This window comes from Serratia sp. Sp408, assembly GCF_057180665.1.
The window spans coordinates 113,054-228,396 of record NZ_JBXUFT010000004.1; the positions used below are offsets into that span (position 1 = coordinate 113,054).

The 115,343-nt window shown below is 57.1% G+C and carries 96 protein-coding genes (2 of these 96 running past the window's edge); 68 read left to right on the forward strand and 28 right to left on the reverse strand.

What is annotated here, in order from left to right; genetic code table 11:
• On the reverse strand, positions 1-1,475 hold the 5' portion of the coding sequence (pdxR, locus tag AC2AXP_RS14570) for a MocR-like pyridoxine biosynthesis transcription factor PdxR (RefSeq protein WP_004960364.1). It extends 19 nt beyond the left edge of the window; the window shows 1,475 of its 1,494 coding nt (coding positions 1-1,475); it begins with the start codon at positions 1,473-1,475; its stop codon lies beyond the left edge, outside the window.
• Between the two features lie 37 nt (positions 1,476-1,512).
• Between pdxR and AC2AXP_RS14575 the strand changes: the two genes are divergently transcribed.
• A complete protein-coding gene (locus tag AC2AXP_RS14575) occupies positions 1,513-1,968 on the forward strand; it encodes a rhodanese-like domain-containing protein (protein ID WP_484381776.1) in 456 nt (151 codons plus the stop codon).
• 2 nt (positions 1,969-1,970) lie between these two features.
• Here AC2AXP_RS14575 and flk read toward each other — a convergent pair whose 3' ends face one another.
• Positions 1,971-3,002, reverse strand: coding sequence for a flagella biosynthesis regulator Flk (gene flk / locus AC2AXP_RS14580; protein WP_198773481.1), 1,032 nt, complete (start codon positions 3,000-3,002; stop codon positions 1,971-1,973).
• Positions 3,003-3,194: 192 nt separating this feature from the next.
• Here flk and AC2AXP_RS14585 point away from each other — a divergent pair, with 192 nt between their 5' ends.
• The 4 genes from AC2AXP_RS14585 to AC2AXP_RS14600 are packed head-to-tail and all read left to right on the forward strand — an operon-like array spanning position 3,195 to position 6,852.
• Positions 3,195-3,560: a hypothetical protein gene (locus AC2AXP_RS14585; protein ID WP_004960372.1), complete on the forward strand. Its 366-nt coding sequence runs from the start codon at positions 3,195-3,197 to the stop codon at positions 3,558-3,560.
• 49 nt (positions 3,561-3,609) lie between these two features.
• Positions 3,610-5,646 carry a protein-disulfide reductase DsbD family protein gene (locus AC2AXP_RS14590; RefSeq protein WP_484381777.1) on the forward strand — a complete coding sequence of 679 codons (2,037 nt, stop codon included), beginning with the start codon at positions 3,610-3,612 and terminating at the stop codon, positions 5,644-5,646.
• Complete coding sequence (locus AC2AXP_RS14595) at positions 5,643-6,359, forward strand: DsbA family protein (RefSeq protein WP_004960379.1); 717 nt, start codon at positions 5,643-5,645, stop codon at positions 6,357-6,359. The genes AC2AXP_RS14590 and AC2AXP_RS14595 overlap by 4 nt, the downstream gene beginning before the upstream one ends.
• Positions 6,352-6,852 (forward strand): protein disulfide oxidoreductase, encoded by a 501-nt coding sequence (locus tag AC2AXP_RS14600; RefSeq protein WP_004960383.1) that lies wholly within the window; start codon positions 6,352-6,354, stop codon positions 6,850-6,852. Before AC2AXP_RS14595 ends, AC2AXP_RS14600 begins: the two co-directional genes overlap by 8 nt.
• A 480-nt stretch (positions 6,853-7,332) precedes the next feature.
• Here AC2AXP_RS14600 and AC2AXP_RS14605 read toward each other — a convergent pair whose 3' ends face one another.
• Genes AC2AXP_RS14605 through AC2AXP_RS14615 form a run of 3 tightly spaced genes read right to left on the reverse strand, consistent with a single transcriptional unit; the run spans position 7,333 to position 10,292 of the window.
• Positions 7,333-8,853 (reverse strand): tripartite tricarboxylate transporter permease, encoded by a 1,521-nt coding sequence (locus AC2AXP_RS14605; RefSeq protein WP_004960389.1) that lies wholly within the window; start codon positions 8,851-8,853, stop codon positions 7,333-7,335.
• Between the two features lie 11 nt (positions 8,854-8,864).
• Complete coding sequence (locus tag AC2AXP_RS14610; RefSeq protein ID WP_004960392.1) at positions 8,865-9,296, reverse strand: tripartite tricarboxylate transporter TctB family protein; 432 nt, start codon at positions 9,294-9,296, stop codon at positions 8,865-8,867.
• Between the two features lie 15 nt (positions 9,297-9,311).
• Positions 9,312-10,292, reverse strand: a complete 981-nt coding sequence (locus AC2AXP_RS14615; RefSeq protein WP_198773477.1) for a Bug family tripartite tricarboxylate transporter substrate binding protein — start codon at positions 10,290-10,292, stop codon at positions 9,312-9,314.
• A 300-nt stretch (positions 10,293-10,592) separates the two neighbouring features.
• Between AC2AXP_RS14615 and AC2AXP_RS14620 the strand changes: the two genes are divergently transcribed.
• The 3 genes from AC2AXP_RS14620 to AC2AXP_RS14630 all read left to right on the forward strand — a co-directional run bounded on the left by AC2AXP_RS14620 (position 10,593) and on the right by AC2AXP_RS14630 (position 13,163).
• Positions 10,593-10,922 carry a hypothetical protein gene (locus tag AC2AXP_RS14620; RefSeq protein ID WP_198773476.1) on the forward strand — a complete coding sequence of 110 codons (330 nt, stop codon included), beginning with the start codon at positions 10,593-10,595 and terminating at the stop codon, positions 10,920-10,922.
• Between the two features lie 158 nt (positions 10,923-11,080).
• A complete protein-coding gene (gene tctD / locus AC2AXP_RS14625; protein ID WP_004960403.1) occupies positions 11,081-11,755 on the forward strand; it encodes a transcriptional regulator TctD in 675 nt (224 codons plus the stop codon).
• On the forward strand, positions 11,742-13,163 hold the full coding sequence (locus tag AC2AXP_RS14630) for a sensor histidine kinase (RefSeq protein WP_004960405.1): 1,422 nt from the start codon (positions 11,742-11,744) through the stop codon (positions 13,161-13,163). The genes tctD and AC2AXP_RS14630 overlap by 14 nt, the downstream gene beginning before the upstream one ends.
• A gap of 12 nt (positions 13,164-13,175) precedes the next feature.
• Here AC2AXP_RS14630 and AC2AXP_RS14635 read toward each other — a convergent pair whose 3' ends face one another.
• Positions 13,176-14,087, reverse strand: a complete 912-nt coding sequence (locus tag AC2AXP_RS14635) for a DMT family transporter (RefSeq protein WP_004960407.1) — start codon at positions 14,085-14,087, stop codon at positions 13,176-13,178.
• Between the two features lie 109 nt (positions 14,088-14,196).
• Here AC2AXP_RS14635 and AC2AXP_RS14640 point away from each other — a divergent pair, with 109 nt between their 5' ends.
• The 15 genes from AC2AXP_RS14640 (at position 14,197) to hisP (ending at position 28,372) form a co-directional block, all read left to right on the forward strand.
• Positions 14,197-14,970 (forward strand): AraC family transcriptional regulator, encoded by a 774-nt coding sequence (locus AC2AXP_RS14640; protein WP_273869643.1) that lies wholly within the window; start codon positions 14,197-14,199, stop codon positions 14,968-14,970.
• A gap of 89 nt (positions 14,971-15,059) precedes the next feature.
• A complete protein-coding gene (gene pdxB, locus AC2AXP_RS14645; protein WP_273869640.1) occupies positions 15,060-16,181 on the forward strand; it encodes a 4-phosphoerythronate dehydrogenase PdxB in 1,122 nt (373 codons plus the stop codon).
• Between the two features lie 105 nt (positions 16,182-16,286).
• Complete coding sequence (locus AC2AXP_RS14650; RefSeq protein ID WP_004960415.1) at positions 16,287-17,297, forward strand: aspartate-semialdehyde dehydrogenase; 1,011 nt, start codon at positions 16,287-16,289, stop codon at positions 17,295-17,297.
• Entirely contained in the window at positions 17,297-18,109 is an 813-nt protein-coding gene (gene truA, locus AC2AXP_RS14655; protein ID WP_004960416.1) for a tRNA pseudouridine(38-40) synthase TruA, read from the forward strand. The genes AC2AXP_RS14650 and truA overlap by 1 nt, the downstream gene beginning before the upstream one ends.
• Positions 18,110-18,178: 69 nt before the next feature.
• Complete coding sequence (locus AC2AXP_RS14660; RefSeq protein ID WP_004960419.1) at positions 18,179-18,841, forward strand: DedA family protein; 663 nt, start codon at positions 18,179-18,181, stop codon at positions 18,839-18,841.
• Between the two features lie 233 nt (positions 18,842-19,074).
• Complete coding sequence (gene accD, locus AC2AXP_RS14665) at positions 19,075-19,983, forward strand: acetyl-CoA carboxylase, carboxyltransferase subunit beta (protein ID WP_004960422.1); 909 nt, start codon at positions 19,075-19,077, stop codon at positions 19,981-19,983.
• Between the two features lie 151 nt (positions 19,984-20,134).
• Positions 20,135-21,400: a bifunctional tetrahydrofolate synthase/dihydrofolate synthase gene (folC, locus tag AC2AXP_RS14670; RefSeq protein ID WP_004960425.1), complete on the forward strand. Its 1,266-nt coding sequence runs from the start codon at positions 20,135-20,137 to the stop codon at positions 21,398-21,400.
• The gene (gene dedD / locus AC2AXP_RS14675) at positions 21,401-22,111 is read left to right on the forward strand and encodes a cell division protein DedD (RefSeq protein WP_198773474.1); all 711 of its coding nucleotides are present in this window, start codon (positions 21,401-21,403) and stop codon (positions 22,109-22,111) included.
• 187 nt (positions 22,112-22,298) lie between these two features.
• The gene (gene cvpA, locus AC2AXP_RS14680) at positions 22,299-22,799 is read left to right on the forward strand and encodes a colicin V production protein (RefSeq protein ID WP_039991873.1); all 501 of its coding nucleotides are present in this window, start codon (positions 22,299-22,301) and stop codon (positions 22,797-22,799) included.
• Positions 22,800-22,820: 21 nt separating this feature from the next.
• Positions 22,821-24,338 carry an amidophosphoribosyltransferase gene (gene purF / locus AC2AXP_RS14685; RefSeq protein ID WP_198773473.1) on the forward strand — a complete coding sequence of 506 codons (1,518 nt, stop codon included), beginning with the start codon at positions 22,821-22,823 and terminating at the stop codon, positions 24,336-24,338.
• A gap of 124 nt (positions 24,339-24,462) precedes the next feature.
• Positions 24,463-25,035 (forward strand): UbiX family flavin prenyltransferase, encoded by a 573-nt coding sequence (locus tag AC2AXP_RS14690; RefSeq protein ID WP_004960436.1) that lies wholly within the window; start codon positions 24,463-24,465, stop codon positions 25,033-25,035.
• A 301-nt stretch (positions 25,036-25,336) separates the two neighbouring features.
• Positions 25,337-26,119 (forward strand): lysine/arginine/ornithine ABC transporter substrate-binding protein ArgT, encoded by a 783-nt coding sequence (gene argT, locus AC2AXP_RS14695; protein WP_004960440.1) that lies wholly within the window; start codon positions 25,337-25,339, stop codon positions 26,117-26,119.
• 71 nt (positions 26,120-26,190) lie between these two features.
• The gene (locus AC2AXP_RS14700) at positions 26,191-26,877 is read left to right on the forward strand and encodes a histidine ABC transporter permease HisQ (protein ID WP_004960450.1); all 687 of its coding nucleotides are present in this window, start codon (positions 26,191-26,193) and stop codon (positions 26,875-26,877) included.
• Entirely contained in the window at positions 26,874-27,581 is a 708-nt protein-coding gene (locus tag AC2AXP_RS14705) for an ABC transporter permease (RefSeq protein WP_004960455.1), read from the forward strand. Before AC2AXP_RS14700 ends, AC2AXP_RS14705 begins: the two co-directional genes overlap by 4 nt.
• A 17-nt stretch (positions 27,582-27,598) precedes the next feature.
• Positions 27,599-28,372 (forward strand): histidine ABC transporter ATP-binding protein HisP, encoded by a 774-nt coding sequence (gene hisP / locus AC2AXP_RS14710; protein WP_039992637.1) that lies wholly within the window; start codon positions 27,599-27,601, stop codon positions 28,370-28,372.
• Positions 28,373-28,410: 38 nt separating this feature from the next.
• On the opposite strand, the gene AC2AXP_RS14715 is transcribed toward hisP, so the two are convergent.
• The 3 genes from AC2AXP_RS14715 to yfcG form a co-directional block, all read right to left on the reverse strand.
• The gene (locus AC2AXP_RS14715; protein WP_273869620.1) at positions 28,411-29,319 is read right to left on the reverse strand and encodes a TIGR01777 family oxidoreductase; all 909 of its coding nucleotides are present in this window, start codon (positions 29,317-29,319) and stop codon (positions 28,411-28,413) included.
• A 23-nt stretch (positions 29,320-29,342) separates the two neighbouring features.
• The gene (folX, locus tag AC2AXP_RS14720; RefSeq protein WP_004960468.1) at positions 29,343-29,714 is read right to left on the reverse strand and encodes a dihydroneopterin triphosphate 2'-epimerase; all 372 of its coding nucleotides are present in this window, start codon (positions 29,712-29,714) and stop codon (positions 29,343-29,345) included.
• Between the two features lie 115 nt (positions 29,715-29,829).
• Positions 29,830-30,459, reverse strand: a complete 630-nt coding sequence (yfcG, locus tag AC2AXP_RS14725) for a GSH-dependent disulfide bond oxidoreductase (RefSeq protein ID WP_004960470.1) — start codon at positions 30,457-30,459, stop codon at positions 29,830-29,832.
• Positions 30,460-30,712: 253 nt separating this feature from the next.
• On the opposite strand from yfcG, the gene yfcE reads away from it, so the two are divergent.
• Positions 30,713-31,264 (forward strand): phosphodiesterase, encoded by a 552-nt coding sequence (gene yfcE / locus AC2AXP_RS14730; protein WP_004960472.1) that lies wholly within the window; start codon positions 30,713-30,715, stop codon positions 31,262-31,264.
• 88 nt (positions 31,265-31,352) lie between these two features.
• The gene (gene yfcD / locus AC2AXP_RS14735) at positions 31,353-31,928 is read left to right on the forward strand and encodes an NUDIX hydrolase YfcD (RefSeq protein ID WP_004960475.1); all 576 of its coding nucleotides are present in this window, start codon (positions 31,353-31,355) and stop codon (positions 31,926-31,928) included.
• Positions 31,929-32,102: 174 nt separating this feature from the next.
• Here the strand turns inward: yfcD and AC2AXP_RS14740 are convergent, their stop codons facing one another.
• The gene (locus tag AC2AXP_RS14740; protein WP_004960478.1) at positions 32,103-33,122 is read right to left on the reverse strand and encodes a LacI family DNA-binding transcriptional regulator; all 1,020 of its coding nucleotides are present in this window, start codon (positions 33,120-33,122) and stop codon (positions 32,103-32,105) included.
• Between the two features lie 318 nt (positions 33,123-33,440).
• On the opposite strand from AC2AXP_RS14740, the gene AC2AXP_RS14745 reads away from it, so the two are divergent.
• From AC2AXP_RS14745 to AC2AXP_RS14765, 5 genes are all read left to right on the forward strand, one after another.
• Positions 33,441-33,884, forward strand: a complete 444-nt coding sequence (locus tag AC2AXP_RS14745) for a PTS sugar transporter subunit IIA (RefSeq protein WP_484381778.1) — start codon at positions 33,441-33,443, stop codon at positions 33,882-33,884.
• A gap of 87 nt (positions 33,885-33,971) precedes the next feature.
• The gene (locus AC2AXP_RS14750) at positions 33,972-34,253 is read left to right on the forward strand and encodes a PTS sugar transporter subunit IIB (RefSeq protein WP_004960490.1); all 282 of its coding nucleotides are present in this window, start codon (positions 33,972-33,974) and stop codon (positions 34,251-34,253) included.
• A gap of 23 nt (positions 34,254-34,276) precedes the next feature.
• Positions 34,277-35,659, forward strand: a complete 1,383-nt coding sequence (locus AC2AXP_RS14755) for a PTS ascorbate transporter subunit IIC (RefSeq protein WP_198773469.1) — start codon at positions 34,277-34,279, stop codon at positions 35,657-35,659.
• Positions 35,660-35,673: 14 nt separating this feature from the next.
• On the forward strand, positions 35,674-36,513 hold the full coding sequence (locus tag AC2AXP_RS14760; RefSeq protein WP_273869602.1) for a transketolase: 840 nt from the start codon (positions 35,674-35,676) through the stop codon (positions 36,511-36,513).
• Complete coding sequence (locus tag AC2AXP_RS14765) at positions 36,506-37,462, forward strand: transketolase family protein (protein WP_004960497.1); 957 nt, start codon at positions 36,506-36,508, stop codon at positions 37,460-37,462. Before AC2AXP_RS14760 ends, AC2AXP_RS14765 begins: the two co-directional genes overlap by 8 nt.
• A 74-nt stretch (positions 37,463-37,536) precedes the next feature.
• On the opposite strand, the gene pta is transcribed toward AC2AXP_RS14765, so the two are convergent.
• Positions 37,537-39,693: a phosphate acetyltransferase gene (pta, locus tag AC2AXP_RS14770; RefSeq protein WP_039991874.1), complete on the reverse strand. Its 2,157-nt coding sequence runs from the start codon at positions 39,691-39,693 to the stop codon at positions 37,537-37,539.
• Between the two features lie 72 nt (positions 39,694-39,765).
• Positions 39,766-40,968, reverse strand: a complete 1,203-nt coding sequence (gene ackA / locus AC2AXP_RS14775) for an acetate kinase (protein ID WP_004960503.1) — start codon at positions 40,966-40,968, stop codon at positions 39,766-39,768.
• Positions 40,969-41,318: 350 nt separating this feature from the next.
• Between ackA and yfbV the strand changes: the two genes are divergently transcribed.
• From yfbV to AC2AXP_RS14795, 4 genes are all read left to right on the forward strand, one after another.
• Entirely contained in the window at positions 41,319-41,774 is a 456-nt protein-coding gene (gene yfbV / locus AC2AXP_RS14780; protein ID WP_004960505.1) for a terminus macrodomain insulation protein YfbV, read from the forward strand.
• Between the two features lie 143 nt (positions 41,775-41,917).
• Complete coding sequence (locus tag AC2AXP_RS14785; RefSeq protein ID WP_039991876.1) at positions 41,918-42,412, forward strand: YfbU family protein; 495 nt, start codon at positions 41,918-41,920, stop codon at positions 42,410-42,412.
• Positions 42,413-42,429: 17 nt separating this feature from the next.
• The gene (locus AC2AXP_RS14790) at positions 42,430-43,086 is read left to right on the forward strand and encodes a sugar phosphatase (RefSeq protein ID WP_198773467.1); all 657 of its coding nucleotides are present in this window, start codon (positions 42,430-42,432) and stop codon (positions 43,084-43,086) included.
• Positions 43,087-43,183: 97 nt separating this feature from the next.
• On the forward strand, positions 43,184-45,016 hold the full coding sequence (locus AC2AXP_RS14795; protein WP_273869594.1) for an SLC13 family permease: 1,833 nt from the start codon (positions 43,184-43,186) through the stop codon (positions 45,014-45,016).
• Positions 45,017-45,035: 19 nt separating this feature from the next.
• On the opposite strand, the gene yfbR is transcribed toward AC2AXP_RS14795, so the two are convergent.
• On the reverse strand, positions 45,036-45,635 hold the full coding sequence (gene yfbR / locus AC2AXP_RS14800; RefSeq protein ID WP_088499748.1) for a 5'-deoxynucleotidase: 600 nt from the start codon (positions 45,633-45,635) through the stop codon (positions 45,036-45,038).
• 116 nt (positions 45,636-45,751) lie between these two features.
• Positions 45,752-46,966: a pyridoxal phosphate-dependent aminotransferase gene (locus AC2AXP_RS14805; RefSeq protein WP_039991881.1), complete on the reverse strand. Its 1,215-nt coding sequence runs from the start codon at positions 46,964-46,966 to the stop codon at positions 45,752-45,754.
• 838 nt (positions 46,967-47,804) lie between these two features.
• Between AC2AXP_RS14805 and lrhA the strand changes: the two genes are divergently transcribed.
• The 14 genes from lrhA (at position 47,805) to nuoN (ending at position 64,935) form a co-directional block, all read left to right on the forward strand.
• Positions 47,805-48,740, forward strand: a complete 936-nt coding sequence (gene lrhA, locus AC2AXP_RS14810) for a transcriptional regulator LrhA (RefSeq protein ID WP_004960536.1) — start codon at positions 47,805-47,807, stop codon at positions 48,738-48,740.
• Between the two features lie 711 nt (positions 48,741-49,451).
• Positions 49,452-49,892: an NADH-quinone oxidoreductase subunit A gene (locus AC2AXP_RS14815; protein WP_004960537.1), complete on the forward strand. Its 441-nt coding sequence runs from the start codon at positions 49,452-49,454 to the stop codon at positions 49,890-49,892.
• Positions 49,893-49,922: 30 nt separating this feature from the next.
• Positions 49,923-50,597, forward strand: a complete 675-nt coding sequence (locus tag AC2AXP_RS14820; RefSeq protein ID WP_004960540.1) for a NuoB/complex I 20 kDa subunit family protein — start codon at positions 49,923-49,925, stop codon at positions 50,595-50,597.
• Positions 50,598-50,692: 95 nt separating this feature from the next.
• Complete coding sequence (gene nuoC / locus AC2AXP_RS14825) at positions 50,693-52,489, forward strand: NADH-quinone oxidoreductase subunit C/D (protein WP_004960542.1); 1,797 nt, start codon at positions 50,693-50,695, stop codon at positions 52,487-52,489.
• A gap of 2 nt (positions 52,490-52,491) precedes the next feature.
• Positions 52,492-53,043, forward strand: coding sequence for an NADH-quinone oxidoreductase subunit NuoE (gene nuoE / locus AC2AXP_RS14830; protein ID WP_004960544.1), 552 nt, complete (start codon positions 52,492-52,494; stop codon positions 53,041-53,043).
• Entirely contained in the window at positions 53,040-54,392 is a 1,353-nt protein-coding gene (gene nuoF / locus AC2AXP_RS14835) for an NADH-quinone oxidoreductase subunit NuoF (RefSeq protein WP_004960546.1), read from the forward strand. The genes nuoE and nuoF overlap by 4 nt, the downstream gene beginning before the upstream one ends.
• Positions 54,393-54,620: 228 nt before the next feature.
• Positions 54,621-57,356 carry an NADH-quinone oxidoreductase subunit NuoG gene (nuoG, locus tag AC2AXP_RS14840; RefSeq protein WP_484381779.1) on the forward strand — a complete coding sequence of 912 codons (2,736 nt, stop codon included), beginning with the start codon at positions 54,621-54,623 and terminating at the stop codon, positions 57,354-57,356.
• Positions 57,353-58,330, forward strand: coding sequence for an NADH-quinone oxidoreductase subunit NuoH (nuoH, locus tag AC2AXP_RS14845; protein ID WP_004960551.1), 978 nt, complete (start codon positions 57,353-57,355; stop codon positions 58,328-58,330). The genes nuoG and nuoH overlap by 4 nt, the downstream gene beginning before the upstream one ends.
• Positions 58,331-58,344: 14 nt before the next feature.
• Positions 58,345-58,887 (forward strand): NADH-quinone oxidoreductase subunit NuoI, encoded by a 543-nt coding sequence (nuoI, locus tag AC2AXP_RS14850; RefSeq protein ID WP_004960554.1) that lies wholly within the window; start codon positions 58,345-58,347, stop codon positions 58,885-58,887.
• A gap of 13 nt (positions 58,888-58,900) precedes the next feature.
• Positions 58,901-59,461: an NADH-quinone oxidoreductase subunit J gene (nuoJ, locus tag AC2AXP_RS14855; protein WP_004960557.1), complete on the forward strand. Its 561-nt coding sequence runs from the start codon at positions 58,901-58,903 to the stop codon at positions 59,459-59,461.
• Positions 59,458-59,760: an NADH-quinone oxidoreductase subunit NuoK gene (nuoK, locus tag AC2AXP_RS14860; protein ID WP_004960562.1), complete on the forward strand. Its 303-nt coding sequence runs from the start codon at positions 59,458-59,460 to the stop codon at positions 59,758-59,760. The genes nuoJ and nuoK overlap by 4 nt, the downstream gene beginning before the upstream one ends.
• Positions 59,757-61,604: an NADH-quinone oxidoreductase subunit L gene (nuoL, locus tag AC2AXP_RS14865; protein WP_004960564.1), complete on the forward strand. Its 1,848-nt coding sequence runs from the start codon at positions 59,757-59,759 to the stop codon at positions 61,602-61,604. The genes nuoK and nuoL overlap by 4 nt, the downstream gene beginning before the upstream one ends.
• A 337-nt stretch (positions 61,605-61,941) precedes the next feature.
• Positions 61,942-63,471, forward strand: a complete 1,530-nt coding sequence (gene nuoM, locus AC2AXP_RS14870) for an NADH-quinone oxidoreductase subunit M (protein WP_004960566.1) — start codon at positions 61,942-61,944, stop codon at positions 63,469-63,471.
• Positions 63,472-63,477: 6 nt separating this feature from the next.
• Positions 63,478-64,935, forward strand: a complete 1,458-nt coding sequence (gene nuoN / locus AC2AXP_RS14875; RefSeq protein WP_004960567.1) for an NADH-quinone oxidoreductase subunit NuoN — start codon at positions 63,478-63,480, stop codon at positions 64,933-64,935.
• A 179-nt stretch (positions 64,936-65,114) separates the two neighbouring features.
• Here nuoN and AC2AXP_RS14880 read toward each other — a convergent pair whose 3' ends face one another.
• Positions 65,115-65,990, reverse strand: a complete 876-nt coding sequence (locus tag AC2AXP_RS14880) for a LysR family transcriptional regulator (protein ID WP_198773464.1) — start codon at positions 65,988-65,990, stop codon at positions 65,115-65,117.
• Positions 65,991-66,288: 298 nt separating this feature from the next.
• Between AC2AXP_RS14880 and AC2AXP_RS14885 the strand changes: the two genes are divergently transcribed.
• The 6 genes from AC2AXP_RS14885 to elaB all read left to right on the forward strand — a co-directional run bounded on the left by AC2AXP_RS14885 (position 66,289) and on the right by elaB (position 72,240).
• Positions 66,289-68,118 carry a thiamine pyrophosphate-binding protein gene (locus AC2AXP_RS14885; RefSeq protein WP_004960570.1) on the forward strand — a complete coding sequence of 610 codons (1,830 nt, stop codon included), beginning with the start codon at positions 66,289-66,291 and terminating at the stop codon, positions 68,116-68,118.
• Between the two features lie 115 nt (positions 68,119-68,233).
• Complete coding sequence (locus tag AC2AXP_RS14890) at positions 68,234-68,659, forward strand: cupin domain-containing protein (RefSeq protein WP_484381780.1); 426 nt, start codon at positions 68,234-68,236, stop codon at positions 68,657-68,659.
• A gap of 52 nt (positions 68,660-68,711) precedes the next feature.
• A complete protein-coding gene (locus AC2AXP_RS14895) occupies positions 68,712-69,581 on the forward strand; it encodes a DMT family transporter (RefSeq protein ID WP_004960573.1) in 870 nt (289 codons plus the stop codon).
• 286 nt (positions 69,582-69,867) lie between these two features.
• Positions 69,868-71,112 (forward strand): MFS transporter, encoded by a 1,245-nt coding sequence (locus AC2AXP_RS14900; RefSeq protein ID WP_004960576.1) that lies wholly within the window; start codon positions 69,868-69,870, stop codon positions 71,110-71,112.
• Between the two features lie 212 nt (positions 71,113-71,324).
• Positions 71,325-71,828, forward strand: coding sequence for a DUF1097 domain-containing protein (locus AC2AXP_RS14905; protein ID WP_004960579.1), 504 nt, complete (start codon positions 71,325-71,327; stop codon positions 71,826-71,828).
• 100 nt (positions 71,829-71,928) lie between these two features.
• The gene (gene elaB / locus AC2AXP_RS14910; RefSeq protein WP_198773460.1) at positions 71,929-72,240 is read left to right on the forward strand and encodes a stress response protein ElaB; all 312 of its coding nucleotides are present in this window, start codon (positions 71,929-71,931) and stop codon (positions 72,238-72,240) included.
• A gap of 117 nt (positions 72,241-72,357) precedes the next feature.
• Here the strand turns inward: elaB and AC2AXP_RS14915 are convergent, their stop codons facing one another.
• Positions 72,358-80,967: a GH36-type glycosyl hydrolase domain-containing protein gene (locus AC2AXP_RS14915; RefSeq protein WP_371901895.1), complete on the reverse strand. Its 8,610-nt coding sequence runs from the start codon at positions 80,965-80,967 to the stop codon at positions 72,358-72,360.
• A gap of 348 nt (positions 80,968-81,315) precedes the next feature.
• Between AC2AXP_RS14915 and menF the strand changes: the two genes are divergently transcribed.
• From menF to menE, 6 genes are all read left to right on the forward strand, one after another.
• Positions 81,316-82,611, forward strand: a complete 1,296-nt coding sequence (menF, locus tag AC2AXP_RS14920) for an isochorismate synthase MenF (RefSeq protein WP_004960589.1) — start codon at positions 81,316-81,318, stop codon at positions 82,609-82,611.
• 283 nt (positions 82,612-82,894) lie between these two features.
• A complete protein-coding gene (gene menD / locus AC2AXP_RS14925) occupies positions 82,895-84,568 on the forward strand; it encodes a 2-succinyl-5-enolpyruvyl-6-hydroxy-3-cyclohexene-1-carboxylic-acid synthase (RefSeq protein ID WP_484381781.1) in 1,674 nt (557 codons plus the stop codon).
• Positions 84,568-85,335, forward strand: a complete 768-nt coding sequence (gene menH, locus AC2AXP_RS14930) for a 2-succinyl-6-hydroxy-2,4-cyclohexadiene-1-carboxylate synthase (RefSeq protein WP_004960597.1) — start codon at positions 84,568-84,570, stop codon at positions 85,333-85,335. The genes menD and menH overlap by 1 nt, the downstream gene beginning before the upstream one ends.
• A 10-nt stretch (positions 85,336-85,345) precedes the next feature.
• The gene (gene menB / locus AC2AXP_RS14935) at positions 85,346-86,203 is read left to right on the forward strand and encodes a 1,4-dihydroxy-2-naphthoyl-CoA synthase (RefSeq protein ID WP_039991883.1); all 858 of its coding nucleotides are present in this window, start codon (positions 85,346-85,348) and stop codon (positions 86,201-86,203) included.
• An 11-nt stretch (positions 86,204-86,214) separates the two neighbouring features.
• Entirely contained in the window at positions 86,215-87,186 is a 972-nt protein-coding gene (gene menC, locus AC2AXP_RS14940; RefSeq protein ID WP_088499927.1) for an o-succinylbenzoate synthase, read from the forward strand.
• A complete protein-coding gene (gene menE / locus AC2AXP_RS14945; protein ID WP_484381782.1) occupies positions 87,174-88,556 on the forward strand; it encodes an o-succinylbenzoate--CoA ligase in 1,383 nt (460 codons plus the stop codon). Before menC ends, menE begins: the two co-directional genes overlap by 13 nt.
• Positions 88,557-88,604: 48 nt before the next feature.
• Here menE and AC2AXP_RS14950 read toward each other — a convergent pair whose 3' ends face one another.
• Entirely contained in the window at positions 88,605-90,044 is a 1,440-nt protein-coding gene (locus AC2AXP_RS14950) for a catalase (RefSeq protein ID WP_088499746.1), read from the reverse strand.
• 327 nt (positions 90,045-90,371) lie between these two features.
• Here AC2AXP_RS14950 and AC2AXP_RS14955 point away from each other — a divergent pair, with 327 nt between their 5' ends.
• Positions 90,372-90,914, forward strand: a complete 543-nt coding sequence (locus tag AC2AXP_RS14955) for a YfaZ family outer membrane protein (protein WP_004960609.1) — start codon at positions 90,372-90,374, stop codon at positions 90,912-90,914.
• Between the two features lie 60 nt (positions 90,915-90,974).
• Here the strand turns inward: AC2AXP_RS14955 and tyrP are convergent, their stop codons facing one another.
• Positions 90,975-92,183, reverse strand: coding sequence for a tyrosine transporter TyrP (gene tyrP, locus AC2AXP_RS14960; RefSeq protein ID WP_198773454.1), 1,209 nt, complete (start codon positions 92,181-92,183; stop codon positions 90,975-90,977).
• 244 nt (positions 92,184-92,427) lie between these two features.
• Between tyrP and AC2AXP_RS14965 the strand changes: the two genes are divergently transcribed.
• Positions 92,428-93,624 carry a nicotinamide mononucleotide deamidase-related protein YfaY gene (locus tag AC2AXP_RS14965; protein WP_039991885.1) on the forward strand — a complete coding sequence of 399 codons (1,197 nt, stop codon included), beginning with the start codon at positions 92,428-92,430 and terminating at the stop codon, positions 93,622-93,624.
• Positions 93,625-93,865: 241 nt separating this feature from the next.
• On the opposite strand, the gene yfaE is transcribed toward AC2AXP_RS14965, so the two are convergent.
• From yfaE to ubiG, 4 genes are all read right to left on the reverse strand, one after another.
• Positions 93,866-94,126, reverse strand: a complete 261-nt coding sequence (gene yfaE, locus AC2AXP_RS14970; protein ID WP_039991886.1) for a class I ribonucleotide reductase maintenance protein YfaE — start codon at positions 94,124-94,126, stop codon at positions 93,866-93,868.
• A 1-nt stretch (position 94,127) separates the two neighbouring features.
• Positions 94,128-95,258, reverse strand: coding sequence for a class Ia ribonucleoside-diphosphate reductase subunit beta (gene nrdB / locus AC2AXP_RS14975; protein WP_004960620.1), 1,131 nt, complete (start codon positions 95,256-95,258; stop codon positions 94,128-94,130).
• 102 nt (positions 95,259-95,360) lie between these two features.
• On the reverse strand, positions 95,361-97,649 hold the full coding sequence (gene nrdA, locus AC2AXP_RS14980; RefSeq protein ID WP_004960623.1) for a class 1a ribonucleoside-diphosphate reductase subunit alpha: 2,289 nt from the start codon (positions 97,647-97,649) through the stop codon (positions 95,361-95,363).
• Positions 97,650-98,088: 439 nt separating this feature from the next.
• Positions 98,089-98,814, reverse strand: a complete 726-nt coding sequence (gene ubiG / locus AC2AXP_RS14985) for a bifunctional 2-polyprenyl-6-hydroxyphenol methylase/3-demethylubiquinol 3-O-methyltransferase UbiG (RefSeq protein ID WP_004960626.1) — start codon at positions 98,812-98,814, stop codon at positions 98,089-98,091.
• A gap of 213 nt (positions 98,815-99,027) precedes the next feature.
• Between ubiG and gyrA the strand changes: the two genes are divergently transcribed.
• Both gyrA and rcsC read left to right on the forward strand, forming a co-directional pair.
• A complete protein-coding gene (gyrA, locus tag AC2AXP_RS14990) occupies positions 99,028-101,670 on the forward strand; it encodes a DNA topoisomerase (ATP-hydrolyzing) subunit A (protein WP_039991887.1) in 2,643 nt (880 codons plus the stop codon).
• 295 nt (positions 101,671-101,965) lie between these two features.
• Positions 101,966-104,827, forward strand: coding sequence for a two-component system sensor histidine kinase RcsC (gene rcsC, locus AC2AXP_RS14995; RefSeq protein WP_039991888.1), 2,862 nt, complete (start codon positions 101,966-101,968; stop codon positions 104,825-104,827).
• A gap of 73 nt (positions 104,828-104,900) precedes the next feature.
• Here the strand turns inward: rcsC and rcsB are convergent, their stop codons facing one another.
• From rcsB to AC2AXP_RS15015, 4 genes are read right to left on the reverse strand one after another with little or no spacing between them, the layout of a single operon-like run.
• Complete coding sequence (gene rcsB / locus AC2AXP_RS15000) at positions 104,901-105,551, reverse strand: response regulator transcription factor RcsB (RefSeq protein ID WP_004960635.1); 651 nt, start codon at positions 105,549-105,551, stop codon at positions 104,901-104,903.
• Positions 105,544-108,249: a phosphotransferase RcsD gene (rcsD, locus tag AC2AXP_RS15005; RefSeq protein WP_004960640.1), complete on the reverse strand. Its 2,706-nt coding sequence runs from the start codon at positions 108,247-108,249 to the stop codon at positions 105,544-105,546. Before rcsD ends, rcsB begins: the two co-directional genes overlap by 8 nt.
• A gap of 20 nt (positions 108,250-108,269) precedes the next feature.
• Positions 108,270-109,424 carry an MFS transporter gene (locus AC2AXP_RS15010; RefSeq protein WP_004960642.1) on the reverse strand — a complete coding sequence of 385 codons (1,155 nt, stop codon included), beginning with the start codon at positions 109,422-109,424 and terminating at the stop codon, positions 108,270-108,272.
• 54 nt (positions 109,425-109,478) lie between these two features.
• Positions 109,479-109,883 (reverse strand): DUF4186 domain-containing protein, encoded by a 405-nt coding sequence (locus AC2AXP_RS15015; RefSeq protein ID WP_004960645.1) that lies wholly within the window; start codon positions 109,881-109,883, stop codon positions 109,479-109,481.
• Between the two features lie 704 nt (positions 109,884-110,587).
• Here AC2AXP_RS15015 and AC2AXP_RS15020 point away from each other — a divergent pair.
• Both AC2AXP_RS15020 and AC2AXP_RS15025 read left to right on the forward strand, forming a co-directional pair.
• Entirely contained in the window at positions 110,588-111,697 is a 1,110-nt protein-coding gene (locus AC2AXP_RS15020) for a porin OmpC (protein WP_004960647.1), read from the forward strand.
• 131 nt (positions 111,698-111,828) lie between these two features.
• A complete protein-coding gene (locus AC2AXP_RS15025; protein WP_198773452.1) occupies positions 111,829-112,245 on the forward strand; it encodes a VOC family protein in 417 nt (138 codons plus the stop codon).
• Here AC2AXP_RS15025 and AC2AXP_RS15030 read toward each other — a convergent pair.
• A complete protein-coding gene (locus tag AC2AXP_RS15030) occupies positions 112,239-112,814 on the reverse strand; it encodes a TetR/AcrR family transcriptional regulator (protein ID WP_004960651.1) in 576 nt (191 codons plus the stop codon). The genes AC2AXP_RS15025 and AC2AXP_RS15030 overlap by 7 nt on opposite strands.
• A 108-nt stretch (positions 112,815-112,922) precedes the next feature.
• Between AC2AXP_RS15030 and AC2AXP_RS15035 the strand changes: the two genes are divergently transcribed.
• Complete coding sequence (locus AC2AXP_RS15035; RefSeq protein WP_273869546.1) at positions 112,923-113,390, forward strand: nuclear transport factor 2 family protein; 468 nt, start codon at positions 112,923-112,925, stop codon at positions 113,388-113,390.
• Between the two features lie 97 nt (positions 113,391-113,487).
• On the opposite strand, the gene AC2AXP_RS15040 is transcribed toward AC2AXP_RS15035, so the two are convergent.
• Positions 113,488-114,018 (reverse strand): DUF2946 domain-containing protein, encoded by a 531-nt coding sequence (locus tag AC2AXP_RS15040; RefSeq protein ID WP_484381783.1) that lies wholly within the window; start codon positions 114,016-114,018, stop codon positions 113,488-113,490.
• 72 nt (positions 114,019-114,090) lie between these two features.
• Here AC2AXP_RS15040 and AC2AXP_RS15045 point away from each other — a divergent pair, with 72 nt between their 5' ends.
• Positions 114,091-115,343 carry the 5' portion of a PepSY-associated TM helix domain-containing protein gene (locus AC2AXP_RS15045; protein ID WP_484381784.1) on the forward strand. The gene runs 136 nt beyond the window's last position, so the window shows 1,253 of its 1,389 coding nt (coding positions 1-1,253); the start codon lies at positions 114,091-114,093; the stop codon falls past the right edge of the window.

A 115,343-nucleotide genomic window follows, 5' to 3' on the forward strand; every position in this document is an offset into this window, starting at 1 on the left:
CGTGCCAGCCGCTCAACCGCGTTACTGATTTCCCCCGGGGTCAGGGCAGCAAAGCCCAGCAGCCAGCCGTCTCGTCGGTTTGACGGACTGGCGTACAGCTCCGCCAGCCCAGGCGCGATCGCACCGGCTTGCTGCGCCTGGCGGCTCAGGTCGGCTTCTTGCCCGGTCGGTAGCCAGACGCACAGCTGCAACCCGCCAGGCGTGGGTTGCGGCACGGCAAAGTGCACCCAGTGCCGCTGAATCTGCTGTTGCAGACAATCGCGACGGCTACGGTACAGCTGACGCATATAGCGAATATGGGCAGCGAAGTGGCCTTGACGGATAAATTCGGCGGTCGTCGCCTGCGCCAACTGGGCGCAGTGGCCGTCATAAACCGTACGTGCGGTGACGAAGGCATCCACCAGCGCCGGCGGTAGCACCAGATACGCCAGCCGCAGCGAAGGGAACAGCGCTTTGGAAAAGGTTCCGAGATACAACACGTTGCCATGACGATCCAGACCTTGCATGGCGGGCATCGGCTGGCCGTCGTAATGAAACTCGCTGTCGTAGTCGTCCTCGACGATCCACGTCTGCTGCCGTTGCGCCAATGCCAGCAGGGCCAGCCTGCGTTCCAGACTGAGCGCCACGCCGGTCGGGTAGTGGTGCGACGGCGTCAGATAGATCAGGCGCGGCGTCGGTAACCCCGGCGACGGCGCGAGTCCGGCATCGTCAACCGCCACGGGTATCAATTGCGCCCCTGCGCTGACAAAGGCGTTACGCGCCCCGGCATAGCCGGGTTCTTCCATCCACACCCGATCGCCGGCGTCGAGCAGCAGAGTGGCGATCAGCTGCAACGCCTGCTGAGAACTGGTCAGTACCACCACCTGCCGTGCATCGCAGTTCACGCCGCGGGTTTGACTGACGTGACCGGCAATGGCTTCACGCAGCGGCAGATAGCCTTGCGGATCGCCATAGCGCAGCAGTTTTTCGCCATGCAATCGCAGCTGCTGAGCACTGAGCTGCTGCCACAGTTTCAGCGGAAAGGCGCGCAGGTCGGGCGAACCGGCGGCGAAAGGCAGCGGTTGTTGCGGATCGCGACAGCCACCGGTGTGGAGAATCTGCTCGCCGCGCTGCGATAGTCGAGGGCGACGGTGCGGCAGCCGGGAGGGGGGCGACCGGGTGACGGTAATCGCCACAAAGGTGCCCTGGCCGACGCGGCGTTGCAAATAACCTTCGGCTTCCAGTTGCCCATAGGCCGCTTCGGCGGTAACGCGTGAAATGCCTAAATCGGCGGCCAGCAGGCGCGAGGAGGGCAAGCGCTGGCCGCTGACCAGCGTACCGCCATGAATGGCGCGGCGTAGCGTGCTGCACACCCGATCGCGCAGGGTGGTGGCGGCCTGTTGCGGCTGTTGGAACAGCGTAAGCAGCGTTTGCGGCATAATCGGTCTTGTCCAGATGACGAAATGGGTATCAATTATAAGACCAAATTCGGGCATGATTGTCACCTGACGATACCGACAACAGGATAACGCAATGGTACAGGATTCACAGGTTTTAGCCTTTCCGGCGGCCGATCCGGCCGACAGTCTGGCCTATTTGACGGCCAAGCTCGGCTATTACGCCGATGCATGGGATGTAGCAGAAGATTTACGCCAGGCGATTGATAGTATCGTGGTGATTGATATCCGCTCGGCACAGCAATATGCCGCCGGGCATATCCCCGGTGCGATCAGTTTTCCGCATCGGTTGATGGATGAGGTCAGTACCCGGCAGTTGTCACGTGACAAGGTATATGTCACCTATTGCGACGGTATTGGCTGCAACGGCTCCACCAAGGGGGCTTATAAGCTGGCCAGGCACGGTTTCAGGGTTAAGGAGCTGATTGGCGGGCTGGACTTCTGGTTGCGCGACGGCCATCCGTTGGCCATCGGTGAGTCCAGCGGTTCGTTGCTGGATTGGGCGGCGCCGCAAGATTGCGGCTGCGGCTGAGGTTAAAACATCATCGCCAGCACCAGCAGCAGCACCACGATCAGTGCGGCAAATGCCAGCATGCGTTTACCGAGCGCCGCTTGCCACGGTTGCGGTAGCGCAGCGATCAACGGGTTGAGCAACGGCGTTGGTGAGTCGCTGTGAATGGCCGGTGCGGCACCGGCTTTTTCCAGCCGGCGGGCAAACAGCTGGTTAATCAGGTTGTTGATCTGCGTGTGGGTCAGCGGGGCGTTAGCAACGCAGTGAAAGCGCGACTGGCAATAGTCGAACAGCTGCTGCTGCTCTTGCGGGTCCGCCGGCTGTTTTAGCAGTGCCAGCAGGTTGTTCAGCGTTGGTGCGCTTTGCGAGCTGAGCGCCACCCTGGCCTGCAGGTATTGGCTGAGCAGTTGGAAATGCCGTGCCGGCAGTGGCTCACTGGTTTTAACGCCGGTCAAATCAAGCAGGCTCTGCCAGATTTTCGCCGGTGATTCGCCGGTGGCGGCGCTGAGCCGGGTAACCTGCTGTTGCAGGTTTTGGTGCTCGGCCGGCAACAGTGGACGATCGCTGGTGGCACTCTGCTGTGGATGCGGAATGGTCAGTTCGCCGGTTTGCAGCAGGTTAAACACCTGTTGCAGCTGTTCATGGCTAAGCTTGCTCAGCACGGTATGACCAAATTGCTGGCGAATGAAGTCGCTGACCGCCTGGCGATTATTGCCCTGCGGCAGCAGTTCGGTGAGCTGCTGCAACAGCTGGCGATTGGCATGACTGCGCTGCGCCTGATCCAGACGATTCTGCAACAGCCGTTCAGCCGGTTCAAAGTGGCGAGCCTGCAACTCCTGGTTGGCCGCAGGGCGGTTTGCCCCAAGATCGTGGCGCAGCGTGGCCCATATTTCGGCCGATTTTGCCGGACTGAGCGCCATGATTTTCACGATCAGTTTTTCCAGCCGGGTGCGTTGTGCCGGCGAGAGTGGCTGATCGTCAGCGGCAGTGGTTTTTCCCCCGGTCGGAGGACGATCGGAAACGTTGTGGGTACCGGGGCCACTCAAAGGTTGCATATCACCCGTCCTTCGCTGTGCAGAAATAAAGTCAAACCCGGCGAAAAGCACAGGTGCAAGAAAACGTACGCTGCCTATGATACCTGTTAATTGATGCCATCAATACCGTCTGTCAGACATTTCTTTACAGGCAAAACGTTGCGAATAATTCCGTTGCCACTAAGATAAGCGCATTACCGAACCGAGGATGCGATGTTCAAACGGCAACGAATTGCAAAATGGTTTTTATGCCTGGCTTGCCTGGTGGTGCTGACCTGCATCACTCAGCGCATGGCGGGCTTGCATGCGTTGCAAATCATGCTTGGCGTTCCCACGGTAAGCGCCGCAGCCAGCAGCGATGATCATGCCGAAGCGCCGGGGAGTTCGCCGTGCGAGCTGAGCGCCAAGTCGTTGTTGGCCGCGCCGCCGGTGATGTTTGAAACCGTGCTGCTAGGGCTGGGTCTGTTACTGGCATTGCTGGCTCCGACGCTCTCCGCCCGGCTGCGCATTCCGCCTCCGCGCGCCATTTCCCCGCCGACCCTCAGGGTACATCTCCGATTATGCGTGTTCCGTGAATGAGCCGATCGCCCGTTTTGGACGATTACTGACTCATTGATGGAGAAACAACATGTTGAATATCATCAGACTGGCCGTGGCCTGTCTGTTACTGCTGTGGCTGCCTGCCGCTCAGGCGGCGGACAGCGGCTGGCTGCAAAATCCGACCAACGATCATGCTAAAGTGCGGCTGCGGGCCGATACTTCGCAAGCTGGCGAAACTCGCCTGCTGCTGTCGGTCGAACTGCAAAACGGCTGGAAAACCTATTGGCGTTCGCCCGGCGAGGGCGGCATTGCGCCGGCAATCCGTTGGCAAGGCAATCCGCCGCCGGCCAAATGGTACTGGCCGACGCCGCAACGGTTTGACGTTGCCGGGATTTCCACCCAGGGCTATCACCAGCAGGTCAGCCTGCCGATCGTCATGCAGGGTGAGGTTTCCACCCGGCTGGCGGGGACGCTGACGCTTTCCACCTGCAGCAACGTCTGCATTCTGACCGACTATCCGTTTAGCCTCGATATGAGTGCGCCAAACGATGCGCAGTTCAACCATGACTTTGCCCAGGCGATGGGGCAGGTGCCGATTGAGCGCGGCCTGGCGGAAAACCTGCGCGCCGGTTACCAGAACGGTGAGCTGCAGATCGGCGCCGAACGTAGCACAGGCTGGCAACAGCCGGCGCTGTTCTTCGACAGCCTGGACGACGTCGATATCGGTAAACCGAGCATCAGCAGCGACGGTACGCAACTGCTGGCGCGAGTGCCGGTCAGCGACGGCTGGGGTGATAGCGCCCCCGATCTGCGAGGCAAAACCCTGACGCTGGTGATCGGCGACGGCGGCGTCGCGCAGCAGGCAACGCTGACCATCGGCGAACCGTTGGCCGCTGCCGATTCGGCCGCTTTCCCGTTGTGGCAGGCGGTGTTGATGGCATTGGTCGGCGGCTTGATCCTGAACCTGATGCCGTGCGTGCTGCCGGTACTGGGCATCAAGCTGAGCGCTATCTTGCAGGTGGAGCAACGTGACCGACGCAGCGTGCGGATGCAGTTTTTGCTTTCCAGCGCCGGCATTGTGGCGTCGTTTATGGCGTTGGCGCTATTGATGACCGTGCTGCGGCTGAGCAACCATGCGCTTGGCTGGGGCATCCAGTTTCAGAACCCGTGGTTTATCGGTTTTATGGTGCTGATTACGCTGTTGTTCAGTGCCAATCTGTTTGGCCTGTTTCATCTGCAGCTCTCCTCCGGCCTCAATACCCGCCTGGCGACGCAGGGCGGGCAGGGGATGAGCGGGCATTTCTGGCAGGGGGCCTTTGCCACGCTGCTGGCGACGCCGTGCTCTGCACCGTTCCTTGGCACGGCGGTCGCGTTTGCGCTGGCCGCGCCGCTGCCGGTGCTGTGGGGCATGTTTGTGGCGCTGGGCGTCGGGATGAGCCTGCCGTGGCTGATGATTGCCGCCTGGCCGGCATTGGCGCTGCGCCTGCCGCGTCCGGGCCGCTGGATGAATACGCTACGCCTGGGTCTCGGCCTGCTGATGTTGGCCTCTTCGCTGTGGCTGCTTAGTCTGATGACCAATCATATTGGCGCCGTGCCGACCTGGATTATTGCCGCTGTGCTGTTGTGCTGTTTGTTGCTGGCGGTCTGGTATCGACACGGTGCGCGGCTGGCGGCCATGGTCAGTGCCGGCGTGCTGGTGTTGGCCGGCGTGGCGCTGTTGGCCGGTTCGCTGAGCGCCTCGCTGTGGCGGCAGCCGCTGGTGGATCGCATCAACTGGCAACCCTTGTCGGAACAGGCGATCGAGCAGGCGTTGGCGCAGCATAAACGGGTGTTCGTGGACGTTACCGCAGACTGGTGTGTGACCTGTAAAGCCAATAAATTCAATGTGCTGCTGCGTGATGACGTGCAACAGGCGCTGAGCGCCGATGACGTGGTGGCGCTGCGCGGCGACTGGAGCCGTCCTTCTGCGGAGATTACCGCTTTCCTGCAACGTCGCGGCAGTGTCGCCGTGCCGTTTAACCAGATTTATGGCCCAGCTAAGCCAAACGGTACGGTGCTGTCAGCATTATTGACCCGCGATGCCGTGTTGCAAACCCTTAGTGCCGCTCAAGGAACTGAAAAATGAAAAAATTACTGATTGTATTGATGATGCTGGTTTCGCCGGTGTGGGCCGCTGCGCCGTTTACCCCTGAACAGGAGGCGCGCATCAAGGAGATTGTGCGTGAAACCATGGTATCCAACCCGGATATATTGGCACAGGCGGTGGATGCCTGGCAGCAGCAGACCGCCAGCCAGCAGGTCAGTCAGGTTATCGCGGCCAATGCCAAAACGCTGTATGACGATCCGGCCAGCCCGCGCATGGGGGCGAAAAACGCCAAACTGACGCTGGTGACCTTTACCGATTACAACTGCCCTTACTGCAAACGCTTTGATCCGATGCTGGAGAAAATCGTCAAGCAGTATCCGCAGGTGGCGCTGGTGGTGAAACTACTGCCGTTCAAGGGGGAAAGTTCGGTCAGTTCGGCGCGTATTGCGCTGACCGCTTGGCAACAGCACCCGGAACAGTTCTGGGCGCTGCACCAGCGGCTGATGGCGAAAAAGGGTTTCCACGACGATGCCAGCATCGCCGCCGCGCAGCAGAAGACCAACGTCAAGCCGGTTGCGCCAAGCGATCGCAGCATGGAAACGTTGCGTACCAACATGCAGTTGGCGGAACAGTTGGGAGTACAGGGAACGCCTGCCACGCTGATCGGCGATCGGATGCTGGCGGGAGCGGTCTCGTATCAAGAACTTGAAAGCATGGTGAAGCAACAGCTGGCGAAGGCGAACAATGGCTAGGTTAAAGCGCTGGGCGCGCGAAATACTGTTGTTACTGCTGATAACTGGCGGCATCGTGTGGCTGATGGATACGCTGCGCGCGCCGCAGGCACCGGACGCTTTCGCTGAGCAGCAGTTAGCCACGCTCGATGGTTCGGCGGTTTCGCTGGCACAACTCAGCCAGCAACGGCCATTGCTGGTCTATTTTTGGGCTTCGTGGTGTGGCGTCTGCCGTTACACCACCCCCAGCGTGGCCAAACTGGCAGCGCTGGGTGACAACGTGCTGAGCGTGGCGTTGCGTTCCGGTGACGATGTGCAGGTTGCCGAATGGCTGGCGGGCAAGCGATTATCGCTACCGGTAGTCAATGACCCGAACGGGGCGTTGGCGGCGCAGTGGCAGATTGGCGTCACGCCGACCTTGGTCATCATTGATAAGGGCAAGGTGGTGCAGAGCACCACCGGTTGGACCAGCTACTGGGGGATGAAACTGCGCCTGTGGTGGGCGGCCTGGTAGCTGGTCACATCAGGAGAGCGAAGGTCGTCGATATAAGAACACACGATAAAAATCTAATTTATTGCTTGTGTTGAAATTAAATGACCTTGGCTCTCCATTTTAAATATCTTCCGATACTGTTATGACAGTATCGGGCTTTTTATACGATTGCCGCTGTTCCCCTGAGAAATATGAATGCCCTTTTCCTTATTCATTTCATTGTCAGACGGGGATTTTCGGGGCGGTGGCGATTTGCTATTTCTTTATGATGATAAAGACAGGAAGGAAAGCATTGTTCCTACCAAGAACAAGTGATGCGTATGGTTTTTTATGACGTCACACGTGAAAAATAGAATTGGCAGTCGGGTTTGTTTTATTTATCAATTTTATTTTTCCTGATTTTGAACGCCTTATTTGCTGCATATATAAAATTATTTACCTAAAGCAAACGATAAAAAAGGGGTCGGATAATCCGGCCCCAGGTGTCAATACCGCTAATGCTTACTCGACCTTGGCTGCTTCTACCGTATGGCTGCGGCGCTTGCGCAGTTTACGCAGGATTGGTGGCAGCACCAGCACCGCCACCGCCAGCACCAGCAGGCATTGCGCGATAGAACTGCCCCACAGAATGCCGAACTCGCCGTTGCTGATCGACAGTGCGCGACGCAGGTTCTGCTCCAGCATTTCCCCCAGTACGAAGCCGAGGATCAGCGGTGACATCGGGAAGTGCATTTTCCGCAAGATGTAACCGAATATCCCCAGTCCGACCATTAACAGCAGATCAAAGGTGGTGCTGTGCACCGCGTAGACGCCAACCGCCGATACCGCCGCAATGGCCGGCACCAGGAACCATAACGGAATGGTCAGCATGCGGGTGAACAAACCAATCAATGGAATGTTCATGATTAACAGCATCACGTTGGCAATCAGCAGCGCGGCAATCAGCCCCCAGACGATGTCTGGTTGCTCGGTGAACATCGCCGGTCCCGGCGTGATGTTGTACAGCGTCAGTGCGCCCATCATCACCGCGGTGGTGCCGGAACCGGGTACGCCCAGCGTCAGCATTGGAATGAACGATCCGCAGGCCGAAGCGTTGTTGGCCGCCTCTGGTGCCGCAACGCCGCGAATATCGCCCTTGCCGAAGGTATCGCTGTTGCCGCTGATTTTTTTCTCGGTCATATAGGTCAGGGCGCTGGCGATGGTGGCGCCGGCACCGGGCAAAATGCCGACGAAGAAGCCGACCACCGATGAACGCAGGGTCGGACCGACGCACTGCGCAGCTTCCTGGCGATTAAACAGCAGACGGCCGGTCTTGCGTACCAGTTTCTGGCCGGTGCTGGTGCTTTCCAGCATCAACAGAATTTCACTGACCGAGAACAGGCCGATCACCACCACGATAAACTGAATGCCATCGGAGAGGTGCACGCTGTCAAAGGTAAAGCGGTAAACGCCGGTGTTGGCATCCACGCCAACCGTTGCCAGACCCAACCCGATCAGCGCCGCCAACAGCGACTTCAGCGGGTTCTGGCTCATCATGCTGCCCAGACAGGCAATGGCGAACACCATCAGCGCGAAGTATTCCGCTGGACCAAATGCCAGTGACCAGCGTGCCAGCAGCGGGGCAAACAGGATAATGCCGCCGATGGCGATCATTGAGCCGACGAACGAACTGACCGCCGAGATTGACAGCGCCACGCCGGCGCGCCCTTGCTGCGCCATCGGGTAGCCGTCCAGCGCGGTCATGATCGCCGCAGCATCACCCGGCACGTTAAGTAATATTGAAGAGATGCGTCCGCCGTATTCACAGCCGATATACACCGTCGCCAGCAAAATCAGTGCCGATTCAGCCGGCAACTTCAGCGCGAAGGCTAACGGCAGCAGGATCGCCACGCCGTTGATCGGCCCCAACCCCGGCAACAGGCCGACGATGGTGCCGACAAAACAGCCGATCAGGGCGATCACCAGGTTCTGCGGTATTAATGCTACCTCGAACCCTTGAGATAAATACATCCAGGTTTCCATTATCGCCCCCGTTAACTCAGCCAGACGCCGAGCGGCAGTGTGACATCAAGCAAGCGGTCAAAGGCGTAATACAGCGCTACGCCCATCACCACACCGGAAATACCCGCCGCCAGCACGCTTGCCTGGAACAGCAAGGCAATGCTGAAGGTCAGCAGGGCGGTGGCCAGCGGAAAGCCCAGCCATTCAAAACCCCAGGCATACAACACCAGCGCGATCGTCAGGACGATAAGCCGCTGCAGGATTTTGTGATGCGGCCATTCGACCACTTGCGGACGGCGCAGCAGTAACAGCGCGGCGCACAGCGCCATCAGGCTGAGAATGGCCAGTGGGAAGGGGCGAGGCCCCAGCGGTTCATAGCTGTATTCGCTCTGAATGCCCCAGCCGACGATCAGGCCGCCGATGCACAGCAGCAGCCACAGTCCGGCAAAGATACGATCGCTCATGGTATGCCCCCGGGATTACTTGGCCAGACCGAAGGCTTTCGCCTGTTCACGGTATTGATTGACCTGATTTTTCACGTAGCTATCCAGCTCTTTGCCGGTCAGGTTGAATTCAAACAGGCCGCGCATATCCCGCTGCTTTTTGAACTCCTCGGTTTGCATCATCTTGGCGAAGGTGTCTTGCCACCATTGGTACTCTGCGTCGCTGACCTTAGGCCCAACGTAGAACCCACGGATGATTGGCCATACCAGGTTGTAGCCCTGTTCTTTGGCGGTCGGCACGTCGGCCAACTGACCCGGCAGACGCTGGTCGGCGTATACCGCCAGTACGCGAATCTTGTCGCCTTGCAGGTAGGGCACCATTTCGCTCAAGTCGCCGGAAACCGCCTGAATGTGGTTACCCAGCAGCGCCGTCACCGGCTCGCCGCCGCCTTCAAACGCGACGTAGCGCATCTTGTGCGGATCGACCCCGACTTCGCGCGCCAACAGTGCCGTTTTCATCCAGTCCTGACTGCCAATCGAGGCACCGGCGCCGAATACCACGCTGTTCGGATCCTTCTTGAAGGCCTCCATCAGATCTTTCAATGACTTATACGGTGAGTCTGCGCGCACGGCGATCATGCCATAATCGGTGCCGACCGCCGCCAGCCATTTCACGTCGTCGACGCTGTAACGGCCGAATTTGCCCTGCGACAGGTTGAGCAGCGAACCGCCGGAAAACGCCACGACGGTACCGAACTCGGCCGGACGTTGCGCGACGATGGCGTTATAGGCTACCGCGCCGACGCCGCCGGGCATGTAGGTAACGCGCATCGGTTTGTCGATGGCCTTGGTTTCCTGCAGCGAAACCTGGATCAGTTTGCAGGTCAGATCGAAACCGCCGCCGGGTTTGGCCGGGGCGATACATTCGGTACGCTTGGGTGCATCGATGGCAAATGCCTGATTGGCTGCCAGCAGCAGCGCGGTTGCGGTCAGAGTACGGGTAATTATTTTTTTCATTGCCTTCCCCTAGGTATTTGTCTTCAGACGGTGAAACTCCTCGCGGGTGCGAGGTTGCTGAATTGTTAAAACAACAACCTTTCATTTACCTTTCAGCCGGTGGGAAAGTTTGCAGGGTGTGATACGCGTCTCCTGGATTGGACAAATCAGCGGTAAATCCAGCGCGGATTTATCGGCATTAGCACAGAATGTCCGGCGATAACCGCCGGCAAACTCTGCAAATAACATGCGTAATGTCACCTTTGCCACATTCGTCCTGCGATAAAATGGCAAAAACAAAATGATTTCGGGTGCACCACCATGTTTTCTCTGAGTAAGTTATTTGCCGGCAAAGACTGCGCCAGAACCAAGGCGATCAAGATGTTGCCACAGGCTTATGCCGAAATGGTCGGCGACGCCGGCCAGTGTCGCGTCAAACACTTGCGGCCAAGCATCGGCGTCTTTGAACTGCACTTTTCCTCTGCCAGCGGCGTTAGCCATGTCTGCCAGATGACCGCCTGTGTCACCGGGGTGGATCTGGTGTTTGCCACCAACAACCGCAACGTACTGGTTTCTCCGCCGTTCACCCCGGCTAAACTGCGCCCGGTGTTTGCCATTGCCCTGGCGGGCAGTGAGATCGCGTTAAGATAAAACGTTACGCTGCCGTGCGCCGTAATTGTGTGCCAGCTCTCAAAATGGCGGCGGCGCTGCTCTTCTCTCTGTTTCTCTTCCATGCCATTCTTCGTTATAAACTTGTTAACGGTGTCGCAATGACGCCGGGTTGATCGAATCATCAATGGAATGGGCAAATGCGTTTGTTACTGGTTGAAGACCATCCCGAACTGTCACATTGGCTGCAAAAGGCGCTGACCGGCGCTGGATTTGCCGTCGACGTTGCTGCGGATGGCGTGGCGGCCGATCATATGCTGCTGAATGAAAACTATGTGCTGGTGGTGCTGGACGTGGCACTGCCGCGTTTGAACGGGCTGGATCTGCTGGCCCGCCTGCGCAAGCGCGGGCAAAATATGCCGGTATTGTTGTTGACGGCCAGAACCGACGTCGCCGATCGCGTCAAGGGGCTGAATCTCGGCGCTGACGACTACCTCACCAAGCCGTTCGAACTGGATGAGCTGGAGGCACGCATCCGGGCGTTGCTGCGCCGCAGCGTGGGCGTGACTCAGCAGGCGTTGCAGTTCGGTGCATTGACCTACCATGACGAAGGCTATTTTCTGCTGGATGACAAACCGCTGGCATTGACACCGCGCGAACTGGCGGTGCTGACCACCCTGATCCACCGACGTGGGCGGCCGGTGGCTAAACAGCAGCTGTTTGAGCAGGTATTTACCCTGTCGGACGAGGCGAACCCGGAAAGCATCGAGCTGTATGTCCACCGGGTGCGTAAAAAACTGCATGGCAGTAATGTGGCGATTGTGACGCTGCGCGGCCTGGGCTACAGCCTGGAGCTGTGCAATGAAATGGTTTAACCCGCCGCGTTCACTGTTCAATCAACTGTTACTGTTCTTTGGTCTGCCGTTGATGGTGCTGGGTGGTATCTCGATTTACACCCACTATTTTAGTGCCATGAGCGCCGCAACGCTGGCCTATGACCGCACCCTGCTGGCGTCGGCGCGTACCGTGGCCGAGCGGCTGATCGTACGCGGCGGCCGGTTGGAAGTGGATGTGCCATATGTGGTGCTCGACAGTTTTGAGCGCAACATGAACGACCAACTGTATTACGAAGTGATTTCGCCCGAGGGCATCAGCATTTCCGGCTATGACGATCTGCCATTGCCGCCGAAGAATATCCCACGTTCCAACCTTTACCCGGCATTGGTGCATTTTTATGACGCCAGCTACTATGGCCGGCCAATCCGCGTTGCGGCGCTGTATCAGCCGATCAATGAATCCGGCGTAATGGGGATGGCGGTGATTCTGGTGGCGGAAACGCTGGAGTCACGCAAGTACCTGGCGCGACAGATGATGCTGGCGGCGTTGGCCAGTCAGGGGACGGTGGTGGTACTGACGCTGTTGCTGGCCTTCGTATTGCTGAAGAAACTGCTCAAACCGCTGCGCAAGCTGTCAAGCCTGATGATGCGGCGCGACCCGGGTGAGCTGACGCCGTTACCGATGGTGTTGCCCTGGTCGGAAATGCAGCCGCTGCTGCTGGCGTTTAACCGCTACATTGAACGGCTGCGGGTGATGGTAGCGCGGCAGGAGCGGTTCAGCGCCGATGCGTCGCACCAGTTGCGTACGCCGTTGGCAGTACTGAAAACCCAGGTTGGCGTTGCTCTGGCCAGTGACCGGCCGGAACAGTGGCGTGAAAGCCTGCTGGCGATGAGTACCACCCTGGACAATACCGTGGCACTCACCGATCGGTTGTTGCATCTGTCGCGCTTGAAAGCGCATGAGCATAGCGCCGAGCGCAGGTTGCAGCCGGTGGACCTGGCGCAACTGCTGCGCGATGCCTGTTTTTCGCGTTTACCCCAGGCGCGTAGCAAGCAGATCGATCTGGGCTATGAGGGACTGGCGGCCTGCTGGATTAACGGCGAAGCGCTGTTATTGACCGAAATGTGTGCCAATTTGCTGGATAACGCGCTGAAATACACGCCGCGTAACGGCGTGGTAACCGCGCGGGTGCTGTGCGATCAAGGGGCAGGCGACTGCCTGCTGGAAATAGAAGACAGCGGACCGGGCATTGCGCAGGAAGATGCCTTGCAGGCGCTGCTACCGTTCCACCGACTCGACAACGTTGGCAGCCAGCCGGGGGCCGGATTGGGACTGGCGTTGGTAAAGGATATTTTGGCCTATCACGGCACCCGCCCGCAGCTGTTGCCTTCGTCCGAGCTCGGCGGCCTGCTGGTGCGGGTGCGCTTTACGCCGTCGCCCGGATAGGGCAGGCGGTTATCACTTCTTGAGGTCGGCGTTCGGCACGGTTGCCGGTGCCTTGCGGCCTAGCGGCGTACGCAGGCGCTGCGAGAGTACCACCCCCAATAAGGTGATGCCGCCGCCAATCAGGTGGTAACTGTGCAACTGCTCATGCAGGAACAGCATGGCGATAATGGCGGTAAATACCGGAGCCAGATTCATAAAAATCGATGCGGTATTGGCGCCGAGGCGCATCACGCCCTGGATCCACAGATACGGTGCGATAATGGATGCCGGAATACCGGCAAACAGCACCAGTGGAATATTGTGGCCATTCAGCGCCACGTCCTGCGCCAGCAGGAAATTCGGCAGCAGCAACAGCACGCCGAACAGAATCTGCACGTACAGTGCCTGCCAGTTCGGTATGGCGATTGCCCAGCGCTTGGTCAGCACGCCATACAGCGCGTAGGACGCCGAGGCGGCGAACATCATCAATTCACCTTTGCCGATGCCGTGTTGCAGCAGTTGCCCCGGTTGGCCGCTGCTGACCAGCCATACCAACCCACCCAGCGACAGCAGGCTGCCGATGGCAATGCCGACCGTGGGCGCTACGCGCAGCAGCCAGACACCGAGCAACACCGTCAACAGCGGGATCAGCGAGTTGAGGATGCCCATAAAGAGCGCACTGACGCTGTGGGCGGCGTAATACGCCAGGCTCTGATACAGCACCATGCCCAACAGGCCGAGGATCAGCAACTTCCACCAATGGGTGCGCACCGTTTGCCAGTTGCGGATCACCCCCGGCAATACAAACGGCGTCAGCGTAACCAATGCCAGCAGCCAACGGTAAAAGGAGATCGCCGCCGGATCGATAGCGCTAGCCGAGGCTTTGCTGACTACGGCGTTGATTGACCAAATCAGCACCGCCAGCAGGGGAAACAATACGTTCATGATAATTATTCTCAATAACAAACCGATTGCTGGCTAGTCTACCTGTGTCTGGTTTATTATATATAGCGAAAATCAGACACCCTTTAGCGAAATCAAGACAACCTTAACGATGGCCGAAACGCGTAACTATCCGACCAGCGGCGTGGATGCGCCGCGCACGCTGTTCTTCCGCAGTGAAGAAACCAATGCAGATACCGAATATTTGCCGCACAGCCATGCATGGGGCCAGGTGATTTGCGTCAAGAGCGGGGTGGTGGCGCTGAGCATCGCCGGCCAGCGATTTCTGGCGCCGCCGGAGTTTGCCGTCTGGCTGCCGCCGGGCATCGAGCATGCCAGCTATAACCGTAAACCGGCGCTGTTTCGTACCATCAACATCGCCCGCCCTTTGTGTCAGAATCTGCCGCAGCAGGCGTGTCTGCTCAATGTGTCGCCGGTATTCAAAGCTATCGTTGACCAGTGTCTGGCGCGCAAAATGCTGGCCCCGCAGAATAAAACCGAGCTACGGCTGTGCCGGGTACTGATCGATCAACTGCATCAGGCGCCCATCCAGCAAACTTATCTGCCGACCTCGCAGGACAAATTTCTCGGGCCGGTGTTGCAGGCGCTGGAGCGCTGCCCGTCGGACAATACGTCGCTGGCGGTCTGGGCGAGCCGGGTCTACACCACTGAGCGAACGTTGTCACGACGTTGTCAGCAGCAACTGGGGATGTCGTTCAGCGAATGGCGGCAGCGACTGCGCTTTTTGCATGCCATTTCGTTGCTGGAAAAAGGGCACACGGTGCAAGAGGTGGCACTGGAAGTGGGCTACAGCTCGGCGTCGGCCTTTATTGTGATGTTCCAGCAGATCGCCGGCACCACCCCTGAGCGTTTTCGCCGCGCCTAGCGCAGCGGCGGGCTAACAACGTTGGGTTTCTGGTGGATTCGGTGGCAAACTGTGCGCAGTCAAATCGCCGTATGCTGTCGGAGAAAGCTGTGAAAATACTGGTTGATGAAAACATGCCCTATGCGCTTGACCTGTTCAGCCGTTTGGGCGAGGTACAGGCGGTGCCGGGACGCCCTATCCCGCAGGCCGCGCTGGCGGACGCCGATGCGCTGATGGTGCGTTCGGTGACCAAGGTGAATGAGGCGTTGCTGGCCGGCACCCGCGTCGGGTTTGTCGGCACCGCGACCGCCGGCACCGATCACGTCGACGAGCGCTGGTTGCAGCAGGCCGGTATCGGCTTTTCTGCCGCACCGGGCTGTAACGCTATTGCGGTAGTGGAATACGTGTTTGCTGCGTTGATGCTGTTGGCGGAGCGCGACGGCTTCCATCTGCGGGATAAAACCGTGGGAATTATTGGCGTTGGTAACGTTGGTTCGCGCCTGGATGCACGCTTGAAAGCGCTGGGAGTGCGTACCCTGCTGTGCGATCCGCCACGCGCCGATCGTGGCGATGTCGGTGAGTTCTGGCCGCTGGAAAAACTGGTGGCGGAAGCTGACGTACTGACCTTCCATACGCCGTTGAATAAAAGCGGTCCTTACGCCTCGCTGCATATGGCGGATGCGCAGCTGTTGGCGGCGTTGCCGGACAACCGCATCCTGATTAACGCCTGCCGCGGCGAGGTGGTGGACAACGCCGCGTTGTTGCAGGCGCTGCAACAGGGGAAAAAACTCAGCACCGTGCTGGACGTGTGGGAACCGGAACCGGATCTGTCACTGCCACTGCTGGCGCGGGTGGATATCGGTACCGCGCACATCGCCGGTTACACGCTGGAAGGCAAGGCGCGCGGCACCACCCAGGTGTTCGAGGCCTACAGTCGGCATTTGGGCAATCCGCAACACATCGAACTGTCCTCGCTGCTGCCGGTACCGGAATTCAGCGAAATCCGACTTAACGGCGTGCTGGACGAAGGCAAGTTAAAACGATTGATGCACTTGGTGTATGATGTGCGCCGCGATGATGCGCCCCTGCGCAAGGTGGCGGGGCAGGCGGGCGAATTCGATCGTCTGCGCAAGCATTATCAGGAACGTCGTGAGTGGTCGTCACTGTGCGTACTGTGCGACGACAGCGCCAGCACAGAGCTGTTGCACCGGTTGGGCTTCAGCGTGCGATAAGCCGCGAGCGTTATCGTTCCTCGGGTCGGTTTTTCCGGCCCGGAATTATCGGGCGGTGGTGACACTGCCCGTCTGCTTTTACATGAAATATTTTGGAGAAACCCAATGTCTGACGGCTGGAATATCGCTCTGCTCGGCGCCACTGGCGCGGTAGGTGAAGCGTTGCTGGAACTTTTGCAGGAACGCCAGTTCCCGGTGGGCGAACTCTATCCTTTGGCCAGCGAGCGCGGTGCCGGCGAGACGGTGCGATTCAATGGCAAATCGCTGATGGTGGAAAACGCGGAACAGTTCGACTGGTCGCAGGCGCAGCTGGCGTTCTTTGTCGCCGGTAGCGAAGCATCCGCTCGCTACGCCGTCGAGGCCGGTGACATGGGGTGTCTGGTGATCGACACTAGCGGCCTGTTTGCACTGGAACCGGACGTGCCACTGGTGGTGCCGGGCGTTAACCCGCAGGTACTGGCGGATTACCGCAACCGTAACATTGTCGCGGTGGCCGACAGTATGGTCAGCCAGTTGCTGACCGCGATCAGACCGTTGACCGAACAGGCCGGGCTGTCGCGTCTGCATGTCACCACGCTGATGTCGGTTTCTTCACAGGGCAAGGCGGCGGTAGACGATCTGGCCGGTCAAAGTGCGCGTTTGCTGAACGGCATTCCGGCCGAGGCTGGCGTCTTCGCCAAGCAGCTGGCCTTCAACCTGTTGCCGTTGGTGGCAGATGAACAGGGCAGCGTGCGCGAAGAGCGTCTGATTGTCGATCAGGTACGTAAAGTGCTGCAGGACGAAGGCCTGCCGATCTCCGTCAGCTGCGTGCAGTCGCCGGTGTTTTACGGCCATGCGCAGGTGGTGCATCTGGAAGCGCTGCGTCCGATGGCCGCCGAAGAAGCGCGTGCCGAACTGGAACATATCGACGACATCCAGCTTAGCGAAGAAGACGACTACCCGACCCAGGTTACCGACGCTTCCGGCAGCGATGTGCTGAGCATGGGTTGCCTGCGCAACGACTACGGTATTCCGGAAGTGTTGCAGTTCTGGTCGGTAGCGGACAACGTGCGTTTCGGCGGCGCGCTGATGGCGATTGAAACCGCAGAGCGCCTGGTGCAGGAGCAATTTCACTGATGTCCGAGGTTGCAGTACCGGTATTGAAGATCGCACTGGGGATTGAGTATGACGGCAGCCGTTATTACGGCTGGCAGCGTCAGCAGGAAGTGGCCAGCGTGCAGGGCTGTCTGGAACAGGCATTGAGCAAGGTGGCCGACGCGCCAGTCGTTGTGTTTTGCGCCGGCCGAACCGACGCCGGGGTACATGCTACTGGCCAGGTGGTGCACTTTGAAACCACCGCCCGGCGCAAGGACGCCGCCTGGACCATGGGGGTCAATACCCATTTGCCACCGGACATTGCGGTACGCTGGGTGAGCGAAGTGCGCGAGGATTTCCACGCGCGTTTCAGCGCCACGGCTCGCCGCTATCGCTACCTGATTTTCAACCATCGCTACCGTCCGGCGGTGTTGCAGCAGGGGATGACGCATTTCTACCATCCGCTGGATGCCGATCGCATGCAGCGCGCGGCGCAGGCCCTGCTGGGTGAAAACGATTTCACGTCGTTCCGCGCGGTACAGTGTCAGTCGCGCACGCCGTGGCGGAATGTAAAACACGTTAAGGTCACGCGCCACGGGCAATATATCGTGGTAGATATTAAGGCGAATGCCTTTGTGCATCATATGGTTCGCAACATTGTCGGCAGCCTGATGGAAATCGGCTGCGGCAATCAGGATGAAAACTGGATGGCCGAACTGCTGGCGCTGAAGGATCGTAACCTGGCGGCGGCAACGGCAAAGGCGGACGGCCTGTATCTGGTTGCCGTGGATTATCCCGAGCATTTCGGTTTACCACACGCACCGATGGGCCCGCTGTTTTTGGCCGATGACTGAGCGTTATTTTACCGTACTCCCTGATTAATCTGCCGGGTGGGTGAGACACCTGGCACCAAGAGAGAACTTATGGACATCATCAAGTTTATTATTGATTTCATTCTGCATATCGATGTGCACCTGGCGGAGCTGGTGGCGCAATACGGTATGTGGATTTACGCTATTCTGTTCCTGATTCTGTTTTGTGAAACCGGTTTGGTCGTTACCCCGTTCCTGCCTGGCGATTCTCTGCTGTTCGTCGCCGGTGCGCTGGCGGCGCTGCCGACCAACGATCTGAACGTGCATACCATGGTCGCGTTGATGGTGGTGGCGGCAATTATTGGGGATGCGGTCAACTACACCATCGGCCGGCTGTTCGGCGAGCGGTTGTTCAGCAATCCGAATTCGAAGATTTTCCGCCGCAGCTACCTGGACAAAACCCATCAGTTCTATGAAAAGCACGGTGGGAAAACCATTATTCTGGCGCGTTTTGTGCCGATCGTTCGCACCTTTGCGCCGTTCGTGGCCGGTATGGGGCATATGTCCTATCGCCATTTTGCCGCTTATAACGTGATCGGCGCGCTGCTCTGGGTGCTGCTGTTCACCTATGCGGGTTATCTGTTTGGTAACGTGCCGGTGGTACAGGAAAACCTGAAATTGCTGATTGTTGCTATTATCATTGTGTCAATTTTGCCGGGCATCATTGAAATCTGGCGGCATAAGCGTGCGGCTGCCCGCCAGCAAAAACAGTAAAAACATCGCTTAACCTATCGGTTCGACCAGTTTTTTATCCACAGCGCCGAGCCGATATGGTTTAATGAGCGACATTTATGGTCTGTTCCTGCGAACAACCCTGAAGCCAGTGCCTCGGTCGCGCGCATGCCGCGCTTGGCTCGGGCACTTTTTCATTGGGTGTTGCTGCGGGAGGATTGTTAAAGCATGAACTGCGGACTGGCGTCTGCCAGGTTCAAACAGAAAGGTCATCGATGAGCTGGATTGAACGAATTCTTAACAAGAGCAATATCACCCAAACCCGTAAGGCGAGCATTCCCGAAGGCGTTTGGACCAAATGTGACAGCTGCGGTCAGGTTCTCTACCGCGCCGAGCTGGAACGTAATCTGGAAGTCTGCCCAAAGTGCGACCACCACATGCGCATGTCTGCGCGTATGCGTCTGCATACTCTGCTGGACGAAGGCAGTGAAGTGGAACTGGGCAGCGAACTGGAACCAAAAGACGTTCTGAAGTTCAAGGATTCCAAGAAGTATAAGGATCGTCTGGTGGCAGCTCAGAAAGCCACTGGCGAAAAAGACGCGCTGGTGGTGATGAAAGGCACGCTGTATGGCATGCCGGTGGTCGCCGCTGCTTTCGAATTCGCCTTTATCGGCGGTTCGATGTCTTCGGTGGTCGGTGCGCGTTTTGTCCGTGCGGTCGAGCAGGCGCTGGAAGACAACTGCCCGCTGGTCTGTTTCTCCGCCAGCGGTGGCGCGCGTATGCAAGAAGCGCTGATGTCGCTGATGCAAATGGCGAAAACCAGCGCGGCGCTGGCCAAGATGCAAGAGCGCGGTCTGCCGTATATTTCGGTGCTGACTGACCCGACCATGGGGGGCGTTTCCGCCAGTCTGGCGATGCTGGGCGACATCAACGTTGCCGAGCCAAAGGCGCTGATCGGCTTTGCCGGCCCCCGCGTTATCGAACAGACCGTACGCGAAAAACTGCCGCCGGGCTTCCAGCGCAGTGAGTTCCTGATCGAAAAAGGCGCGATTGACATGATCGTTCGCCGCCCGGAAATGCGCCAGCGACTGGCCAGTATTCTGTCCAAGCTGACCAATCAGCCGCAGCCGGCCATTGATGACGACGCGCAGACCATCGCGCCGGAAAATCAGCCAGGCGCCTAAGCCGTTGGCCGCGCCGCTGCGGGTATCATCCGTAGCGGCGCTCAACCGTCGTTTTGTGGCTAAGCGATAGTTGGAACGTAGCGCATCGCCTTTACCGCGGTGAGGGTGGTGCCCTGATGGATTAATGAACCCAAGTTCAGTGACGGGACTCATGCAAAACCACCAAATTCCTCAAGCCACCTCGCCCCTGAGCTCGTGGCTTTACTATCTGGAACGTCTGCACAGTCAGGCGATTGAACTCGGTCTGGAACGCGTACAGCGCGTTGCCGCGCACCTTGAGTTACTGACTCCCGCCCCCACGGTATTCACCGTTGCCGGTACTAACGGCAAAGGCACCACCTGTCGCACGCTGGAAGCCATTTTACTGGCGGCCGGCTTGCGCGTCGGCGTCTACAGTTCGCCGCATCTGGTGCGTTACACCGAGCGGGTGCGCGTTCAGGGCGAAGAGCTGAGCGAAGCGGAACACAGCCGAGCCTTTGCCGCTATCGAAGCCGGCCGTGGCGAAACGTCGCTGACCTATTTTGAGTTCGGTACGCTGTCGGCGCTGCATCTGTTTCGCCAGGCCAAACTCGACGTGGTGATTCTGGAAGTCGGCCTCGGCGGGCGTCTGGATGCCACCAACATCGTCAATCCGGACGTGGCGGTGATCACCAGTATCGCACTGGATCATACCGACTGGCTGGGCAATGACCGCGAAAGCATTGGCCGTGAGAAGGCCGGCATTTTCCGCGCCGGCAAACCGGCGGTGGTTGGCGAGCCGGAGATGCCGGCGTCGATCCGCCAGGTGGCCGAAACGCTGGGCGCGCAGCTGTACCGCCGGGGTGATGACTGGAGCTTCAACGAACAGGGCGATCGCTGGCAGTGGCAAAGTGGCGGCACGCTGTTGACTGATTTACCAACGCCAAACGTGCCGCTACCGAATGCCGCAACGGCGCTGGCGGCGCTGCACTACTCGGCGCTGGAAATCGACGAGCGGGCGATATTTACCGGTTTGCAACAGGCGACGCTGCCGGGGCGTTTCCAGGTGGTGCAGCAGCAACCGCTGCTGATACTCGACGTGGCGCATAACCCGCATGCCGCCGGCTATCTCGCCGGCCGGCTGGCGGCCTTGCCCCGCAGCGGCGGCAAGGTACGGGCGGTGGTGGGCATGTTGTCGGACAAGGACATCGCCGGCACGCTGGCCTGTCTGCGCGACCAGGTTGATGAATGGTACTGCGCACCGCTGGATGGCCCGCGTGGCGCCAGCGTTGAACTGTTGGCGCAACATCTGGCGGAACCACGCTGCTTTGCCGATGTCGAAACTGCCTGGCGTCAGGCTATGCAGGATGCAGATATTCAGGATATTGTGATCGTCTGTGGATCGTTCCACACCGTTGCGCAGGTGATGGCGGCGTTAGACGAGATGCGGGGAGTGTGAGTGGCAAGTAAATTTCAGAACCGACTGGTTGGAACCGTGATTCTGGTGGCACTGGGGGTAATTATCCTGCCAGGTCTGCTGGATGGAAAAAAGAAGCATTACGAAGATGAATTCGCCGCGATCCCGCTGGTACCGAAACCGGGCGATGCGCAGGAAAACGACGTTCTGCCGCCGGTAAGTCAGCCGTTGCCGGCCCAGCCGCCGGAAGGGGCTGGCGCCCTGGTTGAACAACAGGCGGCCAACGAAGCGGCAACGCAGCAGGCGGCGCGTCAGTCTGCCCAGCAGCAACAGCAGAATACCGCGATCACGCCGCCGCCGATTGAAAACACCCCGGCGCCGCAGCCAAAACCGAAACCGGTGGAAACCCGGCCGGTGGAGGTGAAGCCTAAACCGCAGCCAAAACCTGAGGTGAAACCGCAGCCGACGCCGAAGCAGGAAACCAAACCGGCGGAAGAAAAAACGCCGGCCGGTCAAGCCTATGTGGTGCAGTTGGGGGCGCTGAAAAACGCCGCCAAGGTCAACGAGATTGTCGCGACGCTGCGCCTGTCGGGTTACCGGGCGTTCACCGTGCCGTCCACGCCGGTACAGGGGCAGATCACCCGTATTTATGTCGGACCGGATGCCTCGAAGCAAAAACTGCAATCATCGCTGTCATCACTCAACTCGCTCAGCGGTCTGAACGGGCAGGTGAAGCCGTACAGCGTGCGTTGATCCGATCCGTTCGTCCCGGCAGCGGGGCGAACGGTGGTTCAGCGGCTATGTAGGCGCGGCGATTAAGATTTTTTTATCGCCGCTTTTTATTTGTAACGTGGTAGGGAAATCCCCTACGCAAACGTTTTCTTTTTCTGTTAGAATTCGCCGCGAATTGGATGCGGGGCGGTTCGTTATTGGAATGGTCATGGTCTGGATTGATTACGTCATTATAGCGGTGATTGGATTTTCGGCTCTGGTGAGCCTGATCCGAGGGTTTGTTCGCGAAGCATTGTCACTTGTGACATGGGGATGCGCGTTCTTTGTCGCCAGCCATTTCTACTCTTACCTTGCAGTCTATTTCACACGTTTTGACGATGAACTGGTGCGAAACGGCATCGCGATTGCCATTTTGTTTATCGCGACGCTGATCGTTGGGGCTATTGTTAACTATGTGATCAGCTCGCTGGTCGAAAAAACCGGCCTGTCGGGTACCGACAGGGTGCTGGGTATCTGTTTCGGGGCATTGCGCGGTGTGTTGATTGTCGCAGCGATACTGTTTTTCCTCGACACCTTTACCGGCTTTTCGCAGAGTGAGGACTGGAAACAGTCACAGCTGATCCCCCAGTTCAGTTATATCATCAGGTGGTTCTTTGACTACCTGCAGAGCACGTCGAGTTTCTTACCGACCCATTTACCGGGGCGGTAGCGCTGATGAGGAAAAGACAACATGTGCGGTATTGTCGGTATCGCCGGTTTTATGCCGGTAAACCAGTCGATTTATGATGCGTTGACGGTGCTCCAGCACCGTGGACAGGATGCCGCCGGCATCGTCACCATTGATGCCCATAACGGGTTCCGTCTGCGTAAGGCAAACGGCCTGGTAAAAGATGTATTTGAAGCACGGCATATGCAGCGCTTGCAGGGCAACATGGGGATTGGCCACGTTCGCTACCCGACGGCTGGCAGCTCCAGTGCCTCAGAGGCTCAACCTTTTTATGTCAACTCGCCGTTCGGCATCACGCTGGCCCATAACGGCAACCTGACCAACGCCCATGAACTGCGCCAGTCGCTGTTCGAAAGCGGCCGTCGTCATATCAACACCACCTCCGATTCTGAGATCCTGCTCAACGTGCTGGCCGCCGAGCTGGACCGTTTTCCGCACTATCCGCTGGAATCCGACAACATCTTTACCGCCGTGGCGGCGATGCATCAGCAACTGCGCGGCGCCTATGCCTGCGTGGCGATGATTATCGGCCATGGTCTGGTGGCGTTCCGCGATCCTAACGGCATCCGTCCGCTGGTGATCGGCAAACGCACCCTGGAGGACGGCCGCAACGAATATATGGTGGCCTCCGAGAGCGTAGCGCTGGATACGCTGGGCTTTGAGTTCCTGCGCGACGTGGCGCCGGGCGAAGCGGTATACATCACTGAAAAGGGCCAGCTGTTCACACGCCAGTGTGCAGAAAACCCGAAAACCAATCCATGCCTGTTCGAATACGTCTATTTTGCCCGTCCTGATTCCTTTATGGACAAGATTTCGGTCTACAGCGCCCGCGTGCGCATGGGGCAGAAGCTGGGTGAAAAGATCGCTCGCGAATGGGAAGATCTGGACATCGACGTGGTGATCCCGATCCCGGAAACCTCCTGTGACATTGCGTTGGAAATCGCACGCATTCTGGACAAGCCATATCGCCAGGGCTTCGTCAAGAACCGCTACGTTGGCCGCACCTTTATCATGCCGGGCCAGCAGGCGCGTCGCCAGTCGGTACGCCGCAAGCTGAACGCCAACCGTGCGGAGTTCCGCGACAAGAACGTGTTGCTGGTGGATGATTCCATCGTGCGCGGCACCACCTCTGAGCAGATCGTCGAAATGGCGCGTGACGCCGGTGCCAAGCGTGTCTATCTGGCTTCCGCCGCGCCGGAAATCCGCTTCCCGAACGTGTATGGCATTGATATGCCAAGCGCCAATGAGCTGATTGCCCACGGTCGTGAAGTGGACGAAATCCGCCAGATCATCGGCGCTGACGGCCTGATCTTCCAGAATCTGGACGATCTGATCGAAGCGGTGCGTGAAGAGAATCCGGATATCGCCCAGTTTGAATGCTCGGTCTTCAATGGTGTCTACGTCACCAAAGACGTCGATCAGAGCTATCTGGAATATCTGGAGTCGCTGCGCAACGACGATGCCAAAGCGATGCGTGGCCAGACCGAAGCTGAAAATCTGGAAATGCACAACGAGGGCTAAGCCCGCGCTGTAACAGAGCACTGCGGCATCTGCTGCGGTGCTTTCCCGCCTGGTTAACTTGCTTATCCGCCCCCGTTGCGGCAAAGTCTGCCTGTTCCCCTAATTTTCTGGCAGAGACTCCCTTATGAAACGACTCATCATCGGCATTTCCGGTGCCAGCGGCGCTATCTACGGCGTGCGTTTGTTGCAGGTTTTGCGCGACGTCGCCGAGGTGGAAACCCATTTGGTGATGAGCAACGCGGCGCGGCAGACCCTGGCACTGGAAACCCGCTACAGCCTGCGTGAAGTCCAGGCGCTGGCCAACGTGGTGCATGATGCGCGCGACATTGCCGCCAGCATCTCCTCCGGCTCGTTCAAAACGCTGGGGATGGCCATTTTACCCTGTTCCATCAAAACGTTATCCGGCATCGTCAACAGTTACAGTGACGGTCTGCTGACCCGTGCCGCCGACGTGGTGTTAAAAGAGCGTCGCCGCCTGGTGCTGTGCGTGCGTGAAACGCCGTTGCACCTCGGCCATTTGCGCTTGATGACCCAGGCGGCGGAAATGGGGGCGCTGATCATGCCGCCGGTGCCGGCGTTTTACCATCAGCCGCAAACGGTGCAAGACATTGTTGACCAGACGGTGAATCGCGTTATCGATCAGTTTGATATACAACTGCCGCAAGATCTGTTTGTCCGCTGGCAAGGCGCTAATTAACAAGTTGACATCCAAAATTGCACATTTGTGCAACACCGCACTGTATTAGGGCGATAGCTGCACCATAATGATCCCTCAACACCACGCACACTGTTTCATGGCGCTGGCACAGCGTTGCCGCCCGTAGCGCGGCCCTGAATGGCCGATTTAATTTTGCGGTTATCGTCCCGGGAAACAGTTTTGCGCCGTGCGGAGTCGTTCCCTCCGCCTGTCGCAAGCAATGTGGCACGATTACTGCAAATTGATTTGGTGGGAATAATGCCCGCAGTGGCATCAAAAAAAATCAATTTGAGGGTAATGTATGAAAAAGCGGTTTTTGGTTGTTCCTTTAGTGATGGCCCTGGCTGCCGCCAGCAGCGCTTTTGCCGCCATTCCGACTACGCTCAAGATCGGCACCGATCCAACCTATGCGCCGTTTGAATCCAAGAACGCCAAGGGCGAACTGGTGGGCTTTGACATCGATCTGGCCACCGAGCTGTGCAAACGCATCAACACCCAATGCACCTTTGTCGAAAGCGATTTCGACGCCCTGATCCCTTCACTGAAAGCCAAGAAAATCGACGCCATCATCTCGTCGCTGTCGATCACTGAAAAACGCCAACAGGAAATTGCCTTCACCGACAAACTGTATGCCGCCAATGCGCGTCTAATCGCACCGAAAGGCGCGAAAATCCTGCCTAGCGTCGACTCGCTGAAGGGCAAGAGCGTGGGCGTATTGCAAGGCACCACCCAGGAAGCCTATGCCAATGCCAACTGGCAGCCGAAAGGGGTGACCGTGGTGCCTTACCAGAACCAGGATCTGGTGTATGCCGATCTGGCTTCCGGCCGTATCGACGCTGCGTTCCAGGATGAAGTGGCGGGCAGCGACGGCTTCCTGAAACAACCGCCGGGCAAGGATTACGCCTTTGCCGGTGAAGCGGTAAAAGACGACAAGTTCTTTGGCGTCGGCACCGGCATGGGTCTGCGCAAGACCGATACCGAGCTGAAGGCGGCGCTGGACAAGGCGTTCGCCGAGATGCGTAAAGACGGTACCTACGACAAGTTTGCGAAAAAATACTTCGATTTTGACGTCTACGGCGGCTAATCCCGCGCACCACCGCATCCATCCTGGGGGCTTGCCCCCAGGTAATGCTCAATGACGACAGGATGAAGTAGATGCTGCAAGGCTATTCCCAACTGATATTCGAGGGCGCTCTGGTTACGCTGGAGCTGGCGCTCAGTTCCGTACTGCTGGCGGTGGTGATTGGCCTGATCGGCGCCGGCGGCAAACTCTCCCATAACCGCGTTATTGCCAGCGTTTTTGGTGCCTACACCACGCTGATTCGTGGCGTGCCCGATCTGGTGTTGATGCTGCTGATTTTCTACGGTCTGCAAATTGCCCTCAACGGCGTGACCGAAGCGCTGGGCGTGGCGCAGTTCGATATTGACCCACTCAGCGCCGGTATAATCACCCTGGGGTTCATTTACGGCGCCTATTTCACCGAAACCTTCCGCGGCGCCTATATGGCGGTTCCGCGTGGGCAGATTGAAGCGGCGACCGCCTTCGGCTTCAGCGGTGGGCAGACTTTTCGTCGCATTCTGTTCCCGGCGATGATGCGTTTTGCCTTGCCGGGCATCGGCAACAACTGGCAGGTGATCCTGAAGGCGACGGCGCTGGTGTCGATTTTAGGCCTGAATGACGTGGTCAAGGCCACCCAGTTGGCCGGCAAGGGCACCTACCAACCGTTCTTTTATGCGATTGTCGCCGGCGCGGTGTACCTGATTTTCACCACCGTTTCCAACGGCGTGCTGCTGTGGCTTGAACGGCGTTATTCATTGGGCGTCAAGAGGGCCGAGCTATGATCGAAATTTTACAACAGTACTGGCAGTCGCTGTTGTGGAGCGACGGTTACCGCTTCACCGGCGTCGCGGTCACATTGTGGCTGCTGATTGCCTCGGTGGTAATGGGCGGCTTGCTGGCGATCCCCATGGCGGTGGCGCGGGTGTCTTCGTTGCGCTGGCTGCGTTTTCCGGTGTGGCTGTATACCTATGTGTTTCGCGGTACGCCTCTGTATGTGCAGCTGCTGGTGTTCTACTCCGGCATGTACAGTCTGGAAATGGTGCGCGGTACCGAGTTGCTTAACGCGTTTTTCCGCAGCGGGCTCAATTGCACCATTTTGGCGCTGACGCTCAATACCTGTGCCTACACCACCGAAATTTTCGCCGGTGCGATTCGTTCGGTGCCGCACGGTGAAATCGAAGCGGCCAACGCCTACGGTTTTTCACGCTTTAAAATGTATCGCTGCATCATTTTACCTTCGGCGTTGCGAAGCGCGCTGCCGGCCTACAGCAACGAAGTGATCCTGATGCTGCACTCCACCGCGCTGGCATTCACCGCCACCGTACCGGATTTGCTGAAGGTCGCTCGTGATATCAATGCGGCAACCTATCAGCCGTTTTATGCCTTCGGTATTGCCGCAGTGCTGTATCTGGCCATTTCGTATGCGCTGATCAGCCTGTTCCGGCTAGCGGAAAAGCGCTGGATGGGACACGTTACCCAACGATGAATGACGGGATTAAAACCATGTCTGAAAACAAATTAGCCGTCACTGAACTGCATAAACGTTATGGTGAACACGAAGTACTGAAAGGGGTCTCACTGGCGGCCAATGCCGGGGATGTGATCAGCATCATCGGATCCTCCGGTTCCGGCAAGAGTACCTTTCTGCGCTGTATCAACTTCTTGGAAAAGCCTAGCGAAGGCTCTATCAGCCTGAACAATGAAAATATCCGCATGGTGCGCGACAAGGACGGGCAGCTCAAGGTGGCCGACAAAAAGCAGCTGCAGCTGCTGCGTACCCGCCTGACCATGGTGTTTCAGCATTTCAACCTGTGGAGCCACATGACGGTGTTGGAAAACGTGATGGAAGCCCCGATCCAGGTCCTGGGGCTGAGCAAGGCCGACGCGCGTGACCGCGCAGTGCGCTATCTGGATAAAGTGGGCATCGATGAACGCGCGCGAGGCAAATACCCGGTGCACCTGTCCGGTGGACAACAGCAGCGCGTATCCATTGCCCGCGCGCTGGCGATGGAGCCGGAAGTGCTGTTGTTCGATGAGCCGACCTCGGCGCTCGATCCTGAGCTGGTGGGTGAAGTGCTGCGCATCATGCAAAAGCTGGCGGAAGAGGGCATCACCATGGTGGTGGTCACGCACGAAATGGAATTTGCCCGCCACGTTTCCAACCACGTGATTTTCCTGCACCAGGGGCTGATTGAAGAACAGGGACCTCCGGCGGAGGTCTTCGGCAGTCCGAAAAGCCCGCGTTTGCAGCAGTTCCTGTCCGGCGCGTTGAAATGAGGTAACACGACAGGCGGGCGCGTGACGGCGCCCGCGTTTTAGGTCTGGTGGTTAATCACCGCTTCTAGCGCCTGTTCCAGTTCAAAATACTGGAAGCTGAATCCTGCTTCTTCCAGCCGTTTTGGCACCGCTCGCTGCCCGCCGAGCACCAGAACGGCTGCTTCGCCCATCATCAGCGTGATCGCCAAAGCCGGCAGCCGTAGAAATGCCGGCCGATCCAGCACCCTGGCCAGCGTCGCGGCAAACTGTTCGTTATGCACCGGATAGGGCGCGACCATGTTGAAGGGGCCATGCAGCGTGGGGTGTTCGAGCAGGAAGATAATGCCGTTGACCATGTCATCCAGATGGATCCAGGGCAGATACTGCCGGCCATTGCCGATCGGGCCGCCAAGGCCGAATCTGAACGGCGGCAGCATTTTGGCCAACGCGCCACCGTTGGGTGCCAGCACTACGCCGGTTCGCAGCAGGCAGACGCGGGTGGCGTCGCTTTGTGCGCGCAGCGCCAGCGATTCCCAGCGCTGGCAGAGCTGGTGGGTGAACTCGTCCTGCGGCGCTTCGTCCTCGGTCACTACCGCCTGATCCTGATCGCCGTAATAGCCAACCGCGGAACCGGAAATCAGCACCGCCGGCGGGGTGGCGCTGGCGTTGATCAAGCTGGCCAATCTTTCGGTCAGTTCCCAACGGCTACGGCATAAACGCTCTTTTTGCGCTTTGCTCCAGCGCTTGTCGGCAATCGGCTCGCCCGCCAGGTTGATAACCGCGTCAATATCATCCAGATTCTGTTTATCCTGCAAGGTTGACCAGTAGCGAATGTCGTTATCGCCGAGTCGACCACGCGCGCGTTCGACGTTACGCGTCAGCACGGTAATCTGGTGAGAAAGGGCCGCTAGCCGCCGTGTCAGGCTGCTTCCTATCAATCCTGTTGCGCCGGTGATCAAGATACGCATGGTCTGGCTCCCTGAAGGCAGGCTCAGCTCTGGCGATAGCTCATGGTCATGGATACCGAGTCGGCATAACGCAGGGCGAGCAGTTTATCTATTTCTACTTCAGCATAGGTTACCCAAGGATGTTGTTTCACGATATCGAGCACATCCTGGGTTAATTTTTCCAATAGCGCGAAGCGGTTATCCTCAACGTGGCGAATAATCGCCTTGGTGATGGTTCGGTAGTTGAGCGCATCGTCGATGTCTTCGCTGTTGCGTGCCCGATCGGCCGGATAGTGAATGGCGACGTTGATCAAAATGTCCTGACGGTTGTTGATTTCTTCTTCCTTGATGCCGATGAAAGTGCGTAACCGCAGGTTTTTGATGCGAATAATGGCGTCGGGTTGATTGAATGACATCCGAGGTTCTCCAGGCTTTTGATTATTTTGCCCAGAATACACGGAAAGTAGGGAAATGATAACGCGCTAACAACAAACGCTGCCGGCAGGCCTTGGGCGCTGCCGGCAGGACGGGTTATGCCGGCTCAGCCAGTTTGTAGGCGCGCTCGGTAGCCGGACGGTTGCTGATACGCTCGAACCAGTTGCGTACCGCCGGATAATCAGCCAGATCGATGCGTTGGCGCGGGTGGGACACCACCCAGGGATAGGTGGCAATGTCGGCGATGCTGTAGTTGTCGCCGCCAAGGTAAGGGTGTTTTTGCAGTTCGGCGTCGAGCACGCCGTACAGCCGCCGGGTTTCCAGGTGGTAACGCTCGATGGCGTACGGAACCGGCTGCGGTGCATAGTGATTGAAGTGATGGTTTTGTCCGAGCATCGGCCCGAAACCGGCCACTTGCCAAAACAGCCACTGCAGCGTGGCGGCGCGCTCGCGTAGCCCCTTGCTCAGCAGCTTGCCGGTTTTTTCCGCCAGATACAGCAGGATTTCCCCGGATTCGAACAGCGCAATGGGCGCACCGCCATCAACCGGCTGTTGGTCGACGATGGCCGGAATTTTATTATTGGGTGAGATGGCGAGGAACTCCGGTTTGAACTGCTCGCCGGCACTGATGTTTACGCGATGGATACGGTAGGGTAAGCCGACCTCCTCCAGAAACAGAGTGATTTTGTGACCATTGGGAGTAGGCGCGTAATACAGGTCAATCATATTGCCTCCTGCGGTAAAGTGATCTGTAAATCATTACACGTTGTGGCGGTCTGCGCCGCACAAGGTTATTACGATCCAGCTAAAAGGACACCAACAATAGCAGCTAAGAATAGCAGGCAATGTGGGATTCGTCCGATGCTATCAAGGCAAAATATGACGCGCGTCAGTACCCTCGGCCAGGGGCGAGGCTGGCGGCTTGTGGCGTGGCGATTGTGCGATAAAATAACCGTAGTAATGTTAAGGGAGAAAAACCATGAAGCTGATGTTCGCTGCGGATTTGCACGGTTCACTGTCGGCCACCGAGCAGCTGGTGCAACGCTTTGCACAGTCAGGCGCCGATTGGCTGATTCTGTTGGGCGATTTGCTGAATCACGGGCCGCGCAACGCCTTGCCGGATAACTATCAACCGGCGCAGGTTGCCGAACAATTGAATCGCCTTGCCGACAGGATCATCGCCGTTCGAGGCAATTGCGACAGCGAAGTGGATCAGATGCTGCTGTCATTTCCGATCGATACACCATGGCAACAGGCGATCTGGCAAAAAAGACGATTGTTTTTGACCCACGGTCACCTTTATCATCCCTCCGCACCGCCGCCGTTATCTGCCGGGGACGTTTTGGCCTATGGCCACACGCATCTGCCGCAGGCGGAACGGCAGGGCGACATCTACTGCTTTAATCCGGGTTCGATCGGCATGCCCAAGGGCGGCTTTCCGGCAAGCTACGGGCTGCTGCAAGACGACATTTTGCGAGTAATCGCGTTGCAAAGCGGTAAGACTATTGCAGAGGTGGCATTAACACACTAATTTGTACCCACAATAAGAATCATTGAACAAGACTCATTGATCAACCAGCGCGCGACGACCCTCGCGCCAAAATAGAAGGTTTTAGAGGATGGCGGAACAGGATCAGGCTACAGTTACCGAGTGGGTTGATATCGTCAACGAGCAAAACGAAGTGATTGCTCAATCCAGTCGTCAACAGATGCGTGCAGAACGGCTGCGTCATCGTGCGACCTATATTGTGGTGCATGACGGGATGGGAAAAATTCTGGTTCAGCGTCGTACCGATACCAAGGATTTCTATCCGGGCTGGCTGGACGCTACCGCTGGCGGCGTGGTGCAGAGCGGTGAAAACGTGCTGGATTCGGCACGACGCGAAGCGGAAGAAGAGCTTGGCATCGCTGGCGTCCCCTTCGCTGAGCATGGCCTGTTTTACTTCGAAGAAGAACAGTGCCGCGTATGGGGCGCGTTGTTCAGCTGCGTATCGCACGGCCCGTTTGCCTTGCAGGAAGAAGAAGTGGTGGAAGTAAACTGGCTGACGCCAGAGGAAATCACCGCCCGCTGCGACGAGTTCACTCCTGATTCGCTGAAAGCGCTGTCGCTGTGGCTGACGCGCAATAATGAGCAGGACTATGGCAAGCCGCTGGCAAGAGAAGGCAAACCCGACGGCGATGCAGACCACGCCTGATGCGGCGCGCTGCGGTTGTCGCTAGCGCCGGCCAATAGATACCATGCCGTTCGGTTAACGCCGAGCGGCATTTTTTTATCGGCCTATCGGCTGGCATTAATCTGAAAAACGCCAGCAGGTGGGCGTAATGTGCTCGACATGCTCGCCGGTGACCACGGCCGACGGCTGCCAGGGTTAACAGCTGCCACGGCGGCACAGGGTGGACGGCAGCGAACCTTCCGGCTGCCATGGCTGGTCATTCAACCGCGCCAGCAGCGCCTTGCCGGCCTGAATACCGATTTCCTTATGCGGCACCGTCATGGTGGTCAACGGCGGCTGGCAGACCTGGCTGACGTCGCTGTTACCGAAACCGACCACCGCCAACTGCTCGGGTACCTTGATACGCCGGCGTTGACACTCATACAGCGCACCGCAGGCCAGTTCATCCGAGGCGCAAACCAGCGCGTCCAGCTCTGGCCAGGCCAGCAGAAACTCCGGTAACTGCTGGGCACCGGTGGAAAAACTGGCCGGTTGCGCGGCGTTAATCACCCGGTGCGGCGACATGTGGTTGCGCAGCAACGCCTTGTGCCAGCCTTGCAGATGCTGTTGAAAAATCCACTGTTCCTGATTGGCGCACAGCAGACCGACGTTCTGGTAGCCGCTGGCAATCACCGTTTGCGTCAGTTGATACATCGCCGCCACATAGTCGATGCCGATGTTCATATCGATAGGATCGGCGCGCATCGCACCAATTTCCACCACCGGGATCTTGGCGGCCAGCAGCGCCTGACGGGTATTTTGCGAATGTTCGACGCTGAGCAGGACCGCCGCCGCCAGATTATAAGACAGCAACGTTTCCAGCAGTTGCTCTTCCCGCTCCAGGTGATGCTGAGATTCGGCCAGCATGATCTGGTAGCCTGCCGGCTGTAGCACCCGTTGCAGACCGGCAAACATATCGGCGCAGCCGGATTCGGAAAAGCTCGGCACTACCATGGCGATGGTGTAGGACGAGGCCGAAGCCAGGGAACTGGCGGCCAGATTGGGCAAATAGCCCAGTTCATTGACCGCCGCTTCGATTTTCTCTCTTAGCTTGTCTGAAACCTGTTCCGGAGTGCGCAGTGCGCGTGAAACCGTCATGGTACCCACGCCCGCCAGCTGCGCCACGTCGGCCAACGTGACCCTGCCGGTGCTGCGTCGTTTCTTACCGATCGACATTGTTAATCCTGACTGAAATGCGCGTCGTGCGCATAAAGTGAAGAGGCAGTGCGAAACCGCATCGGCGGCTTCAACGATCCCAGTATGCATTACATTCTAACTCGTTACCGTTAGTGACGAGAAAAAATCTGTAGCTCACGCCGGGCAGTAGCAAACGTTTTGATAGCGCTATCACAGTTCTGCATGATCGCATTTTGGTAGCGCTATCTTTGTGATAGATCTCACAGTGAGAGTGCGAGGCGTTGATTAAAGTTTATGCCGTTGCCGCAGTGGTTTGCCTCGGCAAGAGATCGTTAGTCATCAGGTCAAGGGGGAAGTGTGCTTAACGACTGGCTAAAATCCGACCATATTCAACTATGCCAATGCGTAGACGACTGGCAGCAGGCGGTAACGCTGAGCGCCCAGCCGTTGTTGCAGCGTGGCATTATCACCGCCGATTATCTGACGGCGATTTTCCGCCAGTATCAGGCGCTTGGTCCGTATTTCGTTTTAGCGCCCGGCATCGCCATGCCGCATGCCAGGCCAGAAGAAGGAGCGAGGGCATTAGGGTTGTCGCTGCTAAAAGTGCATCAGGGCGTGCGTTTTCATTCTGCAGACAACGATCCGGTATTTATTGTGGTGATGCTTTCCGCACCGGACGGCAATAGCCATATTGAATTAATCGCGCAACTGGCAGAATTATTTTCAGACGGTCAGGCAATGAATGCATTATTCAATGCCAACGATCGTCAACAGATAGAGGATATTATTGCCCAATTTTAACTACTGAGGTTTTTTAAATATACCCCATCACGCCAGTTGCAATACTGGCGAGCTAACCTTACGCATAAAATTTGACAGGTGACAATAATGAAAATCATGGCGATTTGCGGTTCCGGCCTCGGCAGCAGTTTTATGGTGGAAATGAACATTAAAAAAGTGCTGAAGAAAATGGCGATAGACGCTGAGGTGGAACATTCCGATCTTTCTTCCGCCACGCCAGGCGCTGCGGATATTTTTGTCATGGCGAAGGATATCGCCGATAGCGCCAGCGTACCGGCAGACCAGCTGGTGGTGATTAGCAATATTATCGATATCAATGAACTGGAAACCAAACTGCGCGCCTATTTCGAAGCGCATTCCATTATCTAGGCAAAACTATTGGCGAGGTGGATATGTTTATCCAGGAAACGCTTAAATTTGTGGTCGATATATTAAAGGTGCCATCGGTATTGGTCGGTTTAATCGCATTGATTGGCCTGCTGGCGCAGAAAAAATCTTTTTCCGATGTCGTTAAGGGTACGGTTAAAACCATTCTCGGCTTTATCGTGCTCGGTGGCGGGGCGACGGTGTTGGTCAGTTCGCTTAACCCACTGGGCGGAATGTTTGAACACGCATTTAATATCCAGGGGATAATACCCAATAATGAAGCGATCGTGTCTATCGCGTTGGAAAAATATGGCGCCTCCACGGCGCTTATCATGGCGTTCGGCATGGTGGCAAACATTATCGTGGCACGCTTCACGCGCTTGAAATATATCTTCCTTACCGGCCACCATACGTTTTATATGGCCTGCATGATCGGCATTATTCTGTCGGTCGCCGGTTTCGAAGGGGTGCAGCTGGTATTTACCGGCGCATTGACGCTGGGCCTGGTGATGGCGTTTTTCCCGGCTATCGCGCAGCGTTATATGCGGCGCATAACCGGTAATGATGACATTGCCTTTGGTCATTTTGGCACGCTGGGCTATGTACTTTCCGGCTGGATTGGCGCGCGTGTCGGTAAAAACTCGCGTTCCACCGAGGAAATGAACCTGCCGAAAAACCTCAGCTTCCTGCGCGATAGCTCGATTTCGATTTCGATGACCATGATTGTTATCTATCTGATCATGGCGATCAGCGCTGGCCAGGCGTACGTGGAAGGCGAACTCAGCGGCGGTCAGAACTACCTGGTGTATTCGATTATTCAAGCGATCACCTTTGCTGCCGGGGTGTTTATCATCCTGCAAGGGGTGCGACTGATTCTGGCGGAAATCGTGCCGGCGTTTACCGGCTTTTCGGAAAAACTGGTGCCGAACGCGCGGCCGGCGCTGGACTGCCCGGTGGTGTATCCATACGCCCCCAACGCGGTGCTGATTGGTTTCCTGTTCAGCTTCCTCGGTGGTCTGGTTGGTCTGTTCCTGCTCGGCCAGATGAAGCTGGTGCTGATCCTGCCGGGCGTAGTGCCACACTTCTTTACCGGCGCCACCGCCGGGGTGTTCGGCAATGCCACCGGCGGGCGACGCGGCGCCATGCTTGGCGCCTTCGCCAATGGTCTGCTTATCACCTTCCTGCCAATGATGCTGCTGCCGGTGCTGGGTGCGCTGGGCTTTGCCAATACCACTTTCTCCGATGCCGACTTCGGTGTGCTGGGCATTGTGCTGGGCAATATGGCGCGCTTCCTCAATAAGGAAATGATTATGGTGGTGGTGATTGCCATCTTTGCGCTGCTGGTCGCGCACAACTTCCTGGGTAAACGCAAAGGCAGCGCTGCTGCCGGTGATCACGTTGAAAAATAAGCGAGGACCGTCTAATGACAACTTCAGATATCGGGGAAATACGCCGGCTGGCGCATGACATACGTCTGGAAACGCTAAAGGCGTTAACCGGGCTGGGCTTTGGCCATTATGGCGGGTGCATGTCCGTGGTGGAAACGCTGGCGGTGCTGTACGGCGATGTGATGCGCATCGACCCTGCCGATCCGGACTGGCCGGAGCGCGATTACCTGGTGCTGTCGAAGGGCCACGCCGGCCCGGCGCTGTACAGCACGCTGGCGATCAAGGGCTATTTCCCGCTGGCGGAACTGGCCACGCTCAACCAGAACGGCACGCGTTTGCCAAGTCACCCTGATCGGTTGCGTACCCGCGGGGTCGACGCCACCACCGGTTCGCTCGGGCAGGGCGTGTCGATTGCCGCCGGTATGGCGCTGTCACACCATCTGGGCGGGCGCCGCAATCGGGTATTCAGCATTTTGGGGGATGGTGAACTGAACGAAGGTCAGTGCTGGGAGGCATTTCAGTTTATCGCTCATCATAATCTCAACAACCTGACGCTGTTTATCGATTACAACAAACAGCAGTTGGACGGTCTGCTGGACGAGGTGATCAAGCCGTTTGACCTGGCCGGAAAATTCCGCGCCTTTGGCTTCGAGGTGGCAACCGTCAAAGGTGACGATATCAACGCCATTTGTGCCGCGGTGGCCCCGGTGCGCAACGGAGAGCAACGGCCGCTGGTGGTGATCCTCGACAGTATCAAAGGGCAGGGCGTGGCCTATCTTGAGCGGTTGGCGAATTCGCACCACCTGCGTTTGACGCCGGACGTTAAGCGGGAAATCGAACAAGCCATCGCCGATATGGAGGCAGCTGATGTTTAACCTGGCAACGCAGTTGGAAAAAGACGACGTAGAAATGCGCAAGGTGTATGCCGCTATGGTACGCCGCCAGATCGAGGCCGAACGGCCGATCATCGCGCTGGAAGCGGATCTGATGAGCTCGATGGCGATGGATTCGGTGCATAAGGACTATCCGCAGCATGTGATCAACTGCGGCATCATGGAGGCCAATGTGATTGGCGTTTCCGCCGGACTGTCGCTGACCGGGCGTATTCCGTTCGTGCACACCTTCACCGCGTTTGCCAGTCGACGCTGTTTTGATCAGCTCTTCATGTCACTGGACTATCAGCGCAACAACGTCAAGGTCATTGCGTCGGATGCCGGGGTGACTGCTTGTCATAACGGCGGCACCCATATGTCGTTCGAAGATATGGGGATTGTGCGCGGCCTGGCGCATTCGGTGGTGCTGGAAGTGACCGACGCGGTAATGTTTGCCGATATCTTGCAGCAGCTGATGGATTTGCAGGGGTTCTATTGGGTGCGCACCATCCGTAAACAGGCGACCAAGATCTACCCGCAGGGGACGCGCTTTACCATTGGCAAGGCCAATGTGCTGCGTGACGGGGCTGACATTACGCTGATCGCCAACGGCATCATGGTGGCGGAAGCGTTGAAAGCGGCGCAAATGCTGGTGCGAGAAGGGATCGATGCGGCGGTCATCGACATGTTTACCCTCAAACCGATAGACCGCGATATCATAAAAGCCTATGCCGCGAAAACCGGGCGTATTGTCACCTGCGAAAATCACAGCATTCATAACGGCCTGGGGTCGGCGGTGGCGGAGGTGCTGGTAGAGGAATGCCCGGTGCCGATGCGCCGCGTCGGGGTGAAAGAACGTTATGGCCAGGTGGGAACGCAGGAGTTTCTGCAACAGGAGTATGGCCTGACGGCTGAGCATATTCTGGAGGCGGCTAAGCAATTGCTGGCATAACCATTTGATATTCAGCCGATAAAAAAGCCGGTCTATGACCGGCTTTTGCTCGTTGACGGTTAAGCGACCTGCGCTTAGGCGTTGGCCGTTGCGTCAGCCTGTGAGGACTGAATGGCCGTCAATGCCACGGTGTAGACGATATCGTCAACCAGCGCGCCACGCGACAGGTCGTTCACCGGTTTGCGCATACCTTGCAGCATTGGCCCGATGGACACCAGATCGGCAGAACGCTGTACCGCTTTGTAGGTGGTGTTGCCGGTGTTCAGATCCGGGAAGATAAATACCGTTGCCTGGCCGGCCACCGGTGAGTTCGGCGCCTTCGACTTGGCAACGTCGGCCATGATGGCGGCGTCGTACTGCAACGGGCCGTCGATGATCAGGTCAGGGCGTTTTTCCTGCGCCAGGCGGGTTGCTTCACGTACTTTTTCTACGTCGCTGCCGGCGCCGGAAGTGCCGGTGGAGTAGGAAATCATCGCCACACGCGGTTCGATACCGAACGCCGCGGCGGAATCCGCCGACTGGATGGCGATCTCAGACAGTTGCTCAGCGCTAGGATCCGGGTTGATCGCACAGTCGCCGTAGACCAGCACCTGATCGGGCAGCAGCATGAAGAACACCGAAGACACCAGCGAGCTGCCCGGTGCGGTTTTGATCAACTGCAACGGTGGGCGGATGGTATTGGCGGTGGTATGTACCGCACCGGATACCAGTCCGTCGACTTCGCCTTTTTCCAGCATCAGGGTACCGAGCACCACGTTGTCTTCCAGTTGCTCGCGTGCCACTACTTCGGTCATGCCCTTGCTTTTGCGCAGCTCAACCAGACGCGGTACGTAGTTTTCACGCACCTTGACCGGATCGACAATTTCGATGCCCTTGCCCAGCTCAACGCCCTGGGCTGCCGCAACGCGCTGAATTTCATCCGGGTTGCCCAGCAGCACGCATTCGGCAATGCCGCGCTCGGCGCAGATGGCTGCGGCCTTCACGGTACGGGGTTCGTCGCCTTCCGGCAGCACGATGCGTTTACCGGCTTTGCGCGCCAGTTCGGTCAGCTCATAACGAAACGCCGGAGGAGACAGGCGACGTGAGCGTTCAGAGGTGGCGGTCAGGGACTCGATCCAGTCGGCATTGATATGGCTGGCGACGTAGTTCTGCACTTTTTCGATGCGCTGATGGTCGTCAGACGGCACTTCGAGGTTAAAGCTTTGCAGGCTCAGCGAGGTTTGCCAGGTGTTGGTCTCTACCATAAATACCGGCAGCCCGGTGCCGAAGGCGCGGTCGCACAGCTTTCTGATAGGTTCGTCGATTTCGTAGCCGCCGGTCAGCAGAATGGCGCCGATTTCTACGCCGTTCATCGCAGCCAGGCAGGCCGATACCAACACGTCCGGACGGTCTGCGGAGGTTACCAGCAGTGAACCCGGACGGAAGTGTTCCAGCATGTGTGGAATGCTGCGAGCACAGAAGGTCACCGACTTGACGCGGCGCGTCATGATGTCGCCTTCGTTGATCACGCGAGCTTTCAGGTGGCGAGCCATATCGATGGCGCGGGTGGCGATCAGATCGAAGCTCCACGGCACGCAGCCCAGTACCGGCAGTGGGCTGTTGGCAAACAGCTGCGCAGGATCGACGTTGGCAACGCTGGCCTTGGTGGAGTCGTCAAAGATTTCGGACAGATCGGGACGCGTGCGGCCCTGTTCATCAACCGGGGCGTTCAGCTTGTTGATGATCACGCCGGTGATGTTCTTGTTCTTGCTGCCGCCGAAGCTGCTGCGCGCCAGTTCGATGCGCTCTTTCAACTGAGCCGGAGAATCATTGCCCAGCGCCAGTACAAAGACGATTTCGGCGTTCAGGGTCTTGGCGATTTCGTAGTTCAGCGCGTTGGCGAACTGATGCTTGCGGGTCGGCACCAGGCCTTCGATCAGCACCACTTCTGCATCTTTGGTGTTCTCGTGGTAGCGGGCCACGATCTCTTCCATCAGCACGTCCTGCTGGTTGGAGCTCAGCAGCCCCTCGACGTAGCTCATGCGCAGCGGTTCGGCTGCGGGGATGGTGGAGTTGCTGCGGATGATGGTGGTGGTCTGATCGAGGGTATCACCGCCGGTACGCGGCTGGGCGATAGGTTTGAATACGCTCAGGCGAACGCCTTTTTGCTCCATGGAGCGAATGACACCCAGGCTGACGCTGGTCAGGCCGACGCTGGTGCCTGTCGGGATCAACATGATTGTACGTGACACAGAATAGTCCTCTTCACGATTGATGTGAGGCTAAAACGACACCGCCAGCCGGAGCTGACGGTGTGCAGAGCATTATGCGGTCAGACGGGCCGCGTCTTGCGCGATGACCAACTCTTCGTTGGTCGGGATAACCAGCGCCAGGCGGCTGCCGTCTTTGGTGATGGCGCCGGATTTGCCGAAGCGGGCTGCCAGGTTACGCTCATGGTCGACTTCAAAGCCCAGCAGAGCCAGTTTGTCCAGGGTCATTTCGCGCACCATGCCGGCGTTTTCGCCGATGCCGCCGGTGAAGATCACCGCGTCCAGGCGGCCGTCCATCAATGCGCTATAGGCACCGATATACTTGGCCAGGCGGTGGCAGAATACGTCCATGGCACGTTTGGCATCGGCCTTGGTACTGTAGTTGTCTTCGACATAACGGCAGTCGCTGGTGACTTCGGTCAGACCCAGCAGGCCGGATTCCTTGGTCAGCATCTTGTTGATTTGATCAACGCTCATGCCGAGCGCATCGTGCAGGTGGAAGATGATGGCAGGGTCGATATCGCCGCTGCGGGTGCCCATCACCAGGCCTTCCAGTGGGGTCAGACCCATGGAGGTATCGACGCACTTACCGTTGCGCACTGCGGTTACGGAACCGCCGTTGCCCAGGTGGCAGGTAATGACGTTGAGCTGTTCCACCGGCTTGTTCAGCATTTTTGCCGCTTCTTGCGTGACATAGAAGTGGCTGGTGCCGTGCGCGCCGTAGCGACGCACGCCGTGGTCACGATACAGGCTGTACGGCAGGGCGTACAGGTAGGATTCTTCCGGCATGGTCTGATGGAATGCCGTGTCGAAGACCGCCACGTTTTTGTCTGCCAGGTTCGGGAAGGATTTCAGTGCTTCGGCGATGCCGATCAGGTGCGCCGGGTTATGCAGTGGTGCAAAAGGCACCGAATCTTTGATACCCTGAAGCACTTCATCGTTGATAAGCGCAGAAGCGGTGAACTTCTCGCCGCCGTGTACGATGCGGTGGCCAATGGCGGTCAGCTGTGCGGAAAGTTCCGGCTTTTGTGCCAGAATGGTATTAACGATAAAGTTCAGCGCTTCGCTGTGGGCTGCACCGGCACCGAGTGCCGCTTCTTGTTTGCCGCCGTCCATTTTCCACTTGATGCGGGCTTCAGGCAGGTGGAAGCATTCGGCCAAACCGGAAAGGTGTTCTTCACCGTTGGCAGCATCAATGATGGCGAATTTCAGGGAAGAACTGCCGCAGTTAAGAACCAGTACTAGCTTACTCGACATGGAAGTACCTACTTAATATGTTCGTGTTGTTAAAGGAAGACCAAACACGTGGTGAATTAATCGTCAATCAGACAACAAGCGTAGCGCATAATGCCGTTGACATTTATGATTAACATCATGTGAGAGACATAAATTACATGATGATGAAAAAACCGATGTTTTCTCTCGGCTTAAATAATCTTGATTTTTATAGGGCTAAAAGTTGACAGTTTTACCGTCATCTTCTAGCGGCCAAAAGGCCGGCTTAGGATACCGATAGCCCGCAGCAAACACAAAATAAATTTAAAGCTTCAACTTTTTTAGTAGTGTGTTTGTCTGAGATCCCATTTTCTGTGACGTTGAGGTACGCGATGACGAGCAAACCGTCCGGTTCCGTAAGTTGGTTTCAGGTATTCCAACGCGGGCAGCATTATATGAAAACCTGGCCGGCAGATAAGCGTCTGGCCCCGGTGTTTCCGGAGAATCGCGTTGCGCGCGCCACCCGTTTTGCCATTCGTTTCATGCCGCCGTTGGCGATCTTCACCCTGACCTGGCAAATCGCGCTGGGTGGGCAACTCGGGCCGGCTATCGCCACCGCGCTGTTCGCCTGTAGCCTGCCAATGCAGGGGTTGTGGTGGCTGGGCCGTCGGTCGGTGACGCCGTTACCGCCGACGCTGCTGTCGTGGTTCCACGAGGTACGCAACAAGCTGGCGGAAGCCGGGCAGGCGCTGGCACCGGTTGAAGGCACGCCGACTTACCAGTCGCTGGCGGATTTGCTCAAGCGCGCCTTCAAGCAGTTGGATAAAGCCTTTCTTGACGATCTGTAAAGCCGGACGGGCCGTTTTATCGCGGCCCGTTACGCGTTTCGGCCAATAACCCCGGTTTAAATCAAAGAACGGTCGAGTTGTGATTTCCTGCAATTTTGCGCTGTGCGATGCTCTCGCCATCATACAGAAACGAGGAAATCCTGATGGAAATGACCAACGCCCAACGTTTGATCCTGTCAAACCAATACAAGATGATGACCATGCTCGATCCGGACAACGCGGAGCGCTATCGTCGTTTGCAAACCATTATCGAGCGCGGCTTCGGTCTGCAATTGCGCGAACTGGACCGTGATTTTGGTGAAATGAGCGAAGAGGTCTGCCGCACCATCATCAACATCATGGAAATGCATCACGCATTGCAGGTGTCGTGGGAAAATCTGAAAGAGAAGCAGGGGCTCGAGCTGCGCCGTATGGCGTTTCTTGGCTTCGACGCCGCCACCGAAGCGCGTTACCTGAGTTATGTGCGTTTCCTGGTCAGCACCGAAGGACGTTATACTCATTTCGACTCCGGCAGCCACGGCTTCAATGCCCAAACCAAAATGTGGGATAAGTACCAGCGTATGCTGGCGGTCTGGCTGTCTTGCCCACGGCAGTATCACTTGAGCGCCGTTGAGATTGCGCAAATTATTAACGCTTGATTAAAAAGAGGTTTCCTGTGGAGTGTAAAGGTTTTCTGTTTGACCTGGATGGTACGTTAGTCGATTCATTGCCGGCCGTGGAGCGCGCCTGGACCCAGTGGGCCATGCGGCGTGGGGTGAACCCGCAGGACGTACTGGCATTTATTCACGGTAAACAGGCGATTACTTCTTTACGCCATTTCATGCCCGGCGCACGCGAAGCAGAAATCCAGCACGAACATGACCTGCTGGAGCAGGTGGAAGCACAGGATACCGAGGGCGTGCGGGCATTGCCGGGCGCGGTGGCGCTGCTGGCGCGCTTGAACCAGTTGGGCATGCCATGGGCCATCGTGACGTCCGGTTCGATTCCGGTCGCCACCGCCCGCCGCGCTGCAGCAGGCTTGCCGCAGCCGGAAGTGTTCATTACCGCCGAGCAGGTCGAACACGGTAAACCGCAGCCAGACGCATATTTACTGGGTGCCGAACGCCTCGGTCTGGCGCCGCAGCACTGCATGGTGGTTGAAGATGCCGCCGCCGGTATCCTGTCCGGGCTGGCGGCAGGCTGTCAGGTGATCGCCGTCAATGCACCGGCAGATGCGCCGCAGCTCGATCGCGTAAGCCTGCGCCTGACGTCGCTGGAACAGATTGCGGTGAACAGGACGGAGCAGGGCGCACGCATTGAAACGATCGGCTAATTGCCGTTTTCTGCCGGCAAATTGATTCGACCCCGCATGCGCGGGGTTTTTTTATGCTAATTTTTAACTCCCTGAATCCCTGACCAAAGAGGCCGTTTTGAACAGCGAATTACTGTGGGTGCTGTGCCTGTTGCTGGTTGCCATCGTCCTGTTCACTACCAATAAATTACGCATGGATGTCGTGGCGTTGTTGGTGATCATCGCCTTTGTGCTGAGCGGCACCTTGAACCTGCAGGAGGCGACGGTCGGTTTTAGCGATCCGAACGTGATTTTGATCGCCGCGCTGTTTGTCATTGGCGAAGGGCTGGTGCGAACCGGCGTGGCCTATCAGGTCGGTGACTGGCTGGTGAAGGTGGCTGGCAGCAGCGAAACCAGAATGCTGGCGCTGCTGATGGTGACCGTTGCCGGGCTGGGGGCCTTTATGAGTTCGACCGGCGTGGTGGCGATTTTTATCCCAGTGGTGCTGAGCGTGGCGGCGCGCATGAAAACCGCTCCGGGGCGGCTGATGATGCCGCTGAGTTTTGCCGGATTGATCAGCGGCATGATGACCCTGGTGGCGACGCCGCCGAACATGGTGGTCAACAGCGAGCTGGTGCGGGAGGGCATTCACGGTTTCGGCTTTTTTGGCGTTACGCCGATCGGCATTATCGTTCTGGCGCTGGGCGTGGGCTATATGCTGGTGGCGCGCCGCTGGCTCGGCGATGCCGGCGCCAGCAGCAACAAAGAGGGCTGGCAGCGGCGTACCCTGCGGGATTTGATTCGTGACTATAGGTTGACCGGTCGCGCGCGGCGGCTGGCGATCCGTAGCGGCTCGCCGTTGATTGGCCGCGCGCTGGACGAGCTGCATTTGCGTGCGCGTTACGGCGCCAATGTGGTGGGTATCGAACGTTGGAAGCGCTTTCGGCGAGTGATGGTCAGCGCGTCGGGCAGCACCGAGCTGCGCGAGCGCGACGTACTGTTGATCGACATGTCCGACAGCGAAGTGGATCTGCGCGAGTTTTGCAGCGAGCAACAGCTGGAGCCGATGGTACTGCGCGGCGATTACTTTTCTGAACAGTCACGTAACGTCGGGATGGCGGAAGTGTCGCTGATCCCCGATTCCGCGCTGCTGGGGCAAAGCCTGCGCGACGCGGCGTTTCGCAGCCGTTATGACCTCAACGTGGTGGGCATTCGGCGCAACGGTGAAACCCTGTCGGGTAAATTGGTGGATGAGCCGTTGGCGCTGGGGGATATTCTGCTGGTGATCGGCGACTGGAAGGCGATTCGCCAACTCCAGTCCAAAACCCGTGATTTCATCGTGTTCAACCTGCCGGCCGAGGTCGATGAAGTGGCTCCCGCGGTCACACAGGCACCGCACGCGCTATTTTGTCTGGCCCTGATGGTGGCGATGATGTTGACCGATGAAATTCCCAACCCGATTGCGGCGCTGATCGCCTGCCTGCTGATGGGCAAGTTCCGCTGTATCGACATGGAAAGCGCTTATAAATCCATCCATTGGCCGAGCATTATCCTGATTGTCGGTATGATGCCTTTTGCCCAGGCGCTGCAAAAGACCGGCGGGGTGGATCTGATCGTCCGTGGGTTGATGGATGTCGCCGGCGGCATGGGGCCACGCGTGATGCTGGTCTGTCTGTTCGTGTTGTGTGCCGGTATCGGCCTGTTTATTTCCAATACCGCCACTGCGGTATTGATGGCACCGATCGCCATCGCCGCTGCGCGCGAGATGGGGGTGTCTCCCTATCCCTTCGCGATGATTATTGCCATTGCCGCATCGGCCGCCTTTATGACGCCGGTTTCTTCACCGGTCAACACGCTGGTGCTGGGGCCGGGGAATTACCGATTCGGCGATTTTGTTCGCATGGGGGTGCCGTTCACCTTGTTGGTGATGCTGGTCAGCGTGGTGGTGGTGCCCTGGCTGTATGCGTTCTGAACCGGCCAGGGGCGTTTGATCAAAGCGTTGAATCCAGGCTGATTTCATCCAGCGACAGGCTGAAGCTCGGGATGAACACCGCCATAAAGTATTCCATTTCCGGGCTGTTGCGCAGCTGCAAGGTCTTTTCCAGGCGGGCTTTTGCCAGTTTGAATTCGTTGTTGCCGGCGGACAGCTCTTCCAGACATTTGAGATAGGCGCACAAGGCATCCGCCTGCTTCACTACCTGTTTCTCATCCTCGGTATAATAGTGTTCGTCGAGGATCGAGCGAAAATCGTTACGCAGTTCCGCCGGGATCATATCCAGCAGCTTTTGCTGGGCTACCTTTTCTATTTTTTTGTATTCGTGGGCGATCTGCGGGTTGTAATACTTGATCGGCGTCGGCATGTCGCCGGTGATCACTTCGCTGGCGTCGTGATACATGGCCAGCAACGCCACGCGATCGGCGCTGAGATTGCCGTTGAACTTGCGGTTTTTAATCACCGCCAGGGCATGGGCGACAAACGCCACCTGCAAGCTGTGTTCGGATACGTTTTCGGTACGTACATTGCGCATCAGCGGCCAGCGGTTGATCAATTTCAGACGGGACAGATGGGCAAAAAAATGGCTCTGGCTCATGGTGCTCTCTCTACAGCGGCAAATGAGGGTTCCATTGTGAGCAGTGATGGCAGGTTATGCAACCCGGGCTGTGCGCCGGTGGGGGAGAAGGGCACAGCATGCTGCGCCCATCATCACTACTGACGATAACCTTCCAGGAAACGCCCCAGTTTTCCGACCGCCATTTCCAGTTCATCAACCCGTGGCAGGGTTACGATACGCACATGATCCGGGTATGGCCAGTTGAAGGCGCTGCCTTGCACCAGCAGCACCTTTTCCTGCAGCAGCAGGTCCAGCACCAGTTTCTGGTCGTCGTGAATATTAAAGCGCTTGGCATCGATACGCGGGAACATATACAGCGCACCCTGGGGTTTCACACAGCTCACGCCCGGGATGTCGTTGAGCAATTCCCAGGTGCGGTTGCGCTGTTCGTACAAACGGCCGCCTGGCAGAATAAACTCGTTGATGCTCTGGTAGCCGCCCAGCGCCGTTTGAATGGCATGCTGCATCGGCACGTTGGCACACAAGCGCATCGAGGCCAGCATTTCCAGCCCTTCAATATAGCCTTTGGCGTGTTGCTTTGGCCCATTTAGCACCATCCAGCCCTGGCGGAAGCCGGCGACGCGGTAGGTTTTGGACAGACCGTTAAAGGTCACCGTCAGCAGATCCGGCGCCAGCGCAGCGATACTGATATGTTCGGCGGCGTCGTACAGGATTTTGTCATAGATTTCATCGGCGAAGATGATCAGATTATGCTGGCGGGCGATCTCAACGATCTGCAGTAGCAACTCTTTGCTGTATACCGCACCGGTCGGGTTGTTCGGGTTGATGATCACGATACCACGGGTGCGCGGGGTAATTTTGCTGCGGATATCGTCAAGATCGGGGAACCAGCCGGACTCTTCATCGCACAGATAATGCACCGCCTTGCCGCTGGACAGCGACACCGCTGCGGTCCACAGTGGGTAATCCGGTGCTGGCACCAGCATCTCGTCGCCGCTGTTGAGCAGCGCCTGCATTGACTGCACGATCAGTTCGGAAACGCCATTGCCAATGTAGATATCCTCAACGGTAACGTCGCGCATGCCCTGCGCCTGATAGTGCTGCATGATCGCTTTACGCGCCGAGAAGAGCCCTTTGGAATCGCTATAGCCTTGCGCGGTTGGCAGGTTGCGGATCACGTCGACCAGAATTTCGTCAGGGGCCTCGAAACCGAACGGCGCCGGATTGCCGATGTTCAATTTAAGGACTTTGTTGCCTTCTTCTTCAAGACGTTTGGCTTCTTTGAGCACCGGGCCGCGAATGTCGTAACAGACGTTGTCCAGTTTGCTGGATTTCTCAATGGGGGACATAAAAAGTTGAGCCTTTTGCTGGGATAGGGCGCTCCTACCGTGGAACACCGCAACCTGTTCAATGTACTCCTGGTGCCGGCGCTTTTGAAGGGTTGGCGACGCCTTTGGTGTAAATGATCGGCCAAAAGGCGGTTTTTGACGACGATAAAACCAGGTAAAACCACTGAGTGGTATAAAGTTTCGTAAAATTATCTATCATTGGTGTTTTAAACTAACTCGCCGCCAGGCGGCGTAAAGTTTTTTTGCCCCATTGACAGGTAACGCTGGCACCGGTTGCCGGTGTACCAGGCGCAAAAAACAGTGGGCGGGAATACCGGAGTAGTCTGATAGCGCAGCGCGGCGTTCGACACCAAACTGCAGGTGAAACGTTAATTACATTAGAAATGCTTTACTTAATACGATTAATACATTTTTACCGTTCGGCGGGCCGTTTCGCCAAGGGTTTTTATTACCAATTGAATTTATTAAAGACTTTAATAACGAACCGTTTGCTACATGACGTAGCCGTAATGTTTTCATCCGCATCGGCCGTGTTTTTGGCCACCAAAGGGTAATTAAGCAGCACGTTTAGTGTGGTAATTACCGGGTGTCAACGAGTAAAATTGCCGATCCTGTCAGTATTAAACACATTGGGTGGTGATCTAACGCCTTGTTAGATAAGCATCAGCAATAGGTCACCGGGTAAAAAGCGATAGAGGTAACGAAATATAAGTAATTTTTTTGCCCTCCACTTATGAGTGGGGTACTGTCATAACAGGCATCGTCCCTTTTAAACGACGCCTTAGAAATACACCAGGGTAGTTTCAAATATAGAATTTAAAAAGTGAAGAAAAACACTATGACTAATGCAAATCGTCCGATACTTAATCTCGACCTCGATCTGCTGAGAACCTTTGTAGCTGTCGCCGATCTGAATACCTTTGCCGCAGCGGCAGTCGCCGTTTGTCGCACACAGTCAGCGGTCAGTCAGCAAATGCAACGGTTAGAGCAATTGGTTGGTAAAGAGTTGTTCGCCCGTCATGGGCGTAATAAGTTGCTGACCGAACACGGTATCCAGCTGCTCGGCTACGCCAGGAAAATCCTGCGTTTCAACGACGAAGCCTGCACCTCACTGATGTACAACAACATCAAGGGCGTTCTGACTATCGGTGCTTCTGATGATACCGCCGATACCATCCTGCCTTTCCTGCTTAATCGTGTGACTTCGGTCTATCCAAAGCTGGCGATTGACGTCCGGGTAAAACGCAGTCCGTTCATGATCGACATGCTGAAGAACGGCGAAGTCGATTTGGCGATTACCACCGTTGATACCGCCGGGCATCCGCATATCGTTCTGCGTACCTCGCCGACGTTATGGTATTGCGCTGCCGATTATCACTATCAGCAAGGCGAGCCGATTCCGTTGGTGGTGCTGGACGAGCCAAGCCCGTTCCGGTCGATGGCCATCAAGCATCTGGACGAGGCCGGCATTCCGTGGCGCATAGCCTACGTGGCTTCCACGCTGTCGGCGGTGCGAGCGGCATGCAAGGCCGGTTTGGGCATTACCGCGCGGCCGATTGAAATGATGAGTCCGGATCTGCGGGTGCTTGGCGCCGTGGAAGGATTACCGGCGTTGCCGGATACCCAGTACGCGCTGTGCAAGGATATGCAGTGTGAAAACGAATTGGCGATGGCGATTTTCAGCGCGGTGCAAAACGGCAACGAAAGCTACAGTTTTGCCGGGCCCGCGTCGTCGGCACAAGATGACGCCGTGTCGGTAGATGAAGATGAATAACGGCTGAATAGCGCCGACGTCACGCATAAAACCTCTGCTTCGGCAGAGGTTTTTTTTGGACGCTAAAGCAGGAAAGTAAGGTTTATCGCGATTTCGAAAGTAATTTCTTACGAAGCGGTTATTTGATTCGCTTTTCTTGGGGTTAAACCGGTCTATTCAACCATAAAAACCTGATTTGTATATTTTTTAACCCATAGGCTGAGGGTATAATTGCCTGGAGTTTATAAGGTTATTTTGTTATTTTTTGCACGGTCTTTTTTTGCACCAGAATTGAGCGATTTTGTGAAAGAGCCACACTTTTGTTGAGGATTTCTGTCGAAAACGTGTCCTGGATCAAAAAAATACCCCTAGGTAGTGAGTGGAACAACAGGTATTTCCTGCGAGAATGGTATAGTAAAACTGAAATGTGCATCTTGGTTTATATCTATCTGATTCTACACGGCAAAAGACTGACACGATTTAGCCTAAGCCCGGCGCATCAAATGTTAATCAAATGATACGTATGTAAACTAATGTGTAGATACTTTTGTCAAAGTTGACAAAAGGTTATAGAAAGGAGTAAAAAGCCCACAGTAAAAACGTTGCCTAACTTACTGTAAAAGCAGTCTGTTTTGTGTGGTTATTTATCCTTCCCTTAAATCGATGTGGTGCTACATCTGCCGTCACAAGAGCAGAGCAATCGACGCCACTTTTGATGAGTAAGCATAGAGTATGTCAACAACCACTGAAGTTATCGCTCATCACTGGGCGTTCGCCGTATTTCTTGTCATGGCCATCGGGCTGTGCGGCTTAATGCTGCTCGGTGCGTTCTTCCTGGGCGGGAGAGCCCGGGCGCGCGCCAAAAACACCCCGTTTGAATCCGGTATCGACTCGGTCGGTACGGCGCGCATGCGCCTTTCCGCCAAGTTCTATCTGGTGGCCATGTTCTTCGTCATTTTCGATGTAGAAGCCTTATATCTCTACGCCTGGTCCGTCGCGATCCGCGAAACCGGCTGGATTGGCTTTATCGAAGCCGCCATTTTCATTTTGGTGCTATTGGCAGGTTTGGTTTATCTGGTGCGTATTGGCGCATTGGATTGGACTCCGTCGCGTTCCCGCGGTCAGAGCAAGCCGGGCAAAATTACTAAAGCCGCCAACAGTCATCCGCAGTAATTCATTTGTGGTTTAAAACGAGGCATTAAGATGGACTATACGCTCACCCGCATAGACCCGAACGGTGAGAACGACCGTTACCCCCTGCAACAACAGGAGATCGTTGCCGATCCTCTGGAACAGCAGGTTCACCGCACGGTTTACATGGGTAAACTCGAACATGCATTGCATGACATGGTGAACTGGGGGCGTAAAAACTCTCTCTGGCCGTATAACTTCGGCCTTTCGTGCTGTTATGTGGAAATGGTGACCTCGTTTACCGCCGTTCATGACGTGGCGCGTTTCGGTGCGGAAGTTCTGCGTGCGTCGCCACGTCAGGCTGACTTTATGGTGGTCGCAGGTACCTGCTTTACCAAAATGGCCCCAGTCATTCAGCGTTTGTATGAACAAATGCTGGAGCCGAAGTGGGTTATTTCCATGGGAGCCTGTGCCAATTCCGGCGGCATGTACGATATTTATTCCGTGGTACAGGGCGTGGACAAGTTCCTGCCGGTCGACGTGTACATTCCTGGCTGCCCACCGCGCCCAGAAGCTTATATGCAGGCGCTGCTGCTGCTGCAAGAATCCATCGGTAAAGAACGCCGTCCACTGTCGTGGGTCGTGGGCGATCAAGGCGTCTACCGGGCCAATATGCAGTCGGAAAGAGAACGTAAACACGGCGAACGTATCGCAGTGACCAACCTGCGGACGCCTGACGAGATTTAAGACGGTCATGTTACGTCCATCTTGATGCGCTATTGGTTAACACAGCGAAAGTTAAGCTTGCAGCGATTTGACCCTTTAGTGTGGTGAAAAATATTATGACAGATTTAACGACGCACGACGCTTTGCCAGCCTGGCACACCCGCGATCATCTTGACGATCCGGTGATTGGCGAACTGCGCAACCGTTTTGGGCCGGAAGCCTTTACTGTTCAACCCACCCGTACCGGAATGCCCGTGGTATGGGTCAAGGCCGAGCAGCTCCTGGAAGTAATGACGTTTTTGAGAAAACAGCCGAAGCCGTACGTCATGCTGTTCGATCTGCATGGCGTCGACGAACGTCTTCGCACCCACCGCCAGGGTCTGCCTGCCGCGGATTTTTCTGTTTTCTATCATCTGATTTCCATCGAACGCAACCGCGATATCATGCTGAAGGTGGCGCTGTCTGAAAAAGACTTGCACGTGCCGACCGCGACCAAGGTGTTCCCGAACGCCAACTGGTACGAGCGCGAGACGTGGGAAATGTTCGGCATTACCTTTGACGGTCACCCGCACCTGTCGCGCATCATGATGCCGCAGACCTGGGAAGGCCATCCGCTGCGCAAGGATTATCCGGCGCGCGCCACCGAATTCGATCCGTTTGTGTTGACCAAACAGAAAGAAGATCTGGAGATGGAGTCGCTGACCTTCAAGCCGGAAGAGTGGGGCATGAAACGCGGCACCGAGAACGAGGACTTCATGTTCCTTAACCTCGGCCCGAACCACCCGTCGGCGCACGGTGCCTTCCGCATCATTTTGCAACTGGACGGTGAAGAGATCGTCGACTGCGTACCGGATATCGGCTATCACCACCGCGGCGCGGAGAAAATGGGCGAGCGCCAGTCATGGCACAGCTATATTCCGTACACCGACCGTATCGAATACCTCGGTGGCTGCGTCAATGAAATGCCTTACGTACTGGCGGTAGAAAAACTGGCCGGTATCAAGGTGCCGGAGCGTGTTGACGTCATCCGCGTGATGCTGTCCGAACTGTTCCGCATCAACAGCCATCTGCTGTACATCAGTACCTTTATTCAAGACGTCGGCGCCATGACCCCGGTGTTCTTCGCCTTTACCGACCGTCAGAAAATCTACGATCTGGTGGAAGCGATTACCGGTTTCCGCATGCACCCGGCCTGGTTCCGCATCGGTGGCGTAGCGCATGACCTGCCACGCGGCTGGGATCGCCTGCTGCGTGAATTCCTCGAATGGATGCCAAAGCGTCTGGATTCCTACGTCAAGGCCGCGTTGCAGAACACCATTCTGAAGGGGCGTTCGGTCGGCGTGGCGTCTTACAATGCCAAAGAGGCGTTGGAGTGGGGCGTCACCGGCGCCGGCCTGCGCGCTACTGGCGTCGAGTTCGACGTACGTAAATGGCGCCCGTATTCAGGCTATGAAAACTTCGATTTCGATGTGCCGATCGGCGACGGTAACAGCGACTGCTATACCCGCGTAATGCTGAAGGTGGAAGAGCTGCGCCAGAGTCTGCGTATCCTGGAGCAGTGCCTGAACAACATGCCGGAAGGCCCGTTCAAGGCCGATCACCCGCTGACTACGCCACCGCCGAAAGAGCGCACGCTGCAGCACATTGAAACGCTGATCACCCACTTCCTTCAGGTTTCCTGGGGCCCGGTGATGCCAGCCAACGAATCATTCCAGATGATTGAAGCCACCAAAGGGATCAACAGCTACTACCTGACCAGCGACGGCAGCACCATGAGCTACCGTACCCGGGTACGTACACCAAGTTTTGCTCACCTGCAGCAAATCCCGGCGGTTATCCGTGGCAGCCTGGTCTCTGACCTGATCGTCTATCTGGGTAGTATCGACTTTGTAATGTCAGATGTGGACCGCTAACTATGCACTTTCAAAAAGACAGTCACGTGAGCAACGATGCTCTAGAGCCGATCAATGCAGCCGCTCCCCAGAGCGGCGCTGATGCATTCGAATTGAGCGCTGAAGAACGTGATGCGATCGAGCACGAAAAGCACCATTACGAGGATCCACGCGCCGCGTCTATCGAAGCACTGAAAATCGTGCAGAAGAAACGCGGTTGGGTTCCCGATGGGGCGATTTACGCCATCGCAGACGTGCTGGGCATACCTGCCAGCGACGTAGAAGGCGTGGCCACGTTCTACAGCCAGATTTTCCGTCAGCCGGTAGGGCGTCACGTTATCCGTTATTGTGACAGCGTGGTCTGCCACATCACCGGGTATCAGGGCATTCAGGCCGCCATCGAAAAGAAACTGAACATCAAGCCGGGCCAAACCACCGGCGATGGCCGTTTCACCCTGCTGCCAACCTGCTGCCTGGGCAACTGCGACAAAGGGCCGACCATGATGATTGATGAGGATACTCACAGTCAGCTGAAGCCTGAAGACATCGAAAATCTACTGGAGCAGTATCAATGATCAAAGACATTGTACGCACTCCCGAGATGCACCCGCTGACCTGGCGACTGCGCGATGACAAACAGCCGGTATGGCTGGATGAGTACCGCAGCAAAAACGGCTACGCGGGGGCAGAAAAGGCCATCAAGGGGCTGGCACCCGACGAGATAGTCAACCTGGTAAAAGACGCCGGGTTGAAAGGCCGTGGCGGCGCGGGCTTTTCCACCGGTCTGAAGTGGAGCCTGATGCCAAAAGACGAATCCATGAACATCCGTTACCTGCTGTGTAACGCCGATGAAATGGAGCCGGGCACCTACAAGGATCGCCTGTTGATGGAACAGCTGCCGCACCTGCTGGTGGAAGGCATGCTGATTTCGGCCTTTGCGCTGAAAGCCTATCGTGGCTATATCTTCCTGCGTGGCGAATACGTCGAAGCGGCGGTGCACCTGCGTCGCGCCATCGCCGAAGCGACCGAAGCCGGCCTGCTGGGCAAAAACATCATGGGCAGCGGATTCGACTTTGAGCTGTTCGTGCACACCGGCGCCGGCCGCTATATCTGCGGTGAAGAAACCGCGCTGATCAACTCGCTGGAAGGCCGCCGCGCCAACCCGCGCTCCAAGCCACCGTTCCCGGCCTCTGCTGGCGTATGGGGCAAGCCGACCTGCGTCAACAACGTGGAAACCCTGTGCAACGTCCCGGCGATCCTGGCGAACGGCGTGGACTGGTACAAGGGTATTTCCGCCGGCAAGAGCAACGACGCCGGTACCAAACTGATGGGCTTCTCCGGCCGGGTGAAAAATCCGGGCGTCTGGGAGCTGCCGTTTGGCACCACCGCGCGCGAGATTCTGGAAGATTACGCCGGCGGTATGCGTGATGGCCTGAAGTTCAAGGCCTGGCAACCGGGTGGCGCAGGAACCGACTTCCTGACCGCTGACCACCTCGATCTGCCGATGGACTTCGAGAACATCGGCAAGGCTGGCAGCCGTCTGGGTACCGCGCTGGCGATGGCGGTGGATCACGAAATCGGCATGGTGCCTCTGGTGCGCAACCTGGAAGAGTTCTTCGCCCGCGAGTCCTGTGGCTGGTGTACGCCGTGCCGCGACGGCCTGCCGTGGAGCGTGAAGATCCTGCGCGCATTGGAAAACGGCGAAGGCCAGCCGGGGGATATTGAAACCCTTGAACAGCTGTGCCGTTTCCTTGGCCCGGGCAAAACCTTCTGCGCCCATGCGCCAGGTGCCGTAGAGCCACTGCAAAGCGCAATTAAATATTTCCGTGACGAGTTCGAAGCCGGGATCAAAGTGCAGCAATTTAGCAATGCACACGCCATTGGCGGCATCCAGGCGAACAACTTGTTGAAACAGCGCTGGTAACTATTTTGGCAGGATGAGGGGCGTCGAACAGAGCCTCTCGGCTTGTTGATTAAGCAGAATTTTATAATTAACGCTTGGAAATAATCTAAGCATTTGCGTTGCGGCAAGGCGGCAACCGAGAGAAGCACCGGAAGTTTTATTGCAATGACCGGTGTGAACGAGGACAGCCAACACGGCAGCGGCGTAAAGGATGAAGGTTATTTCAGGCAAATTGGAAGCATGCTGACTATGGCTACGATTCATGTAGACGGCAAAGAATACGACGTAGATGGAGCCGACAACCTGTTGCAGGCGTGTCTCTCCCTCGGCCTCGATATTCCTTACTTTTGCTGGCATCCGGCGCTGGGAAGCGTCGGCGCTTGCCGCCAATGTGCGGTAAAGCAATACCAAAACGCGGAAGATACGCGCGGCCGTTTGGTGATGTCATGTATGACACCGGCGGCCGATGGAACCTTCATTTCCATTGACGACGAAGAAGCCAAACAGTTCCGTGAGAGCGTGGTTGAATGGTTGATGACCAACCACCCACACGACTGTCCGGTGTGCGAAGAGGGCGGCAACTGTCACCTGCAGGATATGACGGTGATGACCGGCCACAGTTTCCGTCGCTATCGCTTCACCAAGCGTACTCACCAGAATCAGGACCTGGGGCCGTTTATCTCGCACGAGATGAACCGCTGCATCGCCTGCTACCGCTGCGTACGCTACTACAAGGATTATGCCGACGGTACCGATCTGGGAGTGTATGGCGCACACGACAACGTCTACTTTGGCCGTCCGGAAAGCGGCACGCTGGAAAGCGAGTTTTCCGGTAACCTGGTGGAAGTGTGCCCTACCGGGGTCTTCACCGACAAAACCCACTCCGAACGCTATAACCGTAAATGGGACATGCAGTTTGCGCCAAGCATCTGCCAGCAGTGCAGCGTGGGTTGCAACACCAGCCCAGGCGAGCGCTACGGCGAACTGCGTCGTATTGAAAACCGTTACAACGGCAGCGTGAACCATTACTTCCTGTGCGACCGCGGCCGTTTCGGCTACGGCTACGTCAATCTGGACGACCGTCCACGTCAGCCGCAGCAGTTGCGTGGCGATGACTGGATCACCCTGAACGCCGAGCAGGCGATGCAGGGCGCGGCAGACATTCTGCGTCAGGCGAAGAAAACCATCGGCATCGGCTCGCCGCGCGCCAGCGTGGAAAGCAACTTCGCGTTGCGTGAACTGGTCGGCGCCGAGAACTTTTACACCGGTATCGCCCAGGCGGAACAATCGCGTCTGGCGCTGATGCTCGACGTGCTGAAAAACAGCGGCGTTTATACGCCGGCGCTGCGCGAAATCGAAGATTACGATGCGGTGCTGGTGCTGGGTGAAGATCTGACCCAGACAGGCGCGCGCATCGCGCTGTCGGTGCGTCAGGCGGTGAAGGGCAAGGCGCGGGCCATGGCTGCGGCGCAACGCGTTGCCGACTGGCAGATCGCGGCAGTGCAGAACATTGGTCAGCACGCCAAACACCCGCTGTTCATCACCAACGTCGACAATACCCGTATGGACGACATTGCGGCCTGGAACTACCGTGCACCGGTCGATGAGCAGGCTCGCCTCGGCTTCGCCATCGCTCACGCGCTGGACAACGCCGCGCCAGCGGTGGATGGTCTGGCCGATGACTTGCACAAGAAGGTGGCGATTATCGTGCAGGCGCTGACCGATGCGCGCAAACCGCTGATCGTCACCGGCAGCAACGCCGGCAGTGAAGCAATCATCAAAGCGGCGGCCAACATCGCCAAGGCGTTGAAAGGTCGCGGTTCTGACGTCGGTATTACCTTTGTGGCCGGCGCGGCCAACAGCATGGGGCTGGCGATGATCGGCGGCGGTTCGCTCGATCAGGCGTTGGAACAGCTGGCAACGGGCGCCGCCGATACCGCCATCGTGATGGAAAACGATCTTTATCGTCATGCACCGGCAGCCAGGATCGAAGCGGCACTGGCGCAGGTCAGCAACCTGATCGTTGCCGATCACCAACGCACCGCCATTATGGACAAGGCCAATCTGGTGCTGTCGTCGGCCAGCTTTGCCGAAAGCGATGGCACGCTGGTCAACCAGGAAGGCCGCGCGCAGCGTTTCTTCCAGGTTTACGATCCGGCCTACTACGATGACGCGAAGAAAAACGTCCGTACCGAAATGCTGGAAAGCTGGCGCTGGATGCATTCGCTGCATTCCACCTACACCAGCCGTCAGGTTGACTGGACGCAGCTCGATCACGTGATCGCCGCCTGCGTCGAGGCATTGCCGCAGCTGCAAGGCATCAAGGATGCCGCACCGGACGCTTCGTTCCGCATCCGTGGGCAGAAACTGGCGCGTTCACCGCACCGTTACAGCGGACGCACCGCGATGCGCGCAGACATCAGCGTGCACGAGCCGCGTCAGCCGCAGGACAAAGACACCATGTTCGCCTTCTCGATGGAAGGGAACAACAACCCGCTGGCCGATCGGCAGCAAATTCCGTTTGCCTGGGCACCGGGCTGGAACTCACCGCAGGCGTGGAACAAGTTCCAGGCCGAAGTGGGCGGCAAGTTGCGTCATGGCGATCCGGGCGTGCGTCTGATCGAAGCAGGGGAGGGCAACCTCGACTACTTCACCAGCGTACCGACCGCCTTCGAGGCGCAAGGCTGGCGTGTGGCGCCGTATTATCACCTGTTTGGCAGCGATGAAATGTCGCAGCGCTCGCAGGTTATCCAGCAGCGCATGCCGCAGGCGTACGCGATGGTTAACCCGGCCGACGCCGCGCAGTTGGGCGTTAACGAAGGCAGTATGGTGGAGTTCAACTGTGCGGGTCAGACGCTGCGTCTGCCGGTGCGGCTGAGTGAAACCCTGTCTCAGGGTCAGGTTGGTTTGCCGCTCGGCTTGCCAGGGATCCCGCCGGTGCTGGTGGGTGCAACGGTTGAAAATCTGCGGGAGGCGGCACGATGAGCTGGTTTACCCCTGAGGTGATCGATGTGCTGATCGCCATTTTGAAAGCGGTGGTTATCCTGCTGGTGGTGGTGAGCTGCGGCGCCTTTATGAGCTTCGGCGAACGCCGTCTGCTCGGGCTGTTCCAAAACCGTTATGGACCTAACCGTGTCGGCTGGGGCGGCTCGCTGCAGCTGGTTGCCGACATGATCAAAATGTTCTTCAAGGAAGACTGGGTACCGAAATTCTCCGACCGGGTGATCTTCACCCTGGCGCCGATGATCGCCTTTACTTCCCTGTTGCTGGCATTTGCCATCGTCCCGGTCAGTCCGACCTGGGCGGTGTCCGATCTCAACATCGGTATTCTGTTCTTCCTGATGATGGCTGGCCTGGCGGTATACGCCGTGCTGTTCGCCGGCTGGTCGAGCAACAACAAATACTCGCTGTTGGGGGCGATGCGTGCTTCGGCACAAACCCTGAGCTACGAGGTGTTTCTCGGCCTGTCGCTGATGGGCGTGGTGGCGCAGGCAGGTTCGTTCAACATGCAGGCCATCGTCGAGTCACAGGCTCACGTCTGGAACGTCATTCCGCAATTCTTTGGTTTCGTGACCTTTGCCATTGCCGGCGTCGCGGTGTGTCACCGCCACCCGTTTGACCAACCGGAAGCGGAGCAGGAGCTGGCTGACGGTTACCACATTGAATATTCCGGGATGAAGTTCGGTCTGTTCTTCGTCGGTGAATACATCGGTATCGTTACCGTTTCGGCCCTGATTGTGACGTTGTTCTTCGGTGGCTGGCAGGGTCCGTTCCTGCCACCGTTCATCTGGTTCGCGTTGAAAACGGCTTTCTTCATGATGATGTTCATTCTGATTCGTGCTGCTCTGCCGCGTCCGCGTTATGACCAGGTGATGTCCTTCGGCTGGAAAGTGTGCCTGCCGTTGACGCTGCTGAACCTGCTGGCGACCGCTGCGGTCATTTTGTACAACGCTCAATAAGGGGTGAATAAACCATGACATTGAAAGAGTTAGTGGTTGGTTTCGGCACCCAGGTGCGCAGCATTTGGATGATTGGCCTGCATGCCTTCGCCAAGCGCGAAACCCGCATGTATCCGGAAGAGCCGGTGAACCTGCCGCCACGCTACCGCGGCCGCATCGTGCTGACGCGCGATCCGGACGGCGAAGAGCGCTGCGTAGCCTGTAACCTGTGCGCGGTTGCCTGCCCGGTGGGCTGTATTTCGCTGCAAAAGGCCGAGCAGAAAGATGGTCGCTGGTATCCGGAATTCTTCCGCATCAACTTCTCGCGCTGCATTTTCTGCGGCCTGTGCGAAGAAGCCTGCCCAACCACCGCGATCCAGCTGACGCCGGATTTCGAAATGGGCGAGTTCAAACGCCAGGATCTGGTGTATGAAAAAGAAGATCTGCTGATCTCGGGCCCGGGTAAATATCCGGAATATAACTTCTACCGGATGGCCGGTATGGCAATTGACGGCAAAGCGAAAGGCGAAGCCGAAAACGAAGCCAAGCCGATCGACGTCAAAAGCCTGTTGCCGTAAGGAGCCAGCAAGCATGGAAATTGCATTTTATCTGGCAGGTTTGATAGCGATTCTCGCGACTATTCGCGTGATCTCGCATACCAATCCTGTGCATGCGTTGCTGTATCTGATCGTCTCGCTGTTGGCGATCTCGGCAGTGTTCTTCTCATTGGGCGCCTATTTTGCCGCCGCGTTGGAAATCATCGTCTATGCCGGCGCCATTATGGTGCTGTTCGTGTTCGTGGTGATGATGCTGAACCTGGGTAATGCGGTTCAGCAGCAAGAGCGCGAATGGCTAAAACCGTCGCTATGGATTGGACCGGGACTGCTGTCGCTGATCCTGCTGGTGGTATTGATCGTTGCCATTCGCAGCGTGTCCGACCAGGGCATCAGCGGCGAGATGGTCGACGCCAAGGCGGTCGGCATCAGCCTGTTCGGCCCTTACGTGCTGGCGGTTGAACTGGCTTCAATGCTGCTGTTGGCGGGGCTGGTGGTTGCCTTCCACATTGGCCGCGAACACAAGCCGGGCGAAGTGCTGAGCAGCACCTCGGCCAGCGGTGAGATGGCGAAAAGAAAATCGGAGGAGCAAGCATGATCCCTCTTCAACATGGACTGATTCTGGCGGCAATTTTGTTTGTGCTCGGGCTGACCGGGTTGCTGATTCGCCGTAATCTGCTGTTTATGCTGATCAGTCTGGAAGTGATGATCAACGCTGCGGCGTTGGCGTTTATCGTGGCGGGAAGCTACTGGGGCCAGGCGGACGGGCAGGTGATGTACATCCTGGCGATCAGCCTGGCGGCAGCCGAGGCCAGTATTGGTCTGGCGTTGCTGCTGCAGCTGTACCGTCGTCGTCATACCCTGAATATCGATACTGTCAGTGAGATGCGCGGATGAACCTATTATATTTAACTATTCTGCTGCCGCTGATCGGCTTCCTGCTGTTGGCATTTTCCCGTGGCCGCTGGTCCGAGAACGCGTCGGCGACCGTCGGCGTCGGTTCCATCGGCCTGGCTGCGCTGGTCACGGTGTATGTGGCGATGGACTTCCTCAGTCAAAAAGCCGCGGGCGTGCCGCTGTTCGAGCAGCATCTGTGGACCTGGATGGCGGTGGATAACTTCAATATCGGCGTCACGCTGGTGTTGGACGGCCTGTCGCTGACCATGCTGTCGGTGGTTACCGGCGTCGGCTTCTTCATCCACATGTTTGCCTCCTGGTACATGCGCGGTGAAGAGGGGTACTCGCGCTTCTTCGCCTACACCAACCTGTTTATCGCCAGCATGGTGGTATTGGTGCTGGCGGATAACCTGCTGCTGATGTACCTGGGCTGGGAAGGGGTGGGGCTGTGCAGTTACCTGCTGATCGGCTTCTATTACAAGGATCCGGCCAACGGCGCTGCGGCGATGAAAGCATTTATCGTCACCCGCGTCGGCGACGTGTTCCTGGCGTTTGCACTGTTCATTCTGTATCACGAACTGGGCACGCTGAACATCCGCGAACTGATGGTGCTGGCACCGCAGAAACTGGCGGTGGGTGATACCGCCATTACCTGGGCGACGCTGATGCTGCTGGGCGGCGCGGTCGGTAAATCCGCACAGCTGCCGTTGCAAACCTGGTTGGCCGATGCGATGGCCGGCCCGACGCCGGTGTCTGCGCTGATCCACGCCGCTACCATGGTGACCGCGGGCGTTTACCTGATCGCCCGTACGCACGGCCTGTTCCTGATGGCGCCGGAAGTGCTGCACCTGGTGGGTATCGTGGGGGCGGTAACGCTGCTGCTGGCCGGTTTTGCCGCACTGGTACAGACCGACATCAAACGCGTGCTGGCCTATTCCACCATGAGCCAGATTGGCTACATGTTCCTGGCGCTGGGCGTACAGGCGTGGGATGCGGCGATTTTCCACCTGATGACGCATGCGTTCTTCAAGGCGCTGCTGTTCCTGTCGTCCGGTTCGGTGATCCTCGCCTGCCATCATGAGCAAAACATCTTCAAAATGGGTGGCCTGCGCAAGAGTATTCCGCTGGTGTATGTCTGCTTCCTGGTGGGGGGCGCGGCGCTGTCGGCGTTGCCGCTGGTCACCGCAGGCTTCTTCAGTAAGGACGAAATCCTGGCGGGGGCAATGGCCAATGGTCACCTCAATCTGATGATTGCCGGCCTGGTCGGTGCATTTATGACCTCGCTGTATACCTTCCGTATGATTTTCATCGTGTTCCATGGCGAAGAGAAGATCAAGGCGCATGCCGGCAAGGGGATTACCCATCACCTGCCGCTGCTGGTGTTGCTGGTGCTATCGACCTTTGTGGGCGCGATGATCGTGCCGCCATTGCACGGCGTATTGCCAGCCACCACCGAACTGGCGCATGGCAGCGTGCTGACGCTTGAAATCACCTCCGGGGTGGTGGCGATCGTCGGTATTCTGCTGGCGGCCGCGCTGTGGCTGGGCAAACGCAGCCTGGTTAGCGCAGTTGCCAACAGCGCGCCGGGTCGTTTCTTCTCGACCTGGTGGTTCCATGCCTGGGGCTTCGACTGGCTGTATGACAAGGTATTCGTCAAGCCTTACCTGGGCATTGCACGCCTGCTGCAAAGCGATCCGTTGAACTCGCTGATGAACATACCGGCCGTGTTCTCCCGCTGGGGGAACCGAGGCCTGACGGTCAGCGAAAACGGGCAGGTACGCTGGTACATCGCCTCTATGGGTGTGGGTGCAGTGGTCGTATTGGCGCTGTTGATTTTGGTTTAAATATACCCGGCATACTTGAAGCGGCATCGTTGTTGGCTCCACCTGTAGTCCCGGTCATAGAGTTTTCTCTGTCGCCGGGGACTTACAGACCCGCCGCCTTGATGCAACTGCAATTATTTAGGGTATGGCTAATTTCAACAGATGCAATTATCGGGCGTAGCATCCGTTAACTCGGTGTTATGCGGAATGTTTTATACCGTGTGAATTTCGCGTTGTGGTCAGGTGGCAAGTGGGTGTATCTCCGGGAACTTACTCAAGTAAGCGGCCGGGGTGAGCAAACCAGGCCAACAACGCCATAACGTGAAAGACAACGGTAGAATAAGGGACACAAAACGCCATGCTATTACCTTGGCTAATTCTTATCCCCTTTATCGGCGGTCTGCTGTGCTGGCAGTGCGAACGTTTTGGCAGCAAGGTGCCGCGTTGGATCGCGTTAATCGCAATGGGGCTGACATTGGCGCTTTCTCTGCAGCTGTGGTTGCAGGGCGGCTATACATTGCTCAAACCGGTGGGGCTGCCGCAGTGGCAATCCGAGTTTATTCTGCCGTGGATCCCGCGTTTCGGCATTACCGTGCACCTGGCGCTGGACGGCCTGTCGCTGCTGATGGTGGTGCTGACCGGGCTGCTCGGCCTGCTGGCGATCCTCTGCTCCTGGCGTGAAATCCAGAAATATCAGGGCTTCTTCCACCTGAACCTGCTGTGGATCCTTGGCGGCGTGATTGGCGTGTTCCTCGCCATCGACATGTTCCTGTTCTTCTTCTTCTGGGAAATGATGTTGGTGCCGATGTACTTCCTGATCGCACTGTGGGGTCACAAGGCGTCAGACGGCAAAACCCGCATCACTGCGGCAACCAAATTCTTCATCTATACCCAGGCCAGCGGTCTGGTGATGCTGATTGCCATTCTGGGGCTGGTGTTTGTTCACTACAATGCCACCGGCGTGTGGACCTTCAACTACGAAGATCTGCTGAAAACCCCGATGTCGCATAACATCGAATACCTGTTGATGCTCGGCTTCTTCATCGCATTTGCGGTGAAAATGCCGGTGGTGCCGTTGCACGGCTGGTTACCTGATGCGCACAGCCAGGCGCCAACCGCCGGTTCGGTGGACCTGGCCGGCATCTTGCTGAAGACCGCGGCCTACGGCCTGCTGCGCTTCAGTTTGCCGCTGTTCCCGAACGCTTCCGCCGAATTTGCGCCAATCGCCATGTGGCTGGGCGTGGTCGGTATCTTCTACGGCGCCTGGATGGCGTTTGCGCAGACCGATATCAAACGCCTGATCGCCTACACCTCGGTGTCCCATATGGGCTTCGTGCTGATTGCCATCTACACCGGCAGCCAGCTGGCTTACCAGGGCGCGGTGATTCAGATGATTGCCCACGGCCTGTCGGCTGCCGGCATGTTCATCATCTGCGGCCAGCTGTATGAACGCCTGCACACCCGTGACATGCGTCAGATGGGTGGCCTGTGGGGGCGCATCAAGTTCATTCCTGCGCTGTCGCTGTTCTTCGCGGTTGCTACCCTCGGCATGCCGGGGACCGGTAACTTCGTCGGCGAATTCATGATCCTGTTTGGCAGCTTCCAGGTTGTTCCGGTGATCACGGTGATTTCCACCTTCGGTCTGGTGTTTGCCTCGGTCTACTCGTTGATCATGATGCAGCGTGCGTACTATGGCGCACCGAAATCTGACCAGCCGTTGCCGGGCATGACCGCGCGCGAACTGTTCATCATTCTGCTGCTGGTGGTTCTGCTGGTACTGCTGGGCTTCTACCCGCAGCCGGTGCTGGACACGTCTGCCGCTGCGATGAGCAACGTGCAACACTGGTTTGGTTCGTCAGTTTCTGCAATTTCAACAACAAGGCCGTAATTCGCCATGACAATAACTCCTCAACAACTGATCGCACTGTTGCCGCTGTTGATCGTCGGATTGACGGTAGTGGTTGTGATGCTAAGCATTGCGTGGCGACGCGACCACTTTATCAACGCCACCCTGACCGTCATTGGCCTCAACCTGGCGCTGCTTTCTTTGTACTTTGTTGGCCAGGCCGGCCCAATGGACGTCACACCGCTGCTGCGGGTGGACGGTTATTCGATCTTCTATACCGGGCTGGTGCTGCTGGCGAGTCTGGCCACCTGTACTTTCGCCTATCCGTGGCTGGTTGGTTATCCGGACAACCGCGAAGAGTTCTACCTGCTGGTGCTGATTGCCGCCATGGGGGGCATTCTGCTGGCGAGCGCCAACCATCTGGCGTCGCTGTTCATCGGTATTGAACTGATCTCGCTGCCGCTGTTTGGGCTGGTGGGTTATGCCTATCGTCAGAAGCGTCCACTGGAAGCCGCCATCAAGTACATGCTGCTGTCCGCTGCCGCCTCCAGCTTCCTGCTGTTCGGCATGGCGCTGCTGTACGCCGAATCCGGCGATCTGTCGATGGCCGGTCTCGGCAAGAGCCTCGGTGAAAACATGATGCACCAGCCGCTGATCCTGGCCGGTATGGGCATGATGATCGTCGGTCTGGGCTTCAAACTGTCGCTGGTACCGTTCCAACTGTGGACGCCGGACGTGTATCAGGGCGCGCCTGCGCCGGTTTCAACCTTCCTGGCAACCGCCAGCAAGATTGCGATCTTCGCCGTGGTGATGCGTCTGTTCCTGTACGCGCCGGCGGCGGATAACGAAGCGTTACGCATGGTGCTGTCGATCATCGCGGTGTGTTCGATTCTGTTCGGCAACCTGATGGCCATCAGCCAGACCAACATCAAACGTCTGCTGGGTTATTCCTCCATCGCCCACCTCGGTTACCTGCTGGTGGCGCTGGTGGCGGTGCAAACCCATCAGCTGGCGCTGGAAACCGCCGGGGTCTATCTGGCCGGTTACCTGTTCAGCAGCCTGGGGGCGTTCGGCGTCGTCAGTCTGATGTCCAGCCCGTACCGTGGCCCGGATGCAGATTCGCTGTTCTCCTACCGCGGCCTGTTCTGGCACAAGCCTATCCTGTCGGCGGTAATGACGGTGATGATGCTGTCACTGGCCGGTATCCCGATGACGCTGGGCTTTATTGGCAAGTTCTTCGTTATCGCGATGGGCGTCAGCGCACAGCTGTGGTGGCTGACCGGTGCCGTGGTGCTGGGCAGCGCCATCGGTTTGTACTACTACCTGCGCGTGACCGTCAGTCTGTTCCTCAGCGCGCCGGAAACCCTGTCGCGCGATACGCCGAACAACTGGGCGCTGACTGCCGGCGGGGTGGTGGTGCTGATTTCTGCCGCGTTGGTGCTGATTCTCGGTATCTATCCGCAGCCGTTGATTACGCTGGTACAGATGGCGCAACCGACGTTCTAAGTCTGACTCAGGCAGTAAAAAGGTCGCTTCGGCGACCTTTTTTTATTGGTAGAGGATGAGATTACAGCGTCATCTGCCGTCGGCGACAGCTGTCGTGCTGTCTGATATTGGCAGTGCACTGTGGAAAACGTCGGGCGGCAGGAGCTTGTCCTACCGGCCTTCCAGAGACCCTCGGGTCGTCAGTGGGGATAGTGTGTAAATGCCTCTTCCAGTGCGGAAACTACCGCCCGCACTCGGGCAGCCCGTTGCAAATCGGGATGCAGTACCAGCCAGATATCCACCCAGTCCTTGCTGTCCGGGAAGATACGCACCAAATCCGGATCCTCATCCGCCAGAAACGATGACAGCAGCCCGATGCCAAGTCCGTTGCGAGTGGCAGAGCGCAGCAACAGCTGCGAATTGCATTGCAGCACCACGTTGGGGTTGATCAGCGTTTCGCCGCAAAAGTCGTTCCAGTGGCGCGGTACCAGTTCACGTGGGAACATCAGCAGATCGTGACCACGCAGGTGGTCGCCCTTGAGTGGAACGCCGTGCTTGTCGAGATAGTCCTGGGTGGCATACAGCCCCATTTCGATGGTGGCCATCCGCTTGATGATCAGCTCGTCGGAATCCGGTCTTGCACCGCGGATCGCCAGATCGGCGCCGCGATACGAAATATCGGAAATATTCACCGCGGTCAGCAGGGTGACGGTGATCTGCGGATGCCGTTCACGCAGATACCTGAGTGCGGGAATGACAAACGCTTCGGCCATGGTATCGGTAGTCGCAATGCGCACGTTGCCACACAGGCTGTCGTCACCGCTGGTTGCTTTGCGACCGATGGCCTGTACCGCATTTTCCATGTTCATTACGTCTGCCAGCATTTCCTCGCCCAACGGGCTGAGTGAGAACGATTTTGGCGTGCGAATGAACAGCTTTGAGCCCAGGGCTTCTTCAAAAGCGGCGATACGCCGACCGACGGTGGCCTGATCAACATGGAGTTCATGCGCGGCTTTGCGTAACGTGCCGCAGCGCGCCACCGCCAGGAAGAAGCGTGCGTCATCCCAATTCATCATGTTGTTTCCTTTTTATCGCTTTTTCCGGATACGGCGCGGTTTTTGCTGGCGTCAGCGGGCTTGACGAGCGACTTGCGCCAAAAATGAGGCATCCGTATCATAATTATTTATTATGTTTCAGGATATGAATAATTGCATCATTGAGAAGCAATTTTGCATCTTTATTTTTACCTACCAAACCTTATGCTACTCAACGCTTATGCTGTGATCTGGCGCACATTTATAAGAGCCTGTCTCTACCGGGGTTTCCACCTGAAGGGATGCGCTCGAATTTCCCCTCTTGATTGGACATTAAACCATGGAGTCTCACGCAGAGAACATGTACACCCCGGTGGCTCTGGCGACCGCGAACGGTGTCAGCGTTACCGTTTCTTCCGACCACAAAACCGCACAGACCAATAATGCGGATGCGATTATTCAGGCGCTGGCAGCACGTGACATTCAACACATCTTTCTGGTACCCGGCAAACTGATCTATCCGCTGATCAAATCGATCGAAGGTTCGACCATTGCCGGCATCGTTGGGGCGCACGAAACGGCCTGTGGCTTTATGGCCGATGGCTACGCCCGTGCCAGTGGTAAATTCGGCGTCTGTCTGGGGATTTCCGGCCCTGGCACCATGAATTTTCTGCCGGCGATGGCAGCGGCGCAGGCAGATAAAATCCCGGTGTTGTACCTGGCTGGCGGTATCGCCACCCACCACGAAGCGCAGGGGGCATTCCAGGACGGCAGCAACAGCGGCATCGATGAGCTGACCATCGTCAAACCCTTGCTCTCTGCGGCGATCGAAGTAAAAAACAACCTGACCTTGCCGCATGAACTGCGCCGCAGTCTGTCGTGCCTCAACGGTCAGCGCAAAGGCCGCGCTTACCTCAGCGTGCCGGTGGACATGCAGAAACGGTCATGGGGTGAGGTTGAACGGCCTGTGTCGCCGCGTGCGCCGGTGTGCCGTGAAACGGCGGTGGATCACGCGGCGCTGGAGGGCATTCTGGACGATTACCTGCTACGCGGCCTGAATATTGCCTGTCTGGTCGGCAGTCGGGTAAACAACCCGCAAGACGCCGCACTGCTGCTGAGGGTGGCGGAAAAGTACCAACTGCCGGTCGCGACTACCCTGGGTGGAAAGGGCGCTTTCCCCGAAGGCCATCCGCTGGCGCTGGGATTGTACGGCTTTGCCGGCCACACCCGAGCGGTAGAGACGCTCAACGGTGATGAGGTCGACGTACTGCTGGTGCTGGGCTGCGATCTCGGCCAGCGCGACAGTTTGAACTGGAGCGCAAAATTACACGGTAGCAAAACGCTGGTGGTGCTCGACGAGGACTTTGACAAGGCCAGTTCCCATTACCAGCCGGACGTACAGATCTTCTCCAGCCTGAGCGGATCGCTGCAACGGCTGCTGAATGCGGTGGCGGATGACGATGCTCATCTGGCCAGCATCATTAAACTGCGCATGCAGTGGATGGAGCACGTCAGTCGGCTGCCGCTCGAGCTGCCGCCGCCGGATCTGCCGGCACGCACCGTAACAGGCGAAACCGCTCTTTATCCCGGAGATGCCATCAAGCGCCTGCGCAGTCACTTTGCGCCGGATGCCAACGTGGTGGTCGATTCCGGCGCACACCGCATCTTCATGGCACACCACTGGCACAGCAACGGTGGCGGTGATTATCACACCTCCAGCTCGCTGGCGCCGATGGGGTGGGCGATTTGTGCCGGCATCGGCATCAAGCTGGCGGCGCCGCATCGCGATTGTCTGGTGGTGACCGGCGACGGCTGCATGTTGATGCACGGCATCGAAATCCAGACGGCGGCGCGCTATCGGGTCAAGATGACCTTTGTGGTGATGAATAACTGTGCCCATGGCGCGATGCATATTGATACCTTGCAAAATCGCGGCATATCCGCCGATTACACCGCATTACCGAATCACGACTGGCAGGCGTTTGCCAACAGTCTGGGCGTCGCGGCGGCCAAGGCTGCGACGCTGGATGAGTTGGATCGGGCGCTGGCGGCCGCCGCCGAACATGACGGCCCGTATCTGATCGAAATGATGGTGGGTAATCATGCGGTGCCCAATCGTTACTATGCCGAGAGCGTCGTAGAATACCAACGGCGCATCGAGGGCGTGTAATGCGTAACGGCTGCCCGAGTCGCATTGCCTGCAGGGCGGCCAGCAACGGTAGTTTGCTCAATCTCGCGTTGCGTCAGGGTGTTTTCATCAATAACGATCACGGAGCGATAATCCCATGTATAAGGCACTATTACTGGCAATAACCAGCGCGGCTTGCGGCAATGCGTTGGCGGCAGACGATCACGGCGAGGGCATCAGCAAGGAAACGCTGCTGAAAACCGAAACATCATGGGAGGGCACGCCGTACGGGCATTATCCAGTCGGCGCGCCGCAAATCACCATGCTGAAGGTGACGGTGGAACCCAATAAGGTATTGGCCTGGCATACGCACCCGTGCATCAGCGCGGTGCATATGACCGGTGGCAGCGTGTCACTGACGGTGGAAAAAACCGGCATAAAAAAAACCTTTAAGCAGGGTGACTCTTTCACCGATACGGTAGATATTGTTCATCAGGGCGTTTCGGGAGACAAGGGCGCGGAAATGCTGGTGTTTTTCGCCTGTGCGGATAACCGGCCGCTAACGGTCAGCGCTGGGAAATAACCGGCTAATTCAGGGTGCTGCGGTCTGTTACAGGCCGCTATCAGAGGGTGTTATGGTCGCTTTATGGATGTTGGTCGCCAGCGTGTTTTTTGCGCTGATGGGGGCCAGCATAAAACTGGCGTCGGTGAAGGTCGGTTTTTTCGAGATCGTTTTTTACCGTTCGTTTATTAACGTGCTGATCGTCGCAGCGCTGATTAAAATCAAGAATCTGGGATTTCGCACGCGTCATTTGGGATTACATATGAAGCGTGCGGCCATCGGTAATGCGGCGATGTATTGCGGTTTTTACTCACTGATTCATTTGCCGATCGCCACCGCCACCACGCTGGGTTACACCAACCCGATCTTTCAGTCGGTGATTACCTTTGTTACGGCCAAGGGGCAGTTGACCGGCAGGCTGCTGTTTTCGGTATTGTTGGGGTTTGTCGGCATCCTGGTGTTGTTACGGCCCGATGTGCCGCACGGTGCCTATGCCGCTACGCTGATCGGTTTGCTTTCCGGCCTGTTGACCGCGCTGGCGTATTTCAACGTCGGCAAACTGGTGCGCACTGGCGAGCCTGAACTGCGGGTGGTGTTCTATTTTTCACTGGTGGGCACGCTGGTCGGGGTGGTGATGACCGGCGCCATCGGCTTTAGCGCACTGGATGCTGCCACCTTGCTGAACGTCTGCGCGATTGGCGTATTTGGCAGTCTGGGGCAGATCACCATGACTCGCGCTTACGGCAGCGGCAACCCGGTGATTGTCAGCATTCTTTCATACAGCACCATTATCTTTTCTACCTTGCTCGGCTTCCTGCTGTTTAATGAAAAACTCTCCTATATCGCCGCTGCGGGTATGGCGTTGATCATTCTTTCTGGCGGGTTGGCTATCGCACGACGCTCATCGGCGAAGACGCGCAAGGCTGAGGCGGTACAACCGTGATTAAAATAAGCATGGCTAAAGTATTATTGCTTATAACTTATGCTTATTTTTTCCAAGGTAAGCCGTGCTTATCGAACAACGGCGGTATCGTCCAGGTCTGTTAGCGTTTATCATAGCTGGCATTAATGTTTCTCACGGCATGCAATATTGAATCACCGTGATGCATTCTTGGCTATTTTGGCTGTTATTCCAAAACGGTATGATGCACGCGTTTCCTGATGCAGTTTGGTTTTCAGGGTTGCGCGTTTATCAAGGCTTAACGCCTTGCTTGTTTTGGGAGTGAGTAATGTCTGCAAGTTTGGCCGTTGATGAAACCGCTAAAGCGAACTCGGTGACGTCGCATTTTGCTATTCTGCTGTTTTTAGCGTTGGCGCTAATGTCGGCATTGTTAAACAGCAGTGCACCGACACCGCTTTATCCGCTTTATCAACATCAGTTGGGGCTGACATCGGTCAGCCTGACCATGATTTACGGCGCTTACGCCGCCGGCGTGCTGATTTCGCTGTTTGGCGTTGGCAATATGGCTGGCAAGGTCAAGGATCTGCGCAGTATGATCGTTCCGGCACTGTTGATAGTGTTGGCCGGAGCGTTACTGTTTTCGCTGGCGGATTCGTTTTGGATGATGTTTATGGCGCGTCTGCTGGCCGGGGTGGGTACCGGGGCGTTGACCGGTGCGGCCAATATCGCGCTGGTGCGTTTTGGGCCAAAAGACGGCGGCAAGAATGCGGCATTGATTGCCACGCTGTCGTTCACCATGGGGCTGGCGCTGGGGCCGATTTTCAGCGGTGTGGCGCTGCAAACCGGATTCCATACCACCTCGCTGCCATTCATCATTATCATGGTAGTGGCGGCAGTGGCTGTGCTGGGCGTGATGCTCAAGTGGCCGCGTGATGTGGTGATTGCGCCGCTGAACGGTCAGTCGGTGGCTGCCGCTGAAGTGGAAAACAGCGGCTTGGCCGAGGGGCTGCGAGCTACCGGCAGCAAGTTTTTCCTCTGTGCTGGCGCGTTGTTTATCTGTTGGGCGGTAGCTGCCAGTATTCTGGCGATTGGCCCGAGCGTGGCAGAGAAACTGTTAGGTATGCACAGCCGTGGCATGTATGGCTATGTGATTGCGGTATATCTGCTGATTGCCGGTATCAGCCAGATTCTGAGTCGCAGAATCAATGCCCGACACTCGCTGATGTTTGGTTGTCTGGCACAGGCGTTGTCGGTGGTGGTATTCGCTGAAGCGATACATATCCATTCGCTGGCGCTGGCTGGTGCCGGCATGGTGATTGCGGGTTATGCCTACGGTGCGATTTTTGTCGGCAGCGCGACGCTGGTGAATCTGATTTCACCAAAATCCAGCCATGCACGATTGATTTCGCTGTTTTATGTGATTGCTTATATCGCCAACTGGGTGCCAATCCTGTTGGGGGTGGTTATCGACCAGGTGAGTTTGCTCCTGGCGGTTAACCTGCTGTTTATGGTCAGTACGGTAGTTTGCCTGGCATTGAGTGTGCTGGTAACGCGAGCGGGATTCCCGCGCTGATTACGCGTTGATTAAGGTAACCGTACGACCGACGATTTCCCTGGTGTTGTTGTGTGTCATTTCCAGCGTGCTTGCACGCTGGTTTTTTTTTGTGATTAATCCTCCGATTTTGAAAATAACCTTTCTCTCGTTACATTAATTTAGTGATTCTAGTCACAAAATAACCGACGATTTCGGGTAAACTGCGCGCTTTCTTTTTGCGAGTCGGTTTTATGAACGTTATTTTTGCCATTGCCGTTACCACCGGCATCCTGTCCGGCATTTGGGGATGGGTTGCGGTGAGTCTGGGGTTGATCGGTTGGGCCGGCTTTTTGGGCTGTACCGCCTATTTCGCCTGCCCGCAAGGCGGGCTGAAAGGGCTGGCGATATGCGCGCTAACCTGCTGCAGCGGCGTATTTTGGGCGATGGCGATTATTCACGGCAGTGCGCTCGATCCGGCCTGGAGTCTGCTGGGGTATGCATTGACCGGCGTGGTGGCGTTCCTGATGTGTATTCAGGCCTACCAACAGTGGTTGGGTTTTGTGCCGGGTACCTTTATCGGCGCCTGCGCCACCTTCGCTGGCGACGGTAACTGGCGCTGGGTGACGCTGTCGCTGCTGGTGGGGCTGGTGTTCGGTTATGCAATGAAAAACAGCGGGCTGTGGCTGGCGGCACGCGGGCGCCAACGTGCTGCATCAACCCCGACGGCGCTAGGGGAGAACGGCGGCGACCGCTAGGTGTGGCGGGCGCTATTTAGCCAATAATCCGATGGCCGAATGGCGAATTTGTTGTCTATAGTTAGCAAACGGTGATTTTTTAATAAAGGAGAACGGCACAATGGCGATTAATCCGGACGAAAATCAAACCACGCTTGACGACGATCTGCGTATGTTGACCGACACGCTGGAAGAAGTATTGAAATATTCCGGCGATCGCGCCGACCAGGCCTATATCGAGATCAAAACCCGCGCGGAGCAGGCGCTGAAAGACGTAAAGTCACGCCTGTCCGGCGCATCTGAAACCTATTATGCCCGTGCCAAACAGGCGGCTTACCGCGCGGATGACTATGTACGCGACAAACCATGGCACGGCGTCGGATGCGGCGCAACCATCGGCCTGGTGCTGGGGCTGCTGTTAGCACGTAAATAAGCTGATTGATAGCCGGTAGCGCCTGACGCTGCATCGGTGGGTGAGAGCCGGGTATCTCTGTCTAACAGGCCACGTTGTCATCAACCTCAAACCGCCTTCCATGGCGGTTTTGTCCGTTTATGTCCTTTGCCGTTGCCCGCCTTTTTGCGCGCTGCCCAGTTTGACCTCCACCTGATGGCGTGCGCCATCGTCGCTGAGCGGGATGGTCGCATCGGGCTGTCGCTCACCGTCGACTATCACCTGCGTTTCAGCGTCGCCCTGGCTTAGCGTGATGTGATACTCACCGTTGCCTTCCCGATAATCAATGGTCACGCTGGGCCAGTCGGCGGGCAGACGCGTGTCGATGCTCAGTGCATTGCCGCAGCGTTTCAGACCGAGCAATGATTCGACGATCAGCCGGTACATCCAGCCGGCGGAGCCGGTATACCAGCTCCAACCGCCGCGACCGACGTGGGGTTCGACGGCATAAATGTCGGCGGTTACCACATATGGCTCTACCTTGTAACGTTCGGCGGCGGCGCTGTCGAGACTGTGGTTGATTGGGTTAATCAGGGCCATCAGTTCCCATGCGCGTTCGACGTTGCCCATTTCGGCAAATGCCATCACCGCCCACACCGCGCCGTGTGTGTACTGGCCACCGTTTTCACGCACGCCTGGCAGGTAACCGCGAATGTAGCCGGGGTTGGGTCCGTTGCCGTCGAACGGCGGCGTCAGCAGTTTTATCAACCCGGCCTCTGTATCAACCAGATGCCGGTCGAGTGACTGCATCGCCTGCTGGCTGCGCGTCGGCTCACCGCCTCCCGACAGGATCGACCAGCTCTGGGCAATGGCATCGATTTTACATTCGCTCGCTGAATGCGAACCGAGCGGTTCCCCGCTGTCGAAATAGCCACGGCGATACCATTCACCGTCCCAGGCGTGACTGTGCAGGTTTTTCTTCAGCGTTTCCGCCTGCTCACGACACAGGGTTGCCAGTTGCCGATCGTTGCGCCGTTCCGCCAGCTTGCCGTAGCGCTGCAAAATATGGAACAGGAAGAAGCCCAGCCAGACGCTTTCCCCGCGTCCCTCCAGCCCGACCATATTCATGCCGTCGTTCCAGTCGCCGGCCCCCATCAGCGGCAGGCCGTGCTCGCCAAAGGTCAGGCCGTGCTTCAAGGCCCGCGCGCCGTGTTGATACAGCGTTTCCTTTTCGCTGCTGGCGGTCGGCTGTTCATACGCGGACTCTTCGCCCGGCGCCAGTTGGCGAGCCTGCAGATAACCGATCTGTTCTTCCAGAATGTCATCGTCTTGCGTGGTATCGAGATAATGGCAGATGGCCAGCGGCAACCACAGATAATCGTCGGAACAGCGGGTGCGCACCCCGTTGCCCTGTGGCGGGTGCCACCAGTGCTGCACGTCACCCTCGATAAACTGTCGCGAAGCGCACAGTAGAATCTGTTCACGCATGCGCTGCGGCATGGCATGGCTCAACGCCAGCGTATCTTGCAGCTGATCGCGGAAGCCGAATGCGCCGCCGGATTGGTAATAGCCGCTGCGGGCCTGAATACGGCATGACAGGGTCTGATACAGCAACCAGCCATTGGCCAGCAGGTTGACCGCCGGATGCGGGGTGTGGATCTGCACTTTGCCCAGCAACTGCCTCCAGTGCTGCTGAACCTGTTGCAACTGCTCTTGCAGCGCATCCTCATGCAGGTAACGGCGCAGCAGGCTGTCCGCTTCGTCGGCGTTTTGCCCCAGCCCGAGCACAAACACAAAGCTGCGCTGATCGCCGTCGATCAGGCCGATCGCTGACTGTACCGCGCCGCACGGATCCAGCCCGGCACCGACCTTGCCGGACAGTCGGCGCAGTTTCAGCACCGCCGGATCGGCCAGCGAGCCGTTACGGCCGATAAATTCTCGCCGATCGCCGGTAATCGAGCAGTGCGCGCCGGTGACGCCGAAGAAGGCGGTGCGCTCGGAACCGCTGCTGCCGTAGTGGTTGGTGGCCAGGATCCCCAGGCCATTTTCCAGCTCGAGGCCGCGGGTCACCAGATGCATGGCGGATTTTTGCCGCAGGTCGCCGAGCACCCATTCCATATAGCCGGTGGCGGACAGTTTGCGCGTACGGCCGGAATTGTTGGTCAGCGTCAACAGGAACAGTTTTACCGGCGCATCCTTGGCCACCAGTACGCTCAGCTGGCTGTCGATGCCGGTTTCACGGTGTTCGAACACGCTGTAGCCAAAGCCGTGACGCGTCAGGTAATGGCCGCGGCCGCCGGCGGGCAGGGGGGTTGGCGACCACAGGTGACCGCTCTCTTCGTCGCGCAGGTAAAATGCTTCGCCGCTGCGATCGCCAACCGGATCGTTATCCCATGGCGTCAATCGATATTCATGGGCATTTTCATACCAGGTATACGCCTGGCCGCTTTCTGAAATCACCGTGCCAAACATCGGGTTGGCGATCACATTGCACCAGGGAGCCGGAGTAACCTTGCTTTCATTCATTGCGATCAGGTATTCGCGGCCATCCTGCGAGAAGCCGCCGAGCCCGTTAAAGAATTGCAAATCGTTGAACGACGGTAATTGCGGGGTATGCAGATTACGTTGCGGTTGCTCTTCCAGCGTCAGTGTGGCGGAGGCATCAGTGGGACTCAGCGGTTGTTGCAAAGTCTGTGGCATTTGCAGTCGCTGGTTGAGTTGTTCGGTCAACCCGCCGCGACGATCGTCGAGATACACGCACGCCACGCTGAACAGCAAGGTGCGATCCTCTTGCGACATATGCTCGCTGGTACGTACAAAAATGCCGCCCGGTTTATCGGTTTGTGGCTCCAGTCCGGCGGCGATCAACCCCATTATCTGGTTTTGCAGCTCCTGACGATAACCTCCGGCATCTTCGTTGAGGATCACCAGATCCACCCGCAGCCCCTTCAGCCGCCAGTAGTTGTGCGCCTGCACCAATTGCTGCACCAGACCGATATTGTCGCTGTCGGTTACCGTTAGCAGCACGATAGGCAGATCGCCAGAGATCGAATGGCCCCACAGGCCGGATTGCCCGCGCCGATTGTTGATGATGTCACCGCTGGCGGCGCGCATTTCCTGCGTCGGGAAGATCACCGCGCTGGCCAGCCGATTGAACAGATTGGCGTCTTCTTCGTTGGCATTGATCTGGCGCAGCACCACCTGGCTGTGTGACCAGGCCAGCTCGAAGATACGATCGGCCAGATGGCGGTCGCGGTATTTTTCCAGCATCGCCAGGCTGGCGGCGCGGTCTTCACACACACCGTAGAAAATATCCAGCGTCAGCGGCACGTTCGGTTCCAGTTGCACCCGCTGGCGGATGGCGATAATCGGGTCGATCACCGGGCCGGCGGTGTTGCTCAGCGGTTCGCTCTGGTGCATCACCTGCGGGCTGGCCGGCGAACGGCCGCGACCAAGGAATTTGGCGCGGTCGGTTTCGAACGACGTCTGGCTGCCTTGACCCTGTACCGTCATCATATGCAGCAGCCACGGCGATTTGTCTTTCGGCTCGCGTGGGCGACGGTGGCACAGGATAGCCTCCTGCTCCGGCAGCAGTTCGGTTTGCACAAACAGATTGCTGAACGCCGGATGCGCCAAATCGTTATTGGCCGGGGCCAATACCACCTCGGCATAGGTGGTGACTTCCAGCGTGCGCGTCTGCTTACCGCGGTTGATCAGCGTCAGACGACGCAGTTCGATGTCATCTTCCGGTGACACCACCACTTGCGTTTTAATCTGCAAGGAACCCTGGCTGCGCTGAAACTCTGCCCCGGCGTCGTTGAATACCGCGCGATAGTTTTTTGCCGCGCCGCCGATCGGTTGCCAGGTATTGCTCCAGACTTCGCCGCTTTGGGTGTCACGCAGGTAGCAGAAGGCGCCCCAGTTATCGCGCGTGCCGTCTTCGCGCCAGCGGGTCAGTGCCAGATTTTGCCAGCGGCTGTAGCTGCCGCCGGCCTGTGTCAGCATCAGATGATAGTTGGCGTTGGACAACAGCTGCACTTCGGGGATCGGCGAGTCGACACGGCTGAATTCGCGCGCGCTAAAACTGGCCGGTTTGAGCGTTCCCTCGTGAGTTTCAAAGTGTCGGCGGGTACTGTACAGCTCGACGGCGTCCGGCACCCGCTCTTGCAACAGCAAACGGGTGGCCTGGAAGGCAGGATACTGCGCGAAACGTTGCACCATGGGCGCGTCCAGCAGCAGGTGTGACAACGCCAGCAACCCCATTCCCTGATGGTGCGCCATATAAGAACGAATAATCACGTACAGCTGACCGCGACTCAGGCGCGAGGTGGTGTAATCGAGCGCTTCGTAAAAGCCGTAACGCCCTTTGGCACCGTTCTTTTCCAGCGTCAGCAGGTTGTTGCAAGCGCTGTCGGGATCGACGATCAACGCCATCAGGGTGGCATAGGGCGCAATCACCATATCGTCGCCCAAACCACGCCGCAGGCCGAGTCCCGGAACGCCAAAGGCGTGATACTGATAGTTTTGCTGGGCGTCAAAGCCAAAATAGCCCGATTCGGAAATGCCCCAGGGTACGCCACGCTCCTTGCCCCAGGCGATTTGCCGTTCTACCGCGGTGCGACACATTTGTACCAGCAGGGTGTCGGGATAGGCTGGCATCACCAACTGCGGCATCAGGTATTCGAACATCGATCCGCTCCACGACATCAGCGCCGGTTCGTTGTCGATCAGCGTGAACAGGCGCCCCAGGGCAAACCAGCTGCGCTGTGGCAACTGATTGGTGGCGATGGCAACGTAATTGGTCAGACGGATCTCCGACGCCAACAGATCGTATTTGCCGCTGTCGGCGCGATTGAGATCGCAATTGAATCCGACGGTCAGCAAGTGCGTGGCGGTGTCGTACAGGAAATGGAAGTCCATCTGCGCCATCTGTTCCAACCGCTGCTGCAACTGCAGCAATTGACTCAGCCGCTGGCTGGCCAATGCGCTGGCGGTCGCCAACTGGGTTTGCTGTTCCGCTGACAGGGTTAACTGCCGTGGCGGGTTGGCCAGCCAGTGCAGACTGGGGAGCTGCTCCAGTTCTGGCATGCTGTCGCTCAGCCAACTGAACCACTGCGCCCATTCGCTGCACAGATCGTTAAGCTGCTGATGCAGCGCGCCGGCCCAGCGCCGGGTGTCTTCGTCATGGCCCAGCGCCGCTTCCTGCAAACTGTTGCAGGCATGACGCATCGCATTCAGTTCGCCGAACAGCGCGGCGGGGTGGGCATGGTGCGCCTGTTGCCAATGTTTACGCAGTTTATGCAACGCCTTCGGCGCCGCGTCGGCCCATTGCAACTCCAGCAGTTCGAGCGTGTCCTCCAGCCCGTTCAACACGCGCTGTGGATCGATGACCGGCTGGTGCATCAATGCCGGCAGTCCGGCGCTCAGCGTCAGCAAATGGCCCGCCAGGTTGCCGCTGTCGACGCTCGACACATAGCGCGGGTTCAAGGGTTCCAGCGTGCGGGTGTCATACCAGTTGTAGAGATGACCGCGATAATGCTCCATGCGATCCAGCGTGTTCAACGTCAGTTCGGTGCGTTGCAGCGCGGCGCTCAGCGTCAGATAGCCGAAGTCATAGGCGGTCAGGTTGGCCAGCAGCGACAGGCCGATATTGGTTGGAGAGGTGCGGTGCGCCACCACCGGCTCTGGTGTTTCCTGAAAATTGTCCGGCGGTAGCCAGTTTTCCTGTTGATTGACAAAGGTGGCGAAAAACGCCCAGGTTTCACGGCTGGTGCGGCGCAGGAAACGGCGCTGTTGCGGATCCAGCGCGGTTTTGCTGCGCTGCGGCGTTTGACTGAGGAAATACAGCAGGTAGGGTGCCGCCAGCCACAGTGCGGCGAACGGTACGCTAATCAGCAGCGCCATCGGGTTATACAGCGTGCTGAGCGTCAACAGCAGCAGCCCGGCGAACGGGTTGAACCACATGGTGCGGTAGACGTTCTCCCAGGTAACCCGCAATCGGGTCTGCGTCTGGTCAAAACTGGTCCACTCCTGCAGCTTGCGCCGGCTGACCAGCAAGCGCCACAGGGTGATGCCAATGGCCTGCAGGCTGTAGGCGGTTTCATGCGGTAGCGTCGCCAGGCGCAAGCCGACCTGCGACAGCCGGCGTAGCGCACCTTGCAATGCCAGGCGCCCATGTTGCAGCATCGGTCGGCGTGCCGGTTTACGCATGACGTCCTGTAACAGCGCCAATGCGGTCGGCAACAGTAGAATCAGCAAAAATACCGCCAGCCAGTAGCGGGTGTCCGGCAGCCAGACAAAGCCGCAGAACAGCAAAATCAGCAGGCTGGGTGCCACCAGGCTGCGGCGCAGGTTGTCGAACAGCTTCCAGCGCGACAGCGCGCTAAGCGGATTGGCGACCCGCGTACCGCCTTCGGTGGCGACGCGCGGCAGTAGCCAGTTGACTAATTGCCAGTCGCCGCGGATCCAGCGCGAGCGTCGTGCGACGTCGACCAGGTAGTTGCTTGGATACTGCTCATACAGCAGCACATCGCTTAGCAGGCCGGAGCGGGCGTAGCATCCCTCGAGCAGGTCGTGGCTTAGCACCAGGTTTTCTGGACAGGTGCCTTTCAGGCTGTGGGAAAACACATCGACGTCATAAATGCCCTTGCCGACGAACGAGCCTTCACCGAACAGATCCTGATAGATATCTGACGCCATCAGGGTGTAAGGATCGTTGCCGGGGATGCTGCTGCACAGCGCGGCATACCGTCCCTGACCGTAACGGGGGATCTCCTCTGCCATGCGTGGTTGCAGAATGGCGTAGCCCTCCACCACCCGCTGCTGGCTGACGTCATACTGCGGCTGGTTGAGCGGGTGCGCCATGGCGGCGATCAACTGGTGCGCGCAGTCGCGCGGCATAACGGTGTCGCTGTCGAGGGTAATCACGTACTTGACGTTTTTCAGCACCTCTTTGCCTTCGCCTATCTGCACGCTGAACGCATTGTCGCGGTTGCGCAGCCAGTCATTCAGCGCGTTCAATTTGCCGCGTTTGCGTTCATAGCCCATCCACACGCCCTGCTGCTGATTCCATTGGCGATCGCGGTGGAATAAAAAGAAATGACTCGGACCTTCGTTGGCATAGCGGGCGTTCAAGGCGGTTATCTGTTGGCGCGCATAATTCAGCAACTGCTCGTCTTGCGGGTGTCGGGCCTGCTGGTGATCGTGAAAGTCGGTGAGCAAGGCAAAGTGCAGATGCTTCATCGCGTTGCCCAGATAACAGACCTCGAGGGCGTTGACCAACTTGTCAATGGCGTCTTTGCTGCCGATCAGCGTCGGAATGACCACCAGCGTGCGGAACTCGGCAGGGATACCGCAGGAAAAGTCGAGCCTCGGCAGCGGTTGCGGCGCTCGACTGCGGGTGGTTACCTCGCTCAGCACGTTCAGTACAAACTGACTGATGACGATGGCCAACGGCACCAGCAGCAACGTCAGCCCCAGCCAACCGACGCCGCTGTTATGGCTGTGTCGTAACAGCACGGCGCAGCAGGCGGTGGTCAGCAGGCTCAGACTGCCGAGCCAGGATAGGAGCGGCGCCTGGTTCAGCGCGTGGCGCAGACGGGTAATGCGGCCGAGACGTACCTCGAGTTGTTGTTCCAGTTCTGGCCTGCCGTCGTCAATCAGGAAATAGCCGATATGGTGACTGCGCGGATCGCTGGTGGGGTCTTCAGCCGCGACTTGCGCCATGTTCAATACATGCCGTGCCACTTCTACTTCAGTGTGCGCGCAATGCCGCGCCAGCATTTCAATCACGTGGCGGTACTGGTCGCGGGTGTCAAAATGCATGATCGGATAGACGCCGGCCGGATCTTGGCGCAGGGTTTGATCGACCTGGCTCATGGTTTCAACAAATTCGGCCCAGTCCATTTCGCTCAGTTGACGCAGTCCCGAAATACTGTTGCTGACCGACAGCTGACTGACCGCCAGTTGCTGGTTGAAACGGTGGATCAATTCATCGGAGGTCAGGCTGACTTCCGCCAGACGCTGTTCAACCCAGGTCAACGGCAGCGCCAGCATGGTGCCGTGGCCTTGCAGGCGTCGCACCAGTTCAGCCACAAAGGCGCTGGTGCGAGGCGGGTTGGAGCGTGCCATATCGGCGATCACCACGATCAGGTTGGCGGGATCGTTTTCCGCCGCTTCCTGCATTTTATTTACCCAACTGTCGGCCAGGTTACGTTCCTGCTGCGCCTGTGCCACTTCAACCGCGACGCGGCGCAGATTCTCAATCAATGCTAGACGCAACATGCCCGGCAGCGCCCACAGCTCGCCAAGCGTCAGATTGGCTTCTTTTTGATAAGCGGCGATATAACGCGTCAGGGTTTCTGCGTCCCACCGCCCGTCGCCGTGGGCGATAGCCTCGGTGGCGACATCATAAATCCGCGGGCAGTAGTGTGGTGCGGCTAACTGTGGCAGCCCACGACCAAAGTTTTTTGGCAAATGATGGCGTACCACGCGGATCTGCTCTTCGATCAGATAATAGTTATCCAGCAACCATTCACCGGCCGGGGTCATACTGGTCTTTTTGCCGTTGCTGAGCTGGTGGCAGCTCTCGGCCAGTACCCGCTCGTTATCGTCCAGCCGTTTCAACAGATAGTAGGGGGACTTGCGCGTCGCCAGCTTGTGCGAACGCGCCAGTCGCTGGCCGTAACGCTCCATTTGATCGACGGAAAACAGTTCTGCCTTGATATTGCCGGCGTGGTTGTTCGGCGCTGCCGTGGGGGGCCGACTCACGGAGAATTGACGTCTTTTACCTTTTTGTCGATTATTTAACCAATTGATTAGTTTTTCTTTCACACAAAAGCTCCTTACATCTGACCCAAAGGACAGCCGGTGATCGCCGCTGGGAGAGAGCGAGCATCCTGATTTCAGCACCAGTAAGATCTGGTGAGAGCTCGCTGCGGGCAGGAACATGCCAATTCAGTATAGTCGCAGAATACCGATCTGGTGTTTTTTTGCGCTAAAACTTTAGATTTTATAATCAATTGCGTCAGGAGGGAACGCACTGGCAATCAGGATTTTTCCGCCCGCGCGGAGGGATTTACCGTATAATTCCTTACATTGCGTTTGGTTAATGAGGTAATGGTGGAACAACTTTCAGCGTTGCTGCGGCGGTTACGTCAGCAGCTTGAACAGAATTTGCCCTCAGAGCCCGGTTTTCGGCAATTTTCCTTACCTGTTCCACAACGGCTGAGTGGTAGCCTGCTGGAGTGGCTGGCGGCACAGCCGTGCTTTCCACAATTTTACTGGCGTCATCGTGAACAACATGAAGAAGCGGCCGTGTGCGGCGCGCTGCGCCAATTTACCGACCCGATAACGGCGCAGGCGTTTTTGCAGCGTCATCCGCAGGCGCGGCTGTGGGGGCTGAATGGTTTTGACGCCAGCGCCATGCTGGTTTTACCACGACTGGAAATTCTGACCCGCGACAACCGTACCGAACTGACGTTGAACCTGTTTTCTGATGTGGCGTTGGACCAGGACGCGCAGGCGGCCATCACGGTGTTGACGTCGCTACGGGCGGCATTGCCCATTATGCCATTGCAGGTTGAGGTGCAGGAGGCATGTCACCGGCCGGACTTCAGCGGTTGGGAAAGCATGCTGCAACAGGCATTGAACGCCGTTGAACGCCAGCAAATGGACAAAGTGGTGTTGGCACGCAATACCCGTCTGACGCTGGCACAGCCGTTGTCGGCACCGGCGCTGATGGCCGCCAGTCGCCAGGTCAATCACCACTGCTACCATTTCATGATGCGCTTTGCCGCCGATTCGGCGTTTTTGGGATCCAGCCCGGAGCGACTGTACCTGCGGCGTGGGGTGCGGTTGCTGACCGAAGCGCTGGCCGGTACCGTTGCCAGTCATCAGGACGACCAGCAGGCCAGTCTGCTGGCTCAGTGGTTATTGGGCGATGCCAAAAATCAGCATGAAAACCTGCTGGTGGTTGACGATATTTGCCAGCGCCTGCAAGGCGGCGCCCGGGCGGTAGACGTACTGCCGCCGGACGTGGTGCGCTTGCGCAAGGTGCAGCATTTACGGCGGCGTATTGAAGGGCAACTGCATGCGGCGGACGATGCCGACTGCTTGACGCGTTTACAGCCTACGGCGGCGGTCGCCGGTTTGCCGCGCCAGGCGGCGCGCGCGTTTATCGTGGCGCATGAGCCTGTTTCCCGTGGCTGGTACGCCGGATCGGCCGGCTATCTCTCCTTGGCGCAGTCAGAATTCTGCGTGGCGTTGCGCTCCTGTCAAATAGATCACCATCAGCTGCAATTGTACGCCGGCGCGGGCATTGTCAGCGGGTCGGATCCTGCCGAAGAGTGGTTGGAAATCGAAAACAAGGCCGCGAGCCTGCGTTCGCTGTTGCAGCCTGAAAGTCTGGGATGAGCGCAGTCGCCATGATCACGCCCGTGTTAATTTACTTTACTATTTTGTAATATAAATGAGCCTATCTTGTTTATTTTTTGTTTAAAAACAAACTATTGTTTACGCTGAAATTGATCGGCAGCGGTAACGTGCATTTATCGCTCTACAGAGATAAACGGCGTTCTTGCGCTGGCGCAATAGTTACCTTGATAACTACTTATATAATTCAGGCTAATAACTTCGGTGAAGCGGCATGGTTTAACGTTGCCAAAGCCGAGCCTCTTTTTTGACGTGTGAGCGAACTATGTCGACAAGTGTTTTTAATCGCCGCTGGGCGGCGTTGTTGTTGGAAGCGCTGGCTCGCCACGGGGTGCGGCACGTCTGTATCGCCCCGGGATCGCGCTCAACGCCGTTGACGCTGGCGGCGGCCGCGAATAAGTCTTTTATTTGCCACACGCATTTTGATGAACGCGGGCTGGGCCATTTGGCGCTCGGCCTGGCAAAAGCCACCGGTGAGCCGGTGGCGGCAATCGTCACTTCGGGTACCGCGGCGGCCAACCTTTATCCTGCGCTGATAGAAGCCGGGTTGACCGGCGAACGGCTGGTATTTTTGACCGCCGATCGTCCACCCGAACTGATCGACTGCGGTGCCAATCAGGCGATCCGACAAAACGGTTTGTATGCCAGCCATCCGGCGCAGAGCATCGAGCTGCCGCGTCCGACGCCGGATATTCCCGCCAGTTGGCTGGTTTCCACCGTCGACAGCGCCATGGCGCAGTTGCTGCATGGCGCGTTGCACATCAACTGTCCGTTTGCCGAGCCGCTGTACGGCGGTGACCAGCGGCAATATGCCGACTGGTCGGATGCGCTGGGCGAATGGTGGCATGACAGCCACCCGTGGCTGCGCCAACGTGATCTGCATCAACCACAAAAGCAGCCAGACTGGTTCTTCTGGCGGCAGAAACGCGGTGTGGTGGTGGCCGGGCGCATGAGCGCTGAAGAGGGGCTGCAACTGGCAGAATGGGCCGGCATGCTGGGCTGGCCGTTGATCGGCGACGTATTGTCTCAGACCGGCCAACCGCTGCCGTGCGCCGACCTGTGGTTGGCACAGCCGCAGGCGCAGCATCTGTTGGACAACGCCCAACTGGTGATTCAGTTTGGCAGCAGCCTGACCGGCAAACGCCTGTTGCAGTGGCAAGAGCAGTGCCGGCCGGAGGAGTACTGGCTGATTGACGATTTGCTCGGCCGACGCGACCCGGCACATCACCGCGGCCGTCGCATTCGTGCCAGGGTAGGCGAATGGCTGGATCTGCACCCGGCACAGCCGCGCTCGCCATGGGCCGGAGAGCTGGCGGCGCTGGCAGACGACGCGCTCGATGCAGCCGCCGGCTATCTGGTGAACCGGTTCGGAGAGGCGCAGGTAGCACACCGCCTGCCGGAACTGCTGGCGGAAAACGGCCTGCTATTTCTCGGCAATAGCCTGATTGTACGGCTGGTCGACGCGCTGAGCCAGTTGCCGCCCGGTTATCCGGTGTTCGGCAATCGCGGCGCCAGCGGCATTGATGGGCTGATTGCTACCGCCGCCGGCGTCCAGCGCGCTACCGCCAAACCGATGCTGGCTATCGTCGGCGATCTGTCGGCGCTGTACGATCTGAATTCGCTGGCGCTGTTGCGCCAGTGTTCGGCGCCGACGGTGCTGATCGTGGTGAATAATAACGGCGGGCAAATCTTCTCGCTGTTGCCGACGCCGGAAGCCGAACGCAACCGCTATTACTGTATGCCGCAGAATCTGGAGTTCAGCCATGCGGCGGCGATGTTCCAGCTCAATTATGCGCTGGCGGAAAACTGGGGCCAGCTGCAACAGGCGGTCGAGCAGGGCTGGCGCCACAGCGGGGCTACCTTGATTGAATTGCAGGTGCCGCCGGCCGACGGCGCGGAAACGTTGCAACAGCTGGTTCAGCAAATGGCGGCGTGCTGATGCTGGCCGCGCGCGTATTGCAGCAGGGCAGCGGCGATCGGCCCTGGCTGGTGTGGTTGCATGGCCTGCTTGGCAATAATAACGAATGGCGGGTAATTGCTTCGCGTTGCCCGCAATGGCCGTCGCTGGCGATTGATCTGCCCGGCCATGGCGAGTCGGTTACGCAGCGTTGTGATGACTTTGCCGATGTCAGCCGGCAGATCGTCGCCACCCTGCAACGGCACGGCATTGAACGATACTGGCTGGTGGGCTACTCGCTTGGCGGCCGTATTGCCATGTACCACGCCTGTCTCGGCGCTAGCCATGGTTTGCAGGGCGTAGTGATCGAAGGCGGCAATCCGGGGCTGGCCGATCCGGCGCTGCGCGACCAGCGTCGGGCGCATGATGCCGACTGGGCTGCACGCTTTCGCCATCAACCGATCAGACAGGTGCTGGCCGATTGGTATCAACAGCCGGTGTTTCGGGAAATGAGCGAGGTGCACCGCGCGTCGCTGATCGACGCGCGTGCGGCAAACCACGGCCCGGCGGTGGCGGCGATGCTGGAAGCGACTTCGCTTGGTCGTCAGCCTTATCTTGTCCCGCTGTTACGGCAGTTGACCCTGCCATTATGCGTGTTGTGCGGTGCCGACGATGGCAAATTCCAACGGTTGACGTGCGATGCCGGTTTGCCGTTACGCGTCATTGAACACGCCGGCCACAACGCGCATCTGGCCAACCCGCAACATTTTGCCGAACAGCTTTATGATTTTCTCGTTAACCCAGGTTAAGGAACCGAACATGCTTTATCCGACAGAACAACAGCTTTACGCGGCCATTGACTGGCAAGACTGCAGCGGTGATTTCGACGATATCCTGTATCACAAATCCGCCGACGGCATTGCCAAAATCACTATTAACCGCCCGCAGGTGCGCAATGCTTTCCGCCCGCAAACGGTAAAAGAGATGATCGATGCGCTGAGCAATGCGCGTTACGACGATGGCATTGGCACCATTATCCTGACCGGCGCTGGCGATAAGGCTTTCTGTTCCGGTGGCGATCAGAAAGTTCGCGGCGATTACGGCGGTTATAAAGATGCCAGCGGTGTACATCACCTCAACGTCCTGGATTTCCAACGCCAGATTCGCACCTGTCCGAAACCTGTCGTGGCGATGGTGGCTGGCTATTCGATCGGTGGTGGCCACGTGCTGCATATGATGTGCGACCTGACCATTGCCGCCGACAACGCCATCTTTGGCCAAACCGGACCGAAAGTCGGTTCGTTTGACGGTGGCTGGGGGGCGTCTTATATGGCGCGCATCGTCGGCCAGAAGAAAGCGCGTGAAATCTGGTTCCTGTGCCGTCAATACGACGCCGCCGCCGCGCTGGACATGGGGCTGGTCAACACCGTGGTGCCGTTGGCGGAACTGGAAAAAGAGACCGTGCGCTGGTGCCGTGAAATGCTGCAAAACAGCCCGATGGCGCTGCGTTGCCTGAAGGCGGCGCTGAACGCCGACTGCGACGGCCAGGCGGGACTGCAAGAACTGGCCGGCAACGCCACCATGCTGTTCTACATGACCGATGAAGGCCAGGAAGGGCGCAATGCGTTTAACGAAAAACGCCAGCCTGACTTCAGTAAATTCAAGCGTAATCCGTAATGACGGCCTCACTGCGTAACGCCGCCGTCTATCGCTACAGCCTGCCAATGGAGGCGGGCGTAGTGCTGCGCCACCAGCGGTTGAAAACGCGCGACGGCTTGCTGGTACATCTGCAACAGGGCGAACGGCACGGTTGGGGCGAAATTGCGCCGCTGCCTGAGTTCAGCAGCGAAACGCTGGATCAGGCGCAGCAGGCGACGCAGGCATGGTTAACGCACTGGCTGGCCGGGGCGCAGCCGGATGAGGATGCGCTGCCGTCGGTGGCGTTTGGCATCAGCTGCGCGCTGGCGGAGCTGGATCAACGCCTGCCGTTGGCGGCGGACTATCGTACTGCGCCACTGTGTACCGGCGATCCGGACGCGCTGTTTGCACTACTCGATGCGCTGCCGGGTGACAAGATCGCCAAGATCAAGGTCGGGCTGTATGAAGCGGTGCGCGATGGCATGATAGTCAATGTGCTGCTGGAGGCGTTGCCCGATCTGCGTTTGCGGCTGGACGCCAACCGCAGTTGGACGCGTGCCAAAGCCGACGGTTTTGCCAGGTACGTTAATCCGGCGTGGCGCGATCGCATCGCCTTTCTCGAAGAACCCTGCAAAACTCCCGATGAATCACGCGCCTTCGCCGAGGAAACCGGCATCGCCATTGCCTGGGACGAAAGCGTGCGCGAGCCGGGGTTTGCGGTACGGGCCGAGCCGGGCGTGGCGGCCATCGTAATAAAACCGATGCTGACCGGTAGTCTGACGCGCTGCCGGCAACTGGTGCGGCAGGCGCAGCAGGCCGGATTAACCGCGGTGATCAGTTCCAGCATCGAGTCCAGCCTGGGTCTAAGCCAATTGGCGCGCATCGCGCATTGGCTGACGCCGGATACCGTGCCGGGGCTCGATACGCTGAACCTGATGCAGGCGCAGTTGCTGCGTGCCTGGCCGGGAAGTGATTTGCCGCTGCTGGACGTCGATACATTGGAGTGCCTATGGCGCCGTTGAGCGACTGGCCCTGGCGTCACTGGGCCGCCCAGCGTGCACAGGACACGGCGCTGATTGTCGGCAGGCAAAGCGTCAGCTGGCAGGCGCTGCAATCGCGCATTGATGCGCTGGCAGCGGATTTCCAGTTTCAGGGGGTAATGCCCGGCTGCGGCGTAGCGCTGTGCGGCAAAAACGGCTATCCGCTATTACTGGCCTATCTGGCGTTACTGCAATGCGGCGCGCGGTTGCTGCCGCTCAATCCGGCCCTGCCAACGCCGCTGCTTAACGTATTATTGCCGCAACTGGACGTGCAGTTTGCCTTCGGCCCGGAGGGGCTGCCGGCACTGCCTGCGGGGATAAAGACGCTGACGCCGCCGGCTACCCGCCAACGGCTGCCGACAATCCTGCACTGGGACAGCCAGCGTTTGGCGACCCTGACGCTGACGTCCGGTTCCAGCGGTATGCCCAAAGCCGCAGCGCACAGCTTTGCCGGCCATTTGGCCAGCGCCGCCGGCGTATTGCAGCTGATGGACTTTCAACCGCAGGACTGCTGGCTGCTTTCACTGCCGCTGTTCCACGTTTCCGGCCAGGGCATTGTCTGGCGCTGGCTGGCGGTAGGCGCACGGTTGGCGGTACGCAATATGCAGCCGTTGAGCGAGGCGTTGGACGGTTGTAGCCATGCGTCGCTGGTGCCCACGCAGCTTTGGCGTTTGCTCAGCCAGTCGCAGACAACGCATTCGCTAAAGGAAGTGCTGCTTGGCGGTGCGATGATCCCGGTGCCGCTGACCGAACAGGCCGAAGCGGCGGGCATTCGCTGTTGGTGTGGCTACGGCCTGACGGAACTGGCGTCGACCGTGTGCGCCAAGCGCGCCGATGCGCTGCCGGGCGTCGGTCTGCCGCTCATCGGGCGTGAGATCAGGCTGGTAGAGGGCGAAGTGTGGATCCGCGCGCAAAGCCTGGCATTGGGCTATTGGCGCAACGGTGCGCTGCACCCACTGGTTGACCGGCAAGGCTGGTTTCATACGCGCGATCGCGGGGTGATGGAACAGGGCGAACTGCGTATCCTTGGCCGCTTGGACAATCTGTTCTTTTGCGGTGGCGAAGGCGTACAACCCGAAGACCTGGAGCGGATATTTGCCGAGCACCCGCAGATTTCACAGGTGTTTGTGGTACCGGTCGACGATGCCGAATTCGGCCAGCGGCCGGTGGCGGTGGTCGAGGCGGAGGGAGAGCTGACGCTGGACGCCTTGCTGGCCTGGTCGCAGGCGCGATTGGCCAACTTCCAACGGCCGGTGGCGTTGCTACGTTTGCCGGCAGCGTTGAAAAACGGCGGAATCAAGGTGGCTCGACGGCAGGTACAGGAGTGGGCGGCGCAATCGGTGCGGCAGTAGCGTCGCCTTGAAACGCAGGGGTGTGTGACACCCCTGCCAAGATGACGCTTACTGGATGCCCAACGCCTTGGCGACGCCGGCGCCGTATGCCGGGTGAACCTTGGTGAACAGCGCTATCTGGCGGCGCTGGATCGCTTCCGGCACCTGCGACAGCTCACCGGCGATGCGGTTAAACATACGCTGGTGTTCTTCTTCCGTCAGCAGTTCGAACAGCGCGCGCGGTTGGCTGTAGTAATCATCATCTTCACGATGATTCCAATGATCGGCGGCGCCCTCGATGCTTAATGGTGGTTCGCTAAAGTCCGGTTGCTCCTGGAACAGACCGAAACTGTTCGGCTCGTAGGTTGGGCCATTGCCGCTGTTGCCGTCCACGCGCATCGCACCATCGCGGTGGTAGTTGTGGAACGGGCATTTGGCACCATTTACCGGGATCTGATGGTGGTTTACGCCCAGGCGATAGCGGTGCGCATCGCCATAAGAGAATAAACGTCCCTGCAACATTTTGTCCGGCGAGAAGCTGACGCCGGGCACCACATTGGCCGGGTTCATGGCCACTTGCTCCACTTCCGAGAAATAGTTATCCGGGTTGCGGTTCAGTTCGAAGTAGCCGACGTCAATCAACGGGAAGTCGGCGTGCGGCCAGACTTTGGTCAGATCGAACGGGTTATAAGGAGTTTGCGAGGCCTGATGTTCCGGCATGATCTGCACCTGCAGATTCCAGCGTGGGAAGTCGCCGCGTTCGATGGCGTCGAACAGATCGCGCTGTGAGCTTTCGCGATCCTTGGCAATGATCGCTTCTGCTTCATCATCCATCAGGTTTTCAATACCCTGCTGGCAGCGGAAGTGGAATTTTACCCAGAAACGCTGGTTGTCGGCGTTGATAAAGCTATAGGTATGGCTGCCAAAGCCGTGCATATGGCGATAGGATTTGGGAATGCCGCGATCGCTGAAGTCGATGGTCAACTGGTGCAGTGATTCCGGCAGGTGCGAGAAGAAGTCCCATTTGTACACCGGATTGCGCAGGTTGGTGCGGGGATCGCGCTTGACCACGTGGTTGAGATCCGGGAACTTCAGCGGATCGCGCAGATAAAACACCGGCGTGTCGTTGCCGACCAGATCCCAGTTGCCTTCTTCGGTGTAAAATTTCATGGCAAAGCCGCGAATGTCACGTTCGGCATCCGCTGCGCCGCGTTCGCCGGCCACGGTGGAGAATCGAACAAACATCTCGGTTTTTTTGCCAACGTCAGAGAACAGCTTGGCGCGTGTGTATTGGCTGATATCGTGAGTGACGGTGAAGGTGCCGTAAGCGCCAGAACCCTTGGCGTGCATGCGGCGTTCCGGGATAACTTCGCGATCAAAGTGAGCCAGCTTTTCCAGGAACCAGACGTCCTGAAGCAGCATCGGGCCGCGTTTACCTGCCGTAATGACATTATTGTTATCTACTACCGGCGCGCCGGCAGCGGTGGTCAATCCTTTCTTGCTCATCATGTGCTCCTTTACGGTACTGCATTTAGGTGTGACAGCTCATACTCGGGTGACTTCACGTCCACAATTCTATGGCGCAGGGAAAATCTCACCCTGACCTTTGTCAAAGTCATTATTAGTTGTAGCGCTATTATTCAGCCTCAGCAAATAGGCGGTAGTTATCGTTGTGATAACGTTCAGAAATGGATCACTTATTTACAATTTGCTGAAAGATTGAGAGATTTTTTGACCTGCTGCCGAACATCTGGCGCCGCCGTTCGGTTACACTCTCCAGCGCAACAAACCAGGTTAATACATCATTGATGATGAAAAAATGACGAAGAGGACACAATGAAAAAGACTTTAGTCGCGTGTGCAGCAGGCTTGCTGCTTGTGGCTGGCTCCGCCAATGCCATCAGCGTTACCGGCGAAGCGGGGGAACACTATACCAATCTCGGCGTGGGCTTTGGCACCACCTCGGCTGGACTGGCGGTCAGCGGCAACTGGGCGCACAGCGACAATGACGGCGATATCGCCGGGCTGGGGCTGGGCTTGAACCTACCGCTGGGGCCTCTGATGGCAACGGTCGGTGGCAAGGCGCTGTATCTTGGGCCAAAAGACGGTGATGACGGTTATGCGGTCGCGGTAGGCGGCGGCTTGCGGCTGCCGCTGGGCGAGCATTTCGCACTGTTTGGCGAAGGGTATTATGCCCCGGACTCGCTCTCCAGCGGCGTGGACAAATATAGCGAAGCCAATGCCGGCGTGCGTTGGAACGTTTTCCGTCCATTGTCGGTGACCGCCGGTTATCGTTATATCGAGATGGCAGGGAAGGACGGCCACCGCGACAACGTACTGGCTGATGGCCCGTACCTCGGCGCCAGCCTGGATTTCTAACGGCTGTGAACCGGTTCAAGGCGCGAACGGTTTCGCGCCTTTTTTACGTCGGTTTTCTCTCTAGCCGACGGCGGGCAGCATGCCGCTGGCGATGCCCAGTTGAATGGCGATGACGGTGATGCCGCAGATAAACACCACCGCCAGCGCCGGGGTTCCCCCCCAGACACGGTAGCGCGCCTGATGCTGTCGGCGGGTTTTCCACACCAGCAGCGACGGCAGCAGCAGCGCCAATACCGACAGGGCGATGGCGGCAAACCCCAATGCCAGCACAAAGCCACGCGGGTAAAACAGCGCGAACACCAGCGGTGGCAGGAAGGTGATCAACCCGGTCTGCAAGCGGCCGCGGGCATTATCCTGGCGCTTGCACAAATCGGCCAGAAAATCGAACAGCCCCAGTGATACCCCAAGGAACGAGGTTGCCAGCGCCAGATCGGCAAACAGATGCACCGCCAGCTCAACGTGCGGCGTGGCTACCACGTCACGCACCGCCTGTAACAAGCCGTTCAAGCCCGCCTGCTGCGCCAGGATACCGACAAAGGTATCGGAGCTGATGCTGCCCAGCGTCGCCAACTGCCAGAAGATATAGGCGACCAGCGGGATAGCGCTGCCGACGATAAATATCCAGCGCAGCTTGCGGATATTGCCGCCCATGTAATTAACAATGCTCGGTACGCTGCCATGGAAGCCAAACGAGGTAAAAATTACCGGGATGGCCGACAGCGCCAGTCCTTGTTCCAACGGTAAAGTCATCAGATTGGTTTGGTGAATATTCGGCAGCATCAGACCGAGCATGACGATAAGAAAGACGATTTTGGCGCTGAATAAAATGCGATTGAACAGATCGACGGAATGGGTGCCAATGCACACCACGCCGCCCGCCACCACGGTGAACAACAACACGCCGAGTGATGCCGGGACGCTGTACGCGGTCCATTGGCTGAGGCTGGCAGCCAGCAGCTCGCCCGCTCCGCTGATGTAGGCCGCGGTCAGGGCATACATCAGAAACATCATGCTGAAGCTGGTCAGCCACTGTCCACCGCCGCCCAGGTAGCGCTTCGCCAGGGTACCAAGGCCCGTATCGGCCTGCTCGTGCTGATAAACCTCAACCAGCAGCAAAGCGGTATAACACATCAACAGCCATAGCCCGACCAGTAAAGCCAGGGTGACGCCGAAACCGACGCCGGCGGCTGCCAGCGGCATGGCCAGCATGCCGGCGCCAATGGTGGTGCCTGCCACGATAAAAACACTGCCAAGAGTGCGATTCTTCACGTTTTTCTCTACCAACCAATGATTTTGGAAAATTATAGGTAATCAATTCAGTGTGCGGCAGGATAGTTGAACGGTGATTTTGTGTCAAATGAGCGTTACGCATACTGTACAGTTATCGTTACGATCAGGCGGGCGGCACGCCAGCGCAAAAAAATGCGTTATGCAGCAATAAAACCCTCTCCAACGGTGAAAAGTTATTTACAGGCTTCTATAGTGGAATGACCAGAAAATGTGGGAGAGATCAATGTTAAGGGTTGAAATGCTCAGCACCGGTGATGAGGTGCTGCATGGACAAATTATTGATACCAATGCTGCCTGGTTGGCAGATTATCTGTTTCAGCAAGGGCTGCCGATGACTGGGCGTGAAACGGTCGGGGACAGTCTCTCCTCCCTGATCGCAACCTTGCAGGAGCGTAGCCAGATTGCCGACGTGCTGATCGTCAATGGCGGGCTGGGGCCGACCAGTGACGATCTCAGCGCGTTGGCGGCAGCCAGGGCGGCCGGCGTTGAGCTGATTGAGCAGCCGCAATGGATCGCCCGCATGGAGGCCTTCTTTGCCGAGCGGGGACGCCCGATGGCCGCGTCCAACCGCAAGCAGGCGCACATCCCGGCCAATGCCGAGATGCTGGATAACAGCGTTGGCACCGCCTGTGGTTTTGCGCTGCAACTGAACAAATGCTGGATGTTCTTCACGCCCGGCGTGCCGTCGGAATTTAAAGTGATGGTGGAACAGCAGATTTTACCGCGTCTACAGCAACGGTTTCGCTTACCGGAACCGCCTCTGTGCCTGCGTTTGACCACTTTTGGCACTTCTGAAAGCGATCTGGCTGCCGAACTGGACGGCATGCCGCTGCCGCCGGAGGTGGTGCTGGGGTATCGCTCGTCCAGCCCGATAATCGAACTCAAGTTGACCGGGCCGGTTGCGCAGCGTGCGGCGATGGAGAGCGCCTGGCAGCGCGTGCGTCAGGTCGCAGGGGATAACACCATCTTCGAAGGTACCGTTGGTCTGCCGGCGTTGCTCGCCGAGCAGTTGCATCAACGGGGCTTGAAACTGGCGTTAAGCGAGCAGTTCAGCGCCGGGTTGATCAATCTGCAGTTACAGAGTGCCGGCGCTCCGCTGGCCGGCGGCGAACTGCTGCCGGATTACTGTAGCGAAACCCTGGCGTTGTTATTGGCACGCGCGCAGTCGTTGGCGCAACTGACGGGCGCACCGTTGACGCTGGCGGTGAGCGCCATGCAGGGTGAACAGGTCAGCGTCGCACTGTATACGTCGCAGGGCCGTTTTGGCCAAACCGTGCGTTATCGCGCGTCGCGCCACGGCTTGCGTTTACGCCAGGAATCGGTCGCGATGCTGGCGCTGGACATGCTGCGTCGCTGGCTGGCCGGCGGGCCCGTTTGCGGCAAAAACGGCTGGTTGGAGATTGTGGAAACCATCGAATAGGGTATTGTTGATAATACTGAAATATCACTTATAAATCACAATATTATAGGGAGTATTCGTTGTGGGGTAATGCTGTTATTCGGCTGGCGGATGCGGGAGACTGTTGGTCTTGACCATGGTGTGACAAGGCAGGCAGATAAAAGCCCCAGACTGACTTCAAACAGCATGGGGCTGCAGATAAAGCATAGGGCGGGGCAACCCCGCCTTTTGCTCTTCGGCGCGGTTTCAGGCCCCCAGCCGATTAGATTTCCAGCTCGATATCCACCAGCGGCATACAGCAGCAGGGCAGGATTTCGCCGTCGTTGATAAACGCCAGCGGCTGTTGCTGGTATGCCACTTCACCCTTGACCAGTTTCAGACGGCAGGCGCCGCAATAACCGGAACGGCATTGGTATTCAACCTGTACGTCATGCAGTTCCAGCACCTCGAGCAGGCAGCGTTCACTGTTTGGGCAGGCCAGCTGCATACCGGAAGTACGCAGCGTCACGGTTGGCGTTGCCATCTTACAGTTCGAAGTCGCTCAGGTCGTCGGCGTTGATTTCAGAATCAATCTGGCCGACCAGGTAAGAACTGACTTCCACTTCCTGCGGTGCCACCTGAACGTTGTCGGACACCAGCCAGGCGTTGATCCACGGGATCGGGTTGGAGCGGGTTTTAAACGGCGCGCCCAGTCCCACCGCCTGCATGCGGATATTGGTGATGTACTCGACGTACTGGCACAGGATGTCTTTGTTCAGGCCGATCATCGAACCGCCACTGAACAGGTATTCCGCCCACTCTTTTTCCTGCTGGGCCGCCAGGACGAACAGATCGTAGCACTGCTGCTGGCATTCAACGGCGATTTCGGCCATCTCGGGGTCATCGGCACCGGAGCGCATCAGGTTCAGCATATGTTGCGTGCCGGTCAGGTGCAGCGCTTCGTCACGGGCGATTAGCTTGATGATTTTGGCATTGCCTTCCATCAGTTCGCGCTCGGCGAACGCAAACGAACAGGCGAAGCTGACGTAAAAGCGAATGGCTTCCAGCGCGTTAACGCTCATCAGGCACAGATAAAGCTGCTTTTTCAGCGCGCGCAGGCTGACGGTCACGCTCTGGCCGTTCACCTGGTGAGTGCCTTCTCCCAGCAGATGGTAATAGCTGGTCATTTCGATCAGATCGTCGTAGTAGCCGGAAATGTCTTTCGCGCGTTTTTTGATCTCTTCGTTGGTGACAATATCGTCAAACACCAGCGCCGGATCGTTGACGATGTTACGGATGATGTGAGTGTAGGAGCGAGAATGAATGGTTTCCGAGAACGACCAGGTCTCAATCCAGGTTTCCAGCTCGGGAATCGAGATCAGCGGCAGCAACGCGACGTTCGGGCTACGACCCTGAATCGAGTCCAGCAGCGTTTGGTACTTCAGGTTGCTGATGAAAATGTGTTTTTCGTGGTCCGGCAGCGCCTGATAGTCAATGCGATCGCGGGAAACGTCTACCTCTTCCGGACGCCAGAAGAAGGACAGCTGTTTTTCGATCAGCTTTTCAAAAATTTCATGTTTCTGCTGGTCGAAACGCGCCACGTTGACCGACTGGCCGAAGAACATCGGCTCGAGCAGCTGATCGTTTTTATTCTGAGAGAAAGTGGTGTAAGCCATAAGCCGGAATCCTTTGAAACCACACAGAGACAGGCCGGATTACGTCGACCCCTACGTGGAAAACAGTGTAGGGGCCGAACATTCGGCCCTTAGCGTTAAAACTTAAATTTTGCAGGCGCCGCTTTCGCAGTCGTCATCAGCGCTTTTGGCCGGCAGCATGTCTTCCTGCACGTCTTCCGCGCCGTCACGGGTGTTTTGGTAATACAGGGTTTTCACACCAAACTTGTAGGTGGTCAGCAGGTCTTTCAACAGCTGCTTCATTGGCACCTTGCCGCCCGCAAAACGGGTTGGGTCGTAGTTGGTGTTGGCAGAAATCGACTGGTCGATAAACTTCTGCATCAGGCCGACCAACTGCAGGTAACCGTCGTTGCTTGGCATTTCCCACAGCAGTTCGTAGGCATCCTTCAGACGTTCGTATTCCGGCACCACCTGGCGCAGAATGCCGTCTTTCGACGCTTTGATGCTGATGTGGCCGCGCGGCGGTTCAATGCCGTTGGTGGCGTTGGAAATCTGCGAAGAGGTTTCCGATGGCATCAGCGCCGACAGGGTAGAGTTGCGCAGGCCGGTTTCCTGGATTTCCTTACGCAGCGTTTCCCAATCGTAGTGCAGCGGCTCCTGGCAGATACCATCCAGATCCTTCTTGTAGGTATCAATCGGCAGGATGCCCTGGGCATAGGTGGTTTCGTTGAACCACGGGCAGGCGCCCTGTTCCTGCGCCAGACGATTGGAGGCCTTCAGCAGGTAATACTGAATCGCTTCGAAGGTCTTGTGCGTCAGGTTGTTGGCGCTGCCGTCGGAATAGCGCACGCCGTTCTTCGCCAGATAATAGGCGAAGTTGATCACGCCGATACCCAGCGTACGACGGCCCATCGCACCGCGGTAAGCGGCCTTGATCGGGTAGTCCTGGTAATCGAGCAGGGCGTCGAGCGCGCGTACCGCCAGGGTCGCCAGTTCTTCCAGATCGTCCAGGCTGTCGATGGCACCCAGGTTGAAGGCGGACAGCGTACAGAGCGCGATTTCGCCGTTTTCGTCGTTCACGTCATCCAATGGCTTGGTCGGCAGGGCGATTTCCAGGCACAGGTTGGACTGACGTACCGGCGCGATCTGCGGATCGAACGGGCTGTGGGTGTTGCAATGGTCAACGTTCTGAATGTAGATACGGCCGGTAGAGGCGCGTTCCTGCATCATCAACGAGAACAGTTCAACCGCTTTGACCCGCTTCTGGCGGATGCTGCTGTCTTGTTCGTACTGGGTGTACAGACGTTCGAACTCGTCCTGATCGGCAAAGAACGCGTCGTACAGGCCAGGTACGTCAGACGGGCTGAACAGCGTGATGTCGCCGCCCTTGATCAGGCGCTGATACATCAGGCGGTTCAACTGCACGCCGTAGTCCATATGACGGACGCGGTTGCCTTCGACGCCGCGGTTATTCTTCAATACCAGCAGGCTTTCCACTTCCAGATGCCACATCGGATAGAACAATGTGGCAGCACCGCCGCGCACGCCGCCCTGTGAACAGGACTTCACCGCAGTCTGGAAGTGTTTGTAGAACGGGATACAGCCGGTGTGGAAAGCTTCGCCGCCACGGATCGGGCTACCCAGCGCACGGATGCGGCCGGCGTTGATGCCGATGCCTGCACGCTGGGAAACGTATTTCACAATCGCACTGGAGGTGGCGTTGATCGAGTCCAGGCTGTCACCGCATTCGATCAGCACACAGGAGCTGAACTGGCGGGTCGGCGTACGTACACCGGACATGATCGGCGTCGGCAGCGAAATCTTGAAGGTGGAAATCGCGTCGTAGAACCGCTTTACGTAGTCCAGACGGGTTTCACGCGGGTAGTTGGAGAACAGGCAAGCCGCAACCAGAATGTACAGGAACTGTGCGCTCTCATAGATCTCGCCGCTGACGCGGTTTTGCACCAGGTACTTCCCTTCAAGCTGCTTGACGGCCGCGTAGGAGAAGTTCATGTCACGCCAGTGATCGATAAAGGAGTCCATCTGCTCGAACTCTTCAGTGCTGTAGTCTTCCAGCAGATGCTTATCGTATTTACCCATTTCGACCATACGCACCACGTGAGCATGCAGCTTCGGCGGCTCAAACTGACCGTAGGCTTTTTTGCGCAGGTGGAAGATCGCCAGGCGCGCGGCCAGATACTGGTAATCGGGCGCATCGCGCGAGATCAGATCGGCAGCGGCCTTGATGATGGTTTCATGGATATCGGCAGTTTTGATGCCGTCATAAAACTGGATGTGAGAACGCAACTCTACTTGAGATACCGAGACGTTGTTTAAACCTTCCGCAGCCCAGTCGATGACTCGGTGGATTTTGTCGAGGTTGATGCGCTCTTTGCGGCCATCGCGTTTAGTTACAAGCAGACTTTGGTTCATGTGCTGTTTTACCTGTCCGTATAGTGTTCCCAGCCAAAAGTGTAGTAGCTCTGCTCAGTATGTAAACACTATATATAGGGGGTGTATGTCGGTGAGGTAACAAGATAGTGAGAACCTGGCCTATTTGCAAGTGAACAAAATGGCTCGATTTTGTGGATAACTTGGGGGTGAATTGTGGCTGTTGGTTCGCAATGCGCGTGGTGTCTGGCCCCGGAAGCTTGTCAATAAGCGGGATAAGATTTTCCGCACGATTGCAAAAACATGATCGATTGCCGATTTCTTAAACGTTAGAAAAAAACGGCATATTGATCTGTTTTAATATTCTTAAAAACCCTTTACGTGCTATTTTTGCAACGAACGTGGAAAAATTAGGCATTTTTCCTAATGGCGGCGTCGGGCAACATAAGCCAAATCCAGCGCCGGCGCCGCCTTTAGCACATCAACCTTCGTGCTGGGTATGAACCATATAGTTCACATCTACGTTGCGACCCAGCTTAAAACGATCGGTAATCGGGTTGTAATGCAGGCCAATCATGTGCTTTTCGCGCAGAGAGGTACCATCTACCCAACTTATCAATTCCGACGGTTTGATAAACTTGTTACGATCGTGGGTGCCCTGCGGAACCATTTTCAATACATATTCGGCGCCAATCACCGCCATCAGCCAGGCTTTGGTGTTGCGGTTGATGGTGGAGAAGAACACGTGCCCCCCCGGTTTGACCAGATGCGCACAAGCTCGCACCACCGACGCCGGATCCGGCACGTGTTCAAGCATTTCCATGCAGGTGACGACGTCATATTGCTGTGGGTTGGCATGGGCGTGACTTTCTACCGTTTCTTGAACGTAGGTCACATCGACGCCGCTTTCCAGCGCATGCAGCCGAGCCACCTGCAAGGGTTCCGCACCCATGTCCAGTCCGGTGACCCGGGCGCCTTCGCGCGCCATGCTTTCCGCCAGGATGCCACCGCCGCAGCCGACGTCGAGCACCTGTTTGTCAAAGATGCCGCCGGCGCGTTGCATGATGTAATTCAGGCGTAGCGGGTTGATGCGGTGCAGCGGTTTGAATTCGCCTTCCAGATCCCACCAGCGCGAGGCGACGGCCTCGAATTTGGCGATTTCCTGATGGTCGACGTTTTGTGCGCGGCTGGATGATTCTGCATTCATGAGCGTGTTGGACTCCTGGTTCTCTTTGCGGCGGATTATACATGTTACCGCGCGGCGCTGTCGCAACCGATGCGTTTTTAGCGCACGGTTATGCACAAATTCCAGCAAACAGCGCCGGTTATTTTTCCGAAAAGCCTGCTTTGTGATATAGTTTTACACCTTTGGCACTATGCCAGGGCAGATGAATCATTCAGTATGAGGGATAGCAGCTCCATGAGCGACCTTGCCAGAGAAATCACACCGGTAAACATCGAAGACGAATTGAAAAGTTCGTATCTGGATTACGCGATGTCCGTCATTGTCGGACGTGCGCTGCCAGATGTTCGTGATGGGCTGAAGCCGGTGCACCGCCGCGTTCTGTACGCGATGAATGTACTGGGTAACGACTGGAACAAACCCTATAAAAAATCCGCCCGTGTCGTCGGGGACGTGATCGGTAAATACCACCCACACGGTGACAGTGCGGTTTACGACACCATCGTGCGTCTGGCTCAACCGTTCTCGCTGCGCTACATGCTGGTGGACGGTCAGGGTAACTTCGGTTCCGTCGATGGCGATTCCGCCGCGGCAATGCGTTATACCGAAGTACGCATGTCTAAAATTGCTCACGAACTGCTGGCGGACCTGGAAAAGGAAACCGTCGACTTCGTGCCTAACTACGACGGTACCGAACAGATCCCGGCAGTGATGCCAACCAAGATCCCCAACCTGCTGGTTAACGGCTCATCGGGGATTGCCGTCGGTATGGCCACCAACATTCCGCCGCACAACCTGTCTGAGGTTATCAGCGGCTGCCTGGCCTATATTGATGATGAAAACATCAGCATCGAAGGGCTGATGGAACACATCCCAGGGCCGGACTTCCCGACCGCCGCCATCATCAATGGCCGTCGCGGTATCGAAGAAGCCTACCGTACCGGTCGCGGCAAGGTGTATATCCGCGCCCGTGCCGAAGTCGAAGTCGACGCCAAAACAGGCCGCGAAACCATTATCGTTCACGAAATTCCCTATCAGGTGAACAAGGCGCGTCTGATCGAAAAGATCGCCGAGCTGGTAAAGGAAAAACGTGTCGAAGGCATCAGCGCACTGCGTGACGAGTCCGATAAAGACGGCATGCGCATCGTGGTTGAAGTGAAGCGCGACGCGGTGGGTGAGGTCGTACTCAACAATCTGTATTCGCTGACCCAGTTACAGGTCACTTTCGGCATCAACATGGTGGCGCTGCATCAGGGGCAGCCAAAGCTGCTGAACCTGAAAGACATCCTGCAAGCCTTTGTGCGTCACCGCCGCGAAGTGGTGACTCGCCGTACCATCTTTGAACTGCGTAAAGCCCGTGACCGCGCCCATATTTTGGAAGCGCTGGCGATTGCACTGGCCAACATCGATCCGATCATCGAGCTGATTCGCCGCGCGCCAACCCCGGCGGAAGCCAAGGTTGCGCTGGTGGCGCAGCCGTGGGATCTGGGCAACGTGGGTGCAATGCTGGAACGTGCCGGCGACGACGCCGCGCGTCCGGAATGGCTGGAACCAGAGTTCGGCATCCGCGATGGTAAATACTACCTGACCGAGCAGCAGGCGCAGGCGATCCTCGATCTCCGCCTGCAAAAACTGACCGGTCTGGAGCACGAAAAGTTACTGGACGAATATAAAGAGCTGCTGAACTTTATTGCCGAGCTGATCTTTATTCTGCAAAGCCCGGATCGTCTGATGGAAGTGATCCGCGAAGAGCTGGAGGCGGTGCGCGATCAGTTTGGCGACCAACGTCGTACCGAGATCACCGCCAACTCTTCCGACATCAACATCGAAGACCTGATCAATCAGGAAGACGTGGTAGTGACTCTGTCGCATCAGGGCTACGTCAAGTATCAGCCGCTGAGCGACTACGAAGCACAACGTCGCGGCGGCAAGGGCAAGTCGGCTGCGCGCATCAAAGAAGAAGACTTTATCGACCGTCTGCTGGTGGCCAACACCCACGATACCATTCTGTGCTTCTCCAGCCGTGGCCGTCTGTACTGGATGAAGGTCTATCAACTGCCTGAAGCCAGCCGCGGCGCGCGCGGGCGTCCAATCGTCAACCTGTTGCCGTTGGAAGCCGACGAGCGTATCACCGCCATTCTGCCGGTACGCGAGTATGAGGAAGGGCGTCACGTGTTCATGGCGACCGCCAGCGGCACGGTGAAGAAAACCGCCCTGACCGAGTTCAGCCGTCCACGCAGCGCCGGCATCATCGCCGTCAACCTCAACGAGGGTGATGAGCTGATCGGTGTTGACCTGACCGACGGCAGTAACGAAGTGATGCTGTTCTCTGCCAACGGTAAAGTGGTGCGCTTCCCTGAATCGCAGGTGCGTTCGATGGGGCGTACCGCTACCGGCGTGCGCGGCATCAACCTGGGTGAAGGCGACAGCGTCATCTCGTTGATCGTGCCACGCGGCGAAGGCGACATTCTTACCGTCACGCAAAACGGTTACGGTAAACGTACCGCAGTGACCGAATACCCAACCAAATCGCGCGCGACCCAAGGGGTTATCTCCATCAAGGTCAGCGAACGTAACGGTCAGGTGGTCGGTGCGGTGCAGGTAGAAACTACCGACCAGATCATGATGATCACCGATGCCGGTACGCTGGTGCGTACCCGGGTATCTGAAGTCAGCGTGGTTGGCCGTAATACTCAGGGTGTCACCCTGATCCGCACGGCAGAAGATGAAAACGTCGTTGGCTTGCAGCGCGTAGCGGAGCCGGTTGAAGACGAAGAGCTGGACAGCATCGAACCGGGTGAAGCGATCGACGACGGCACGCCGTTGGACGACAGCGACGACGGTGAGGTTGTTGACGATGCGGATGATGAAAACGCGTAATCGCGTATTCTGATGCGCGCCGGCTTTTGAGTCAGGCGCGCCATGCATGAGTAAAGGGCTTGGCAGCGATGCTAGGCCCTTTTTCAGCATTCGCGGCCGTGCCTGCTGCGTGGCGTGACGCTGTTCCCACCCCTGCGGGGCTGCGTTCAGCTCGCTCTGCGAGCGGTTTGCGCAGGCAGATGCCACTTTGCCACGCGGATTATATCGATAGATAGGGTTTGATTGCGGGGCTGACTACGCAGGCCCGGCGTGAGATGCAAGCGTTCGTCACCACTCACTTTTGTATGGTAATCGATTGAAATATTTAGCCTCTTTCCGTACTACGTTAAAAATTTCCCGCTACCTGTTTCGGGTACTGGCGATTATGCTGTGGTCGTTGGGCGCGCTGCTCACCACGTTTTACATTCTCAATATCCTGCACGAAAAAGAGTCCGACCTGCGGCAGGAATACAATCTCAATTTCGATCAGGCACAGGGCTATATCCGCCATTCAGCTGATATTATACGTGATATCAAATACATGGCTGAAAACCGCCTGAACGGCTCCGTCAGCAGTCTCGATCTGTTCAGCGGCGTGTTCCCCGGCAAGAGCGCGCAACCGGAATTCTTCCCGCTGTACCCTGAATCAGACTGTGCGCTGAACACCACCTATCGCAGCTCGCTTGATGCCCTTAGCGGCCTGATTCAATATTGGAAAGAGAACTTTGTTGCCGCCTACGATCTGAACCGGGTGTTTTTCATCGGTGGCGACAGCCTGTGCATGGCCGAGTTTGGCAAGAGCAGCGGTGTGACCGACCGTGAAAATGTGCTGAAGTCGTTGCATGAACGCATTCTGAAGTACCGCAACGCCAAAAATCAGGACAAAGACAGCAACATCTATTGGGTAACCCCCAGCCAGCAACGCTCAGACGTCGGTTATCTGTATATTCTGACGCCAATTTATATCGGCAACAAACTGGAAGCGTTGCTGGGTATCGAACAGACCATTCGTCTGGAAGATTTCATCACGCCGGGCAGTCTGCCGATCGGTGTCGCGCTGCTGGATGAAAATAACCAGCCGGTGCTGCGCCTGGCCGACGGCGAACGTTATGCCTCCTCGCTCACCAATTATCCGGAAGATCACACCTATTTTGGCTACGTCGACAGCTACCATGATTTGATCCTGAAAAAAGCATTGCCGCCGTCGTCGCTGAGCATCGTCTATGCCTTGCCGGTGAAGAGCGTGATCGAGCGTTTTAAAATGCTGATCCTCAACGCGATACTGCTCAACCTGCTGTCGGCTATCGTGCTGTTTACCCTGGCGTGGCTATTTGAACGCAAAATGTTCCTGCCGGCGGAAGACAACGCGTTCCGGCTGGAGGAACATGAACAGTTCAACCGCAAGATTGTCGCATCGGCGCCGGTGGGGATCTGCATCCTGCGCATCAGCGACGGCACCAACATCCTCAGTAACGAACTGGCGCATAACTATATCAATCTGCTGACCCAGGAAGACCGCGACCGCATTACGCGCATCATCTGCGAGCAGCAGGCGAACTTCGTTGATGTGATGACCAGCAACAATAACAATCTGCAAATCAGTTTTGTGCACTCTCGTTATCGTAACGAGGATGTGGCGATCTGCGTGCTGGTAGACGTCAGCGCACGCGTCAAAATGGAAGAGTCGCTGCAGGAAATGGCCGCTGCCGCCGAGCAGGCCAGCCAGTCGAAGTCGATGTTCCTCGCCACCGTCAGCCACGAATTGCGCACGCCGCTGTACGGCATTATCGGTAACCTGGATTTGTTGCAGACCAAAGCGCTGCCGGAGGGCGTAGACCGCCTGGTCAATGCCATGAACAACTCTTCCGGGTTACTGCTGAAAATCATCAGCGATATTTTGGATTTTTCCAAGATTGAATCCGAACAGCTGAAGATTGAGCCGCGGGAGTTTTCCTGCCTGGAAGTTATCACCCATATTGCCGGCAACTATTTGCCGCTGGTGGTGAAGAAACGCCTGGGGTTGTACTGCTTTATCGAACAGAACGTACCGGAGCGGATTTCAGGCGATCCGGTGCGCTTGCAGCAGGTGCTGTCCAATCTATTGAACAATGCCATCAAGTTCACCGATACCGGCTGCATTATCCTGCAGGTCACGGCGCGTGGCAGCTACCTTGAGTTCAGCGTGCGCGATACGGGCGTCGGCATTCCCGAAAAGGAAATCTCCCGCCTGTTCGATCCGTTCTTCCAGGTAGGCACCGGGGTGCAGCGTCATTTCCAGGGCACCGGTTTGGGACTGGCGATCTGTGAGAAGCTGATCAACATGATGGACGGCGACATTGCGGTAGAGTCCGAGCCGGGTCTGGGCAGTATGTTCTCGATCCGCATTCCATTATTCGATGCGCAATACCCGGTGCCGCAACCGAGTGATACCTGGCAGGGCAGAACCCTGTGGCTGGAGATCCGTAACCAGCGGTTGGAAAATTACCTGATGGAAATTCTCGGCGGCTATGGCGCCACGCTGTTGCGCTATCAGGGCCAGGACACCACGGCACAGGACGTGCTGCTCAGCGATCATGGGTTGCAGATCGCCACGCCGCTATTGGCGCAAATAGAGTTTTCCATTGACCATATTGGCCCGTCGAATGAAACTCGTGCCGGTTACTGGATGCACAGCACCTCGACGCCGCGGGAAACCATCGGCTTGCTTAACCGGCTGTTTGAGGTATATGACGGCAGCGCCAAAACGTTGATGCAGCTGCCGCAGCCGACCAAGGCCTGCGCGGTGGATAACGGCGATATTCGCCTGCTGGTGGTTGATGACCACCCGATCAACCGCCGGTTGCTGTCCGATCAGTTGACGTCGCTCGGTTATCGGGTGATTACCGCCAATGACGGCGTTGATGCGCTGGGGGTGTTGAGCCATAACCCGGTAGATATTGTACTGACCGACGTCAATATGCCGAATATGGACGGTTATCGCCTGACGCAGCGCCTGCGGCAGATGAATTTCACCTCGCCGGTCATCGGGGTCACGGCCAATGCCCTGGCGGAAGAAAAGCAGCGCTGTATCGAAGCCGGGATGGATAATTGTTTGTCGAAACCGGTAACGCTGGAAACCCTGGAACAGACGCTGGCGGTGTATTCAGCCATCGTACGCAAGAATAATCAGCAGGACTGAGGCGAAAGGGCGAGAGGTATGGCGGCAGGGCAAGAATGAATCAGGGGCCGTTTGGCCCCTGTAATGGTATCAACTAGTCTTTACTCAACGGCGTCATGCTGACGGAAGACAGATAGTTGAGCAGGGCGATGTCGTTGTCGACGCCCAGTTTCATCATCGCCGACTTCTTCTGGCTACTGATGGTTTTGATGCTGCGGTTCAGTTTCTTGGCGATCTCGGTCACCAGGAAACCTTCGGCGAACAGGCGCAACACTTCGCTCTCTTTTGGCGACAGGCGCTTGTCGCCATAGCCGCTGGCGCTGATTTTTTCCAACAGTTTGGAGACGCTTTCCGGCGTGAACTTTTTGCCTTTTTGCAGTGCGGCCAGCGCTTTTGGCAAGTCGGTCGGCGCACCCTGTTTCAGTACGATACCTTCAATGTCCAGATCCAACACCGCGCTGAGAATGGCCGGGTTGTTGTTCATGGTCAGAACGATGATCGACAACTGAGGATAGTGGCGCTTGATGTACTTGATCAGCGTAATGCCGTCGCCGTATTTGTCACCAGGCATGGAAAGGTCGGTGATCAAGACGTTGGCGTCCAGCTTGGCCAGACTGTTGATCAGTGCTGTTGAGTCTTCAAACTCCCCAACGACATTCACCCATTCAATTTGCTCGAGTGACTTCCGGATGCCAAACAGTACGATAGGATGGTCATCAGCAATAATTACGTTCAGGTTATTCATGTTGTTGGCTACCTTGCTGCAGCAGTCTACTGACGAAAAAATCAATCTGACTGATGTTGTTCTCGATCTTAAGCGCATCACCGTCTGCGATGTGCTGTTCTAGCGATTCACACAGTTGCTTGCCGGGAAGCAAATTTAACATCGCAAACACCCCTTTCAGGCGGTGTGCGGTCTGAGACAAAGCAGCGAAATCACTGCTGCCCGCCTCAGTATACAGTTTTTTGACATCGTCGGGTACTGTATCAATAAACAACCCATAGTAATCACTTGATTTTAATTGTTTTTCATAGAGTTGGAGATCGTCGGCGGTCAGTTGCGCCGGGGTTTGCTCCTGATCCAGGGCGGCCATCTGCTGTTCAATCAGCATCAAAACGGCGTCGAGCAAGGCGCTGCCGAGATTATAATTTACCCGGATATAGCGCTTGTCGAGCTGTTGCCAGCCGGCTTCATCGCTGGCCAGCAGCAGGGTGTAATCGTCCGCGCGCTGGGGATTGTCGGTGAGCAACACGTCGTAGTCACGATTGATCTGACGATCCTCGGCAATCAGGCAGTTGGCGCCATAAGACTGCAACTGGTGAGTGACGATGCCGCGGATTTCTTCCGACGTGATGTCCAGCAGCGCGGTAACGCCATCCAGCAATTTCTCCTGTTCCTCGTCGTCCCGACGTTCGATTTCCATTGGTACACGAATGCTGTAGCGGGTGCCGATATCGAGTTTGCTGCGAATATCCAATTGCCCATTGAGTTTTTTGCACAGCTGATTGCAGAGGAAGAAGGTCAGCCCCGAGCCGTGATCAAAGCGATCGACCAGCGTTTGGCTGAGGAACGGATAGTTCAGGTTGCTGATTTCTTCGTTGGAAATGCCCGAACCGGTGTCGTTGATATGAAACACCAGGCGTTCCGGATGTTCGGGCTCATGATCGACAACCATCGAAATCTTGCCGTAAGCGGTGGTGATAATCGCATAGCGCAGCAGCAGCGACAGCACCTTGCGCAAGGCGTTGGCGTCACCAATGTAATTCTGGCCAACGTCGAGCTGGTAATGATTGAACAATGCCAGCCCTTTTTGATTGATCGACGGCAGCATTTCTTTCAGCAGCTCATCAACCAGCGTCGCCGGGTTGAAAGGCTGGCGCGACGGCTGCCAATCCTGAGTTTCAAGACGGGTCAGCAGCGTGATGTTATCGATCAGTCCCGATACCGATGCGGATTCGCTAACCAGCTGATCCAGCAGCGCCTGCTGTTGTTCGGCATCGGGTTGAGTGCGCAGACGATCGGCCAGATCGTGTATCTGCCGTACCGGCTGAGTCAGCTCGATGCCCAGGTTGTGCAACATTAACTTGCGTGCCTGCACATTCTTGTCGTATTCGCGCCGTGCCTGTTGCAGCCGTTTGTTCACCATCACCTCTTTGTCCTGATCGTTCAGCAGAAACAGGTAGGTTTCAGGTGACATATGGCTACGGAAGATGCGTATTTCATACACTTCATTATTCACCGTGGCTTGAATGACGCCGTGGTGCTGTTCGGCCATATGCGCAATTTTTTGCAGGCTCAGGTGCGGCAACAGATGTTCGGCAATCTTGTTGCTGGCGATCACCGCATTGCTGGCAAAGTCATACACCAGCAGTCCGGAGGGCAGGCTGGCGATAATCTCCTGATTCAGCGCACGTTCGCTAGCCAGCTCCTCCGCCAGGTTTTCACTGGGGTGAATGTACTGGTGACGGATAAAGTAAATACCGGCCAGCGACAGCATCAGCAACATCACGTTGATCATCAACAGCCACATATTGTTGCGCAGCATATCAATGGTCAGACTAAACAGGGACACGCGATACAACAGGTTAAGCGGCGCATTCGGCAGCGGTGCGCTGAATTCGAGCCAACTGCCGGACAGGCTGGCTGTTGCGGCGTTTGCCGCTTCGCTGGCAACGCCACTGTCATCCAGATCGTCGTCATCATCAGGCTGTAGCAGGAAGCTGGAGCGCGCCATATTGAACGGAATGATGTCGTTGATCGGCAGATCGAAGGCGATCACCGTCGCCAGATGTCCCGGTTGATTGAAGGTGGTGCGAATCGAGAACGAATAGGCGTTTTGGAAACGCTGTTTACGCAGGCTGGAGAAGCTTTCGCGCTCATCCAGCAGGTTAGCCTGTTGCAGCATTTCCGCTCGGCGGTCTTCGGCGGAGTTGGTCAGGTAACTTTCACGAAAGCGTGACGTCAACTCTTTGAGCGGCTGGGTGGTGATCAGGCTCAGGCTATTGTCCTGACCGTTCAGGTAGTACATCGCGTAATTTTCGGTCTTCGCCCCCCAACGGCCGTCGAGGTATTCGGAAATATTGGCGATCATCGCCAGCGTGTTGCCGTCATGGCTACCGAAAATCACCGCATCGGTCTTTTTATACGGTTTTTCGACGTAGAAAATGTCCGGCCGCAGGCGCGTTTCCCGCAAGGTCGGATCGACCACCTGCGGCGGCGCGTTGCCGAAGCGGTCGTAAATCTGATAGGTGATATGGCGATAGTTGTCGATGCGCTTTTGCAGGTTGCCGGCAATGGTATTCAGCGCGTGTTTTTTCTCGGTCAGGTAGGCGTTGGTATAGTTGTAACCATACAAGCCGATGCCGACGAAAAGCAGCACAATAAACACCAGAAAACAGCGGGTGATATTGCTTGAACTGATGATCAGTTGTTTGTTTTGCATAAACGGCAGTGCGTCCTGAATTAGCGAGTAACGGCTCTGGCGCTGGCGGCCACCGCCAGCAACAGCACGGCAACGCAGCCGAAGGCCACCGTCAGGCTGGAAAGCTGAGCGATAAATCCAATCAGCGCCGGCCCGGCAAGAATACCGGCGTAACCGACGGTGGTGACCGAGGCGATGGCCAGGTTGGCGGGCATGTCGCGTTGATTGCCGGCGGCGCTGAACAGGATCGGCACCACGTTTGACGCGCCGAGCCCTACCAGCATAAAGCCCACCAGCGCGATGATGGCACCGTTGAACATGACAGCCAGCGCCAAACCCAGCGCAGCACACAGGCTGCCAGCCAGTACTACTTTATAACGCCCCAGCGCATTGACCACCCGGTCGCCATTCAGGCGGCCCAGGGTCATGGTAATCGAAAACAGCGCATAGCCCAGCCCGGCCTGGCTATGCTCCACGCCGCGCAGCGTCGTCAGGAACAAGGCGCTCCAGTCCAGCATTGAGCCTTCCGCCAGAAACATGATAAAGCACAGCATGCCGATAAACATCACCCAGCCGCGCGGCAGTACAAATAAAGGACTGCCTTCCTGGGCGCCGCTGTCGCGCAACAAGTGCCTGCCGGCAAGCGCCAGCAACAGCGCAATGGCCAACACGGCCACCAGCGAGGCCATTAACGGAGTGAGGCCGAGCCACAGCACGGCGCTAATGCCGCCGGCGCCGGCGATGCCGCCAACGCTGAAAAAACCATGGAAGCCGGACATCATGGCGCGGCCGCTGGCTCGTTCGACAATCACCGCCTGAATGTTCATCGCGACATCGATCATGCCGATCGCGGCACCAAACAGTAACAGCGCCAGCGCCATGCCGCCGGTCGAGTCCATGGTGGCCAGCAGCGGCAAATCGATGCACAGCGCCAGTCCGGCCAGCAGGATCACCCGACGGCAGCCAAATTTACCGGTCAGCAAACCGGTAAAGGGCATGGCCAGCATCGAGCCAGCACCAATGCACAACAGCAATAAGCCTAATGCACCGTCATCCAGCGCGAGTCGCGTTTTGGCAAACGGCACCAGCGGCGCCCAGGCGGCCATCCCCAGACCAGCGACAAAGAACGCCATGCGCGTGGCAATCTGGGCGGGGACGCCGGGTTTTGGTTGTTCAGTGCACAAAGTGGATGTCATGTGGGCATCAGGATCTGTTATGGGATGTTCGACTAAAGTTGTGCCCTGTTTTTATCACAAAGCGCGATCCGGGTCGAAAGGATTTGCATGTTCCTCCGCTTGCGCGCCGGCCTTGCGTACCAGCCACAGACCGATCAATTGCACGATATACTGGCGTTGCGGCTCATCCAGTTCCACGCCCGGTGGAATGCCATGCCATTTGGCCAGACATCCGCGACAGCATGTGGCGGTGGCATGCTGAGCCACGAACGCCGGGTGACCGCGCATCGGCGTCTGTTTGCCATCGTTTTTCGGCCAGGCGGGTGCCAAACGGCGGTCGACAAAATCGCGGGCATGGCTGAGGATCAGCGGCAACCCCTTATTCTGCAGGTAGGCCTGGTCTTTGACATTGAGGTGAAATTTGGCGCGGAACGCTGATGCTTGCAATCGCTGCCATTGGCTTTCGAGTTGGCGGTTCATAAATTTTACTTAAAACAATAATCGTCAAGTCTATCAGTAATGGCGTAGAAAACCCGCCGCTTGTGCATATTTTGTGCCTTAATGGACAATAATCGAACGGTGAACGAAAAATAATTCGATAAAATATTAAGGCGTAGACTAAATATCGCCATCTTGTTTAGCGTTTTGTGCGCAAATAAGCGAGGGTGATTATATCTGTAAGTGACTATTTTGGGGCGAAAAGTGCGTTTTTTCTACCAGGAGCCGGGAGAGGGGCAATAAAAAACCGGCCCAGTAGGCCGGCTGTAAAGTACAGAAATTATCGTACAGATAATGAAGGTAATAATGAAAATAATGATGATAGCGAGAGAATTATAATGCTGGGATTACATTTCATTTTGACAGTACGTGCTTATCGCGCTTAAGTTTTGTATGGTATTCAATAGTAATTTAAAGTTTTGTATATCTGTTTGTTTTCTATTGTTTTAGGTTATTTTTTGTCTTTCTGTGCGGTATTTTCTTTGTCTGTAAGGTTTTGTTAAAGTTCGCCCATATTTACATCTTGAAACCTTTAAATATGACTCTGAAACACTATCTGATACTTGGTATCATTTTCTTTCTGGATTAATATAACCCTTGTTACCAGAATGGTAATGCACAGTCGCGCTAATAATGCTCAGAAGGGCAGTGGCCATAGCTCGACATAATTAACGAGGATAATAACGATGAAACTTCGAGTACTCTCCCTGATTGTTCCTGCATTGCTTGTTGCCGGCACTGCGGGCGCTGCGGAAATCTACAACAAAGACGGTAATAAACTGGATTTGTTCGGTAAAATCGACGGTCTTCACTATTTCTCTGATGACAAGGGTTCTGATGGCGATCAGTCCTATATGCGTTTTGGCCTGCGTGGCGAGACGCAAATCAGCGACCAGCTGACCGGCTACGGTGAGTGGGAATATCAGGTTCAGTTGAACAAAACCGAAGCTGAAAATGACTCCTTCACCCGTGTTGGTTTCGCCGGTCTGCGTTTTGGCGACTATGGCTCACTGGATTACGGCCGTAACTACGGCGTGCTGTACGACATCGGCGCATGGACCGACGTACTGCCTGAGTTCGGTGGCGACACCTACGGCGCTGACAACTTCATGTTCCAGCGTACCAACGGCGTGCTGACTTACCGTAACAATGACTTCTTCGGTCTGGTTGACGGCCTGAACTTTGCTCTGCAGTACCAGGGCAAAAACGACAGCGCAACCGAATCCAACAACGGTCGTGACGTTCTGGCACAGAACGGCGACGGTTACGGCATGTCAGCCAGCTATGACCTGGGTTACGGCATCAGCGCGGCAGCGGCATACTTCTCTTCCGACCGTACCAACGAACAGAATGGTTATAACAACCCAACCATCCTGGGCAGCGGCGACAAGGCTGAAGCTTACAGCGGCGGTCTGAAATACGACGCGAATAACGTTTACCTGGCAGCGATGTACACCCAGTCTTACAACGCTACCCGCTTCGGTAAAACCGGCAGCTCGGCTTACGGCTACGCTAACAAAGCGCAGAACGTTGAAATCGTGGCTCAGTACCAGTTCGACTTCGGTCTGCGTCCTTCCGTGGCCTACCTGCAGTCTAAAGGCAAGGACATCGAGCAAGGTTACGGCGATCAGGATCTGATGAAGTATGTTGATGTGGGCGCGACCTACTACTTCAACAAAAATATGTCTACCTACGTTGATTACAAAATTAACCTGATGGATGAAAATGACTTCACCAAAGCCGCCGGTATCAACACCGACGACGTGGTTGCCGTGGGCCTGGTTTACCAGTTCTAAGCACCAGCGTGACGTTAGCAACGCGGCCTCCGGGCCGCGTTTTTTTTGCCGGCGTTTTGGCACGGATTGCTCGTTGGTGCTGGCAACGCCTGACTATGCTTGGCTGACGCTGACCAGTCAGGAGGCAGTCTATGGAATTGAAAATCGAGCGGGTAATTGAAACGGCGTTGTATGTCAGTGATATGGCGCGTGCCAGCCAGTTCTATGAAACGGTGCTGCTGCTGCCGGCGATGGTGGCGAAAGCGCGTTTTCGCGCCTACGACGTGGGGGGGCAGAACGTGCTGCTGCTATTTGTCAAAGGCGATGCGCTGGGCGGTTCGCCTGAGCCGACCGGCTATATTCCGCCGCATGACGGCCACGGGCCTTATCATATTGGCCTGGCGGTCAGTCGTCAGCAATTGCCCGCCTGGGAGCGCCAGCTTGCCCAGCATGGCGTCGAGATAGAAGGGCGGATGAATTGGCCTCGCGGCGGCGAAAGTCTGTATTTTCGCGATCCCGACCACCATCTGCTGGAGCTGGTTACGCCAGGGCTGTGGGACAATTATTGAGCGCGCCAGGCCAGGGACAGCGCCGACAGCGCCTCTGCTAGCGTCAGCAGCGCCGCCTGCGCCTGTTGCTCGATTTGCACCTTGACGATCGCGCCGTCGACCAGCATGGCAACGATCGCCGCCCGCTGCTGGCGGTTGTCTGCTGGCAGATAGCGGGCAATTTCCTCGCTCATCTGCTGCTTGTGGGCCTGTGCGATCTCAAGACTTGCCGGCAGCAGATCGGCCAATTCCACCGCGCTATTGATAAATGCGCAACCGCGAAAACCGCCATCGTTGAACCATGTTTCCAGACAGGGCGGCAGCGCGCGGAACAGATCGCCCCGTTTAGTTACCTGCTGGGCCAGGGTATGGCGAAACCAGTCAAGCCATTGCTGATGCCGATAGTTCAGGAATGCCTCTATCAACGCGTTCTTGCTGGCAAAGTGGCGATAGAACGTCACTTTGGTCACCCCGGCGGCGTTGATGATCCGATCAATGCCCGTTGCGCGGATGCCGTCGCGGTAAAACAGATCATGTGCGGTGAGCAAAATGCGCTGACGCGCCGCCGAGGTTTTGCCTGATGTGGTCATTGAACCGTCCTGAAAAATTCACTGCATCGATTGTAGACAACTCTGTCTACCTGCGCTAGCGTAAATATGTAGACAACTCTGTCTACTTACAGTTACCCGAGGTGAAGCATGAGTATCAAACCCCCATTACCGCCATTTAGCCGTGAATCGGCGATAGAAAAGGTGCGCCTGGCAGAGGATGCATGGAATAGCCGCGATCCGCTGCGTGTCGCGCAGGTCTATTCACCAGATACCCACTGGCGTAATCGTGCCGAATATGTTGATGGTCGTGATGCGGTGGTGGCGTTCTTGCAGCGCAAATGGGCGAAAGAGCTGGATTACCGACTGATCAAGGAGTTATGGGCGTTTGACGGCGCACGTATTGCGGTGCGCTTTGCCTACGAATGGCATGATGACAGCGGTAACTGGTATCGCAGCTACGGTAACGAAAATTGGCAATTCAACGACCAGGGGTTGATGGTGCAGCGGCACGCCTGTATTAACGATTGTCCGATTAAGGATGCTGAACGCCACTTTCATTGGCCGTTGGGGCGGCGCCCGGATAATGTGCCGGCATTAAGCGACTTTGGCTTTTAAATAGTTTATTAATATTTGAATAATGAGTCTGGGTTTATTAATTAACGGATGTAGTAAACCCTACCTCAATAAAATAAGGCATTAACATTATGTTGTCTTATGAAAATAAAATCGCCACTGGCGGCGCGCGCGTTTGATAAGGTGGGAATAAATCAGCGAGAGTAATGCTAAATATACCTACGGCAATAACAGCGGCTGGTTGAAACGCGTTGCCCGGTGGCAAGAATAGGGTTGTGTCTAGCGCAGGGGTATGATGGAACAGGCTGCAATAACCGCAAAGATCTACCCCGGCGTCTCCCGCGTCATGATGCGTCATGGGGGCTGACTGTCGCGTCTGATGATGCGGCATCATCTGATGTCCACTCATCGGCATCGTCATGCTTAAATGATGTTTATCAGCAAGTTGTGAGGATATTAGTGGCGCCAGGAAAATCATCAACATGGCAAACAGGCCCAGCCAGGCCGGCATGCGGAGATGTTGTGCTGAGCGCTTCACGGTTATCGCGTCCTTGGTGACAATGAATCGAGCGGGCGGAAAAGACAATTCGCAGCGGATTGTAACATCTTTCACAATTTTCCAACACCGTAATACATTGCGGCGCTCTGGTTGTTTTTGTTTAAATGCCATTTTTATTTGTTAAATAAAAAAATATCGGGTAGATTTCGGCGATATCTCTATTCCTGCAAAGGAAACTGCATAATGTCCGAACGATTACCCTCGTTGTCGCTGGCTGAGGATAATATTCAGCATCAGCTGACTACCCGTAGCTGGTTTATTCCATTGCTGATGCGCCTGCACTTTTATATCGGCCTGTTTGTCGGTCCGTTTATGCTTATTGCCGCACTCAGCGGAATATTCTATGCGTTGACGCCGCAAATCGAGTCATATTATTACGCTGACCGGCTGTACCATTCGAGCCAGGGGCCGGCATTGCCGCTAGCGTTGCAAATCAGGGCGGCACAGGCCGACGCGCCGGCCGGGGCTGCGCTTGCTGCGGTGCGTCCGTCAGCGGCGGCGGGCGAAAACACCCGTGTTCTTTTCAACGTGGCCGGCATGCAGGCATCCGAGCGGCTGGCGGTATTTGTCGATCCGGTCAGTGCCGAAACGCATGGACAGCTGCCGGTGTATGGCACCAGCGGCGTATTACCGCTACGAACCTGGCTGGATCAACTGCATCGCAGCCTGTTGCTGGGGGAACTGGGGCGTAACTATAGTGAACTGGCCGCCTCATGGCTCTGGCTGGCGGCGCTGGGCGGGCTGGCTCTCTGGGGCGTGCGCCGCAGGGCGGCGCGGCGGCAGCGAGGCATACGCGGCGTGCATCAGCAACTGGGGGTGATAATACTGCTGGGGCTGGTGTTCTTTTCCGCCACTGGGCTGACCTGGTCGCAGTGGGCAGGCGACAATATCAGCGTGCTGCGCCAGCAGTTTGGCTGGGCGACGCCGTCGATCTCGACCGCTCTGCATGCCGCCTCGGCGACGTCGGCGGATGAGCATGCCGAGCATCGCGCACATGGCATGTCGATGCTGCCGCAAACCCGCCCCGAGTGGCGAGCCGAAAGCTACGATCGCGTGCTGCACGCGGCCCGTCAGGCTGGCATCGACGCGCAGAAAATTGAGATCAGGCAACCGAGCGCACCGGATCAGGCCTGGTCGGTCAGTGAAATCGACCGTCGATGGCCGACCCAGGTAGATGCCGTGGCGGTAGACGGCGCTACCATGCAGATCACCGATAAGGTGAGTTTTGAGCGCTATCCCCTGGCCGCCAAACTTACCCGCTGGGGTATCGATCTGCATATGGGGGTATTGTTTGGTTGGGTGAATGAACTGGTGCTGGTGGCATTCGCCGCCGGATTGGTGGCGATGGTGGTAATGGGGTATGTCATGTGGTGGCGCGGGCGGCCAACGCGGATTACCGCTAAACCGCCGCGTTCGCCGTTGCGGGTATTGCGGCG

Bases quoted from the DNA above. Each gene is read 5' to 3' on its own strand.
- nuoM (WP_004960566.1), top strand. From the start codon at position 61,942: ATGCTATTACCTTGGCTAATTCTTATCCCCTTTATCGGCGGTCTGCTG.
- AC2AXP_RS14635 (WP_004960407.1), bottom strand. From the start codon at position 14,087: ATGAACGTATTGTTTCCCCTGCTGGCGGTGCTGATTTGGTCAATCAAC.
- AC2AXP_RS14590 (WP_484381777.1), top strand. From the start codon at position 3,610: ATGTTGAATATCATCAGACTGGCCGTGGCCTGTCTGTTACTGCTGTGG.
- nuoN (WP_004960567.1), top strand. From the start codon at position 63,478: ATGACAATAACTCCTCAACAACTGATCGCACTGTTGCCGCTGTTGATC.
- yfcE (WP_004960472.1), top strand. From the start codon at position 30,713: ATGAAGCTGATGTTCGCTGCGGATTTGCACGGTTCACTGTCGGCCACC.
- accD (WP_004960422.1), top strand. From the start codon at position 19,075: ATGAGCTGGATTGAACGAATTCTTAACAAGAGCAATATCACCCAAACC.
- nuoG (WP_484381779.1), top strand. From the start codon at position 54,621: ATGGCTACGATTCATGTAGACGGCAAAGAATACGACGTAGATGGAGCC.
- ubiG (WP_004960626.1), bottom strand. From the start codon at position 98,814: ATGAATGCAGAATCATCCAGCCGCGCACAAAACGTCGACCATCAGGAA.
- folC (WP_004960425.1), top strand. From the start codon at position 20,135: ATGCAAAACCACCAAATTCCTCAAGCCACCTCGCCCCTGAGCTCGTGG.
- nuoE (WP_004960544.1), top strand. From the start codon at position 52,492: ATGCACTTTCAAAAAGACAGTCACGTGAGCAACGATGCTCTAGAGCCG.
- AC2AXP_RS15020 (WP_004960647.1), top strand. From the start codon at position 110,588: ATGAAACTTCGAGTACTCTCCCTGATTGTTCCTGCATTGCTTGTTGCC.
- AC2AXP_RS15010 (WP_004960642.1), bottom strand. From the start codon at position 109,424: ATGACATCCACTTTGTGCACTGAACAACCAAAACCCGGCGTCCCCGCC.
- nuoH (WP_004960551.1), top strand. From the start codon at position 57,353: ATGAGCTGGTTTACCCCTGAGGTGATCGATGTGCTGATCGCCATTTTG.
- AC2AXP_RS14895 (WP_004960573.1), top strand. From the start codon at position 68,712: ATGGTCGCTTTATGGATGTTGGTCGCCAGCGTGTTTTTTGCGCTGATG.
- yfbR (WP_088499748.1), bottom strand. From the start codon at position 45,635: ATGAGCCAGAGCCATTTTTTTGCCCATCTGTCCCGTCTGAAATTGATC.
- flk (WP_198773481.1), bottom strand. From the start codon at position 3,002: ATGCAACCTTTGAGTGGCCCCGGTACCCACAACGTTTCCGATCGTCCT.
- elaB (WP_198773460.1), top strand. From the start codon at position 71,929: ATGGCGATTAATCCGGACGAAAATCAAACCACGCTTGACGACGATCTG.
- AC2AXP_RS14905 (WP_004960579.1), top strand. From the start codon at position 71,325: ATGAACGTTATTTTTGCCATTGCCGTTACCACCGGCATCCTGTCCGGC.
- folX (WP_004960468.1), bottom strand. From the start codon at position 29,714: ATGTCATTCAATCAACCCGACGCCATTATTCGCATCAAAAACCTGCGG.
- hisP (WP_039992637.1), top strand. From the start codon at position 27,599: ATGTCTGAAAACAAATTAGCCGTCACTGAACTGCATAAACGTTATGGT.
- menB (WP_039991883.1), top strand. From the start codon at position 85,346: ATGCTTTATCCGACAGAACAACAGCTTTACGCGGCCATTGACTGGCAA.
- AC2AXP_RS14900 (WP_004960576.1), top strand. From the start codon at position 69,868: ATGTCTGCAAGTTTGGCCGTTGATGAAACCGCTAAAGCGAACTCGGTG.
- AC2AXP_RS14705 (WP_004960455.1), top strand. From the start codon at position 26,874: ATGATCGAAATTTTACAACAGTACTGGCAGTCGCTGTTGTGGAGCGAC.
- AC2AXP_RS14630 (WP_004960405.1), top strand. From the start codon at position 11,742: ATGAAATGGTTTAACCCGCCGCGTTCACTGTTCAATCAACTGTTACTG.
- AC2AXP_RS14765 (WP_004960497.1), top strand. From the start codon at position 36,506: ATGTTTAACCTGGCAACGCAGTTGGAAAAAGACGACGTAGAAATGCGC.
- AC2AXP_RS15040 (WP_484381783.1), bottom strand. From the start codon at position 114,018: ATGGCATTTAAACAAAAACAACCAGAGCGCCGCAATGTATTACGGTGT.
- AC2AXP_RS14660 (WP_004960419.1), top strand. From the start codon at position 18,179: ATGGACATCATCAAGTTTATTATTGATTTCATTCTGCATATCGATGTG.
- AC2AXP_RS14755 (WP_198773469.1), top strand. From the start codon at position 34,277: ATGTTTATCCAGGAAACGCTTAAATTTGTGGTCGATATATTAAAGGTG.
- AC2AXP_RS14885 (WP_004960570.1), top strand. From the start codon at position 66,289: ATGGAGTCTCACGCAGAGAACATGTACACCCCGGTGGCTCTGGCGACC.
- AC2AXP_RS14805 (WP_039991881.1), bottom strand. From the start codon at position 46,966: ATGTCCCCCATTGAGAAATCCAGCAAACTGGACAACGTCTGTTACGAC.
- AC2AXP_RS14715 (WP_273869620.1), bottom strand. From the start codon at position 29,319: ATGCGTATCTTGATCACCGGCGCAACAGGATTGATAGGAAGCAGCCTG.
- cvpA (WP_039991873.1), top strand. From the start codon at position 22,299: ATGGTCTGGATTGATTACGTCATTATAGCGGTGATTGGATTTTCGGCT.
- AC2AXP_RS14740 (WP_004960478.1), bottom strand. From the start codon at position 33,122: ATGTCGATCGGTAAGAAACGACGCAGCACCGGCAGGGTCACGTTGGCC.
- yfcG (WP_004960470.1), bottom strand. From the start codon at position 30,459: ATGATTGACCTGTATTACGCGCCTACTCCCAATGGTCACAAAATCACT.
- nuoL (WP_004960564.1), top strand. From the start codon at position 59,757: ATGAACCTATTATATTTAACTATTCTGCTGCCGCTGATCGGCTTCCTG.
- AC2AXP_RS14815 (WP_004960537.1), top strand. From the start codon at position 49,452: ATGTCAACAACCACTGAAGTTATCGCTCATCACTGGGCGTTCGCCGTA.
- menD (WP_484381781.1), top strand. From the start codon at position 82,895: ATGTCGACAAGTGTTTTTAATCGCCGCTGGGCGGCGTTGTTGTTGGAA.
- AC2AXP_RS15035 (WP_273869546.1), top strand. From the start codon at position 112,923: ATGAGTATCAAACCCCCATTACCGCCATTTAGCCGTGAATCGGCGATA.
- AC2AXP_RS14750 (WP_004960490.1), top strand. From the start codon at position 33,972: ATGAAAATCATGGCGATTTGCGGTTCCGGCCTCGGCAGCAGTTTTATG.
- AC2AXP_RS14690 (WP_004960436.1), top strand. From the start codon at position 24,463: ATGAAACGACTCATCATCGGCATTTCCGGTGCCAGCGGCGCTATCTAC.
- AC2AXP_RS14760 (WP_273869602.1), top strand. From the start codon at position 35,674: ATGACAACTTCAGATATCGGGGAAATACGCCGGCTGGCGCATGACATA.
- purF (WP_198773473.1), top strand. From the start codon at position 22,821: ATGTGCGGTATTGTCGGTATCGCCGGTTTTATGCCGGTAAACCAGTCG.
- ackA (WP_004960503.1), bottom strand. From the start codon at position 40,968: ATGTCGAGTAAGCTAGTACTGGTTCTTAACTGCGGCAGTTCTTCCCTG.
- yfbV (WP_004960505.1), top strand. From the start codon at position 41,319: ATGACGAGCAAACCGTCCGGTTCCGTAAGTTGGTTTCAGGTATTCCAA.
- AC2AXP_RS15030 (WP_004960651.1), bottom strand. From the start codon at position 112,814: ATGACCACATCAGGCAAAACCTCGGCGGCGCGTCAGCGCATTTTGCTC.
- nrdA (WP_004960623.1), bottom strand. From the start codon at position 97,649: ATGAACCAAAGTCTGCTTGTAACTAAACGCGATGGCCGCAAAGAGCGC.
- nuoJ (WP_004960557.1), top strand. From the start codon at position 58,901: ATGGAAATTGCATTTTATCTGGCAGGTTTGATAGCGATTCTCGCGACT.
- nuoC (WP_004960542.1), top strand. From the start codon at position 50,693: ATGACAGATTTAACGACGCACGACGCTTTGCCAGCCTGGCACACCCGC.
- AC2AXP_RS14610 (WP_004960392.1), bottom strand. From the start codon at position 9,296: ATGAGCGATCGTATCTTTGCCGGACTGTGGCTGCTGCTGTGCATCGGC.
- AC2AXP_RS14880 (WP_198773464.1), bottom strand. From the start codon at position 65,990: ATGATGAATTGGGATGACGCACGCTTCTTCCTGGCGGTGGCGCGCTGC.
- AC2AXP_RS15025 (WP_198773452.1), top strand. From the start codon at position 111,829: ATGGAATTGAAAATCGAGCGGGTAATTGAAACGGCGTTGTATGTCAGT.
- AC2AXP_RS14600 (WP_004960383.1), top strand. From the start codon at position 6,352: ATGGCTAGGTTAAAGCGCTGGGCGCGCGAAATACTGTTGTTACTGCTG.
- AC2AXP_RS14820 (WP_004960540.1), top strand. From the start codon at position 49,923: ATGGACTATACGCTCACCCGCATAGACCCGAACGGTGAGAACGACCGT.
- AC2AXP_RS14605 (WP_004960389.1), bottom strand. From the start codon at position 8,853: ATGGAAACCTGGATGTATTTATCTCAAGGGTTCGAGGTAGCATTAATA.
- rcsD (WP_004960640.1), bottom strand. From the start codon at position 108,249: ATGCAAAACAAACAACTGATCATCAGTTCAAGCAATATCACCCGCTGT.
- nuoF (WP_004960546.1), top strand. From the start codon at position 53,040: ATGATCAAAGACATTGTACGCACTCCCGAGATGCACCCGCTGACCTGG.
- AC2AXP_RS15015 (WP_004960645.1), bottom strand. From the start codon at position 109,883: ATGAACCGCCAACTCGAAAGCCAATGGCAGCGATTGCAAGCATCAGCG.
- AC2AXP_RS14955 (WP_004960609.1), top strand. From the start codon at position 90,372: ATGAAAAAGACTTTAGTCGCGTGTGCAGCAGGCTTGCTGCTTGTGGCT.
- AC2AXP_RS14700 (WP_004960450.1), top strand. From the start codon at position 26,191: ATGCTGCAAGGCTATTCCCAACTGATATTCGAGGGCGCTCTGGTTACG.
- yfcD (WP_004960475.1), top strand. From the start codon at position 31,353: ATGGCGGAACAGGATCAGGCTACAGTTACCGAGTGGGTTGATATCGTC.
- AC2AXP_RS14650 (WP_004960415.1), top strand. From the start codon at position 16,287: ATGTCTGACGGCTGGAATATCGCTCTGCTCGGCGCCACTGGCGCGGTA.
- tctD (WP_004960403.1), top strand. From the start codon at position 11,081: ATGCGTTTGTTACTGGTTGAAGACCATCCCGAACTGTCACATTGGCTG.
- nrdB (WP_004960620.1), bottom strand. From the start codon at position 95,258: ATGGCTTACACCACTTTCTCTCAGAATAAAAACGATCAGCTGCTCGAG.
- AC2AXP_RS14950 (WP_088499746.1), bottom strand. From the start codon at position 90,044: ATGATGAGCAAGAAAGGATTGACCACCGCTGCCGGCGCGCCGGTAGTA.
- yfaE (WP_039991886.1), bottom strand. From the start codon at position 94,126: ATGGCAACGCCAACCGTGACGCTGCGTACTTCCGGTATGCAGCTGGCC.
- AC2AXP_RS14585 (WP_004960372.1), top strand. From the start codon at position 3,195: ATGTTCAAACGGCAACGAATTGCAAAATGGTTTTTATGCCTGGCTTGC.
- menH (WP_004960597.1), top strand. From the start codon at position 84,568: ATGCTGGCCGCGCGCGTATTGCAGCAGGGCAGCGGCGATCGGCCCTGG.
- nuoK (WP_004960562.1), top strand. From the start codon at position 59,458: ATGATCCCTCTTCAACATGGACTGATTCTGGCGGCAATTTTGTTTGTG.
- rcsB (WP_004960635.1), bottom strand. From the start codon at position 105,551: ATGAATAACCTGAACGTAATTATTGCTGATGACCATCCTATCGTACTG.
- AC2AXP_RS14620 (WP_198773476.1), top strand. From the start codon at position 10,593: ATGTTTTCTCTGAGTAAGTTATTTGCCGGCAAAGACTGCGCCAGAACC.
- menE (WP_484381782.1), top strand. From the start codon at position 87,174: ATGGCGCCGTTGAGCGACTGGCCCTGGCGTCACTGGGCCGCCCAGCGT.
- AC2AXP_RS14965 (WP_039991885.1), top strand. From the start codon at position 92,428: ATGTTAAGGGTTGAAATGCTCAGCACCGGTGATGAGGTGCTGCATGGA.
- AC2AXP_RS14785 (WP_039991876.1), top strand. From the start codon at position 41,918: ATGGAAATGACCAACGCCCAACGTTTGATCCTGTCAAACCAATACAAG.
- truA (WP_004960416.1), top strand. From the start codon at position 17,297: ATGTCCGAGGTTGCAGTACCGGTATTGAAGATCGCACTGGGGATTGAG.
- AC2AXP_RS14595 (WP_004960379.1), top strand. From the start codon at position 5,643: ATGAAAAAATTACTGATTGTATTGATGATGCTGGTTTCGCCGGTGTGG.
- AC2AXP_RS14575 (WP_484381776.1), top strand. From the start codon at position 1,513: ATGGTACAGGATTCACAGGTTTTAGCCTTTCCGGCGGCCGATCCGGCC.
- nuoI (WP_004960554.1), top strand. From the start codon at position 58,345: ATGACATTGAAAGAGTTAGTGGTTGGTTTCGGCACCCAGGTGCGCAGC.
- lrhA (WP_004960536.1), top strand. From the start codon at position 47,805: ATGACTAATGCAAATCGTCCGATACTTAATCTCGACCTCGATCTGCTG.
- AC2AXP_RS14640 (WP_273869643.1), top strand. From the start codon at position 14,197: ATGGCCGAAACGCGTAACTATCCGACCAGCGGCGTGGATGCGCCGCGC.
- AC2AXP_RS14615 (WP_198773477.1), bottom strand. From the start codon at position 10,292: ATGAAAAAAATAATTACCCGTACTCTGACCGCAACCGCGCTGCTGCTG.
- menF (WP_004960589.1), top strand. From the start codon at position 81,316: ATGGTGGAACAACTTTCAGCGTTGCTGCGGCGGTTACGTCAGCAGCTT.
- argT (WP_004960440.1), top strand. From the start codon at position 25,337: ATGAAAAAGCGGTTTTTGGTTGTTCCTTTAGTGATGGCCCTGGCTGCC.
- AC2AXP_RS14890 (WP_484381780.1), top strand. From the start codon at position 68,234: ATGTATAAGGCACTATTACTGGCAATAACCAGCGCGGCTTGCGGCAAT.
- gyrA (WP_039991887.1), top strand. From the start codon at position 99,028: ATGAGCGACCTTGCCAGAGAAATCACACCGGTAAACATCGAAGACGAA.